This window comes from Bartonella sp. AP40SXNS (assembly GCF_042195825.1).
In the GTDB taxonomy this organism is placed as follows: Bacteria; Pseudomonadota; Alphaproteobacteria; order Rhizobiales; family Rhizobiaceae; genus Bartonella.
Genome location: NZ_JBHIPB010000002.1, coordinates 230,686 through 332,869, shown reverse-complemented (window position 1 = coordinate 332,869; position 102,184 = coordinate 230,686). Strand labels below are relative to the sequence as shown.

The 102,184-nt window shown below is 37.1% G+C and carries 83 protein-coding genes, 1 tRNA gene and 2 pseudogenes (1 of these 86 cut by a window edge); 56 read left to right on the top strand and 30 right to left on the bottom strand.

Features of this window, described 5'->3' with window-relative positions:
- Nucleotides 1–141: 141 nt before the first annotated feature.
- The 6 genes and pseudogenes from ACFILZ_RS02620 (at nt 142) to ACFILZ_RS02595 (ending at nt 4,941) form a co-directional block, all read left to right on the top strand.
- Entirely contained in the window at nt 142–435 is a 294-nt protein-coding gene (locus ACFILZ_RS02620) for a hypothetical protein (RefSeq protein ID WP_375606464.1), read from the top strand.
- 51 nt (nt 436–486) lie between these two features.
- On the top strand, nt 487–1,569 hold the full coding sequence (locus ACFILZ_RS02615) for a quinone-dependent dihydroorotate dehydrogenase (protein WP_375609059.1): 1,083 nt from the start codon (nt 487–489) through the stop codon (nt 1,567–1,569).
- 138 nt (nt 1,570–1,707) lie between these two features.
- Nucleotides 1,708–1,784: transfer RNA gene (locus ACFILZ_RS02610), tRNA-His, on the top strand.
- A 288-nt stretch (nt 1,785–2,072) separates the two neighbouring features.
- Nucleotides 2,073–3,416: an MATE family efflux transporter gene (locus tag ACFILZ_RS02605; RefSeq protein ID WP_375610056.1), complete on the top strand. Its 1,344-nt coding sequence runs from the start codon at nt 2,073–2,075 to the stop codon at nt 3,414–3,416.
- A 342-nt stretch (nt 3,417–3,758) separates the two neighbouring features.
- Entirely contained in the window at nt 3,759–4,046 is a 288-nt protein-coding gene (locus ACFILZ_RS02600; protein WP_375610057.1) for an NADPH-dependent FMN reductase, read from the top strand.
- 504 nt (nt 4,047–4,550) lie between these two features.
- A pseudogene (locus ACFILZ_RS02595) lies at nt 4,551–4,941 on the top strand (hypothetical protein).
- Between the two features lie 777 nt (nt 4,942–5,718).
- On the opposite strand, the gene ACFILZ_RS02590 reads toward ACFILZ_RS02595, so the two are convergent.
- From ACFILZ_RS02590 to ACFILZ_RS02580, 3 genes are all read right to left on the bottom strand, one after another.
- Nucleotides 5,719–5,856, bottom strand: a complete 138-nt coding sequence (locus tag ACFILZ_RS02590) for a hypothetical protein (protein WP_375682331.1) — start codon at nt 5,854–5,856, stop codon at nt 5,719–5,721.
- A gap of 61 nt (nt 5,857–5,917) precedes the next feature.
- A complete protein-coding gene (locus tag ACFILZ_RS02585; RefSeq protein ID WP_375610059.1) occupies nt 5,918–7,138 on the bottom strand; it encodes an MFS transporter in 1,221 nt (406 codons plus the stop codon).
- A 10-nt stretch (nt 7,139–7,148) separates the two neighbouring features.
- Nucleotides 7,149–8,570 carry a coproporphyrinogen-III oxidase family protein gene (locus ACFILZ_RS02580; protein ID WP_375610060.1) on the bottom strand — a complete coding sequence of 474 codons (1,422 nt, stop codon included), beginning with the start codon at nt 8,568–8,570 and terminating at the stop codon, nt 7,149–7,151.
- Nucleotides 8,571–9,488: 918 nt separating this feature from the next.
- Between ACFILZ_RS02580 and ACFILZ_RS02575 the strand changes: the two genes are divergently transcribed.
- From ACFILZ_RS02575 to edd, 6 genes are all read left to right on the top strand, one after another.
- Nucleotides 9,489–9,704, top strand: a complete 216-nt coding sequence (locus ACFILZ_RS02575) for a class I SAM-dependent methyltransferase (protein WP_375682330.1) — start codon at nt 9,489–9,491, stop codon at nt 9,702–9,704.
- A gap of 469 nt (nt 9,705–10,173) precedes the next feature.
- Entirely contained in the window at nt 10,174–11,601 is a 1,428-nt protein-coding gene (locus ACFILZ_RS02570; RefSeq protein ID WP_375606455.1) for a glutamine synthetase family protein, read from the top strand.
- Between the two features lie 5 nt (nt 11,602–11,606).
- Nucleotides 11,607–12,896: an NAD(P)/FAD-dependent oxidoreductase gene (locus ACFILZ_RS02565; RefSeq protein ID WP_375610061.1), complete on the top strand. Its 1,290-nt coding sequence runs from the start codon at nt 11,607–11,609 to the stop codon at nt 12,894–12,896.
- A gap of 119 nt (nt 12,897–13,015) precedes the next feature.
- On the top strand, nt 13,016–14,488 hold the full coding sequence (zwf, locus tag ACFILZ_RS02560) for a glucose-6-phosphate dehydrogenase (RefSeq protein WP_375610062.1): 1,473 nt from the start codon (nt 13,016–13,018) through the stop codon (nt 14,486–14,488).
- Nucleotides 14,489–14,498: 10 nt separating this feature from the next.
- The gene (gene pgl, locus ACFILZ_RS02555; protein WP_375610063.1) at nt 14,499–15,251 is read left to right on the top strand and encodes a 6-phosphogluconolactonase; all 753 of its coding nucleotides are present in this window, start codon (nt 14,499–14,501) and stop codon (nt 15,249–15,251) included.
- Between the two features lie 55 nt (nt 15,252–15,306).
- The gene (gene edd, locus ACFILZ_RS02550) at nt 15,307–17,130 is read left to right on the top strand and encodes a phosphogluconate dehydratase (protein WP_375610064.1); all 1,824 of its coding nucleotides are present in this window, start codon (nt 15,307–15,309) and stop codon (nt 17,128–17,130) included.
- 60 nt (nt 17,131–17,190) lie between these two features.
- On the opposite strand, the gene folD is transcribed toward edd, so the two are convergent.
- A complete protein-coding gene (folD, locus tag ACFILZ_RS02545; protein WP_375610065.1) occupies nt 17,191–18,090 on the bottom strand; it encodes a bifunctional methylenetetrahydrofolate dehydrogenase/methenyltetrahydrofolate cyclohydrolase FolD in 900 nt (299 codons plus the stop codon).
- 305 nt (nt 18,091–18,395) lie between these two features.
- Between folD and ACFILZ_RS02540 the strand changes: the two genes are divergently transcribed.
- Entirely contained in the window at nt 18,396–20,276 is a 1,881-nt protein-coding gene (locus ACFILZ_RS02540; protein WP_375610066.1) for an AsmA family protein, read from the top strand.
- Between the two features lie 319 nt (nt 20,277–20,595).
- Here the strand turns inward: ACFILZ_RS02540 and ACFILZ_RS02535 are convergent, their stop codons facing one another.
- Nucleotides 20,596–20,739 (bottom strand): hypothetical protein, encoded by a 144-nt coding sequence (locus tag ACFILZ_RS02535; protein ID WP_375606448.1) that lies wholly within the window; start codon nt 20,737–20,739, stop codon nt 20,596–20,598.
- 237 nt (nt 20,740–20,976) lie between these two features.
- Here ACFILZ_RS02535 and ACFILZ_RS02530 point away from each other — a divergent pair, with 237 nt between their 5' ends.
- Nucleotides 20,977–21,720, top strand: coding sequence for a 16S rRNA (uracil(1498)-N(3))-methyltransferase (locus ACFILZ_RS02530; RefSeq protein ID WP_375610067.1), 744 nt, complete (start codon nt 20,977–20,979; stop codon nt 21,718–21,720).
- A gap of 68 nt (nt 21,721–21,788) precedes the next feature.
- Nucleotides 21,789–23,162 (top strand): glutamate--cysteine ligase, encoded by a 1,374-nt coding sequence (locus ACFILZ_RS02525; RefSeq protein WP_375610068.1) that lies wholly within the window; start codon nt 21,789–21,791, stop codon nt 23,160–23,162.
- Nucleotides 23,163–23,742: 580 nt separating this feature from the next.
- Here ACFILZ_RS02525 and ACFILZ_RS02520 read toward each other — a convergent pair.
- Entirely contained in the window at nt 23,743–23,937 is a 195-nt protein-coding gene (locus ACFILZ_RS02520; protein ID WP_375610069.1) for a hypothetical protein, read from the bottom strand.
- Nucleotides 23,938–24,100: 163 nt separating this feature from the next.
- Complete coding sequence (locus ACFILZ_RS02515) at nt 24,101–24,229, bottom strand: hypothetical protein (RefSeq protein ID WP_375608568.1); 129 nt, start codon at nt 24,227–24,229, stop codon at nt 24,101–24,103.
- Nucleotides 24,230–25,131: 902 nt separating this feature from the next.
- Between ACFILZ_RS02515 and ACFILZ_RS02510 the strand changes: the two genes are divergently transcribed.
- Entirely contained in the window at nt 25,132–26,487 is a 1,356-nt protein-coding gene (locus ACFILZ_RS02510; protein WP_375606445.1) for an L-cystine transporter, read from the top strand.
- Between the two features lie 7 nt (nt 26,488–26,494).
- On the opposite strand, the gene ACFILZ_RS02505 is transcribed toward ACFILZ_RS02510, so the two are convergent.
- A complete protein-coding gene (locus tag ACFILZ_RS02505; protein ID WP_375606444.1) occupies nt 26,495–27,373 on the bottom strand; it encodes a methyltransferase in 879 nt (292 codons plus the stop codon).
- Between the two features lie 196 nt (nt 27,374–27,569).
- Here ACFILZ_RS02505 and ACFILZ_RS02500 point away from each other — a divergent pair, with 196 nt between their 5' ends.
- Together ACFILZ_RS02500 and grxC are read left to right on the top strand one after the other, a co-directional pair.
- Nucleotides 27,570–28,355 carry a ComF family protein gene (locus ACFILZ_RS02500; protein ID WP_375606443.1) on the top strand — a complete coding sequence of 262 codons (786 nt, stop codon included), beginning with the start codon at nt 27,570–27,572 and terminating at the stop codon, nt 28,353–28,355.
- A gap of 46 nt (nt 28,356–28,401) precedes the next feature.
- Nucleotides 28,402–28,659, top strand: coding sequence for a glutaredoxin 3 (gene grxC, locus ACFILZ_RS02495; protein WP_375606442.1), 258 nt, complete (start codon nt 28,402–28,404; stop codon nt 28,657–28,659).
- A gap of 17 nt (nt 28,660–28,676) precedes the next feature.
- Here the strand turns inward: grxC and ubiG are convergent, their stop codons facing one another.
- The gene (gene ubiG, locus ACFILZ_RS02490; protein WP_375609070.1) at nt 28,677–29,420 is read right to left on the bottom strand and encodes a bifunctional 2-polyprenyl-6-hydroxyphenol methylase/3-demethylubiquinol 3-O-methyltransferase UbiG; all 744 of its coding nucleotides are present in this window, start codon (nt 29,418–29,420) and stop codon (nt 28,677–28,679) included.
- A 189-nt stretch (nt 29,421–29,609) separates the two neighbouring features.
- Between ubiG and ACFILZ_RS02485 the strand changes: the two genes are divergently transcribed.
- Nucleotides 29,610–30,866 (top strand): aspartate kinase, encoded by a 1,257-nt coding sequence (locus ACFILZ_RS02485; RefSeq protein WP_375606440.1) that lies wholly within the window; start codon nt 29,610–29,612, stop codon nt 30,864–30,866.
- Between the two features lie 1,217 nt (nt 30,867–32,083).
- Here the strand turns inward: ACFILZ_RS02485 and nhaA are convergent.
- Both nhaA and ACFILZ_RS02475 read right to left on the bottom strand, forming a co-directional pair.
- The gene (nhaA, locus tag ACFILZ_RS02480) at nt 32,084–33,445 is read right to left on the bottom strand and encodes a Na+/H+ antiporter NhaA (RefSeq protein ID WP_375610070.1); all 1,362 of its coding nucleotides are present in this window, start codon (nt 33,443–33,445) and stop codon (nt 32,084–32,086) included.
- 148 nt (nt 33,446–33,593) lie between these two features.
- Nucleotides 33,594–35,300, bottom strand: a complete 1,707-nt coding sequence (locus ACFILZ_RS02475) for a hypothetical protein (protein WP_375610071.1) — start codon at nt 35,298–35,300, stop codon at nt 33,594–33,596.
- Between the two features lie 354 nt (nt 35,301–35,654).
- Between ACFILZ_RS02475 and ACFILZ_RS02470 the strand changes: the two genes are divergently transcribed.
- The 9 genes and pseudogenes from ACFILZ_RS02470 to ACFILZ_RS02430 all read left to right on the top strand — a co-directional run bounded on the left by ACFILZ_RS02470 (nt 35,655) and on the right by ACFILZ_RS02430 (nt 44,084).
- Nucleotides 35,655–37,427 carry an SLC13 family permease gene (locus tag ACFILZ_RS02470; protein ID WP_375610072.1) on the top strand — a complete coding sequence of 591 codons (1,773 nt, stop codon included), beginning with the start codon at nt 35,655–35,657 and terminating at the stop codon, nt 37,425–37,427.
- Between the two features lie 104 nt (nt 37,428–37,531).
- Nucleotides 37,532–37,797 (top strand): annotated as a pseudogene (locus tag ACFILZ_RS02465) (XRE family transcriptional regulator).
- A 494-nt stretch (nt 37,798–38,291) separates the two neighbouring features.
- Complete coding sequence (locus tag ACFILZ_RS02460; RefSeq protein WP_375610073.1) at nt 38,292–38,963, top strand: tetratricopeptide repeat protein; 672 nt, start codon at nt 38,292–38,294, stop codon at nt 38,961–38,963.
- 4 nt (nt 38,964–38,967) lie between these two features.
- Nucleotides 38,968–40,392, top strand: coding sequence for a ribosome biogenesis GTPase Der (der, locus tag ACFILZ_RS02455; RefSeq protein WP_375610074.1), 1,425 nt, complete (start codon nt 38,968–38,970; stop codon nt 40,390–40,392).
- Nucleotides 40,393–41,382: 990 nt separating this feature from the next.
- On the top strand, nt 41,383–41,817 hold the full coding sequence (locus ACFILZ_RS02450; RefSeq protein WP_375610075.1) for an AtpZ/AtpI family protein: 435 nt from the start codon (nt 41,383–41,385) through the stop codon (nt 41,815–41,817).
- Between the two features lie 7 nt (nt 41,818–41,824).
- The gene (locus tag ACFILZ_RS02445) at nt 41,825–42,583 is read left to right on the top strand and encodes a F0F1 ATP synthase subunit A (protein WP_375606478.1); all 759 of its coding nucleotides are present in this window, start codon (nt 41,825–41,827) and stop codon (nt 42,581–42,583) included.
- Between the two features lie 54 nt (nt 42,584–42,637).
- The gene (locus ACFILZ_RS02440; protein ID WP_005773968.1) at nt 42,638–42,868 is read left to right on the top strand and encodes a F0F1 ATP synthase subunit C; all 231 of its coding nucleotides are present in this window, start codon (nt 42,638–42,640) and stop codon (nt 42,866–42,868) included.
- Between the two features lie 143 nt (nt 42,869–43,011).
- Nucleotides 43,012–43,578, top strand: a complete 567-nt coding sequence (locus ACFILZ_RS02435) for a F0F1 ATP synthase subunit B (protein ID WP_375606433.1) — start codon at nt 43,012–43,014, stop codon at nt 43,576–43,578.
- A gap of 11 nt (nt 43,579–43,589) precedes the next feature.
- A complete protein-coding gene (locus ACFILZ_RS02430; RefSeq protein WP_375606432.1) occupies nt 43,590–44,084 on the top strand; it encodes a F0F1 ATP synthase subunit B in 495 nt (164 codons plus the stop codon).
- A gap of 123 nt (nt 44,085–44,207) precedes the next feature.
- Here the strand turns inward: ACFILZ_RS02430 and glyS are convergent, their stop codons facing one another.
- The 4 genes from glyS to ACFILZ_RS02410 all read right to left on the bottom strand — a co-directional run bounded on the left by glyS (nt 44,208) and on the right by ACFILZ_RS02410 (nt 50,329).
- Nucleotides 44,208–46,430: a glycine--tRNA ligase subunit beta gene (gene glyS, locus ACFILZ_RS02425; RefSeq protein ID WP_375610076.1), complete on the bottom strand. Its 2,223-nt coding sequence runs from the start codon at nt 46,428–46,430 to the stop codon at nt 44,208–44,210.
- Complete coding sequence (locus ACFILZ_RS02420) at nt 46,430–47,371, bottom strand: glycine--tRNA ligase subunit alpha (RefSeq protein WP_375610077.1); 942 nt, start codon at nt 47,369–47,371, stop codon at nt 46,430–46,432. Before ACFILZ_RS02420 ends, glyS begins: the two co-directional genes overlap by 1 nt.
- Nucleotides 47,372–47,462: 91 nt before the next feature.
- Complete coding sequence (locus ACFILZ_RS02415) at nt 47,463–49,157, bottom strand: tetratricopeptide repeat protein (RefSeq protein WP_375610078.1); 1,695 nt, start codon at nt 49,155–49,157, stop codon at nt 47,463–47,465.
- A 95-nt stretch (nt 49,158–49,252) separates the two neighbouring features.
- A complete protein-coding gene (locus ACFILZ_RS02410; protein ID WP_375610079.1) occupies nt 49,253–50,329 on the bottom strand; it encodes a polyprenyl synthetase family protein in 1,077 nt (358 codons plus the stop codon).
- 179 nt (nt 50,330–50,508) lie between these two features.
- Between ACFILZ_RS02410 and ACFILZ_RS02405 the strand changes: the two genes are divergently transcribed.
- The 7 genes from ACFILZ_RS02405 to ACFILZ_RS02375 all read left to right on the top strand — a co-directional run bounded on the left by ACFILZ_RS02405 (nt 50,509) and on the right by ACFILZ_RS02375 (nt 57,432).
- A complete protein-coding gene (locus ACFILZ_RS02405) occupies nt 50,509–51,297 on the top strand; it encodes a tRNA1(Val) (adenine(37)-N6)-methyltransferase (protein ID WP_375610080.1) in 789 nt (262 codons plus the stop codon).
- Between the two features lie 189 nt (nt 51,298–51,486).
- The gene (locus ACFILZ_RS02400) at nt 51,487–52,338 is read left to right on the top strand and encodes a S49 family peptidase (protein WP_375610081.1); all 852 of its coding nucleotides are present in this window, start codon (nt 51,487–51,489) and stop codon (nt 52,336–52,338) included.
- Between the two features lie 221 nt (nt 52,339–52,559).
- Nucleotides 52,560–53,468 carry a 4-(cytidine 5'-diphospho)-2-C-methyl-D-erythritol kinase gene (locus ACFILZ_RS02395; protein ID WP_375606425.1) on the top strand — a complete coding sequence of 303 codons (909 nt, stop codon included), beginning with the start codon at nt 52,560–52,562 and terminating at the stop codon, nt 53,466–53,468.
- A 279-nt stretch (nt 53,469–53,747) separates the two neighbouring features.
- Nucleotides 53,748–54,389, top strand: coding sequence for a ribonuclease HII (locus ACFILZ_RS02390; protein ID WP_375610082.1), 642 nt, complete (start codon nt 53,748–53,750; stop codon nt 54,387–54,389).
- Nucleotides 54,386–55,348 carry an L-threonylcarbamoyladenylate synthase gene (locus ACFILZ_RS02385; protein ID WP_375607815.1) on the top strand — a complete coding sequence of 321 codons (963 nt, stop codon included), beginning with the start codon at nt 54,386–54,388 and terminating at the stop codon, nt 55,346–55,348. Before ACFILZ_RS02390 ends, ACFILZ_RS02385 begins: the two co-directional genes overlap by 4 nt.
- Nucleotides 55,349–55,350: 2 nt before the next feature.
- Nucleotides 55,351–56,760: an FAD-binding oxidoreductase gene (locus ACFILZ_RS02380; RefSeq protein ID WP_375610083.1), complete on the top strand. Its 1,410-nt coding sequence runs from the start codon at nt 55,351–55,353 to the stop codon at nt 56,758–56,760.
- Between the two features lie 144 nt (nt 56,761–56,904).
- Complete coding sequence (locus ACFILZ_RS02375; protein ID WP_375609082.1) at nt 56,905–57,432, top strand: DUF6101 family protein; 528 nt, start codon at nt 56,905–56,907, stop codon at nt 57,430–57,432.
- Nucleotides 57,433–58,518: 1,086 nt separating this feature from the next.
- Here ACFILZ_RS02375 and purD read toward each other — a convergent pair.
- Entirely contained in the window at nt 58,519–59,793 is a 1,275-nt protein-coding gene (gene purD, locus ACFILZ_RS02370) for a phosphoribosylamine--glycine ligase (RefSeq protein ID WP_375606420.1), read from the bottom strand.
- 90 nt (nt 59,794–59,883) lie between these two features.
- Here purD and ubiA point away from each other — a divergent pair, with 90 nt between their 5' ends.
- A complete protein-coding gene (gene ubiA / locus ACFILZ_RS02365) occupies nt 59,884–60,888 on the top strand; it encodes a 4-hydroxybenzoate octaprenyltransferase (protein ID WP_375606419.1) in 1,005 nt (334 codons plus the stop codon).
- A 438-nt stretch (nt 60,889–61,326) separates the two neighbouring features.
- Here ubiA and pdxH read toward each other — a convergent pair whose 3' ends face one another.
- Nucleotides 61,327–61,950: a pyridoxamine 5'-phosphate oxidase gene (pdxH, locus tag ACFILZ_RS02360; RefSeq protein ID WP_375609083.1), complete on the bottom strand. Its 624-nt coding sequence runs from the start codon at nt 61,948–61,950 to the stop codon at nt 61,327–61,329.
- Between the two features lie 321 nt (nt 61,951–62,271).
- On the opposite strand from pdxH, the gene ACFILZ_RS02355 reads away from it, so the two are divergent.
- From ACFILZ_RS02355 to ACFILZ_RS02320, 8 genes are all read left to right on the top strand, one after another.
- Complete coding sequence (locus tag ACFILZ_RS02355) at nt 62,272–63,174, top strand: DnaJ C-terminal domain-containing protein (RefSeq protein WP_375606417.1); 903 nt, start codon at nt 62,272–62,274, stop codon at nt 63,172–63,174.
- A gap of 127 nt (nt 63,175–63,301) precedes the next feature.
- Entirely contained in the window at nt 63,302–64,120 is an 819-nt protein-coding gene (gene fabI / locus ACFILZ_RS02350; RefSeq protein WP_375606416.1) for an enoyl-ACP reductase FabI, read from the top strand.
- Nucleotides 64,121–64,267: 147 nt separating this feature from the next.
- Nucleotides 64,268–65,356 (top strand): chorismate synthase, encoded by a 1,089-nt coding sequence (gene aroC / locus ACFILZ_RS02345; protein WP_375610084.1) that lies wholly within the window; start codon nt 64,268–64,270, stop codon nt 65,354–65,356.
- A gap of 15 nt (nt 65,357–65,371) precedes the next feature.
- Nucleotides 65,372–66,484, top strand: a complete 1,113-nt coding sequence (ribB, locus tag ACFILZ_RS02340; protein ID WP_375610085.1) for a 3,4-dihydroxy-2-butanone-4-phosphate synthase — start codon at nt 65,372–65,374, stop codon at nt 66,482–66,484.
- 7 nt (nt 66,485–66,491) lie between these two features.
- Nucleotides 66,492–66,746 (top strand): exodeoxyribonuclease VII small subunit, encoded by a 255-nt coding sequence (locus ACFILZ_RS02335; RefSeq protein WP_375606413.1) that lies wholly within the window; start codon nt 66,492–66,494, stop codon nt 66,744–66,746.
- A gap of 236 nt (nt 66,747–66,982) precedes the next feature.
- A complete protein-coding gene (dxs, locus tag ACFILZ_RS02330) occupies nt 66,983–68,890 on the top strand; it encodes a 1-deoxy-D-xylulose-5-phosphate synthase (protein WP_375606412.1) in 1,908 nt (635 codons plus the stop codon).
- Nucleotides 68,891–68,906: 16 nt separating this feature from the next.
- Nucleotides 68,907–69,650 carry a TlyA family RNA methyltransferase gene (locus ACFILZ_RS02325; protein ID WP_375606411.1) on the top strand — a complete coding sequence of 248 codons (744 nt, stop codon included), beginning with the start codon at nt 68,907–68,909 and terminating at the stop codon, nt 69,648–69,650.
- Entirely contained in the window at nt 69,647–70,900 is a 1,254-nt protein-coding gene (locus tag ACFILZ_RS02320) for a class I SAM-dependent RNA methyltransferase (protein ID WP_375610086.1), read from the top strand. The genes ACFILZ_RS02325 and ACFILZ_RS02320 overlap by 4 nt, the downstream gene beginning before the upstream one ends.
- Nucleotides 70,901–71,446: 546 nt before the next feature.
- Here ACFILZ_RS02320 and tldD read toward each other — a convergent pair.
- Both tldD and ACFILZ_RS02310 read right to left on the bottom strand, forming a co-directional pair.
- Nucleotides 71,447–72,865 carry a metalloprotease TldD gene (gene tldD / locus ACFILZ_RS02315; RefSeq protein WP_375606409.1) on the bottom strand — a complete coding sequence of 473 codons (1,419 nt, stop codon included), beginning with the start codon at nt 72,863–72,865 and terminating at the stop codon, nt 71,447–71,449.
- A 109-nt stretch (nt 72,866–72,974) separates the two neighbouring features.
- Nucleotides 72,975–73,514, bottom strand: coding sequence for an invasion associated locus B family protein (locus ACFILZ_RS02310; protein WP_375606408.1), 540 nt, complete (start codon nt 73,512–73,514; stop codon nt 72,975–72,977).
- A gap of 344 nt (nt 73,515–73,858) precedes the next feature.
- Here ACFILZ_RS02310 and cyoE point away from each other — a divergent pair, with 344 nt between their 5' ends.
- From cyoE to rnhA, 4 genes are all read left to right on the top strand, one after another.
- The gene (gene cyoE, locus ACFILZ_RS02305; protein WP_375610199.1) at nt 73,859–74,794 is read left to right on the top strand and encodes a heme o synthase; all 936 of its coding nucleotides are present in this window, start codon (nt 73,859–73,861) and stop codon (nt 74,792–74,794) included.
- 171 nt (nt 74,795–74,965) lie between these two features.
- Entirely contained in the window at nt 74,966–76,021 is a 1,056-nt protein-coding gene (gene ispH, locus ACFILZ_RS02300; protein ID WP_375610087.1) for a 4-hydroxy-3-methylbut-2-enyl diphosphate reductase, read from the top strand.
- Complete coding sequence (locus ACFILZ_RS02295) at nt 76,021–76,980, top strand: homoserine kinase (RefSeq protein WP_375610088.1); 960 nt, start codon at nt 76,021–76,023, stop codon at nt 76,978–76,980. The genes ispH and ACFILZ_RS02295 overlap by 1 nt, the downstream gene beginning before the upstream one ends.
- Before the next feature lie 5 nt (nt 76,981–76,985).
- Nucleotides 76,986–77,453 (top strand): ribonuclease HI, encoded by a 468-nt coding sequence (rnhA, locus tag ACFILZ_RS02290; RefSeq protein WP_375607806.1) that lies wholly within the window; start codon nt 76,986–76,988, stop codon nt 77,451–77,453.
- A 27-nt stretch (nt 77,454–77,480) separates the two neighbouring features.
- On the opposite strand, the gene ACFILZ_RS02285 is transcribed toward rnhA, so the two are convergent.
- The gene (locus ACFILZ_RS02285) at nt 77,481–78,359 is read right to left on the bottom strand and encodes a protein-disulfide reductase DsbD domain-containing protein (protein ID WP_375606403.1); all 879 of its coding nucleotides are present in this window, start codon (nt 78,357–78,359) and stop codon (nt 77,481–77,483) included.
- Between the two features lie 71 nt (nt 78,360–78,430).
- Between ACFILZ_RS02285 and ACFILZ_RS02280 the strand changes: the two genes are divergently transcribed.
- A complete protein-coding gene (locus tag ACFILZ_RS02280) occupies nt 78,431–79,015 on the top strand; it encodes a YqgE/AlgH family protein (protein ID WP_375606402.1) in 585 nt (194 codons plus the stop codon).
- Between the two features lie 42 nt (nt 79,016–79,057).
- Here ACFILZ_RS02280 and ACFILZ_RS02275 read toward each other — a convergent pair whose 3' ends face one another.
- From ACFILZ_RS02275 to ACFILZ_RS02245, 7 genes are all read right to left on the bottom strand, one after another.
- Nucleotides 79,058–81,943 (bottom strand): EAL domain-containing protein, encoded by a 2,886-nt coding sequence (locus ACFILZ_RS02275; RefSeq protein ID WP_375606401.1) that lies wholly within the window; start codon nt 81,941–81,943, stop codon nt 79,058–79,060.
- Between the two features lie 398 nt (nt 81,944–82,341).
- Entirely contained in the window at nt 82,342–83,616 is a 1,275-nt protein-coding gene (locus ACFILZ_RS02270; protein ID WP_375606400.1) for a M16 family metallopeptidase, read from the bottom strand.
- Between the two features lie 83 nt (nt 83,617–83,699).
- Nucleotides 83,700–85,097: a threonine synthase gene (gene thrC, locus ACFILZ_RS02265; RefSeq protein ID WP_375606399.1), complete on the bottom strand. Its 1,398-nt coding sequence runs from the start codon at nt 85,095–85,097 to the stop codon at nt 83,700–83,702.
- A gap of 637 nt (nt 85,098–85,734) precedes the next feature.
- Nucleotides 85,735–86,097 carry a hypothetical protein gene (locus ACFILZ_RS02260; RefSeq protein ID WP_375606398.1) on the bottom strand — a complete coding sequence of 121 codons (363 nt, stop codon included), beginning with the start codon at nt 86,095–86,097 and terminating at the stop codon, nt 85,735–85,737.
- Nucleotides 86,098–86,306: 209 nt separating this feature from the next.
- Nucleotides 86,307–86,579, bottom strand: a complete 273-nt coding sequence (locus ACFILZ_RS02255) for a hypothetical protein (protein WP_375610089.1) — start codon at nt 86,577–86,579, stop codon at nt 86,307–86,309.
- A gap of 286 nt (nt 86,580–86,865) precedes the next feature.
- A complete protein-coding gene (locus tag ACFILZ_RS02250; RefSeq protein ID WP_375610090.1) occupies nt 86,866–87,222 on the bottom strand; it encodes a hypothetical protein in 357 nt (118 codons plus the stop codon).
- A 1,918-nt stretch (nt 87,223–89,140) separates the two neighbouring features.
- Complete coding sequence (locus ACFILZ_RS02245; RefSeq protein ID WP_375610091.1) at nt 89,141–89,836, bottom strand: HAD family hydrolase; 696 nt, start codon at nt 89,834–89,836, stop codon at nt 89,141–89,143.
- Between the two features lie 317 nt (nt 89,837–90,153).
- On the opposite strand from ACFILZ_RS02245, the gene ACFILZ_RS02240 reads away from it, so the two are divergent.
- Nucleotides 90,154–91,290 carry a site-specific DNA-methyltransferase gene (locus ACFILZ_RS02240; RefSeq protein WP_375606393.1) on the top strand — a complete coding sequence of 379 codons (1,137 nt, stop codon included), beginning with the start codon at nt 90,154–90,156 and terminating at the stop codon, nt 91,288–91,290.
- 745 nt (nt 91,291–92,035) lie between these two features.
- Here ACFILZ_RS02240 and mutY read toward each other — a convergent pair.
- Nucleotides 92,036–93,094: an A/G-specific adenine glycosylase gene (gene mutY, locus ACFILZ_RS02235; RefSeq protein ID WP_375610092.1), complete on the bottom strand. Its 1,059-nt coding sequence runs from the start codon at nt 93,092–93,094 to the stop codon at nt 92,036–92,038.
- Nucleotides 93,095–93,294: 200 nt separating this feature from the next.
- Between mutY and ACFILZ_RS02230 the strand changes: the two genes are divergently transcribed.
- The 4 genes from ACFILZ_RS02230 (at nt 93,295) to ACFILZ_RS02215 (ending at nt 98,217) form a co-directional block, all read left to right on the top strand.
- The gene (locus ACFILZ_RS02230; protein WP_375606391.1) at nt 93,295–93,795 is read left to right on the top strand and encodes a DUF721 domain-containing protein; all 501 of its coding nucleotides are present in this window, start codon (nt 93,295–93,297) and stop codon (nt 93,793–93,795) included.
- An 84-nt stretch (nt 93,796–93,879) separates the two neighbouring features.
- Complete coding sequence (locus ACFILZ_RS02225; protein ID WP_375610093.1) at nt 93,880–94,536, top strand: DsbA family protein; 657 nt, start codon at nt 93,880–93,882, stop codon at nt 94,534–94,536.
- A gap of 166 nt (nt 94,537–94,702) precedes the next feature.
- The gene (gene ppdK / locus ACFILZ_RS02220) at nt 94,703–97,369 is read left to right on the top strand and encodes a pyruvate, phosphate dikinase (protein WP_375610094.1); all 2,667 of its coding nucleotides are present in this window, start codon (nt 94,703–94,705) and stop codon (nt 97,367–97,369) included.
- A gap of 716 nt (nt 97,370–98,085) precedes the next feature.
- Nucleotides 98,086–98,217 carry a hypothetical protein gene (locus ACFILZ_RS02215; RefSeq protein WP_375610095.1) on the top strand — a complete coding sequence of 44 codons (132 nt, stop codon included), beginning with the start codon at nt 98,086–98,088 and terminating at the stop codon, nt 98,215–98,217.
- Nucleotides 98,218–99,109: 892 nt separating this feature from the next.
- Here the strand turns inward: ACFILZ_RS02215 and ACFILZ_RS02210 are convergent.
- Complete coding sequence (locus ACFILZ_RS02210) at nt 99,110–99,943, bottom strand: peptidoglycan-binding domain-containing protein (protein ID WP_375610096.1); 834 nt, start codon at nt 99,941–99,943, stop codon at nt 99,110–99,112.
- Nucleotides 99,944–101,000: 1,057 nt separating this feature from the next.
- Here ACFILZ_RS02210 and ACFILZ_RS02205 point away from each other — a divergent pair.
- Together ACFILZ_RS02205 and ACFILZ_RS02200 are read left to right on the top strand one after the other, a co-directional pair.
- Nucleotides 101,001–101,318: a DUF5330 domain-containing protein gene (locus tag ACFILZ_RS02205; protein WP_375610097.1), complete on the top strand. Its 318-nt coding sequence runs from the start codon at nt 101,001–101,003 to the stop codon at nt 101,316–101,318.
- A gap of 166 nt (nt 101,319–101,484) precedes the next feature.
- Nucleotides 101,485–101,895 carry a SufE family protein gene (locus tag ACFILZ_RS02200; RefSeq protein WP_375606387.1) on the top strand — a complete coding sequence of 137 codons (411 nt, stop codon included), beginning with the start codon at nt 101,485–101,487 and terminating at the stop codon, nt 101,893–101,895.
- Between the two features lie 98 nt (nt 101,896–101,993).
- Here ACFILZ_RS02200 and ACFILZ_RS02195 read toward each other — a convergent pair whose 3' ends face one another.
- Nucleotides 101,994–102,184, bottom strand: the 3' portion of a protein-coding gene (locus ACFILZ_RS02195; protein ID WP_012754848.1) for a MucR family transcriptional regulator. 247 nt of this gene lie beyond the right edge of the window; the window shows 191 of its 438 coding nt (coding positions 248–438); its start codon lies beyond the right edge, outside the window; it ends in the stop codon at nt 101,994–101,996.

Sequence of the window (102,184 nt, the reverse complement as noted above, 5' to 3'; positions counted from 1 at the left end):
ATTCAAGATAAACAGATTTGAAATGAGACAATCTTACGATATTCGGGATTCTCATTCAATATGAACAACGATTAATTGTCATTAAAATCAATATATTATATGATATTACACAAAGTAACTTTGAGAATAGAGATAATTTTTTTGCCTTTTAAAGGGGGGTATAAGCTTACCTATAAGAAAGAAGAGAAAGGCTTTGGTGAAGAGCCATTGATGTCTCAATTTGTGCTGCATTTTATAAGGTTTAGGTTTGAAAGTTTATCTCTGAACAGTAGCAAAAAAGAGAAACGTTTTTTAAAGAATAAAAAGTTTTTACACGGTATGCATCAATATAAATGTGTATGGTTATTAATGGATTTTTATGCTGAAGTTTCTTATAGAAGAGAGCAGTATTATTTGGATAATATGCTCTCTTTGATTGGTAATCTTTTGTGTTAAAAGATATAGGTGAGGTGCGATGGATCATTTTTATGTTGTGGAGAAGGATTGATGAGTTTTTTTCGTTGTATTGGCCGTTCTGCCTTATTTATGTTGGATCCAGAGCAAGCACACGGTTTAGCGATTCTCGGGCTGAAAAGTGGATTAAATGGCTGTCAAAAGGTTATCGATAAACGTTTGTGTGTAACTGTTGCTGGGCTTGAGTTTGAAAATTTTATTGGTCTTGCAGCGGGGTTTGATAAAAATGCAGAGGTTGTGGATGGTGTTTTTCGTTTAGGATTTGGTTTTACAGAAATTGGGACAGTGACACCAAAGCCTCAGATTGGAAATTCTAAACCACGACTCTTTCGTTTAAAAGAAGATGAAGCAATTATTAATAGAATGGGTTTTAATAATGATGGACATCAAGTTGTTTACAACAGATTGCGCGCGTGTAAAAAAACTGGTGTTGTAGGCGTTAACATTGGAGCCAATAAGGATACGGTTAATAAGATTGGTGATTATACTGTTGGTATTGCTCATTTTTATGATGTTGCTGATTATTTTACGGTTAATATTTCTTCTCCTAATACACCAGGCTTACGTGATTTACAGGCCCGTGACAGTTTGCATCTTTTGTTGAGTGCAATTTCGCAAGTGCGAAATGAGCAAGAGAAAAAGCATGGATTCTCCATTCCCATTTTTTTAAAAATTGCTCCTGATTTATCAGAGAAAGAATTAGATGATGTTGCTGAAGAAATAAAGCTTTCTAATTTTAATGGGCTGATTGTTTCTAACACAACTCTTTCACGCCAGGGGCTTAGCAATAGTCACCTCAGCAATGAAGAGGGAGGGCTTTCTGGACGTCCACTTTTTGAACGTTCTACTATTGTGCTTGCAAAAATGCGTCAAAAGTTAGGGAAGGAGATTGCAATTATCGGTGTTGGCGGTGTAAAGGACGCACAAACTGCTTTGGAAAAAGTAAAAGCTGGTGCAGATTTGATTCAATTATACAGTGGGATGGTTTATGAAGGTCCAGATCTTGTCATAACTATTCTGCAAGAGATTTTGCAGATGATGCAACAAGATGGAGTTGATAATATAAAAAGCTATCGTGATCATAGTCTTGAGCATTGGGCAAAATTTCCTTTGTAAAAAACGCTTTTTTCTTCACAAAAAATTGCGAGATTTTTTTAAAGGGGCTTGCAAACTTTGTTGATTTTCCTTATGTCACATAAGCAAAGGATAAATGTTTACAAAATCGTGAACAGTTATGATACATTTTCTTTTTATGCGGTTGTAGCTCAGTTGGTTAGAGCGCTGGTTTGTGGCACCAGAGGTCGTAGGTTCAAATCCCACCAACCGTACCAAAAAATTTTATTGGAAATACTGAAAATGGATGTGCAAGATGAACAAACGCTTGCTAAGAGTATTGTATCACCGACTATAACTGCTTGGGGGTGTAATGTTGTACAAAAAACGCATGGCATTCCAAAAAAAACAATAAGGCGCATTGCGCTTCTCTTCTTACCTTAATGCGTTTTCATTATGCATCTTTTACACAAGACTTGCGATGGAAAGATTTTACGGAACAAATCAATTGTTTTGTTTAAAAGATCCGAGCTTCATACACTTTTCAATATGGAAGGGTATTCACAATGTTTGTTGTGATGAAGCAATTGCTATCTCTTGGCATGCCACTGGCTGTTGGGTTTATCTCTCAGATGATGATTTCCTTCACAGAAGCAGCGCTTGTAGCGCATTTAGGCGTGCAAGCCTTGAGTGGTACAATGTTAGCTCTGAGTATATTTAGTTTTGTTATGTTGTTTGGGCTAGGTATTATTACCGCGGTTGCACCAAAACTTGCGGAAAGTTTTCGTAGACAAGATAGATATGCATTAAAGGCATGGTTTGATCAAGGAATAGGGCTTTCCCTTTTGATTGGAACGGTGAGTGCGATCATTTTACTCAACACGAGGAATATTTTGTGTTTTCTCGGCCAAGATGGGACAATTGCCAATATAGCGCAGGAATATAATAGTGGTGCTGCTATAGGAGTGGTGTTTTTTTATCTTTATGTGAATAGCCGGGGATTGCTGTCAGCAATTGGTAATCCACAGCCTTTAACCTGGGTTATGCTTGCAGCTATCATCGTGAATTTTTTTATCTCTTGGCCGCTTATTTTTGGTATAGGTTCTGCGAGCGGATTAGGTGTCTTTGGTGCTGGAGTTGCGAGCAGTTTGATCCGTATTTTAATTGTTATCGCTGCGGCAATAATTTTGTCCCGCAATTCTGCTTTTCATTCTTTTCGCTTTAATTATTTGAGACCAAAGTTAGAGATTTCACGAATAATAAAATTGCTGCGAGTAGGGCTACCCATTGGTATACGTATTCTTATTGCGGAAGGCTTTCCTTCGGTCATTGCATTTATGATTACGGCTTATGGGGTCGAATCTTTGGCTGCACATACGATAGGGATGCGTCTCGATATGCTTATTTCTGTGGTGGCTTTGGGGATTTCCAGCGCAGCCGCGACAATAGCAGCGTGGTATAGAGCAGATAGGAATAATATGGCTCTAAAACAGTTGCGTATGAGTGTCACAGTTTTTGCTGTAGCTTATGTCTTATTTTTATCAGGGATTGTTTATCTCTCTTATGAATTTATCCTTACAACCATCTTTAATATTTCTTCAGAACGCGTTATTGTTTTCTCTTGGAAGTTGCTTCCGTTCATCTTATTGTCTTTTTCTTTTGGCACTTTAGGAGCTATGCTCAATGGCATACTTGTGGGTTTGCTTGATACGTTTTGGTCAACAATTGTTGTAGCAATAAGTTATTGGGGGTTAGGCCTATTTGGGGGAGCGCTAATGGCGCATTTTTTTGAATATGGCTTTATTGGCTATTGGTTTGGCATGATTGGTGCAAGCTTAATCGTTTCTATCTTTAATTATATGCGCGTGGGTTATTTAATAAAATGCAATCCTATGTTTGGGGCAGAGTGAGTGTTATAAAAGCGCTTGTAAAGCACTAGCTGTGAAGGCTTAGCTACTCATCGTCCATAGAGGCTGTTTTACTTCTATGGAGATAACAATATAGGTTACAAAACTTGCTTAATATTGAAAAGAAGTGTCTTTGATTGTAGTCTCAATATTATTTGTTGAGTTTTTAAAATAATATGGGTTTATTAAAATCATTCGGCTACAATTTAAGAGTAAGTTCGGTAGATTGGAAGAGTTTAATACCTTAAAAAATGACGAGAAAAAACGTGCTTATATTCATACGCCGTTGAGGAGTCATTTAAAAAAGTTATTGTTTTTATAAGTTATTACCATTGCGATGCTAAAGTGTATACATTTGTCAAAACAATCGCAGACGCTGACGATGTTATTCTTGCAAGCCCTGTTTATCACAGGTCTTATTCAGAGACTTTGAAGAACGCTTTTGATAATTTAGATTGTGATGCTTTTTGGGCTCTCATGGCAGTACAGCAAAAAATGCGCTACTGTCATGTAAATATTTGGTACCAGTTGTGCATACGCTTTATAGACAAGCTCTGCAATATCAAGTTGCTTCAGCTAAAGATGGTTTTGCGTTTGAGAATGAAAACCGTACATGGAGACTTAGCAGCGTAAATGTACGGGCTCGCTGCGCACATCTTGTTGATGAAATATATATTTTTAAACAATAAGGGTGGAGGATATGATCAAAAATGATAGGAAATACCGTTATTTAGTCGTTGGTGGTGCAGGACTGTTGGCTTCCGTGTGCCGGTCATTAGGGCTAAATAACGTGATTATTGCAGCGCGTTTTCGTTCTCATCAATCCAAAATCGAGTTATTTCAGATAAGGGCTAAATGTGTATCTTGGAGATTATTATAAGCCATAGGCACAATTTTTAAAAGGGGTACCACTATGGACGTGCTTGAAATATTGCATATTATGGGGGAATTCGCCTGCACATGCATTTTCGTGTAGGTTGAGATTGAGCGGTTGGCCTTCTTACCGAAGCCTCTGCGTATTGTTCATGTTTTTGGTTCTAATGCAGAGGATAAAATAATCTCTGGATGTGCGCATCACAATAAGATTGATTCCACATCTGTAAAATTAGGTCAGAAAAGGCGATCATATGGCCGGCGGTGGTCAATGAGAAAAGTCTTTATGATCATGTGATTTGTGAGAGCCGTATTGAGAAAGAGTTTGCGCAAAATCTCGATAACGACTCTAATGTAAGATTGTTTTTTAAACTGCAAAGAAGTTTTAAAATAGCTACTCCCATTGGCTCTTACACGCCTGATTGGGTGGTTTTTTTTAGAGCGGGATGGCGAACAAAAGCTTTACTTTGTGCTGGAAACAAAAGGAACGAATAGCGAGTTTGATTTGCGCCTTAAAGAAATGCTGAAGATTAAATGCGGCAAGGCGCATTTTACCGCTCTTGAGACTGGTGTGGTGTTTAACGAGGCACCGGTGATGAGTTGGCGCGATTCTAAGCGGGGGATGGTAGTAGAGAGAGTAGGGGGGCTGTGGTAGGAGTGGGCGGTACGAATGACGCTGTCTTTAGTTGCGTACCGACAAGCTAATTTTGTGCTTTGCGAAATTCGCCAAGGCTTTTGGACGTACTGCGTTTACCGCGTAATAAAATCTTATGAATATCATGCAGAAGGCGCGCGCAGAAGGGGGTGATTACGTGACTAGCTTCCCAATGCCGTAATTAAGTACAGCCACATAATGAGATAGCTCTTCAATATCATTAGTCACACTGATACTTTTTCTTTATTTTCAAACAATAATAGGTCAGATGGTAACGGTTATGTCCTTTCTATCTGAGAAAAGAGTAGCACCGCTTGCGTATATGCACGAGTAAAAGTCAATCAACATTGGTCTGAGGTAAAACCGCCAATTATTTCTAATACACCTAAGGATTTCATAGCTTGCTCTAACGGTTTATATAAAGCCGCCCTTTTAAAAGGTGGATTGGGTGGAAAATTTATTGGGATATAGGCTTTATGAATCTCTCGAACTAAGCTTTCTACTATGCAGGTCCTAAGGCGTGATTGCATATATGGTCGCATCTGTTGCTGCGTTGTGTAGGCAAAGATCCTAAACTAGGAAAGGAGGGCTGCTCTTTTGATTACAAAGGAAGAATACGGCGCGTAAGTGCAGCAAAATGTATTTTGAGGAGCAGTAAAGGGGTGAGGCATTTGATGTCCAGCGGGTGACGGATTAACTGGAGTATAAGTGGGCATTGCTAGGGCGGAGTTTTTAGTTAAGAATTGCGCTCTGTGCGCTATAAGCTCTCTGCATCCTTCATATAGGCGTTGGACCATCGCCCAATGCAACGTAAAGGGGCTGTTTTGTCTTTAGCGTTTGTTTGGCTGCTTCTATAGTGCCGCTGGCTCTATCAGCCACTATGGTGATAATTTTCTCGTCCAAAGAACAGATCAATCGATTGCGTAATAGGGTATGTGTGCCTTTTTGACCGTGTCTTTTTTTTAAAAAGCAGCTGTTACCTCGTGGCAGGATTGGGTGTGTTTATATGATCAGCCTGCCAAAGAAATGGAAGCGTTATCGCGATAGCCACCAATAGGAGCCCAGCGATAAAGGTGGCAGCAAACTGCAATGATATAAAAGAACCAAGGACGCCGACCAAAAAGCTTCCGACCGGCGTTCCAGCATAGCCTATCACCCGAAAAGCAGAATTAGCTCGCCCGAGAAGTTGCTTTGGTGTGAGGCGCTGCCTGAAGGCGGTAACACCAATAAACCATAAGCTTGCTCCAATGCCAGCGATAAAGGTGACGCCCCATACGACGACAGCACTTTTTGAAAAGGCTGGAATCAGCAGTAAGACAACCGTTCCTAAACCGTCAGTGAGAACAGCTAGGCGCACCGGTGCATAGCGTATACGCGGCGCAAATAGGGCACCTGCCATTGTTCCAAGTGCGTAGGCTGCAAACATCACGCCATATTGGCTGCTATGTAGGCCCAGATACCGACTGTCGGTAACGAAGAAGATGAATGAGGTTAGGAATGCTCCAAATACCACCGATAGAAAGAATGTGAGTAATGTAAGGGAGGTAAGATGCCAATTTGAAAAAATGAAACGAAAGCCGGCAATGATATAACGGAAAGTGATGTTTTCTTTATCAGGTGTTGGCGATGTCGGAACAGCATGGCGAGCGGTAAAAATCAATGCGATAAAAAGCACGATTAACAGGCCGAGAAATAGCAGTGTGCTATGCGCTAAAATGCTGCTTGTTATGACAGGGGCAAGAAAATAGGAGACCCCGAAATCTAAAAACAAGACAATAGAGTAGAAGGTCATCAATCGCTCTCCCTCCATGATAAGTGGTGGAATCGTCATTATATAAGCTTCGGCAGAAACGACGATGAATCCAGCAATGGTTGCATAGAAGAAAATTTGTTCGGCTGGAGTAATCTGTATCATGAGCAGTATGAACAGGACAATATGCAGTAGCGTGAAGATGAGGAGAGCTGAGGTGGCAAGTTTTATTTTGTCGCAGCGATCAAGTAAAACGCCTGCAAGGATGCCGAAAATTGGCCACGCTAATGAGAAGAGACCTTGCGCCCAACTTACTCCGACTACGCCATATCCAGATTGTCTTGCTAATAGCGGGATGGCAGTGCGCAAAGCACCGCTGAGTAAGGCGAGCAGACTAACGGTTAGGCAAAAATAGCGTATGTTCTTGTTGGAAAAAAGCGTGAACATTCTGTTCTCCTTAAGATGCCACACAGGTTTCCACTGTTCCATCAAGTACGGCGGTTGTATTCAGCATGTTTGCGACATAGCCGTCCAAGATATTCCTATCTGCCTGAGGTAGAAGAAAATACATAAGGTTGGAATACCATTGCCAACCACGCTGAGTCAGCTGGAGATCGTTATCACTTTCTGCGATGAGACCTGCACCTATGAGCTGTTGTAGGTTATTGTAAACGAAAGAGGGGAGTGCGGTCCAGTCAATTCTTTCTTTTTGGGCATAACCGTTATAAGGTAGCCTCATACACAAAGCCTTGGAGGCTTGTTGCTCTGCTGATACCCAATTGTAGTATACTTTGGATTTGCCTTTAAGTTGTATGTTGGTAATGTATCCGCTTCGACTGGGATTGGCTCGTGTGACGAGTGAGCCGAGAATCGACAGTGCTGACGCTCCGAATCCAACCACATAATCGTCATGATAACCATGCAAATATTTGTGATAGCGGAAATAATTAGCTGAACTCGTTTTAGCGAGCGTTAGAGGAGTGTTATTGGCAATTTTGATATAGGAATGTCCATTACACGGCGCATAGCCGCAGCTGCGCATAACGATGTCGCTAAATAAGCGAAGCATCTGTCGATGCTGTAGGCTGGACGGTTTAAGCCCTTTTTGTGCGTAAGACTTATGCAGTTGCGACGTGATAGCCAGATTGTTAATTGCATAGAGATTGATGGTTTCAGGGTGAAGCTCGCTGGCTTGCTTCAAATCGTATAATAGTTCTTCGGCTTGCTGGCTGTGTATGCCATATAGTAGGTCTAAACCGACATGTCCAATTATCTCTTGTGACCAAGCCACGGTATTGTTGATTTGTTCACGTGTTGAGGTGAGGTTAAACAATGATCGGAAACGCTCAATGAAACTCTGTATACCGAAGCTGATCCGGTTAACGCCGATCTCACGGGCAGCATAAAGTTTATCACGTGTGACGCTCTTCGGTTCGCTTTCCAGTGTAAATTCGGCTAAGGAAGAGAGCTCAAATTCGGCATGCAATACTTTTCCGATGTGTCGGATATTATCTGCGGACAAGAGCGACGGTGTGCCGCCCCCTATATAGATGCTGCGGATGGGCCCTTTAAGCGAGCGAATGAAATTTCCTTTGGCTCTGATCTCTGTGGTAAGCGCTGAAATATAAGATTCGATTTGCTTAACGTGCTTGTAGGCCCCTTTCTGAAAGGGACAGAAGGAACAGATGGTTTCACAAAAGGGAATATGCAAATAAAGAGAAATGGTACGCGCTTGTGGAATCTGCTTACTGTGCGCTAGTTTATTAAAGTCTAGGTAATTGTAAAATTCATTTGAAATAGTGCGAAATAGCGGATATGTGAAGTTGTAAATCGGCTTGGGTTGATTGAATTTCACAAAAGGATGATCCACGAGTTGCATAGCTTATCTCCCCCAATTTCTTAACTCGCACTATATTATTGACGGGCGATTGGTTATCCAATCGCTCGAGTGTATTACCAAAGACTTTCACGGAACATAATGAATCCTCCTTTTGTAGAAGTTATATGTATTATACATATAACTTCTTATATGAACAGGATAGCTTGTTTAAGAGGCAATGGAAAGATAAAAATATAAAAGAACTTTCTCTTGCAGTCTTATGGTCTGATATTGTAATTGGTACCCTGTTTTACGTGGTCGGGCTATGAATGCCTAGAGCGAGAAAAAGCAGGGTATTTTAATGGACGTGCGGGACATCATTGTTATGTTGCTGGGTCTTGGAATTTGCGTCTGGTTATGAAATATCATTAGCGCAAAAAGATGGTTTTAAAGGTAGAGATTTTAATATCTCTGTAAAACTTCGAGAAGAGATAGAATTATCTATTAGAAAACATATAAATGTCCAGTGTGATAATATTATCGAATGACATGACATCATCGCTCTTGCTCGCCATTTTGACATATTACCTAAAATCTCATTGAGATTGTGTCATGTACTGGCAAACGGGGATAGATCGCGTTTTGGTATGACTGCGACGAAGTTACGTGCTGCATTGTCTTTGCTAGAATCCAATAGGATTAGGCTTAATAGGGTGCATTTGCATGGGGGGCGTGTGCTCGGTCTGCACAGTATCACGAGATCATAAGTCAAAGTATGTGAAAGCAACTGATACAAAAAAGATTTTACGATGGTGGAAGATCGACGATGAAGGACGTTAGTTCAAAGAAAATTGATATTATTGTGTTTTCATATCCTGATTTTTGGGCTTTTGAGATATAAATAACACACCTCTTAGTGGGCTGGAGATTATCAAATGTTGAATCACGCATGGCGCAATTAGCAAAAAATCCTATCTATTGGATTTGGTATACTCTACTGGATTCTCAGCTCTAAATATTGTGTGCGAAGTGCAATGTCAAGCGGTGGGAATTGATATAAGTGCAGAGTCGTACCATCCCGCTCAGAACAAGGTTGATAGCTCTGTTATGCAGGCGATGGTTAAGTTTTATGTCGGAAATGTTGAGCGTATGACTTATCCTGAAAATACATTTACGCATATTATGGCGGGGTGAGTGTTTGTAAGCACTAGCTGTAAAGGCTACTCATCATCCTAGGGTGTTTACTTCTATGTGGATAACAATAGAGTTACAAAACTTGCTTCATATTAAAAAAGTTTCTTTTCTTTTAATTAAGCATTGCTACAACCAAAAGGAAATTAAATATCTCGCCTTTATTATTCTCGCCAATGTTTGCTTGTATATGATTATTTGAATCGGAATTAGGTTATGTTCCCTATGGTATTTCGCACTGTTTTATATAAGGAGAAGGTTCGACCGATGTATCGCGTGCAGTACCAATTTTCACTATGGTGATAGGATAGCTTGATGGTGATAGGATAGCTTGTTGAGCGTAAAATTCTTTTACCTTGATGAATCTTATAGTATTCTTCAAAAATATCAGTTGATAAATTTTTTTTGTGTCGTTTATGCATGGGCTGATACAATAAAAATAGGACTTAATTGTTTTTAAAGTTGGTATGTTATGGCTGTAAAAAATGTTAAACAAACGAAAAGTAAGAATTTTAAACCTGTCTCTCGTTTTCTCAAAAGTTTACGTGGTGTGAATAATTGGGAACAGGTTTCACAATGGCTTTCTTTTCGTAAGGTAGAGGATATTGAATGTATTACGCCTGATCAAGCGGGAGTTCCACGGGGTAAGATGATGCTTTCTAAAAAATTTACATCGGAAACATCATTGGCATTGCCTTCAGCAGTTTTTATGGCAACAATTTCAGGGGATTATCCGGAAGATGGTCATGGTTTTGAATATCCTAAAGCAGATGGTGATTTACGCCTTGAGCCTGATCTTTCTACATTAAGCATTGTGCCATGGGAAGATGCTCCTACGGCACAGGTGATTTGTGATCTTGTGTATCAAAATGGTCAGGTTGTGGATTATACACCACGCAATGTTTTACGAACGGTGGTTCATTTTTACACAAAAATGGGTTTAAAACCAGTTGTTTCACCAGAAATTGAGTTTTATTTGGTACAAAAAAATCCCGATCCTGATTACCCTTTAGTTTCACCGGTTGGTCGTTCTGGGCGTTCAATTGGTGGAGGGCAAGGCTATTCAATTGCTGGTGTGAATGAATTTGATGATTTGATTGATGATATTTATCATTTTTCAGAGGCACAAGGATTGGAAATTGATACACTCATTCATGAAGAAGGAGCAGGTCAGTTTGAAATCAATTTACGTCATGGTGATCCTATTGAATTAGCGGATCAAGTTTTTATGTTTAAACGAACAATTCGTGAAGCAGCACTGAAACATAATATGTATGCGACATTTATGGCAAAACCCATTCAGGGGCAGCCAGGTTCTGCGATGCATATTCACCAATCGGTCGTTGATAAGAAAACGGGTATGAACATTTTTACACAGGAGAATGGTGAAGAAAGTGTCTGTTTTCGGCATTTTATTGGTGGATTGCAAAAACATATGCCAGGGGTTCTTGTGATGCTTGCGCCTTACGTGAATTCTTATCGACGTCTTGTACCTGATAATTCGGCTCCTGTTAATTTGCGGTGGGGATATGATAATCGGACGACAGCTTTTCGTGTTCCTCGTTCTGCTCCTCAAGCGCGGCGTGTCGAGAATAGGCTTCCTTCATCAGATGCGAATCCTTATTTAGCTCTTGCAGCTTCTTTAGCGTGTGGTCTCATTGGTTTACAGCAAAAAATTGAGCCAGATGAGCCAACGACAAATAATGTGAATGCTGATAATATTGAGTTACCGCGTGGACTCATTGAGGCAGTTAATTTGTTTGAACAAGATACAGCAATACATGCTATTTTAGGGGATGTGTTTGTCAGTACTTATGCTGCAATCAAACGACAAGAGTTTGAAACTTTTATGGAAGTAATTAGTCCGTGGGAGCGTGAATATCTCCTGCTGAATGTTTAAATTTTATGACAACGATTGATGATAATCCAATTTCTCCAGGAATTTCTTGGTATGAAGATACTTTAAAAGAGCGCCCCTCTTATCCATGTTTTGATGAATACAGACAGTGTGATGTGGTCATTATCGGAGGTGGATTTACGGGACTTTCAGCTGCTTATCATTTAGCCAAAGCTGGAGTGGATGTTGTTTTGTTTGAAGCATCACGTTTTGGTGATGGCGCTTCAGGGCGCAATGGTGGTCAATTAGGAACGGGGCAACGGCAGTGGGTAGAAACATTAGAGAAAAAATATGGTTTTGAGCGCAGTAAGGTTCTGTTTGATTTAGCAGAAGAAGCTAAAAAAGATATTTTATCGTTATGCGCGATGCCTGATTGTCAGTGTGATTTGATAGTAGGACAACTTTCTGTGACCCATAAAAGGCGTGATCTTCTCTCTTATCAACGGCATATTGAGGTGATGCAACGTTACGGTTATCAGGCTCTTACTTTTATGGATAGGGCTGAAACATCTAGGCGACTTGGATCGCTTTTTTATTGTGGTGGTATTTATGATGCGGATACCGGCCATATAAATCCCTTAAAATTGGTTGTTGGATTGGCAAAAAAAGCCCAAGATGCTGGTGCTAAGCTTTATGAGAAATCACAAGTAACGACCATAAGGCGCAAGCAAGCCCATTGGAAAGTGATAACAGAAAAAGGCAGTGTAACAGCAGAACATGTTTTACTTGCAACAAATGGGTATAAACTTGGTCTGAAGCGTTTTATTGAAAAAAATATTGTTTCTATTCGCTCTTATATTGGAGCAACGGATCCATTACCAAAGCATAGTTCAATTCTTATAGGGGGGGAATCGGTTGATGATTCCCGTTTTATGGTTCGCTATTTTCGCAAAAGCATTGATAATCGTCTCTTATTTGGTGGTGTAGAAAGTTATGATAATAAGCATCCTCTAAATTTAGATGAACGTATAAAACGGCAAATTGTTGAAATTTATCCTCAATTACATTCTATCAATTTAAGCCATCGGTGGGGAGCAACGGTAGCGATTACAGTTGAGCGCATGCCCTATGTTCGCCAACTTTTCTCAAGGATAACTTATTGTGGTGGTTATTCAGGACATGGCGTTATGTTGGCTCCTTTCGTGGGAAAATTATACGCAGAATGGTTAACTGGAAAATATGAACGTTTTTCCTATTTCCAAGACTTAAAGATTTCATCTTTTCCAGGGGGACGCGTTTTGCGTTATCCGCTTATATTTTTAGCAATGCGTTGGTTTTCTTTAATGGATCGCCTTTAATGGAAACATTGCTTGAAATGAAGAAAATTAATGGCTTATTTAGTATCTGTCTGCTTTAATGATGAAAGCTTTTATAAGTGATATGGGATTTCATAATCGAATGGAAAATAAACAAGTTCATGGTGCGTAAAATTATTCCAGTTTCTTCCTTTGATTGTATTGTTTTTGGTGGCAATGGTGATCTGGCGTCGCGCAAGCTTTTGCCGGCTTTGTATCATTGTCAGTGTGCTGGGCAATTCAATGAGCCAACACGTATTATTGGGGTTTCGCGCACTTCCCTAAGTCGTGAAGAATATCAAAATTTTATCCGCATTTCTTTAGAAAAACATATCCATCCAAAAGATCTAAATTCAACAGAACTCAATCGTTTTCTTGCACGTTTAAGCTATGTTTCTGTTGATGTTTCCTCGAACCGAGGATGGGAGGATTTAGCCCTCCTTCTGTCACAAGATTCAGCGGATATTCGAGCTTTTTATTTGGCTGTTGGTTCGTCACTTTTTACTGATATTGCGATGAAGTTGGGAAAAAATAATTTGGTGACAGCACAAACACGGATTATCATTGAAAAACCAATTGGTTGCGATGTAAAAACAGCTATTTCACTTAATGATGTATTTGCAAGCGCCTTTAATGAAGAGCAGATCTTTCGCATTGATCATTATCTTGGGAAGGAAACTGTTCAAAATTTAATGGCATTGCGGTTTGTTAATACACTTTATGAACCGCTATGGAACTCCAATTATATTGATCATGTTCAAATAACCGTTGCTGAATCTTTAGGGTTAGAGGGGCGTACAGAATACTATGAAAGCACTGGTGCTCTACGCGATATGGTTCAAAACCATATGCTACAGTTACTTTGTTTGGTTGCGATGGAAATACCATTTACCAACAGTGCTAATGCTGTGCGCGATGAAAAACTTAAAGTTTTACATTCTTTGACACCGCTTGATGTCCATAATGTAGGGCAGCATACTGTACGTGGGCAGTATCTTTCTGGTCTATCAAATGGTATATCTGTAGAGTCTTATTTTGATGATCTGGGAAGAGCGAGTGAGAGCGAAACATTTGTTGCGCTTAAGGTTAAGATTGATAACTGGCGCTGGGCCAATACGCCTTTTTATTTACGAACAGGTAAGCGTATGTTCACGCGAATGTCTGAAATTGTTGTCGTTTTTAAACCTATTCCTCATAATATTTTTAATGTGGATTTAGATGAAATTTTTTCTAATCGGCTTGTAATTCGTCTCCAACCTGATGAAGGTGTAAAACAATGGTTGATGATTAAGGATCCAAGTTATGGCGGTATGCGGTTTCGTCACATTCCATTAGACATGAGTTTTGCTTCCGCATTTTCTGAACGTAATCCTGATGCTTATGAACGTTTATTAATGGATGTTATTCGTGGAGATCAAACACTGTTTATGCGTCGTGATGAAGTTGAGGCTGCTTGGCGTTGGATTGATCCAATCATTGAGGGATGGGAAACAATAAAACAGCCTGTTCACAGTTATAACGCTGGTTCGTGGGGGCCGTCTGCTTCGATGAGCCTCATAGAACGTGATGGACGTATATGGAACAATTTAGTTTAGAGCAATAAGTATGTATAGAATGAATATTGATCGTTTAGACTTTGAAACCCCTCAGACTTTAGCTTTGGCATTAGCAGATCGAGTAGCCGCAGAGCTTAGTGTATCTGTTCTTGAGCGCAAGAGAGCAGTTTTAGCGGTGTCTGGTGGTAAAACACCAGAATTGTTTTTTCATTATTTGTCAAAAGCGGATATTGATTGGCAAAAGATCATTATCACTTTGGTCGATGAACGTTTTGTCCCTACACACGATGAACGTTCAAATGAACATATGGTACGGTGTCATTTGTTACAAAATTTTGCCGCAAAAGCACGTTTTGTAGGGCTTTATCATAAAGCAATTACTGCTGAACTTGCTGCTTTTTCAGCGGCGAGTCGTGTTAATACTTTGCCTAAACCCTTTGATGTTGTTGTTTTAGGAATGGGGGAGGATGGACATACGGCTTCTTTTTTTCCTGATGCTGATCGTTTAAAGCAAGCGCTTGATTTACGAACACAAGCACTTGTTTTACCCCTTCATGCTAAGAGTGCTGTTGAGCCAAGACTCTCACTAACTTTGCCAGTTATTATGCAATCTCGTTGCATTATTCTCCATTTCGAGGGTCTTCAGAAACGCGATTGTTTTGAGGAAGCTTGTCAAGATGGGGCTGAAACAGAAATGCCTATTCGGGCAATTTTGCGTAATTCCCCTCATCTCGTTCAGGTTTATTGGTCGCCTGCAGAAAATGAAATAAGTGAATCAAAATATGCGACACAAGGTGAATAAAACGTAATCTCTCTCAATGAATGAGGGGAAGAAACAATGAAAGGGGGAGAGAAATATGGCACTTTCCAAGACAATTGCCACAGTTACACGAAGGATTTATGAACGTTCTCGATCAACACGAGAAATTTACTTAGATCGTATTGCAAAAGCACAAGTTCATCGCCCCAAACGGAGTTTTTTAGGATGCGCCAATCAGGCTCATGGCTTTGCTGCTTGTGGTGCAATAGATAAAGAGCGTTTGAAGGGAAATATCGTTGGGAATATTGGCATTATCACGGCATATAATGATATACTTTCAGCACATCAACCTTTTGAAAAATTTCCTCACTTAATTAAAGAGTCGGCCCGTATGGTTGGTGGTGTTGCACAGGTTGCAGGTGGTGTTCCCGCGATGTGCGATGGTGTTACGCAGGGAAATGCGGGGATGGAGCTTTCCCTTTTTTCGCGTGAAGTAATTGCAATGGCAACAGCTATAAGCTTATCACACGATGTCTTTGATGCAGCATTGTATCTTGGGGTGTGTGATAAAATTGTGCCAGGTTTATTGATTGGTGCCCTAACATTTGGTCATTTACCAGGAATTTTTATAGCTGCTGGTCCTATGACAAGTGGTCAAGGTAATGATGAAAAAGCGAAGATACGTCAACTTTACGCAGAAAATAAAATAGATCGTCAAACACTTCTAGCATCAGAAGCACGTTCTTATCATGGACCAGGAACATGTACATTTTATGGAACAGCTAACTCTAATCAGGTGATACTGGAGATGATGGGGCTTCATATGCCGGGAGCTTCTTTTATTAATGCGAATACACCGTTGCGTGATGCTTTAACAAAAGAAGCCACGAAACGTGTACTTGAAATGACAGATCTTGGTGATCATTATAGTCCACTTGGTATGATCATTGATGAGCGTTCTTTTGTGAATGCTATTGTAGGATTAAATGCAACAGGAGGTTCTACCAATCATACGATTCATTTGATTGCTATAGCTGCTGTTTGCGGTATTAAATTGACATGGCATGATATTGCAGAAATTTCATCCGTTGTGCCTCTTTTAGCGCGCATTTATCCTAACGGTTTAGCAGATATCAATCATTTTTATGCTGCGGGGGGGATGGGATTTATTATTCGCGAGCTTATTGAGGCAGGTTTGGTACATGAAGATGTTTCTACTGTTTTTGGTAAAGATCTCAATGCTTATGCAATTGAAGCAAAGCTTTCTGCTGATGGTCATGTGGTACGTGAAGCGGCTCTCAAGGAAAGTGGTGATTATAAGGTGTTAGCGGGGTGGAGAAAGCCATTTCAGCCTGAAGGGGGTATTCGCGTTTTATCGGGAGATTTGGGAACAGCTATTATAAAAGTTTCCTCTGTTAAACCAGAGTATTGGCAGATTAAAGCACCAGTCTTTGTTTTTAATGATCAAGAAGAACTACAAAAATCTTTTAAATCTGGAGCGTTGCATGATAAAGATTTTATCGCTGTTATTCGCTATCAAGGACCAAAAGCCAATGGTATGCCAGAGCTTCATAAATTAACGACCATTTTAGGCGTTTTACAAGATCGCGGTCAAAAGGTAGCATTGATAACCGATGGTCGTATGTCAGGGGCATCAGGAAAAATTCCTGCTGCTCTCCATGTGACACCAGAAGCAGTGGATAATGGCCCCATTGCACGTTTGCAGGATGGTGACATTGTTTTCCTTGATGTTCATGGGGGTAAATTAACTCTTTTGGAAGATTTAGCAAAATTTAACGCGCGAACAACCACGCCTCCTGATCTTTCAAAAAATGAACATGGTGTTGGACGCGAACTTTTTCATGTGTTTCGTCAATCCGTTAATCGTGCAGATCAAGGGGCATCTGTTTTTATGACATGACGAATGTAAAAATGGTAAATCATATGCAATGAAACCATGCAAAATGAATTGTTACAATTCTTAGAATTTTGGTATAGGAAGATTGTGTGATCGCGCAGCAGCTTTGAGTGTATTAACCATAAGCATGGCAATTGTCATTGGTCCAACGCCTCCTGGAACAGGGGTGATCGCAGCAGCTTTTTCTTTTACGTTTTCAAAATCGACATCACCAACAAGACGTGTTTTCCCTATACCTTTTTCTGGTGCAGCAACGCGGTTAATACCGACATCAATAACAATTGCACCATTTTTCACCCAGTCTTTTTTAATCATTTGTGGGCGGCCTACAGCTGCTACTAGAATATCAGCGCTTCGACACACATCATCAAGATCTCGGGTGCGACTATGGGCAATTGTCACAGTGGCATTGGCTGCTGTTAAAAGAGCAGCCATAGGTTTTCCAACAATATTAGAGCGTCCAACAACGACAGCATCAAGTCCAGATAAATCTCGTCCACATTGTTGTTCAATCATCATCATGGCACCAGCTGGTGTGCAGGGAATAATCGCATCTTCAAGTGCATTTGCCGCGAGTTTTCCTACATTAATATAATGAAAACCATCAACATCTTTTTGGAAAGCAATGGCTTGTGTTATGCGATTTGTATTCATATGAGCAGGGAGAGGCAGCTGTACCAAAATACCATGAATTTTAGGATCAGAATTTAATGTTGCAATAAGTTGTAGCAGTTCTTTTTCTTGGGTTTCTTTGGAAACGATATGTTTGATTGAAAGAAACCCACATTCTTCGGCTTTTTTATTTTTTGAGGCGACATATACTTGACTTGCGGGATCATCTCCAACGATAATAACAGCGATGCTAGGTTGTATATTATAGTGACGGCGGAGCTTTGTTGTTTCGGCCTTAACTTTTACAATAATCTCTTCAGCAAGTTTTTTTCCGTCGATAATGTTATTCATTCAGAGATCCTTTCGGTAAGGCTGTTTGTTTTTTTGTAAAGCATTTTCTAATGATACGATAGAGTTTTATAGCAATAACGGTAAGAATGGTTTGATAAGGTTGTGGATTTATAGTTTTAGAAGACTTTTAAATAATTGCTTTATAAAGAAGCAGCAACATTGCTGTTTGAATAAACTTTGGATAAAGAATAAAAATAATGAAGATATAAATATATAAGGCGAATTATAAGGATATAAAAAACCTTTTAACGATCATTTAATTTTGTATTTAATCTGTTATAGGGGGATAACTGCAGAGGGATATTGTGCGCATCAGAATAATAAAATTTTTGAGCGGAATTTTTATTACAATTATCTTTTTATTTGGAGTGGGGATTCTCGTTTTACCTTATCTTGTCTCTACAGATGCGATTCGTATTCATTTAGCACAGGATTTGAGTGCATGGACGGGTTATAATGTACAACTGCGTGATCCACCGCGGTTACATCTTTTCCCTTATCCTAAAGCATTTCTTTCCGGCGTTACTTTAACATCAAAAATGGATGATGTTACGCCATTATTGGAAGCTGAATCAATAGAAGTTGATCTTTCTTTAATAGATCTTCTTTGGGGACATGTTTCTTTTTCCGAGACGCGGATTGTGCGTCCTCAATTTGTTATGGAAAAGCCCGTTGAAACAATGGCAGATTTTTTTGATAGATTTTCTCGCTCACAAGGTGCATTAGGATTGGCAATACGCAATGCGCGTGAAATATTAAAAAATAATCCTGAACATCCAGAGCTAGAGCATCTTTTGAAACAACCTTTTGGGAGGATTGTTATTGAAAATGGTGTTCTTGTGTATCACGATAGTTTTTCGGGAGTAGCAGAAAAAATAACAGGATTAAATGCGACTTTAGATTGGGCTGAATCGACTGAGGAAGTACGCTTGCGTGCAGATGCTCGTTGGCGCGGAGAATTTACAAAGTTATCAATTGATGCTTCTCAAGCATTGCTGCTTCTTGCAGGAGGGAAAAGCCAGATTAAGGCAAGTCTCAATTCTGTGCGTGGGGGAATAACGTTTACAGGACAGGCTCGGTTATCTGAATATTATATTTTTGATGGAAAGGTATCGATGCGTTCTCCGGGATGGAATCAGACATTGTCTTGGATTGGTGGGAATCAGTTTTGGGGACATAAATTAAAAATACCCATTGTATGGGAATCTCATTTTTTAGCGCAACCAATGCATATCCAAATGAATAATGTTACCTTTACGATGGGGCAAACTAGTGCACGTGGGGCTTTAGAACTTGATTTCCAAGATTCTGTACCAAATATTATGGGCTCTTTAGCATTTGATAACTTAGATTCTAGCACTTTGGGCTCAATGTTTTTTTCAAGCAAAAAGAAAAATTCATTTTTTGATATGACAAATTTTGATTGTATTGGGGTGGATGTACGACTTTCTGCACCACAAACTAAAATAGGGAATATTTCACTCACAAATTTAGCTGCTGCAATACAAATAAAAAATGGGCATGGTATTTTTGATCTTGGGCATGCGAATATTTGGGGTGGATCCATTCAAAGTAATATTGAAGTTACGCCAGTTGGACAGAAAGTGCGTATTGGAGGAAATATTTCAGGTGCTTCTATTGATATGCAGGAAGCTCTAGAAGCTTTAGGATTTATTCCATTTATACAAAGCAAAACGAATTTTACTGCAACGATACAGACACTGGCTGATTCTTGGATGGAAGTTTTTACAAAAATGCAGAGTGAATTAACATTAAAGATGTCTTCTGGTCGGCTATTAGGGTATGATTTGAATGAATTACAAACAAGACTTTCAAACAAACAACAATTTCTTTTAACAAATGATGATTCTCTTTCCACAACTTTTGATCACTGGAATATCCAGACAAGCTTTTCAGAAGGTGTGATGAAAGTGACAGAGTCATTGATGCACACAGCAGACTTGAGTTTATCCATTCAGGGAGCTATTGCAACTGCTATTTCTCAAGGGAAGCAGAATGAATTGATACTACAGGCACAATTACGAAAAAATTATAGATCAGACACTTTATGTAAAGATGTTCAATGCCTTGCTAACAGCCTTGCATGGCCTTTTACATTTTCTCTGAGCTCTAAAGGACAAGATCGTGGTAATTTTTTAATTACAAAAGACACTGATACAGATTGAGTATTGTTTTTCGTCTATACAACATTTTATTTTATAATTATAACTCATCCGTTTACAATTTAAAGTTGTTTTTAGACTTAAATAAGAAATTCCACTATCGTAAGATTCTCTCATTTTAAATCTATTCGTGATAAAGTCATAAAAATCGTCCTCTACGTTATAAGCGTGGTTGGTATGTCGATAAATGAGTGAAGAGAGGAAGAACAACGCTTCTTATAAAATCTTTTAAATACAAGAGATTCATAATATTGATGCAAGTCTTAGAAGGTTGCTAGCAATATTTTGTTACACTAAATTTTTAAGGGATGTCGGTCAGTGCTTATTGAATCTCAGAAGAAATACCATAGCCATCTTTGGTAACTGTATGCTTCCCGTCGGCTCCAACAGAACCAATTCCCACTGTAATCAAAATAAAGGCTAAGAGGGTTGTAATCGTAATAATTGTAGCTTTTTTAGCAGACATATCTTTTTCCTCCACGGATGCATCAATGACCCAATTCAAAGATGAATGGTGCATTATTTAAACTTTTATGAAAGCAGAATCACTTAAGGATCTATAAGTTCCTATTATTATCTCATAAAGCTAAAAAAACTCTATAATTCTTTAATATATTATAGTTCTATAGATATAATTTTTTCTTTTTGCTATATATTTTTCTTCATTTTCTCGATGACGATAGTGAGCATTGGCAAAATTTTTATGCGCATAAATTATAAACTTAAAAGATTATTCATTCGACAGACATTGGCTTTGAATGAAGAAATAAAGATAGAGGGGGCACAAGCTTTTTATCTTGTGCATGTTTTGCGTATGAAAGAAGGAGCAGAAATTTTACTTTTTAATGGACAGGATGGTGAGTGGCTTGCTAAACTTATCATTGTTAAGAAAAAATTTGTTGTGGTTCAGCTTATCCATCAAGAAAGATTACAAACGACGCATTCCAATCTTATTTATTGCTTTGCTCCACTCAAAAACGCGCGGTTGGATTATATGGTGCAGAAAGCTGTTGAAATGGGGGTATCGATTTTGCAGCCTGTTATAACGCATCATACGCAGGTTACGCGTATCAATATGGCGCGTATGGAAGCCAATGTTATTGAAGCTTCTGAACAGTGTGGAATTTTATCTCTTCCTGAATGCGTATCTGCTCTATCATTAGCAGAACTTTTAGCACAGTGGGATGAGACACAGCCTTTATTCTTTTGTGATGAAGAGCATAAATCGCATAATCCATTACCTTCTTTTAAAAAGCGTGACGTTACAACACCTGGTGTTCTCATTGGACCAGAAGGTGGGTTTAGTGAAGAAGAGCGGAGCTTTTTAAAAAAACATCCTTTTGTGGTTTCAATATCATTAGGTCCGCGTATTTTACGCGCTGACACTGCCGCTGTTGCTGCTTTGGCTCTTCTTAATGCTACCGTGGGGGATTGGGCAATGGATTGAGAAGTCTGTAAAATCATTCTAAACAATTCATTTAAGACGATGATACCGATGATAGGATATGATAAGTTATGGCGCTTGATATAACCGATGAAAGTGAAATTTATAACTTAGATTCCTTGGTTAGCTATTTCCAAGGGGGGTATAAACCAGAAGGTGATTGGCGTATTGGTACAGAACATGAAAAATTTCCGTTTTATAGAGATGGTTTTCTTCCTGTTCCTTATGAAGGAGAGAGGGGAATCCGAGCGCTTTTAGAGAGGATGCAAAGCGCCTTAGGATGGAAACCTATTTTAGATGAAGAGAATATTATTGGGCTCGTAGGATCAGTTGATCAGGGAGCCATTTCTTTGGAACCTGGGGGACAATTTGAATTATCTGGTGCACCATTAAAATCAGTAAGCCATACATATTACGAGTTGATGGAGCATTTAACTCTTCTCAAAAAAATTGCAGAACCATTAGGTATAGGTTTTTTAGGTCTTGGAGCTAGTCCAAAGTGGACTTTAGCTGAAACGCCGCGAATGCCTAAATCACGTTATCAGATTATGACTGATTATATGCCTAAAGTGGGGTATAATGGTCTTAATATGATGTATCGCACATCAACAGTTCAGGTTAATCTTGATTTTTCATCTGAAAGTGATATGCGGCGAAAAATGCAAGTATCCATGAAGTTACAGTCTATTGCGACCGCATTATTTGCAAGCTCACCTTTTACAGAAGGACGTCCGAATGGCTTTTTATCTTGGCGTTCTGAAATTTGGCGTAATACGGATAATCAGAGGACAGGGGTTCTCCCTTTTATATTTTCTGAGCGCTTTGGTTTTGCTGATTATGTTGAATGGGCCCTTGATGTTCCAATGTATTTTGTTGTGCGGGATGGTCGTTATTATGATTGTACACACATAACGTTTCGTCAGTTTATGAATGGAGCATTAAAAGGACAAGTTGCAAATTCAATTCCAAATATGGGAGATTGGATTAATCACCTATCAACGTTATTTCCTGAAGTCCGCTTAAAAAGATTTTTAGAAATGAGAGGAGCGGATTGTGGTTCTTGGAAGCGTATTTGTGCGTTGTCAGCTTTTTGGGTTGGGCTTCTTTATGATAGAGAAGCACTTAATGAGGCGGAGGCTTTGACAAAAGATTGGTGTTTTGAAGAAGTTTTAGAGTTGCGCCAACGCGTTCCAAAAGAGGGGTTAAAAACTCCTTTTCGTCAAACCATTCTGTTAGAATTAGCTCGTCAAGCCCTTGCTATTGCACGCAAGGGCCTAAAAAATCGCAAACAGTATGATGCGAATGGTTTTGATGAAACAAATTTTCTTAATCCTTTAGAAGAGGTTGTTGCAATGGGGCAAACAGATGCTGAAAAATTGTTGTCCTATTACTATTCTATTTGGAATGAGTCTGTAGAACCTGTATTTTTAGAATGTGCTTATTAAATTTGAGGCAAAGACATTTTGTACTTTTTTAAAAATGCATATCACTGTGGTGGCTCATTCACTCACTTATCTTAGAAAGAATATTTCCCCTTGCTTTCACACATTGTCTCGTAAATGATACAATACAAAGATCTCTTAGTCCCTGTTATTTTTATATCCAGATTAATACTGTCACGATATTTCCGTAACCTCAATCTTGTATGTTTATCTTAGAGATGGATCATAAGAGATATATTTAGCTTGTTATCAAATATTTTTATCCACTTGGCTCATCACGCTTATGAATAAGTCTGAAAACAATATTTTTCACTTTTTAATAAAGGAATAAAAATATTATTTGTGTTTAATAATCTTATCCAATATTAAATTATTATCATTCAATATACGATGTTTATATGAATATGAAGTATTTTTTATGTGGAACAAAATACAAAAATTTAGTTGTTGTACAGGTAAGCTGCAAATACTTATTTTGTTCGCTAAACATAGAGTGGGCTGCTTAACTTTTTGTTGCTTCCATTTTTTATTAGCCAGATCTTATAAGGATTCTTATCCCTTTTTTTATCATTATACGATATAATTACACTGTCATTATGCAGACAATAGCTGTATTTTTAAAACGGGTAAGGAAATGACATGTTATTATTTTTTCTGGACGCATAATTTGTTCTTTTCGGTTAATGGGAGTTGGAGAATCTAGAAATTTTTTTCCATATTCAGCCATCAGATCATGAAAGTCTTCTGCAAGTTTTGCGAGAAAAACATCTTTTTTCAATGAATCAAATGAGTATTGTATTTGATTAGTGAGCAGATCTTCATCTTTGGATTATTTGCCAAACAACAGCAAAACGTCCACAAAAGGCAAGTATTGTGTGATAATGCTTTAAAATATCCAATTGTGGAGGTTCAATTTGTAGTTCTATTAAATATTTTTAAAATCATACCTTATCATATTCTACAGATGTAACAGGTTTTGTCTTACTTTGAAAGACTTTTATAACTTCTTTTGCTATTTCCTTTTTTTCACGATATTCTAAGTCTTTATGGTTTTGACTGATAAAGTTCATTGTACGGATTCAAATCGTTCACTTTAGTATATCCAAATGATATTAATACAGCAAACAAAAGTATCAATAGAGAAGATACAACAATAAATGTTATGGTACGCTTCATGAGTAATTTAACTCCTTATCTTCAATAAATAGACCGATATTAAATACGTCTATGATGACGATTGATATCATTTAGTTTTGTTATATCAACAGGATATATGGTATTTTTGTTGGTATTGTGTTTTAGGGTGTGTTGAGTAATGTTTTATATTATTAGTTGTATTGCATTTTATAGGTATTGTGGTTTTCGAAGTCTTCACATTTGAGATTTTTTTGTTATTGAGAGGGCATATTTTTATGTCTATAAAGAGAATTTCGAAAAACAAAAAAGCTTCCATTGAGAGCAGAGAAAGAATGTGTAAAAGGTGTTATCCATAAAATAATTATATTTGAAGTGCTGATCAAAATTGTTGAGAGTGCCGTCCATAAAATTGGCAAGAGTGGCTTGATCTTGTATTTTTCAGAAAAGTTATGAATGTTCGATTATTAATTAACCATTGTTTGGAAAGCTCTTTTCAATTCAAAGAGCAAAAGAGAGTGATAAGGGCATTTAGAGTGATAAGATATGTTGGAGTTATTCAGTATTAAGATGCTATGAGTGCTGTTTATATTTCTCTTTTTAAATTATTTAATGAGAGTATAAATTTAAATAATAGGAAAATAATTTTATTTATTTTCTTTAAACATTTATTAGTAGATAAAAAATTCTCTTTTAATCTATAAATTGAAAAATAATGGTTTTGTAAAAACCTTGTAAGTTTTATACTTTAACTTTCAAATATCATGCATTGATTTTGAGGTATGTATGTTATTTACATCAATCATAAACAATAGTGGATATAGACTGGGCATAGACAATGACATTTAATTTTTTTATCAATTTATTTCTATTTGTTATTTTTTTATTGTGGATTGCTCAGAGTAAGAGAATGCAATGGAGTCTTTCACTCCGTGTTATGCTAGGGCTTATCCTTGGCTTGATTTTTGGTAGTATTTTACAGTTTGTTTATGGAGAGGGTGAAGGCACTTTATTGAAATCCGTTGAATGGTTTAACATTGTTGGTGAAGGCTATATTTTATTGTTACAAATGATTGTTATGCCACTGGTTTTTGTCTCTATCGTTTCAGCGGTTGCTCATTTACATTCTGTTTATGCTGTTGGAAAGATGAGTATAATAACAATTTCAATATTGCTTTTTACAACGGCTCTTTCAGCATTGGTTGGCGTGCTTGTGGTTAATTTCTTTGGATTAACAGCAAATGGTTTGGTGCATGAAGGGCAAAATGTTTCTGCTATTCTTGAAGGTCATATTTCTCAACTTGGAGATATGAATATACCAAAGATGATTTTGTCTATGATTCCTAAAAATCCATTTGCTGAATTGAGTGGAGCTAAACGTACGTCAATTATCAGTGTTGTGATTTTTGCGTCATTTTTAGGTGCAGCGGTTCTTCTTTTAAAGAAAGATGAGCCAGAAAAAGGAGAAAACGCGCTTTTATTTATTCAAGTGGCACAAGCTTGGATTATGCGGTTGGTCCGTATAGTGATTGCTTTGACGCCTTATGGTATTTTTGCTCTTATGACGAAAGTAGGAGCGATATCACGTATTTCAGATATTTTAAATTTACTGGTTTTTATTATTGCCTCTTATGTCGGTATTATCTTAATTTTTGGTATTCATGGTGTACTGCTTGGCATTTCTGGGATTAATCCCTTTCGTTTTTTCAAAAAGGTTTTACCGGTTTTAACATTTGCTTTTAGCAGTCGTTCAAGTGCTGCAAGTATTCCTTTGAATATTGAAGCGCAAACGCAGTGGATAGGAGTTCCGCAATCCATTGCGAGTTTTGCAGCTTCTTTTGGGGCAACAATTGGACAAAATGGTTGTGCCGGTCTTTATCCAGCGATGCTTGCGACCATGATTGCACCCTCTATGGGTATTAATCCTCTTGATCCTACTTGGATTGCTACGCTTGTTGGGATTGTAACGTTGAGTTCTATTGGTGTTGCTGGTGTGGGGGGAGGGGCTATCTTTGCTGCATTGATTGTTTTACCAATTATGGGATTTCCTGTTACTTTGGTTGCTGTACTCATCTCTATTGAACCGCTAATTGATATGGGACGTACTGCTCTAAACGTGAGCGATTCAATGGTAGCTGGAACAATTACCAGTCAAATGTTACGAACAACGGATAAAAGTATTTTAAAAAAATGATTTTAGGTTATGTTTTTTTAGATTGTAAAACATCTGTAAGAGATATTTGCGCTGAACCAGGTTGTAGGGGTTTTTGTTGATTGGGGTGAGGGGCCCAACCAGAGAGCCAGATGAAAGAAAAATGTGCACGAATACGTCCATCAGGATCACTAAATCGTTGTGCATAGATTTCAGCTGCGCGGAGAAAAAAACGTTTGGATACAGGGCGTCGTGAACGATTTATGTGTGCATTTTGCATTCCCATAGCTTTAAGATCGTGCATAAGATCAAACATTGTATTATAACGTATTGTGATATCTTCAACGTCTGCTACAGGAAGGGCAAAGCCAACACGCTGTAAAAGAGCGCCTGCATCACGAATGTCGGCAAAAGGGTAGACCCTAGGGCTTGCTCCATCATAAATTTCACTTTCAGCTTGCAGCAGGCTTTCGCGCAATTCTCTTAATGTACCAGCTCCTGCCATAACAGCAAGAAATAAGCCATCTGGTTTAAGAGTATTTTTTATCTGGCTTAGAACACCAGGGGTATCATTGGTCAATTGTAATGAAAGAAGTGAAACAATAAGGTCACAGTAACTTTGAGGTAAATCAAGAAATTCTCGATGACGTAAATGAAATTTTTTATCATGGCTTTGATAAAGTGTATCGGTTTCAATACGTTCTATGGAACAAACTTTTCCAGACTTCATTAAAGCTTGCGCAGCAAGGTCTGTATGGCTGTGTAAATCGAGAGCTAATGTAAAGAGGCGATCAACAGTACTAAGACGTTTATAGAGATCTTCTGCTATGTGAGAGAGTAAAAAGTCATATCCTTTTTTTGCTTTTTGGAAAGCGCGTTTGCGGAATTGTTCAATGCGGTTATGATCAAAAATTAAAGGATGCGACATATTGTAGAACACTTTCTCTCTATGAAAGAATATATTTTGAAAAGGTTCATTATTTGTGCAAGCTCTGTCAAGTTTATAATATGAAAGAAAATAAATTTATAGAAGGTAAGAGTTTTTAAAGGAATTAAAATTATAAATTGAGGAAATACAAAGGAACTTTTGTTCTACGGGGAACTTGTAAAAGCCTAGATTTATAATGTTGTACTTTCGAGAAGCGGCGTTAAATAGCAACGATATACTAAGTAAATGCATTGAACGCTTGAAAACAATGCTTTATCCCCCAATTTGTCCTGGATGTAAGCAAAATGTTTCTACTTATGGTACGATTTGCTCCGAATGTTGGAAAGAACTTCAATTTATCACAAAACCTTATTGTCCTGTTATGGGGACTCCTTTTGTTTGTGATATGGGGGAGGGGTTTCTCAGTGGTGAAGCACTTCGTAATTCTTATCCTTTTTCACGTGTTCGCTCGGTCATTGTTCATAAGGGGCTTGCACGAACTTTAGTAACGCGTTTAAAATATGGTGATCATATAGAATTGGCATCATTTATGGCCAAGTGGATGATGTTTGCTGGACGCGAGGTTATTGATGATTGTGATGTTATTATCCCCATTCCATTGCATTTTCGTCGTTTTTGGGAGAGGCGTTATAATCAATCTGCTGAGCTTGCACGTTATATTGCAGAATCACAAAAAAAGCTTTTAAAACCGGGGTGGCTTGTTCGTTGTCGGCATACCCGTCCGCAGGTTAGTCTTTCTTCAAGAGAGAGAAAACTTAACGTAAAAAATGCTTTTAAGGTTTCGCATAAGGTTAAAAAATACCTTAAAGGATGTTCTGTTTTACTGATTGATGATGTTTTTACAACGGGTGCAACAGTTACGGCAGCAGCCTCTGCATTAAAAGATGCAGGTGCACGACAGGTTGATGTGCTAACATTTTCGCGTGTCCTCAAAGAAGATTCTATTTATCCCTCTTCTTAAGAGAAACTTGAAGTGAATATTATAAAAAATATTGGAGGAAACTATTATGAAAGAGATAATAATTTATACACGTCCCGGTTGTCCTTATTGCATAAAAGCTCGTGATTTACTTGATAAAAAAGGCGTAAAATATACAGATATTGATGCTTCTACATCCCGTCGCCAAGAAATGGTACAGCGCGCAAATGGACGTAATACATTTCCGCAAATTTTTATAGGTGATTATCACGTGGGCGGTTGTGATGATCTTTATGCTTTAGAGGCTGAGGGAAAGCTCAATTCTTTATTACAAGGCATACAATAGTTGTAAATGAGATATTCTTAAGACCGTTTTGCGAGAAGGAGGTAGTTAACGTCCATGTCTTTTGAGCGATTCCAGCTGTCGTTTAATGGGTTATAAGTAATACCTATCTCATCAATGACAGCTAGAGCATTTTGTGATAAGAAATTTTTAAGTTCTAGAGGTTTTAGGAATTTTTTATAATCATGTGTTCCTTTAGGAAGCCAACGTAGGATATATTCAGCGCCTACAATAGCAAGCCCCCATGCTTTCCATGTGCGGTTGAGTGTCGAGACAAACATCAACCCTTGTGGTTTCAGCATTTTTGCTGTAGCTTCTATGAAGAGATTAACGTCAGCGACATGTTCAACAACTTCCATATTAAGGATGATATCAAATTTCTCTCCTTCGTTGGCGAGTGCTTCTGCCGTAGTGGTACGGTAATCAATTAAAAGATCATTTTGGGTTGCATGAATTTTTGCGACTTCAATATTCGTTTGTGAAGCATCAACGCCTACGACCATAGCGCCAAGACGTGCCATTGGTTCACATAACAAGCCTCCTCCACAGCCAATATCAAGAATTTTCAAATTCTCAAAGGGTGTAAGTGAAACAGGATCACGATTAAACTCTAAACAGATTTTTTCTCTGATGTAAGCAAGGCGTGTTGGGTTAAATTGGTGAAGAGGTCGAAATTTTCCTTGTGGATTCCACCATTCTGTAGCAATACGTGAAAAGTGATCAATTTCACTTTGATCAATAGTTGTCCGCGTTTTATCTATCATTTTGCTTTCCTTTTATTTTTTAATGATCACGTCAAGTAGATTTTATAAAAAGTCAAGAGAAATTAATATAATCATAATGAAACTTGCACAAATGATAGATATTCGCTATGTCGAGTAAATGATTAGTTGATAGAGCATCTTATTCTCATTACCGTTTGAGATAAGAGATGTAAAGATAGAGTATTATTAATGGCGCGCATTGTCATGAAATTTGGTGGAACATCTGTAGCAAACATTGAATGTATTCATAATGTTGCACGGCATGTCAAAAGAGAGGTTGATGCAGGTAATGAGGTTGCCGTTGTCGTATCTGCAATGGCTGGTAAAACCAATGAACTTGTTCAGTGGACGTGTGATGCTTCGCCTATACATAGAGATGTTCGTGAATATGATGTTGTGGTTGCTGCTGGTGAACAGGTTACTTCTGGTTTGTTGGCTTTGACACTTCAAACAATGGGCGTGAATGCACGTTCATGGCTTGGTTGGCAAATTCCTATTCATACAGACAATGCGCATGGCCGTGCACGTATTACTGATATTGATGGATCTTTTTTAATAGAGCGTTTTCAGGAAGGTCAGGTTGCTGTTATTGCTGGTTTTCAGGGGGTAACTCCGGATAATCGAATTTCTACCTTAGGACGTGGGGGATCAGATACAAGTGCTGTTGCTATAGCAGCGGCTGTACAAGCTGATCGCTGTGATATTTATACGGATGTGGATGGTGTTTATACAACGGATCCACGTATAGAACCGAAAGCGCGTCGTTTACCAAAGGTAGCTTTTGAAGAGATGCTGGAAATGGCTTCTCTCGGTGCAAAAGTTTTACAGGTTCGTTCTGTTGAATTGGCAATGGTTCATAAGGTTCGTACCTTTGTGCGTTCAAGTTTTGAGGATCCTGATGCTTTAGGCATGGAGGATCCAATGAGTTCTTCTGGAACACTTATTTGCGATGAGGATGAAATTGTGGAACAACAAAATGTTACTGGTATTGCTTTTGCTAAGGATGAAGCACAAATTTCCCTTCGTCGGCTTGCCGATCGTCCAGGGATTTCGGCAGCAATTTTTGGCCCCTTGGCTGAAGAGCGCATTAATGTTGATATGATTGTGCAAAATATTTCTGAAGATGGCTCAAAAACTGATATGACTTTTACGGTACCATCAGCAGATGTAGAAAAAGCCGTTGCTCTTCTTGAGAAAAATCGTAAAGAAATTGGATTTGATGTTCTCCAATTTGAAAGCGATCTTGCCAAGGTTTCTGTGATTGGTATTGGAATGCGCAGCCATGCAGGTGTTGCTGCTACAGCTTTTAAGGCTTTGGCTGAAAAGGGTATTAATATTCAAGCAATCACCACCTCAGAAATTAAAATTTCTATTTTGATTGATAGTGCTTACACTGAACTTGCGGTTAGAACATTACATGCTGTTTATGCTCTTGATAAGGGGTGAGCATTTTTTAGTTTCAACAAAGTTTCAATAACGTAAAGCTTTAATATATATTAATAATTTTTATTAAGGATAACTTATATTTTGAACTTAAATGAGAACTATTCAATACAGAAAAATGCTCTCATTTTAAACTTATTCATGATCTTGAAAACGGGAAGACAGTTTAACTCTGGGAGACTATGAAGTTGTAAAGGTAAAAATCAATACTCATCTTTACGCTTATAAAGGAGAAAGCGAGCCGCACTAAGGTTATTTTCAGTTTCCAGTATTGTGCAACTTTTGCTTTGAAATAAGGAAACCTTCCGGTATTTTGCTTTCTTACCCGAGTGATAAGACGATAAATGATCCTTAAAAATATATTTGCCCAAAAAATAATATGTTTTTTAAAGAAGGCTAGGATTAAAGCTGTTGATAATACTGACAATAAAGTCAGTAACGAAAAGATGGATTTGTTGGAAAAATGAGCTACGGGATTACTTAACTAATTATTGGGTCTGCTTGCTATGTTGACGTTATAAGTGATAGGTGAGGTTGGAAGAACTGTTGTGGCTATAAAGGGCAGTAAAAAACTTATATTATTTCAATAAATTAACGTCTATATACTTTATTATAAAAACAGCAGCTTGTAAGAATTGTGATGATGGAGTTAAGGTGTTTGAAACAACTCTCTATGATTTTTATACACACAATTATGGTGAGAAAGTTATTTTGTGTTGATTAACTCAATATACCTTATTCATGTGCATTGAGTAGCCAAGATCTTAATGATAGCTTCAAATGAAGATATATTATTTACATTACTATTAATTATTGTTTCTTATTTTTTCGTTATAATTAAATATAACATATTGATTTATAATAGGAATTCATTGTTTCTTCATAGTGGATAATAGCTTTGACGAAAGATCGCTTCTCCTATCACAAATCCCTTTATATTAAATCAATTAAAATTATTTCTGTATACGCTACAAGTGGGACTGGTATGTGAGTAAACTTTATTGAAGAAAGGAGTAAAAACGTCTCTTACGAATTCTCTCAAGTGTCAAAAGTTGTTGCAACATGAGAGGTTGGCAAATAGTATGATGATGTCAGTTTACATCTTCATAGATGTAAAGATGAGGTAAAACAACGGCTTTTACGTTCAATATTGTCCAAATCCAACAAATGAATAGAATTACTTTTTAAAAAGCTCGTATAAAAGTCTATTTTTAGTTAGTTTATTGGGAACTATGAGCAACGTCTTTATTGCGCTTAATATAAATAAATCCATATCCTAGACCGATAAGAGCAGATAAACCAGAGCCACAAAGTACTCCAATTTTTGCAGCATCAAGAAGGATAATATTTTTAAAAGCAAGCATTGAAACAAAGATAGACATTGTAAAGCCAATTCCTGCTAAAAAACCAATGAGTAAAATACCTGTCCATGTCATATGAGGAGGGAGGCGGCATAGACCTGATTTTACAGCTAGATAACTGGCAGTGATAATGCCAAGCGGCTTACCGATGAAAAGCCCAATAACAACACCAAGAACAATCAAGAATGATTTATCGGAAGAAAGGTCAAAGTTTGCAAAACTTACTCCTGCATTTGCGAAGGCAAAAATCGGCATTACACCGTATGCAACCCATGGATGCAATGCTTTCTGAACACGGGTTACTGGAGCAATTATGGCACGCTGTCCTTTGCGCATTTTTTTCAATGCGGTTGAAATATGATGGAGATCTGTTTTAATATTTTTTTCTTGAAGAATTTGCATAGCATTGCTGAGCGTGGTGAGTGGCGCTACAAGAGTTCGAGTAGGAAAAACGGGAGTCATCATCCCTAAAATTACACCAGCAAGTGATGGATGAACGCCTGTTACCATTAAACCCCACCAGATGATTGCACCAGGTAAAATGTAAAGCCATGCTGATGCAAGTCCAATCCATTGAAAGAATAGCACTAGAGCAATACCAGCTCCTGCAATCATTAAACCACTAAGATCAATGTTTGTTGAGTAGAAAAAAGCAATAATAAGAACAGCTATAATATCATCAATAATTGCGAGTGATAGAAGAATGATATGAAGATTAGAAGGAATTTTTTTTCCAAGAAGAGCAAGAATACCGAGAGCAAAGGCAATATCTGTTGCTGTTGGTACGGCCCAACCATGTATATGCCCATCATTAAAGTTGAAGATAAAATAAATAATTGCAGGGAAACAAACGCCCCCTATTGCAGCAACAATTGGTAAGATTGCTTGTTTAAAATCGGAAAGAGCACCTTCATGAATCTCGCGTCGGATTTCCATTCCTGCAACGAGAAAAAAAATAGTCATAAGGGCATCATTAACCCAAAAATGCAAATCCCATGAAAGAGTGAAGTGCCCCAAATTAAAACCAAGAGGTGTATGCCAAAAAGATTCATAGAGATCAGCATATTTAGAATTGGCAAAAATGAGTGCAGAAGCAGCAGCTAATAAAAGAACAATACCACTAAGAGCTTCAATATGGAGAAAACGCTCGATAGCAGAAAGCGCTTGATTGGTGACACGAGAAGCGCGATTAGGCAAGCGATTTGAAGATAAATCAGACATGAACAACTCCAAGTATCGACAATTTTATAATTCTATATTCTCTTATGTAAATGACTCTGTGTGAAGCCTTCTGTATCATATAAAAGCAAAAAGAGGAATAAAGTTCTTAATTTATAGACAAGATCATCATGTTTAAAGCACAAAATGTTCAAGGCGATGCTTCATTTTTAATAGTGAGATCTACTTTGCTTAAAGCCTTGGATAGATCATTTTGTAAAGCAGATTCGAGATCAATTATTGTGAGCCCTTTATTATCTTTTGCTTTAATTTTAACACTCAATGTTTGCGGATTTTTAGCAAATTCACCTAAGGATTTTGAAATTTTTTCTGCTTCGTCATGATTTTTTAACAGAATGTTAGGGGTCTGCGTCATCATTAGATAGAAATCGTCATAGAGTTCCTTTTTAAGATCATGTTTGCTGTCATTAAGAGTTTGCGCAAGATAAGAAAAAAGCTTATCAATGAAACCTGCATCCTTATATTGTAGATCGATTTCATTGATGCCAAGGTCTTGAGAAGCAGCAATCATTACATTTTTCTGACCAGAAAAAAGCTTTTCATCAACATCAATAACCTTGGCTGATATGTACCCAGATCCAACGTCTTTCATATCGAAAGACATTGCATCAAGAAGGAGCATACGTTTTTTTTCATCATAAGAAATATCAATTTTTCCTGAAATATTAAAGCGCTCAAAGTTCAAATTTTTGAAGAGTTCTAAGTCTTTTTCATTCATTTTTTTAGGTAAAACGGAAAGGTTATTGAGGGAAAGAAAAAGTTTTTTAGGGATAGGTTGTTTCCACAAGCTTGGTTTGAATTGGAATGATTCGAGTGTTGCTTTCAACTGTGGTATATCAACGGTGACGTTATCAACTTTGGCATCGGCTGAGGTAATGGCGAGCAATATGTTTAGAAGTAGACCATTTTGTGCTATTTTTTCAGCGGTTTTATTATTCTCTTTTTTTGCATTAAGATAAGCTTTGATCAATTTTTCAGGAGTTTGTTCAAGTGGCTTCATCTTTAAACCAGATGTTTTAAACTGTTGGAGAAAGAAAGAGCTGTTTTTTTCTGCTTCTTCAAAAATATCAACGCTTATATTATTCAGAGCAATGGGACCAGTAACGGTTTTACCTTGATTGAGAGTATTGTTTTTTCCAAAGATGATAGAATAGGCGTAGTTGATGTCGATGTCATGGGCTTTTATTGTATCACTTTTAGCCATAATCTGCATCTGTTTGGCACCATTGACTGCAACTGTTTTAAGATCCATACTTTTGATACTAACTGAACGGATATGGCCATTTCTAAAATCAGAAAGCTGGAAATTATTGACTTCAACCGTTTCTATTTGCTTATTTTTATTTTCTATAGAAAGTTGTATATTGGGAGCAATAATTGAGGAAAGCTCAATACGCATCATTGATTGTAAAAGACGTGATGTTATCGTTCTATCTTTTTCTTTTAAAGATACACTTCGAAGAGAAATTTGGGGAATTTGCACATGAATATTATTATGCTTTAAATCAACATTATAGAGTGTGAAAGTTCCAGGAATAAAGGAAAGAGGAGGACGGGCAGAAATGGCACCAATTTTAAGTGATGTACCAGCTGGAACAGGTATTGTCACATTCTTCAAATTGATTTTACCTAGAATGCTTACTTCAGATGTTTCGGCTTTTATGGAATGACGGGCTATTTCTTTTCTTACAAAACTGTCAAGATAGGGTTTTGCAATATAAAATCCACCAACCATTATAATTGCCAAGATAGCAACAAATCCAATAATGCAAGTGAGCCAATATCTGAGGTTACTTTGATACCCACTATTAAGATTGACCATTCTTTCTTCTTTCATTTTTATCACTCTTTGAATTGAGAGTGAAGATAAATTCTTTTAAGCAACGACAAAGGTTTAAATATAGCGTGTACCAGTTTCAACAATTATCTACGCTCTATATTAGAGTTATTCTCATCTTTTTTGCAATATAGCTTTATCAACTTTTATCAATTTTCTTTGGGTTCAGCACTTTATAGAAAAGCACGCATAATAAGGAGAGGCAAGTTTATGCGCATCATAATTTTTTATCACTTTAAAATTATCCTAAAATATTTCGATGTCTGCTTTTATCTTGCTGCTGTTTATAGGAATATTTAAAACATAAAAAATATGTTCTTGTTCATTATAATTTAATGGGGAGAGGTAAGTGTTATGACAGAAAATCAAATAATGGCTTTTTCGATCATTGGTCTCATGATGGTTGTTTTTATTTGGGATCGATTTCGTTATGATCTTGTTGCTATTTGTACGTTATTAATAGCTTGTGCTCTTGGTCTTGTCAGTCCGAAGGAAGCTTTTAGCGGTTTTAGTAATGATATCGTTATTATCGTGGGGAGTGTGTTTGTTGTCAGTACAGCCGTATCGCGCTCTGGTATAATGGAATTTATTATTCAACGGGTATGGCCAGATGTGAAATCGGTGCGTCTTCAATTAGCTTTTTTGGTTATTTCTGTTGTCGTGTTATCAATGTTCGTTAAAAACATTGGTGCTTTGGCTATTATGCTTCCGATAGCTTTTCAGTTTGCTCGTCGTTCTCAGGTTTCTCCTTCTGTCTTTTTGATGCCCATGGCCTTTGGTTCTTTATTGGGGGGGCTTATGACACAGATAGGAACATCTCCCAATGTTGTTATTTCAGCGATGCAAGAACGCTTAGCAGGAACACCTTTTACGATGTTTGATTTTACACCAGTTGGTGCGGTTATTGCGACGGCTGGTGTTTTATATTTGGTTCTTTTTTATTGGCTTTTGCCTGTGCGTGTGCGTTCAGGTGTATCGTTTGATGATGCCATTGATATTCGTAATTATGTTGCAGAAGTGCATATTCCAATAAATTCACCGATTGTGGGAAAAAATATTGTTGATTTGGTTAAGCCATCAAGTGGTGATGTTATGGTGATTCAAATCATCAGAAACAAAGTATCTATTTCACCATTACCAGATTTTGTTTTGTCTGAAAATGATATTATTTTGCTGGAAGGATCACATACAGGGTTAGATAGCGTGATGAACTCTGCTCGTTTAGAGTTTTCTAAAGGGCGAACTATTGCTGCAGGTGATAAGGACAGTGATATTGATATTATTGAAGCCGTCATTACCCATAATTCACCTCTTATCGGTATTAGTGCGAAAGAGTTTTCCTTATTTGATCGCTATAATGTAAATTTGCTTGCGTTAAGTCGTCAGCATGAAAGGGTGCGGGGAAGACTTGATGATATTATTTTCCATCTTGGAGATGTGATTGTTTTGCAAGGACAGGATGCAGTTATTCCAAATTTGTTAAGGGAATTGAAATGCTTACCCCTAGCAAAACGAAATATTGTGTTTGGAAATTTACGACATGGTTTCATCTCTTTAGCTGTTTTATTTATAGCAATTATTTTTACAGCTTTTCATATTGTTCCAGTCGCTTTTTCTTTCTTTTCTGCTGCTGCTGCAATGGTGATCTTTCGTGTTTTGCCAGCGCGTGATTTGTATCAGGCATTAGATGGTCCAATATTAGTACTATTAGCGGCTCTTATTCCAGTGAGTGAAGCGTTAGAGAAAACAGGATGTACGGAGCTCATTGGTCAATGGCTGAGCCAATTGGCAATATTTTTCCCGCCATCCGGTGCTTTAGCGCTTATGTTGGTGACAGCTATGTTGGTTACGCCATTTTTGAATAATGCAGCAACAGTGATGATGGTAGCACCAATTGCGTCAAGTTTTGCTCATTCTCTCCATTATAAGCCTGAAGCTTTTTTAATGGCTGTTGCAATCGGTGCAGGTTGTGAATTCCTTACACCTATCGGACATCAAAGCAATATGCTCGTGATGGCGCCAGGAGGATACCGTTTTAGTGATTATCCACGTTTGGGTGCTCCATTGGCGGTGTTGATCGTTATTATTGCTGTTCCAATGCTTATGTGGGTTTGGCCATTACAATAAGATATTTTCAGAAGCTTTGAGTATCTATTACAAAAGGTTATTAATTGTATAAAGATAAATTGAAGGGATACACTTTCTTTGGCAAAATTTTATGAAAACTTCGCATTGATCATTCAGAACGTCTTTCAAATATAGTTGATAAATTAGGTTTATCTGTGTCATTTTTATCTTCTGTAGAAATTGGTAGAAAATCTGTTCCAGTAGGCATGGAAGAGAAAATCATAGAACTCTATGCTTTAGATCAAGAAAAAGCTTCTCTGTTAAAAAAGAAGCCTATCTTTGTCGAAAGAATTTTACAATCAAACCTTCTAATCCGTTGCAACATGAAACTGTTGTTGCATTTATGCTACTTTTAGATGTCTTATTTTAAGGGGCGTTAGCAGATTTCAAAGAAATGTTAGAAACACTCCATGAAGTATGCTTTTTGTAGAGGCTATTGCGAAATTCTATTCCCCAACTTTTATTTACGCATCCCTCATATTAAAAAAGATATATAAATACAGTAAGCTAGATGAATAAAGAATGGTATTAAAATCCTATAATCGAATACAATACAATGATTGTGTTAAAGACTTTAAAAGATATCTTTCATATAATAGAGAGGGAAGGGTGCTGAAGATGGTAGGCAATCATGGATAATATTAAAGCAGTGATTTTTTTATAAGATTCAAAAGTTGTGATGTAAGCTTAAAGAACATTTACATCGTTTTTGACTAAGACAGTTGCAAAAATCCAATTGATTTGGTTACATGTCAATTTGAAATAAATAAATCAGTAATTTAAAGATTTTAGTTGATTTAGGCTACCATCTTTGTCCATTTATGCGTAAAAGCGCAGAGAGTAAATTTTTACAAGGTATGATATATGTCGTATGATAGTTTTATTGCTGAAGTTAATGCTGAATTTCGTCAGGAAAAGGCGCTTGCTTTTTGGAGACGTTATGGTTTTTCAATTATTGGAGCAGTCCTTCTTTTCATCATCATGATAATTATTTATCAAATTTATTATCATGCACAAATAAAGAAAGCTGGTTATATTGGTGACGCATTTATAAAAAGCCTTAATTTTGCGGATACACGTCATTTTGATAAAGCGATAAAGCAATTGGAGAATGTTAAAGACTCTAACTTTGGAGGATATCCTTTTCTTGCTCGTTTGCGGGAGGCTTCTTTACTCATGGAGCAAGGTGATATGATTAAATCAGTGGAGATCTTTGATTCTGTTGCAGCGGATGAGAAAGCACCACAGATTTTGCGGAAAGTTGCAAAAATTCGAGCAGCCTATATTTTAGTTGATACAGGAACTTTGGAGGATGTCAAAAAGCGCGTCAAAGAGATGGCAAGTGATGTCGATCCTATGCGTATGTCGGCAAGAGAAGCTTTGGGCTTAGCTGCTTATAAGGCGGATAAAATGGATGAAGCGGTTTATTATTTTAAGAAAATTTCTGAAGAAGGTGCTTTGGGGTCAAAAATAACAGATCGGGCTCGAATGATGCTTGAGCTTATGCAGGCCGAGGGCAAGACAAATAAGGAATAAATTGATGAGCCTTACCATTGCTATTGTTGGTCGTCCCAATGTTGGGAAATCAACACTTTTTAATCGTTTGGTTGGGCAAAGGTTGGCTTTGGTTGATGATAAGCCTGGTGTAACACGTGATCGGCGTATTCATGCGGCAAAACTTCAAGATCTACGTTTTGATGTGATTGATACGGCTGGGCTGGAAGAAGCAGGTGATCATACACTCGAGGGGCGTATGCGTTCTCATACAAAAGTTGCAATTGATGAAGCGGATCTAATTTTATTCGTATTTGATGCAAAGAGCGGAATAACACCAAGTGATTTAAACTTTGCTTCATTGGTTCGCAAATCAGGAAAGCCAATTGTGCTTGTGGCCAATAAGTCTGAGTCAAGAGCGGCAACAGGAGGAGAGTATGAGGCGTGGTCATTAGGTTTGGGGGAGCCGTGCCCAATATCGGCTGAACATGGTTTGGGACTTAGTGATCTGCGTGATGCAATTATAGAGGCTGTTGGGTCAGAGCATGTTTTTGGCAACAACAAAGAAGAAGATAGAATGATACAACCTGCATCTGTTGGTGATGATGTAAAGGATTTGGAAGAAGAGGAGCTTATTTATGATGAAAGTAAGCCCATTAGGATTGCAATTGCGGGGCGTCCCAATACAGGAAAATCCACTCTTATCAATAGCATGTTGAAACAAGAGCGATTGTTAACAGGACCAGAAGCAGGACTCACGCGTGATTCTATTTCTGTAGATTGGGAATGGCGTGGTCGTCATATTAAACTTTTTGATACTGCAGGTTTACGTCGAAAATCGAGAATTCAAGAAAAACTAGAAAAACTATCTGTTGCAGATACTTTACGTGCTATTCGCTTTGCAGAAGTTGTGGTCATTGTTTTTGATGCAACGATACCTTTTGAAAAGCAGGATTTACAAATTGCTGATCTTGTGATTCGTGAAGGGCGTGTTCCAGTTATTGCTTTCAATAAGTGGGACCTTATTGAAAACAGTCAGACCACATTGATTGATTTGCATGAAAAATGTACGCGATTTCTTCCTCAAGTTCGTGGTTTGAGAGCTATTCCTTTATCAGGACAATATGGTCAAGGGATTGATAAACTGATGGAAAATGTCATGATGATGCACCGTGTATGGAATCGTCGCATTTCGACGGCTAAATTGAACCAATGGCTTGGAACTGTTGTGGCACATCATCCACCTCCTGCGGTTTCTGGACGTCGACTTAAGGTTAAATACATCACACAGGTTAAGACACGTCCTCCTGGATTTATGATTTCCTGCTCGCGCCCCAAAAGTATGCCCCAGTCGTATTTGCGTTACCTTGTCAATGGGTTACGTGAAACATTTGATATGTTTGGTATACCAGTTCGCATATCATTACGAGCCTCTGATAATCCTTTTGCGACACGTTCCAAGAAGAAATGATAACTCTTTAATTTTATTGATAATCATTTATCATGAGCGCTATTGAATAGAGCTCTCTCATCTTGATAAAGGTCATTTATTTGCATGTCATGAGAAGAGTTTAATAGGGAGTATTTAAGAAAGAGTACATAATCCTCTTAATGGGTTATTATAAGTGCAAGAATAGATGCAATATGAGGGTAGGGGAATATAATTATGATGCTTGTTTGAAAAGCAGCATTAGATTATCGTTTCATAAAAATAAAGCTTATGAATAAGCGCTTTTGCTTACGATAGTTTGTTTGAATAAAAAGCAAAAATATTTGCTGAATCTACGGATATTCAATTGTAAAAAGCGAAGTTCATAAAAGTGGATTAAAATTGTATAAAGTGGTATGGTAATCGTATTTAAAATTTATTATGTTCTATTGGCTTAATCTATTTGAAATTTTAGATTTATTAATATCTTGTATTTAAAGGAACTTCTCTTAATACCCTCAAGCTCATTTCGTGGTGGGGCCTTTAATGGCGTATGTAAAATACTTTGCGAATAGGATCATATAGAAACAATTGATTATTATTATTTTCATAAAATAAAAAGTGCAAGTTTATTCGAATAAAAGGAGAAAACCAACGCTCTCATACTGTTTTTAGCTTTCTATGTTCTCTTTCAAAACTAGGACTGATATAACATTGGGAGTCGGAAAATAAGATGGTATTAGTTTACACCTTTTGTTAAACGTAAAAATGGTTGTTCTATGAGTTTTATATTATTCACGTGAACTTTTCGTTATACATTCACGGGTGCTGTCGTGAAATCGGTTTAGGTGCTTGGAATATCTTTTTAAGAAAGCATGTAAATTGAAAAATACGTTATTTCTGCAATAAAATTTATACGATAACTTGTGATAGATTTCTTTTAGTATCTTGACGAATAAATTCGGGAACAATATGATGCACACGGTTTTATGAAATGTATTCTTACGTTGCTTTTTAATTAAGGAGCCAATGATGGCGATGGGCGAGAAACCCGTTATGAGCTGTAAGGAGGCTGAAGAGGAAAAGCAAGGAGAGTGTCTTCATTCAGAGGATTTGGAATGCCGTAGTAGGAACTTAAGCGTAGCTTTAGTACGCAAGCAAGCATTAAAGAAGCGGGAGCATAGGAATAAGCGGGAAAAATCACAAGGAAGGATGGCAGGTGCAATTAAGCTTTCCAGTGAGTTTCTGGCAAGTGTTATAGTTGGTATTGTTTTGGGGTTGGGGTTTGATAAGTTAGCAGGTTCATGGCCTTGGGGATTGGTATTTTTTCTCTTCTTTGGATTTGCTGCTGGTGTATTGAGTATTCTTCGGTCTGTGGGGTATGTTTCCTCCAGTCAATTAGGAAAAGAAGGCGTATTGCGCCAAGATAAACAAAATAAAGGGGCCAATGAGAGGTCCGATAAATGAGGTTGAAGTGACAGCGCACGCTCCAGATCCTATTCATCAGTTTGAGGTTTTAAGGCTGATTAAGATTTCCATAGGAAATATGGATTTATCGTTTACAAATGTATCATTGTTTACAGTCCTCACGGTTGTTGTAACTTCTATTTTTCTCTTTATTTCATCATCGAGTCGTGGATTGGTTCCAACGCGGATGCAGTCTCTTTCGGAAATGGCCTATGAGTTTGTAGCATCGACTCTGCGGGAATCATCTGGTGTGCAGGGAATGCAGTTTTTTCCTTTAGTTTTTTCTCTGTTTACTTTTATTTTGGTTGCTAACTTTATTGGTCTCTTTCCTTATTTTTATACGGTTACGTCTCAAATCATGATCACGTTTTCGTTAGCAATGGTGGTAATTTTGACGGTGATTGGGTATGGCTTTTATAAGCATGGGGTCAGTTTTTTGAAACTGTTCGTTCCCAGTGGAGTTCCTGTTGTGGTTTTACCTCTGGTGACAATGATTGAGGTTATTTCTTTTCTCTCCCGTCCAATTAGTCTTTCTCTTCGTCTTTTTGCGAATATGCTTGCTGGTCATATTACGCTTAAAGTGTTTTCTGGGTTTGTTGTTTCAATGATTGGGGTAGGGCTCGTAGGTGTGGGTGGTTCGATTTTACCGCTTATTATGACTGTAGCAATTACTGCTCTTGAGTTTTTGGTCGCATTTCTTCAGGCTTACGTCTTTACGGTTTTAACTTGTATGTATCTTAATGATGCAATTCATCCAGGACATTAATAGAACTGGCGGTTTTCCGTCGAATAATGCAATTTCGCTTTAAAGGAGAATAACATGGAAATGGTGCTTGCAGCAAAATATATTGGCGCTGGTCTTGCTTGCTTTGGTATGGCTGGAACAGCTTTAGGACTTGGTAATATTTTTGGTAGCTATCTTTCTGGTGCATTACGAAATCCATCAGCAGCAGATAGTCAGTTTGGACGTCTCGTCTTTGGTTTTGCTGTTACAGAAGCTTTGGGAATTTTTTCATTGCTCATTGCTTTATTACTTCTTTTTGGGGTTTAATCATCATCAAAAGGGTATATCTGTTCTTGCATGAGGAAAGATTTACCCTTTTAGGCTCTTAACCAGAGAGATGCCAGAGAGATGTTTGTCAGTTATCATCGGTTATAGAGGGCTTTAATAAGCTATTTAAAGGATGAAAGAAGATGTTTGTTTCAAGCGCTTATGCACAGAACACTGAAACGTCGATAGAACATATTAAAAAGGTGGCAGAGCATGCAAATCGTGTGTTTCCGCCTTTTGATTTTGTGCATTTTGGTTCGCATTTTTTCTGGTTGGCAATTTCTTTCGGACTGTTTTATCTTTTTATCTCCCGTGTAATTGTACCACGTATTGGCGGTGTTATTGAAACACGGCGAGATCGAATCGCATCTGATTTAGATCAGGCAATGCGCATGAAGCAAGAAGCAGACATTGTTGTTGAAACTTATGAGCGGAAATTAGCAGAAGCGCGTTTGAACGCGCAGGCTATAGCGCAGGTAGCTAGTGAAGAATTAAAAGAAAAGGCAGAGCTTGAACGGAAAGAAATTGAAGAGAGTTTAGAGAAAAAACTCGCAGATGCTGAAAAACAGATAGCAAAAATTCGGGATAAAGCCATGCAAAATGTTGGTTCTATCGCTGAAGAAGTAGCTCTTGAAATTGTGAAAAAATTGATTGACGTTGATATCAACAAAGAGGCTGTTCGTTCAGTTGTTAAAACTGCGGATTATTGAGGAAGAAAAAGATGACTGATACTTTTTGGGCATTTGTTGGGTTAGTTCTTTTTTTGGCTCTTTTAGTCTATTTCCAAATTCCACAGAGGGTTATACACCATCTTGATGCGCGCGCGAAACGTATCAAAGATGAACTGGATGAGGCTCTGCGTCTTCGTGAAGAGGCACAGGAAATATTGGCTGAATATCAACGCAAACATGCAGAAGCAGAAAAAGATGCGCAAGAAATTATTGCTGCAGCAAAGCATGAAGTTGAATCTGTTATTGCTGAAGCCCGTGCAAAAGCAGAAGAATATGTAAAAAACCGCAATAAATTGGCAGAACAAAAAATTTCCCAAGCAGAAGCCGATGCTATGCGCATGGTTTCTTCATCGGCTATTGATTTGGCAATTTCTACAGCACGTACCCTTATTACAAGAGAAATAGATGCTAACAAGGTAGATGAACTTATTAAAGAGTCTCTTGAGAAAGAATCATTTATCAAAATGAAAACATATCTTAATTAATGATATTTGAGAGATAAAGAACAGTCTCTTTGGTTGCATAATTTTCTCAATATTAATTAATAAAAGTCATAAAAAAGAAAAAATTATCTTCATTGTTTTATCAGTTAATAGGGTATTTTGATTTTAAATGACAAGTTTTGAGAAGTCTGCAACCGATTGTGTAACAATGTGAGTGCGTTTGAGAAGAGCAAGACGGTTAGCACGAACATCAGTTTTTTTATCATTCACCAATACTTTTTCAAAAAATATATCAATCAATTTTCCAAGTGGCGCTAGCACACTGAGTGCAAATGATAAATTTGTTGCATTGATGGGAGCAAGAACCTTTCTTTCTACTTCACAGATTGCATGATAGAGCTGCTTTTCTTCTTTCTCGACAAAGAGCTCAGGATTAATTTCATTCGCTATTGTTGTGCTTTTTTGAAATTCATTTTCAAGAATATTGGCAGTACGTTTTACAGAGGCTACAAAGTTCATTCCATCGTGGGTATTGATGAAAGCGATAAGCGATTCGACACGACGTGCAACCAATAAAAAATCATCAGAATCTTTATTTAAAACGGCTTCAAGGGCATCGTAACGAGCGCCTTCCTCTTTTAGATAGATTTTCAAACGGTCATGAAAAAAGAATAACAGATCTGATAAAATATATTCTGTTTTTTCTGGAAGCAGATTCTGCAATTGTGAATTTTCTCTTTGAGAGATTTCATATTTATTTTTTTGTTGTAAGAAAAGATTCGTTGCTAACTGGAACAGCGGCATAAGATTGATTTTCCAATCTCGCGAAAGTACAAGCCTAATAATTCCCAATGCTGCTCGTCTTAACGCATAGGGATCTTTTGAGCCCGTTGGTTTTTCATTAATGAGCCAAAAGCCAACGAGCATGTCAATTTTGTCGGAGAGCATAACGGTTATAGCAAGTGGTTCTTGTGGAAGACGATCTGTTGGTCCTTGAGGTTTATAATGGTCTTCGATTGCTACAGCGACGTGAGGATCTTCCCCTTGAAGAAGGGCGTATTTTTGCCCCATAACACCTTGTAGTTCAGGAAATTCTCCGACAATTTCTGTTTGCAAATCAGCTTTTGCAAGGATGGCTGCACGTTTTGCTAAAAGAGGATCTGTTTGTATCAAAGGGGCAATTTCTTGTGCGAGTGCAGCAATGCGTTCTACCCTTGCTCCTTGTGTACCTAATTTAGCATGAAAAGTTACATTCAAATGATCAAGTCGCGCCATTCTTTGATCGAGAGGTTTTTTTATATCAAGTTGAAATTTTTTTATAGAAGATTCCAATTGTTGAAGATCAGGTAAATCACGCTGATCGGTTTGCCAAAAATGAAGTGCATCAGAAAGACGGGCACGGACAACCTTACTATTTCCTTTCGAAATTTCTTTGCCTTCATCATTTGCAAGAATATTAGAAACGAGAATAAAACGATGAGAAAGTTTTACTTTTTCTCCTTGTTTGCGGGTGACAAAACATTTTTGATTAGCTCGAATGGTCAAGCGAATAATTTCTGGAGGAATATCAAGGAATGATTTGTCAAAATCACCCATAAGGATAACAGGCCATTCAACAAGGCCAGAAACTTCTTCTAGGAGGGCATTATCTTGAACCAGTTCTAAACCGTTTGCAAAGCAAAGATTTTGAGCATCAGCTAAAATAATATTCTTTCGTCTTTCTGCATCCAGAATGACTTTGTGTGTTTCAAGTTGAGTAACATAGTCATCAAAGCGACGCACCTGGAATGGCTTTCCGTCACTTAAGAAACGATGACCATAAGTTAGATTATTGCTCTTAAGAGAACCAATTGTAAACGGAACAACATGTGTTTCGCCAATTTCTGGTCCGAAGATACAAAGAATATTTTGTAAAGGTCTAATCCACTTCAAAGTACCACTTTGTGCTGAATCTTTTCCCCAACGCATAGATTTAGGCCATGGAAAGTTGCGGATAATATCCGGTAAAATATCGGCAATAATTTCTTCTGCAGCTCGACCTTTTTTAACAATTTTAGCAATATAAAAATGACCTTTTTTATCATCATGTCCAATATGCGCTTCAGAAACATCATTTAATCCTGTTGCACGTAGAAAACCATCAATTACATGCTGTGGTGATTTTATACTGGGACCTTTGCGTTCTTCATGGACATCTTTGGAGCGTATAGAAAGTCCGCGTACGTCCAATGTTAACCGACGAGGTGTCCAATATTCACGAGCGGCTTTATAGGTTAATCCAGCATTCACAAGTTGATCCGTAACAGCTTTTTTAAGATCAGCAGCAGCTTTTCGTTGCATACGTGCGGGTATTTCTTCACTGAAAAGTTCAAGAAGAAGATCAGACATTAGGCCTCTCCAGTATATATTTGTCCAGCTTCTGTGAGTAAGAAGGCTTCCCCACAACGGCGCGCGAGATTACGAACGCGAAGAATGTAATTTTGTCGTTCGGTTACAGAAATAACGCCACGTGCTTGCAAAAGATTAAAGATATGGCTCGCTTTAATACATTGATCATAGGCAGGAAAAACACAGCGATGGAATACATTTTCTTTATTTGGTTTTCCAGCATCAAGAAGTGCGCTGCATTCGCGTTCTGCATCGATAAAGTGCTGATGGAGCAGTTTTGTATCAGCAAATTCGAAGTTGTAATATGAGTATTCCTGTTCTGCCTGTAAAAAAATATCTCTATAACTTATTTTGTTTTCTCCCTCTAAACCATTAAAGTTAAGGTCATAGACGTTATCAACCCCTTGGATATACATCGCTAGACGCTCAAGACCGTATGTGAGTTCCCCTGAAACTGGAGCGCATTCAATGCCGCACACTTGTTGAAAATAAGTAAATTGAGAGACTTCCATTCCATCGCACCAACATTCCCATCCAAGCCCCCAAGCACCAAGAGTGGGACTTTCCCAATCATCTTCAACAAAGCGAATATCATGCAGTTTTGTATCAAGCCCGATAGCTTGTAGCGACTTTATATAAAGTTCTTGTAGATTGAGCGGAGAGGGTTTGAGAAGCACTTGGAATTGATAATAGTGTTGTAAACGATTTGGATTCTTACCATATCGGCCATCTGTTGGACGTCGAGAGGGTTGGACATAAGCAATTTTCCAAGGGCGTGGCCCTAGAGAGCGTAATGTTGTTGCTGGATGAAAAGTCCCAGCTCCGACTTCCATATCGTAAGGTTGCAAAATTGCACATCCATAGTGTGCCCAATAATTTTGCAAAGTTAAGATTAGTCCCTGAAAAGAACGTTTGGGGTTAAGATGTTCAGGCAGTTTCACGCTTTATACTCTTTATATTGGACTAAACAAAAAAACAAAGTAATTTTAGTTTCTCTATTTATTATTCATGTGGTTTATGGTTAAGCATCGTTTATTGCAAACCAAATTTCAACTTTTCTTGAATTTGTTCAGAATTTTCTGGTTTTCCGTCAATTGCGTGGTTCCATTGAAAGATTGCTTCACGTTTACGTCCAACTTTCCAATAGGCATCCCCTAAATGATCATTTAGTGTTGGGTCTTCAGGTTGTAATCTGACAGCATTTTCTAATATTTGCACTGCTTTATTATATTCTTTTAGTTTATAATAAGCCCACCCTAAAGAATCGAGAATATGACTGTTGTGAGCTTGCAAAGCAGAGGCTTTTTGTAGCATACGGAGCGATTCTTCAAGCTTCTCACCACGTTCCACAAGGGAATAGGCTAAATAATTAAGAACCTGCGGTTGATTTGGGAAAAATTCAAGTGATTTTCGCAAGTCAAGTTCTGCTTTTGGCCATTGCTTTAAACGTTCAAAAGCAATACCACGCTGATAAAAGAGTTTCCAATCGTCCTGCTGAAAGTTTTTTATCTTTGTAATAGCGTAGTCTAGAGTTTTAATAGCCTCAAGAAATTTATTGTCCTGCATATAAAAAGCAACGAGCGTTATCAAAATATTACGATCATTGGGAAATTTTTTATTTAACAATGTGAGTAATTTTATTGCTTCTTTGTAATTGTTGTTATTGGCAAGAAGGAATGCAAGATGAAGTTGTCCATCTTTATAATAAGGAGATTTAGGGGATAAAGCGCGATAAAGTTTAATTGCTTGATGTGGATCGTTCAATTTAGCAGAAATGTGTGCGAGCTGAAACAGTGTTGCGTCATTTTGAGGGTATAAGGCAAAAGATAATTGCTTAAAAATACGTGCAATTCGCCCTGAGTTTTTGTAGTTGAGGGCTGTTCCAAAATTATATAATACCTCGGCTGCTCCTTGTTGAGGTGTTTTAATAACTCTCTCTAAGAAAGAATTTTTTTCAATTTTTTCTTGAAAGTTTTTAAGGACTTCTCGACCTGACAACATTTGTTCGCCATGCTGGATTGTTTGAAGGGCTTGGTTGCGCATATTATGGCGCAATTGGAATGAGGCATAGGCTATGATAATACGCTCATAAGTATTAGGAGCGATAAGAGTTCCCTGTTTGTTACTCAGTGCTTTAATGAAATATTTTTTTGCATCCTTTGGCCGTTCTGCAAGGTCGCTCATAAGTGCTAGATGATAAGATATAAAAAGATCATACCAGACAGGACCTTTGAGTTTCTTAAGATCATCGATTGCCTGAGATTTGTGTCCAGATCCAAATGTAATCCAAGCGCCGATGAGTTCAGGTATTGGATTATTGGACGTAGGAAGTTCCTTTAATTTCAGAAGAGCCTTGGCATTCTTATAATCTTTTTTGATGAGACTTTCTACTGACAAAGTTAAGGAAACAAAGGGAGTTATAACATCGTTCTCTTTGAGTTTTTGGGCTTGTTGGACAGCTTCTTTAAAGTTTCCGACCGAGAGCATAGCTTCAAGGAGCTCTTTTTGTGTTTCAATGTTATCAGGTTGATAAACCAGTGCTTGTTTAAAATAATTGATAGCAAGTTCTGTTTTATTTTCATGATTTGCAACCCTTCCAGCTAAATAAGCACCTGTAAATGAGCTTGTATGAGTTGCTGCACTTATTTTACTGTAGGTGAGGGATGGCATCAGCATGATACCCACGATAAAGAGGGCAAAAAGTCGAGATACCGTTGCAGAGCACATGGAGCTAATCCTTTTCAAGATAATCAATTGATGGTGTTGTTTATAGATCATATCTCATTACTTTGTTGAGAAATACTGCGATTCTTGCAAAGAATTCAGTTTACGCGCGCAATACAAAATTCAACAGTCTCAACGAGAGCATTATAAGCAAGATTTTCATTCATGGGAACAAGAGCATCAATTGCATATTTTCCATAGATGCGTGCTTGTTCTATTGTATCTGTGATACTATCATACTTTTCCATTAAGTGTTGTGCGTGTGCGAAGGATTCATCATTATTATTGCCATCTTCAAGTGCCTTTTTCCAGAAATCTTTTTCTAGCATATTCCCACGCTCATAGGCGAGAATAACAGGCATTGTGATTTTTCCTTCTCTAAAATCATCCCCTATATTTTTTCCTAAGTTTTGAGCACTACCGCTATAGTCAAGTGCATCATCAATTAATTGGAAAGCTAAACCTAAGGATGTTCCATATTCACGTAATGAAGAACGCTCTTTATTTCCATAGCCAGCAATAATGGGTCCTACTTCAGCGGCTGCTGAAAAAAGTGCTGCTGTTTTTGCATCGATGATTTTGAGATATTCTGAAGGGCTGGTTTTTATATTTTTTGCGGCAGAAAGTTGCATAACTTCTCCTTCAGCAATAATTGCAGCAGCGTTGGCTAGGACAGAGAGCGCTTCTATGGAACCGACATCGACCATCATTTTAAAGGCCTGCCCCAATAGGAAATCACCAACAAGTACACTTGCTTGATTCCCCCAAATCATACGAGCTGTAGATTTTCCACGTCGTAAATTACTTTCATCAATCACATCATCGTGTAGTAATGTTGCTGTATGCATAAATTCAACAGCTGTTGCGAGTTTTATATGCCCGTCACTTTGATAACCGAACATATGAGCAGAAGCGAGCGTAATCATTGGGCGTAATCGCTTTCCACCTGATGAAATAAGATGGTTAGAAATTTCAGGGATCATCTCAACCTCTGATTTTGCCATAGAGAAAATAAATTGATTTACGCAATCCATATCTTTTTGAGTAAGATTGACAAGAGATTGAAGAGAAATTTGATTATTTCTTATTTGTTTTGGTTTGATAGCTGCACTCAATGTGTTTACTCCTAGAGTATTGCAATGGACATATATAAAATTTACTTTATTCATTAGCATAAAGGGGGTTTGGTTTTGACTCAAGCTTTTGATGTCGTTTAAAAGTGTTAGCTTGGAATGTTATTGGCAAGAAATGTTCTTTAGCGAGTGTAATCTTATTGTTATAAAATAATAAAAAATTTAAAATAGCAGCTGAATGGCAAAAATGCAGTTTATAAAGGTGAGCATTAGGCTTTTAAATGGATAAAGCAGCGAATCAGAGTGGTGAAACAATTGACAGTTTTCACCGCGGGAAATTTTATTTGGTTCAACCCCATAAATATGGTCATCGTTCTGGAATGGATGCGATGTTATTAGCTAGTTTGGTTCCAAGTGATTTAAAGGGCAAGGTTGTTGATTTAGGTGCTGGTGCTGGAGCTGCAGGGTTAGCTGTTGCTTCGCGTTGTCTGAAAGTTCATGTTACCTTAGTTGAACGTTCGGCTTTTATGATATCTTATGCTCAAAAAACGCTTATGCTAAAACAAAATAAACAATTTGCTAGCCGAATTTGTTTGCTAGAAGCAGATGTTACCTTCAAAGGGAATGCCCGTATAAAAGCAGGTTTGATAGATAATAGCTTTGATTTTGCGATTATGAATCCACCTTTTAATAATCCCACTGATCGCAAGACACCTGATCAACAAAAATCTGAAGCACATGTTATGCCTGAAGCGATGTTTGATAATTGGTTGCGGAGTGCAGCAGCGATTGTCAAGCCAGGTGGATACTTAGGGCTCATTGCACGACCACAATCACTAGTAGATATTTTGCGTGCTTTAGAAGGGCGCTTTGGTGGTATTTGTATCGTTCCTGTGCATGCACGTGCAAAGACAGCAGCAATTCGTCTTTTATTTTACGCAAAACGAGGAAGCAGAGCAGCTTTATCTATTTTACCGGCACTGGTGATACATGAAGATAATGGTCATACTTTTTCACCACGGATTGATGCAATTAATAATGGATATATAAGCTTGTGGGAACTTTTGTAATGGTATCTTGTGTTTTTCAGTTTATTCTTTAAAGTCTACACTTTGTTACTAGGGAGGTTTAGCTTTTGTATGAAATTATATTTCTGGTTGTAATGTGGGGATTGATTGGCGCTTTTGGATGGTATCGCGTTGTTCCTTTTTGTTGTCCTGTCCTCTTTAATTTTTCTTAACTTATAAGGAGATTTTGTTTTGATTGACGTTATCAAGAAACTTGTTCCCCATCGTTTTTCTTCCAATAAACTAGAAATTCCTGTCGTTCGCCTTCAAGGGGCGATTATGGATTCATCAGCATCTATATCTCGTACGCTTTCCCTTAGTAGATGTGCTAGTCTTTTAGAGAAGGCTTTTGCGTACAAAAAAGCACCGGCTATTGCCCTTATTATCAATTCTCCTGGAGGTTCACCTGTACAATCGCGTTTAATCTTCAAGCGTATTCGTGATTTGGCAGAAGAAAAAAATAAAAAGGTTTTTGTATTTATTGAAGATATAGCAGCATCCGGTGGTTATATGATTGCTTGTGCAGGAGATGAAATTTTTGCAGATCCTTCTTCGATTGTTGGTTCCATTGGGGTGGTTTCAGCTTCCTTTGGTTTTCCGGAACTTTTAAAGAAAATTGGTGTGGAACGGCGCGTTTACACAGCAGGAAAGAACAAGGTTACGCTAGATCCATTTCAGCCTGAAAAAAAGGCGGATATTGAGCATTTGAAATCTCTCCAACTGGAAGTACATCAAACTTTTATCGATTTAGTTAAAGAGCGGCGTTCTACAAAATTATCAAATGATTTGAATCTCTTTACAGGAATGTTTTGGAGTGGAAAAAAAGGCGTTGAACTTGGTTTGATTGACGGATTGAATGATGTACGTTCTGTTATTAAGGAGCGCTTTGGTAATGATGCACAACTTCGACTTATTATGCCTCCAAAAAGTTTTTTAAGCCCTAAAACGCATTCAGGAGTGACTGCTCATACAGTTTATACAGCAGTTGACAGTGCGTTGATGGCAGCAGAAGAGCGGGCACTTTGGCAGCGTTACGGTTTGTGAGGCCAAAAATCATTCGAGAGGAGATTTTATCTAAAAACAGATGATAGAAAAAAAAGCTTGAAATGATACGAAAGTTTATTTTGTATAAGAATTCTCCATATTTATTACTTATTTAGAAAACAATTAAGAATATTTCAAGCTGTTTATAGGGTTTATGCTACAGGTATGAATGAAAGGGGCATATTTATAAAAGAACTCTGTATAGGTTAATATTACGTCATATGATATCACATGTAAAAGCTTCGATCCAAAGACATTCTTATGTATTTACACCCATTAAATTGAATTTGGCTTTGCATGTTGTGGGGCAACGTGCTGATGGTTATCATTTAATAGAAAGTTTGGTTTATTTTAGTCTTAGCGGTGATTGCTTACACTATGCGTCTTGTGAAAGTGACCAGTTTGTTTTAACGGGGCCATTTGCAAAAGGGCTTGTTTCTCATTCAGATAATTTGGTTATTCGTGCACGAGATTTTATGCATAAGACTTTTCCTGAAAGTGCTCAACCTGCGTTTTTTCGACTTGTAAAAACATTACCTGTTGCCTCAGGTATTGGTGGTGGCTCAGGTGATGCTGCTGGGGTTGTAAGCATGTTGTATCAACAGTGGAATCTTGATTGCCCTTATGAAAAATTAGCAAAAATGAGTTTAGTTCTTGGTGCTGATGTACCCATGTGTCTTTTTGCATTAGAATATCAGCAGCCCCTTTTGGTTAAAGGGATTGGTCAAAAGATTATACGATTACAAGAGGCTTGTTCACTGGCAATGGTATTGGTTAATCATGGACAAGAAATTTCAACACAAGCTGTTTTTAAAGCGTTAGAGAAGCGTCATCATCCTTCTTTAAAAATTGATTCAGTCGCTTTAAAGACTGTTGATTCATTGGTTGAGGTTTTACAAGAAACGCGTAATGATCTTTTTTCTCCGGCATTAAAAATGGCACCTCAGTTAGCCGAAGTGTTATCTGTATTAGATGAATGTGGGTCTCTTTTTTCTCGTATGTCTGGAACGGGGGCAACTTGTTTTGGCATTTTTAAAAATCAACAAGCAGCGCAAAAGGCAGCTCTTTTTATCAAATCAATGTACCCAAATTGGTTTGTAAAACCGATCATGACTTTAGGAACTATTTGAGAAATAAAAACTTTTATTTTGTCTTGATTCTACTATACATAATGAAAAGGGTAACTAAAGAAATCTACTTTTTGTTTTTTAAACAAAATGAATACATGCTAGAATAATTTTTTAGAAGAAAAATGGACAATAGGATACTCTTTATCTCATGGTTTGTTTTTATCTTTTGTGTAAGAATTCGCAGAATGTTTGAAAAGCCATTTAAAACTGTAATGCTTGCAAAAAATAAGCAGGTTACAGAAATAAGTGTATATTTGTTGTATTTGTGATTTATCAAAGATGTTTAATTTGCCGCTTCAGCCAAATTTCTTGTGTGAATTGAATTTGCAGAAACAGGGTTTTTTTCATATAGCTGGTGTTGATGAAGTAGGACGAGGACCTCTCGCTGGACCGGTGGTAACGGCAGCAGTTATCTTGGATAAAGGTCATATTCCTGATGGATTAAATGATTCAAAAAAACTTTCTTTTCTTCAACGAAGTAGACTTTATCATGAAATTTTGCAAAGTGCATTGGCGGTTTCAGTTGCTAGTGTTTGCGCTCGTACAATTGATCAATCTAATATTAGACAAGCAACTTTAGAAGCAATGCATCGCTGTATTAAAGGATTAGCTGTTTCAGCCCACTATGTACTTGTTGATGGACGTGATATTCCCTCTGGGTTGTCTTGTCCCGCAATTGCGTTGATTAAGGGCGATCAGCGTTCGGTTTCAATTGCAGCCGCATCTATTATTGCGAAGGTAACGCGTGACCGGATGATGGAATGTGCAGGACAAGTTTATAAAGGCTATGGTTTAGAGAAGCATGTAGGATATGCAACGTTAGTTCATCGTACGGCTCTTAATAAATATGGTCCAATCGTAGGATTACATCGTTATAGTTTTGCACCACTAAAAGAACGTTATAGGAATGATGTATCATGACGATTCTACCACTCAATAGTGCTTCGATAAAAGAGGCAATAGCGCTTCTTGAACAAGGGAAGTTAGTAGCGTTACCAACGGAAACTGTTTATGGATTAGCAGGCGATGCGACCAATGGGAGGGCAATTTCTTCTATTTATTCTACAAAGGGTCGTCCGCAAATTAATCCTCTTATTGCGCATGTCAGCGGCATCGAAATGGCGGAACGTTATGTTAAAATCGACTTTCTTTCACGCCAATTAATGGAGGAATTTTGGCCAGGGCCTTTGACATTGGTTTTGCCTTTAAAGGAACAGCATAATATCCATCCTTTAACGACTGCCGGTTTGAATACATTGGCTATTCGTTTTCCAGACAGTCGTTTTGCGGAAGTTGTACAATATTTTGGACGCCCACTTGCTGCTCCTAGTGCGAATCAATCAGGACGTCTTAGTCCTACTTCCGCTGAGGCTGTTTTTGCATCTTTGGGGGAATCTGTTTCTTTGATATTGGATGGAGGATTTTCTAGAATAGGGCTTGAATCAACGATTATTAAGATTTGTGGTGAAAATATTTATCTTTTGCGTCCAGGGGGGCTTGCGGCTGATGAAATTGAAGAAGTTGTGGGGAAGCCTTTAAAACGGATAGATCAAAGGGCGGCAATTGAAGCTCCTGGGATGTTAAAGTCGCATTATGCTCCCAATGCCACGGTTCGTTTGAATGTAGAAAAGGTGGAAAGTGGTGAAGCGCTTTTAGCATTTGGTTCAAAGCGTGTTATGGGGGCTGAAAATGCTGTTTCTATTTTAAACCTTAGCGAAGATGGAAAATTGGAAGAGGCAGCCTCTCATTTATTTCAATATATGAAGGAATTAGATTCATTTAAAGTGAGATGTATCGCAGTAGAACCTATTCCATCATACGGATTAGGAGAGGCTATCAATGATCGTCTTATACGGGCTGCGGCTCCAAAGGAGAAATGAACATGGAGCAGGAATTAATTGAGGGGTTTAGGGAAATTGTTGGAGCCAAGCATGCTGTAACAGATCAGACGTTGATTGCACCGTATTTGCTTGAAGAGCGTGGGCTTTTTCATGGAAAAACACCTTTACTTTTACGTCCATCTTCTTGCGCAGAGGTCTCATCGATTATGCAGTTAGCGAGCAAAACGCACACACCGATTGTACCACAGGGGGGGAATACAGGGCTTGTGGGGGGACAGCAACCAGATGAAAGAGGAGAGGGCGTTCTTTTATCCATGGAGCGATTAAATAAGATTAGAGCTATAAATCTTGAAGGAAATTTTGTTGTTGTAGAGGCTGGTGTTATTTTACAGGATTTGCAGAAAAAAGTGGATGAATCAGGTCGTTTTTTCCCTCTTTCTTTGGCATCTGAAGGTTCTTGCCAAGTAGGGGGAAATCTTTCGTCAAACGCTGGAGGGACAGCTGTTTTGGCTTATGGCAATATGCGTGATCTTTGTCTTGGTTTGGAAGTTGTTTTACCGGACGGGCGTATTTTAGATGATTTGCGTTTTGTTAAAAAAGACAATAGCGGTTACGATTTAAAAAATCTTTTTATTGGTGCAGAAGGCACATTGGGTGTTATAACCGCAGCCGTTTTGAAGATTTTTCCAAAAATAAAAGGAAAAGCAGTTGCCTTGGTGGGATTATATAGTCCGGCGAAGGCTTTAGAGTTTTTATCTCTGGCTCAAGAATATGGAGGAGGGATGTTGACAGGTTTTGAGCTTATGTCAAAGCTCAGTTTGCAAATGGCTTTAGATTATAAGATGTGTGAGAAGCCTCCTCTCCAGCAGAAACATGAATGGTATGTATTAATGAACATTTCATCGTTGCAAGGCAATGATGAGGCGTTATCGGTATTGAGTAGTATTTTAGAAGAAGCTTTAAAGAATGCGGTGATAGAAGATGCAGTTATTGCGCAATCTTTAAAACAGCAAGATTTTTTTTGGCAATTGCGAGAAAGTATATCATCGGCACAAAAGTTGGCGGGAGGATCTATTAAGCACGATATTGCAGTACCGCTTGCTTCCATTCCTGATTTTATTGCTGAAGCTGCACTTATTGTTGAAGATATTTCTCCAGGAGCACGGGTGGTTTGTTTTGGACACATGGGTGATGGAAATTTGCATTATAATGTTACACAACCTGTAGGGGCTGATACGACAGTATTTTTGCAGTTATGGTCAACAATGAACCATCGCATTCATAGTTTAGTGATGAATTATAAAGGTGCATTTTCTGCTGAGCATGGAATTGGTCAGCTTAAGCGCGAAGAACTTCGTTCTTTTAAATCGCCTGTCGCATTGGATATTATGCAAGGGATTAAAAAAATGCTCGATCCTTTAGGGATAATGAATCCTGGAAAAGTATTATAATTCAAGAATGGTGATCATGCATTTTTGTTTAGATTTTAATAACCAAAAAAGAAACCAGTTGTTTTTTATTCAAACTTTTAATAATCCAATGAGAAAAAGCTGCTAAAGGGTGTATGTTATTTAAGATAAATTGGGATAATGTATATGGCTAATCAATGCTTTAATCAGGCAAAAGCGGTGCTTGAATTTCGGTTAGATCCGTGCCATTTGCCACAAACTACGACATATTTTTCATCCAAAACGGGCAATAAGGTAATTTGTTCGTTAAATGAGCGTGGTGTTTCTTTTAAAACGGATATGCCTTCAAGCTTATCGCATTTAATACCTCCTTATCATTTTCAAGGAATTGCAGCACGTACCGTAAAAACGCGTTCAGGAGAAAGAGCTGTTGCATTAGAATTACTTCATGCAGATGAGGAAGCTTGTATACCGCTTTTGGTTTCCAGAGATTTGAATAATGTTCTTCTGGATTGGCGGTTATGGGCGGATACTTATGGCCTTCCCATGCTTATGATCAATGAAGATAATCGCATTCTGGTTGTAAAAGATCGTTCTGATTTACATCGATTTTTTGGTACAACATCGTATTCTAGACAAAAGCGTTTTTTACTTCGTTATAGCAATCCGTTCGGCTTGCGTTTGGTGATTGCGAATCGAATCGCACTCCAGTGATATTAATATGCATTCATTGTTGTACTACTATCAGCATTTATCTTGTTGTGCCGTAAAACATCGTTGTTTGGGGCGGTAACATAAGGGGTGTAAACTTCACACATGAAGTGTTTTTAGAAGATATGGCGAATATTCTTAAGTTTGCTTGTAGGTCTTTGTGTAAGTGCAGCATATGAGTGGGAAGCAAGAGGACCCCGCTCAATGAGAATTCAGACTTTTACAGACGGGATTTGGTGTGACTTTTGGTTCTTGAAAACAAAGAGGAAGTCAATGATTGTAAATGAGAGTTTTTTGACACCATACATTGGCAGCAGAAATCTATTATGTAAAACGCTTTTTTCGGAGAGGTGAAAACGGCTTTCGTAACAATAGAAACTGTTTTTTGCGGTATAATTTTGGGTTTTTGCCACATTATTAAAACATCAGAAAATTACTGGAAGTGTTTTTGAATTTTTTTTAATAAATCATTTCTCCATTTTGAATGAGAGCTTTGAATATTGCAGAACATTCTTATTTCATCTCTCTTTTATAATCAAAATCATTTAGATAGAAAGGGTTATCGTAATATTGAGAGTTGGAAAATACAAAGATGGTATCGGTTTTTATCTTTATTCCAGAAAGATGGCAGAATGGATTTATACTATTTGCAGGTAGTGTCATAAAATGGGAGTGATGAGCATGAGAGATATTGTTTAAGAATTTGTATGTGAATAACATAACTATCTTTTTTGGGCATTTTATTTTTCGTAAAAGCGGAATTTCATTAAAAAACGCGATAGATAAAAGAAATGATAGTATATATGTTTTTCTTCAGGATTTTTATAAGAAAGAAAGTGTTTATAAAAATGATGAGAAAATACGTTTAAAGTAAAGATAACAGTAAAATGATCATTTTATATTATATTCTCAGATTCAGAATTTTTTCCTATTTCATCATGAGTAGGTATCCTATTTACAATATTTGATTGTTCAAAGGAAAGCACACTCATTTTTTCAAAATTATGGTCAACGTAAAACAGTGAGAAAATTTGTGTATCATGCTCTTACGTGAAATCATCAAATCGTAAAAAAGAATAGTCAAAGGATTTAGTTTTTTCGCGCAATAGCTCGCCATCCGATATCGCGACGAACAAAACCCTCTGGCCAATCAATATAATCAACGGCTTCATAAGCACGTTTTTGTGCTTGCGTAATCGTTTTTCCTGTTGCTGTTATATTGAGAACACGTCCACCATTTGCAATGAGTTGTCCATTTCGTAATGCTGTACCAGCTTGAAAAACTTTCACATCGGGAAGAGTATCTATTTTATCAACGTTACGAATAACAGTCCCTTTTTGGGGAGAGTCTGGATAACCATTAGCAGCCATAACAACGGTGAGAGCAGTCTTTTCAGACCACTGAAGAGGTTTATTTTCAAGATTTCCTTGAGCTGCGGCAAGAAAAATTGGTAGAATATCATCTTTAAGGCGCATCATTAAAACTTGACATTCAGGATCACCGAATCGTACGTTAAATTCAATTAATTCGGGTCCTTTTTGCGTTATCATCAAGCCGACGAAGAGAATACCTCTAAAGGGGGCGCCCATTTCGTTCATGCTTTTTAAAGCTGGTTCAACAATTTCTTTAAGGGTACGATTCACTATTTCTTGGGTCATGATGGGTGCTGGTGAATAAGCACCCATACCACCGGTATTTGCTCCAGTATCTCCATCTCCTACACGCTTATGATCTTGAGCAGATCCAAAGGGAAGAGCAACTTTACCATCACAAAGGCAGAAGAAGCTTGCTTCTTCACCTTCCAGAAAAGATTCTACAACAATTTTGTTTCCTGCATCCCCAAATGCACTTTTGAAGCAGGCATCAACAGCGTTAAATGCTTCTTCTATAGTTGTTGCAACCACGACACCTTTGCCGGCAGCTAAGCCATCAGCTTTAATAACAATGGGAACACCTTGTTGATGAATGTAGGCTTTGGCTCTAGCGGCATCATTAAAGCATTGGTAACTTGCTGTAGGAATGTTATTCTTATGACATAAATCTTTTGTAAAAGCTTTTGAACCTTCTAGTTGAGCAGCTTTTTGAGTAGGACCAAATACACAGATGTTAGCGCTATTAAGAGAATCTGTTATACCTGCAACCAATGGTGCTTCTGGTCCTACAATCACAAGATCAATAGAATGTGCTTTACAAAAATCAATAATAAGGGGGTGATCATCAATGTCTAAATTAATATTTTCACCAAATTCTGTTGTTGCAGGATTTCCAGGAGCACAATATAACTTTGTTAGCAGTGGTGATGCTGCTATTTTCCATGCTAAAGCATGTTCTCGTCCACCTGAGCCAATAAGAAGAATATTCATTGCTTGCTCCTCTCATAGAAGATGATTAATTTCATCTCCTTCTCATAAGAATGAAATGTCTCTATCGCAAGACTAAAGGTAAATCATTTGATGAAAAAAAATAAAAATATCGCACCTGTTCAGTCCTATAATAGCCAAGGACGGGTTATGGATGCATCTTCCAAACAATGGGTCTATAGTTTACTTCCCTGTTCTTTATGGTTTTATGCGCAATTGGCGCGTTGGGATCGGCCTATCGGATGGCAATTGTTGATGTGGCCTTGTTTTTGGTCAACAACAATGGCTTTTCTCTCTTATGAAATGCATTATGATACTCTTTCATCAATGTTGCTTCATTGGGTTTGGTATCTTTTTCTTTTTTTTCTAGGATCCATCGCTATGCGAGGGGCAGGATGTACTTGGAATGATCTTATTGACCATAAAATCGATTCTCAGGTAGAAAGAACACGTTCTCGCCCATTGCCGACAGGTCATGTGAGTCGGTTTCAAGCAAAAGTTTTTATACTTGTGCAATGTTTGGTTGGTTTAGGCGTTTTATCACAATTTAATAGGTTTAGTTTTTTTCTCGGTATTTCGTCATTGATAGCTGTTGCATTTTATCCTTTTATGAAACGTGTAACATATTGGCCGCAGTTTTTTTTAGGCGTTGCATTTAATTGGGGGGCATTAATGGGGTGGGCTGTTGTCTTTGGAAGTTTAAGCTGGTCACCGATTTTGCTTTATGTGGGATCAATCTTGTGGACCATAGGATATGATACAATCTACGCCCATCAAGATAAAGAAGATGACGCTACGGTTGGTGTGCGTTCTACAGCACTTCTCTTCGGTAAAGAAACCAAGCGTGCTTTAGTATTTTTGTATGGTGGTTTTGTACTGTTCGTGAGTTTAGCATTTTATTTAGCTGAAGTCCCTGTTCTCAGTTTTTTTGGGGTTTTTGTGGCAAGTATCCATATGTTTATTCAAATTAAAGTTATTGATATAGATGACAGTGCGCAATGTCTCAGGCTTTTCAAATCTAATTCGCTTATTGGTCTTGTGATTTTTGCTGGTTTAGTATGTGGTGGTATATGGATGATGTTTTATCCTGCAGCTTAACAACAAATTAGATAAAATCATATATTCTGATGATGAGGAGAGGAATGAAAATACAAAGATACTTTCATTAATTTTAAAGTGTATTATTTTTTCATGTTCAAAGCTTTTTGTATTTTATGATTAGTTTTATTCCAGATCTTTCTGGTTTGAAATAACGATTTTTTCAAATTTTATTGAAAGTGCACTTTCTCTTATCAGAAATTACAAAAGTAAAATCATAATTTTTGCTGAATACCGTGTTTTCTCTTAAAAAAGCTTGTTGCGCATCTATTGTCTTCAAGCAATGCAGTAGGAGATATTATCAACCAACTTTTATAGTGAAAATAAAACTTTTCTATTGAATGGAAACTAATCATTTTGTTTTAGAAATTTGCAAATAGAAAATAGTCATTGAACCCTTAGGAAGACAAAATCTTCATAACGATAAAGCTTGAAGGATTAGGGATAAAGTTTTTGTTTTTTCCAATTGCTGTGTTCAACACAATCACGCGTAAAAAGCAGACGATCATGTAAACGAAATGGGCGATCACACCAGAATTCTATAGAAAGGGGTTTAACACGAAAACCAGACCAATACGGTGGTCGTGGAATATTGCCTACTGCATAACGTGCAGTATATTGAGCAATTGCTTTTTCGAGCACAAAACGATTGTCTAATGGTTGAGATTGTTTAGATGCCCATGCCCCAATTCGACTCCCACGTGGTCGCGATTGGAAATAGGCATCGGCTTCCTGTTGACTTACTTTTTCAACAATGCCTCTAATTCTGACCTGACGACGGAGCGATTTCCAATGAAAACCTAAGGATGCCTTCATTGATTTTAAAATTTCTTGTCCTTTACAGCTTTCATAATTGGTATAGAAGACGAATCCTTGGGGACTGTAGTCTTTGAGGAGAACCATACGAACATTAGGAAGTCCTGTTTCGTCAACTGTTGCGAGCGCCATAGCATTCGGATCATTTATTTCGCTTATTGTTGCCTCTTCAAGCCATTTTGCAAAAAGTTCAAAAGGTTTTTGCATTTGCATAAAATGATCATCTGTTGGTATTTTATCGCTCATAGTGTCTCCAAATGTCAGCGAGCATGGGTAAGGCATTTTCTTATTTACTTTGTCATCTCGAAGTAAAGTAGCATTTTTTCCTATTTTCAAAAAGTCAATGCTATCGTGTATTTTTATAGTGGTTTCATTATTTTTGTCTTTAGCATAGACGATAATGAGCTATATTAAATAAATATCTCATTTTATCTGGTATTTTAGTTTATTGATAGACATATAAAGAAAGAAGAAATTATTCTCTAGAATAGATTGATAAAGCTATGAGGGATATTGAAAACATATCCGTTGATATTTTGAAAACGAAAAAATTGAAAAGAGGGCAATATGCGTGATCCCTACACGATTCTGGGTGTGGCACGTACCGCAAAATCGCAAGAGATTAAATCAGCATTTAGAAAATTAGCAAAGAAGTATCATCCAGATCACAATAAAGATGATGCAAAGGCTAAAGAAAAGTTTGCTGAAATTAATCAAGCTTATGAAATTATAGGTGATAAAGATAAAAAAGCACAATTTGACCGCGGTGAAATTGATATGGAAGGAAAACCACTTTATCAAGCCTATGGTGCTGGTGAGAATTTTAACAATAAACAAAATCCTTTTTCAGGAAGAGCGAGAGGATTTGATTTTTCCTCTTCAGGTGGTGCAGGTTTTGATGCGAGTGATATTTTTCGCGATCTGTTTGGGGGAGGCGGTAGCTTTTCGAATTCCACACACTATAATCGCCCTCAACAAGGAGCACATATTCGTGCTAATCTTGCCATAACATTAGAGCAGATGGTTGGCGCAGAAAAGGTGGAAGCCGTTTTTCCTAATGGAAAAAAGTTAAAAATTAAACTTCCAGATTATATTGAAGACGGGCAAACTATTCGTTTAAAAGGTCAGGGAGAAGAGGTTCCTCATGGGCAAGCAGGAGATGCATTAATAACCATTCAGATTCAAAAACATCCTCGTTTTCGGGTTGAAGGAAGGGCACTTCATCTTGATTTACCAGTTTCTCTTAAACATGCTGTTTTGGGAGCAAAAGAAGAAGTTGAGACATTGGAGGGACGTGTGGTTTTAACGATTCCTGCTTGGTCAAGTTCTGATCGCGTTTTACGGTTGAAAGGAAAAGGACTTCGTTTAAAAAGTGGTACAAGAGATGATCTTTATGTGCATGTTCGTATTATGTTGCCGGAAGGTAAAAATGTTGCGCTAGAACAGTTTTTGCAAATGCAAAAAGATTAAATTTTAATTTTTTTATATATAAAGCATAGTTTTTGCTTGATTTTAAACCAATTACTTGAAGAAAAAGTTGACCTGTGTCATAGGCAAATGAATAATATTAATTTTAAGTAACAATGGGGCAGTGCTAATGGCTAAGGGTAATGGTTTATTGTACGGTAAGCGTGGCTTAATTTTAGGGTTGGCCAATAATCGCTCCATCGCTTGGGGAATTGCTAAAGCGGCGAGTAGCGCAGGGGCAGAGCTTGCTTTTACCTATCAGGGTGAAGCCATGAAAAAGCGTGTTGAGCCTTTGGCTGAAGAATTAAAGGGATTTGTTTGTGGACATTGTGATGTTTCTGACAGTGCTTCTATTGATTCAGTCTTTAGAGCCATAGAGAAGAAATGGGGCAAACTCGATTTTTTAGTTCATGCTATTGGTTTTTCTAATAAAGATGAATTAAGTGGTCGTTATGTTGATATCAGCGAATCAAATTTTATGATGACCATGAATATTTCCGTTTATTCCCTAACAGCTCTAACAAAGCGTGCAGAAAAGTTGATGCCGGATGGCGGTTCAATCTTGACACTGACCTATTATGGTGCAGAAAAGGTTGTTCCCAATTATAATGTCATGGGGGTTGCTAAAGCAGCTCTTGAAGCGAGCGTGAAGTATTTAGCGGTAGATTTAGGTCCCAAAAATATTCGTGTTAATGCGATATCTGCTGGACCGATTAAAACGTTAGCAGCTTCAGGTATTGGTGATTTCCGTTATATTTTAAAATGGAATGAATATAATGCTCCATTACGCCGTACAGTAACAATTGAAGAGGTTGGTGATTCTGCTCTTTATTTTCTTTCAGATTTGTCTCGTTCTGTTACTGGTGAAGTTCATCATGTCGATTCGGGTTATAATATCATAGGTATGAAAGCAGTTGATGCACCAGACATTTCTGTCGTTAAAGAATAAAGTTTGGTTTATAGGGTTTTATTGAACAGCGGTAATTTGACCAAATTAAAAGCGGCTGAGAGTATTTTGGAACAAAGAGCTGTCTTGTGTATAACTCAACATATGTTGTCGTTGGCGTATATTTGACAGAGAAACGGATCTTTTTTCATGTCGCATAATACATTTGGTCATTTGTTTCGTGTAACCACATGGGGAGAAAGTCATGGTGCTGCTCTTGGTTGTGTCATTGATGGTTGTCCGCCTGGAATTATTTTTACTCTTGCAGAAGTTCAAGCTTATCTTGATAAACGGAGACCAGGACAATCCGTATATACAACGCAGCGACGCGAATTGGATCAAGTAGAAATTCTTTCAGGAGCTATCGCTCAGGACGATGGGACGGCATTGGTTACAACAGGTACACCAATTTCTCTGTTGATTAGAAATACAGATCAGCGTTCGAAGGATTATAGCTCGATTGCCTATCAATATCGTCCAGGACATGCGGATTATACTTATGATATTAAATATGGACTTCGTGATTTTCGAGGAGGAGGGCGTTCTTCGGCACGGGAGACAGCAGCACGTGTTGCAGCGGGTGCATTTGCACGTAAAATTGTTCCTGGTTTGGTGGTTCGAGGAGCAGTGATAGCAATTGGTCCTCATAATATTAATCGTGATCGTTGGGATTGGTCAGAGGTTGATAAGAATCCTTTTTTTACACCTGACGCAGAGATGGTTCACATTTTTAGTGATTATATCAGTAAACTCCGTAAAGAGGGGACATCTGTTGGTGCTGTTGTTGAGATCATTGCAGAAAATGTTCCGGCAGGTTTAGGAGCACCTATTTACGCAAAATTAGATCAAGATATTGCATCCTTCCTTATGTCGATTAATGCAGTAAAAGGAGTTGAAATTGGGGATGGTTTTGCGGCAGCCCGCATGAGGGGAGAAGAAAATGCCGATGAAATGCGGATGGGAAATGATGGAAAACCACTTTTTTTATCCAATCATGCTGGTGGTATTTTAGGGGGAATATCGAGTGGACAGCCAATTGTTGCACGTTTTGCTGTCAAACCTACTTCGTCAATTTTAACGCCTCGTCGCTCTATTGATGTTGATGGTCATGATGTAGATGTTATAACGAAGGGACGTCATGATCCATGTGTTGGGATTCGCGCTGTTCCCATTGGTGAAGCGATGGTTGCTTGTGCTATTGCGGACCATTATCTAAGACATCGCGGTCAAGTTGGGTGAGTGAGAAGGTGAATAATGGTGTATGATGAAAAAAAAATTGTTTCTGCACTTAAAGCTTTTGAACGCGGTGAAATTGTTGTGGTGACAGATGATGATGACCGTGAAAACGAAGGTGATTTAACTGTTGCTGCTGTCCATTGTACAGAAGAAAAGATGGCATTCATCATTCGCCACACAACAGGGATTGTTTGTGCACCTATGCCAAAAGAAGAAGCACAACGGTTTCATCTTGCTCCTATGGTGCCAGATAATAATTCAGCACATCGGACTCAGTTTACTGTTACTGTGGATTTTAAACATGGGATAACGACGGGTATCTCCGCACACGACCGCACATTAGCGGTTCGCAATCTTGCTAATCCAAATGCTGGTGCTCACGATTTTATTCGTCCAGGACATATTTTCCCTTTGATTGCGCATAAAGGGGGTGTTCTTATGCGTTCAGGTCACACGGAAGCGGCTGTTGATTTATGTAAATTAGCTGGTTTACCGCCAGTTGGTGTTATTGGTGAGTTGGTCAATGATGATGGCAGTGTTAAACATGGAGATGAAGTTACAAAATTTGCACAGGAACATCGATTGCATATGATAACGGTTGCGGATTTAATCGCTTATCGTCAGCGCAAAGAAATGTTGATCAGGCATGTTGGAGAAATGGCTATTGAAACACCAGTAGGACCTGCTATTGTTCAGAGTTATCAACTCCCTTGGGAAACAGTTCAGCATGTTGCAATCGTTTTTGGTGATCTTGGTGATGGTGAAGATATTCCTGTACGTTTGCATCGTGAAAACATTATGAATGATGTTTTTGGTCAAGCGTCAGATGTTACCACTATCATGCAGCGTATGATGGAAAAAGAAAAACGGGGTGTTTTTGTTTATTTACGTGAAGGATCAGTTGGTATTGATGAAAAATCAGCTATGAGCATTCAGGAAATGGCAAAAGACGGTTCAGAAAACCATATACAGGCAATTGAACGTGAAGAAGAATGGCGACAAATTGGTTTAGGATCACAAATTTTGAAACATTTAGGAATCAGTTCTGTTATTGTTTACACTTCTAAAGAACGTCATTATTTAGATTTAGAAGGTTTTGGAATTCGTATATCCAGAATAGATATTTTGTGAGGTTCATATGAAAAAAGAAATACAAGAGGGGGATATTACGACCTTAAGTTTTGAGCAAGCGCTGAAGCAACTTGAAGTTATTGTTGAAAATTTGGAACGTGGCGATGTGCCTTTGGAACAATCCATAGATATTTATGAACGTGGTGAAGCGCTTAAAAAACATTGTGAAAAACTCTTGAAAGTTGCTGAAGCTAAAGTTGAAAAAATTCAACTTTCAGAGGGAGGTTCTCCAGAAGGAGTAGAACCACTTGATGCTCAATAATATTAAACTATTTTTGGATATTTATTGCGGGATTAAGCAGTGCAATAACCTTATTTATAGAAAGCAAATTTTATTGGTTTCTTTTTTATAAAATAAGTTAAAAATGAGAAAAATCATAAATCATCTCAAATAGAGATTTTTCAGTAAAAAAGATGCAAAACTGTCAATGAAAGAGTAGAGAAGATGTATTTTTATCGTTGCGTTCTCTTAAGTTAAGGTGATAGGAGGGAGTTTTTTTGTCTCATATCTTAACACCATTGCTTGACCGTATTTGTTTCCCGCAAGATTTGCGGGCTTTGCCTGAGTCTGATTTGGTACAGTTGGCTAATGAGTTGCGGGCAGAAACAATTGATGCGGTTTCTGTAACAGGTGGTCATCTTGGGGCAGGACTTGGTGTTGTTGAGCTCACTGTTGCATTACATTATGTTTTTAATACACCAGAGGATAGGATTATTTGGGATGTTGGTCATCAAACCTATCCACATAAGATTTTAACGGGGCGTAGAGAAAAAATACGTACATTACGTCAAGAGGGAGGATTATCAGGTTTCACAAAACGTTCAGAAAGTGTGTATGATCCATTTGGAGCGGGCCATTCGTCTACTTCTATTTCGGCGGGTCTTGGCATGGCGGTAGCGAGTGCTTTGAAGGCAGAGACAAGACGCAATATTATCGCTGTTATTGGTGATGGTGCAATGTCTGCGGGCATGGCTTATGAAGCAATGAATAACGCTGGTGCTTTGGATGCGCGCTTGATTGTTGTTCTTAATGATAACGATATGTCTATTGCACCGCCTACAGGTGCTATGAGTGCACATCTTGCACGACTAGTTTCTCGTCCTGCTTATCGTCATTTGCGTGAACGCGTAAAGATGTTGAGCGAAAAATTGCCAAAGTTTTTTTTGGATAAGGCACGTCGTTCAGAGGAATTTGCGCGTAGTTTTTTGGTTGGGGGAACGTTATTTGATGAGCTTGGCTTTTATTACGTGGGACCCATAGATGGGCACAATTTAGGGCATTTATTACCCGTTTTAAAAAATATTCGTGAATGTCCTAATGGTCCAGTTTTGGTGCATGTCGTCACCCATAAGGGAAAGGGATATCCACCTGCAGAAGCATCTTCTGATAAATATCATGGTGTTAATCGTTTTGATGTTACGACAGGAAAACAGGTTAAAGCATCAAGTAATATTCTACCCTATACCAAGGTATTTTCTGAAGCCTTATCAGAAGAAGCGCGCCATGATGATAAGATTGTGGGCATAACAGCAGCGATGCCAACAGGGACAGGCCTTGATGCTTTTGCAGAAAAATTTCCTGAAAAAATGTTTGATGTTGGTATTGCTGAGCAACATGCCGTAACTTTTGCGGCAGGACTTGCTTGTGAAGGGTATAAGCCTTTTGTTGCAATTTATTCTACTTTTTTACAGCGTGCTTATGATCAAATTATTCATGATGTATCAATTCAAAAATTACCGGTACGTTTTGCTATTGACCGAGCAGGTTTTGTGGGGGCAGATGGTGCAACACATGCTGGAAGTTTTGATATTGTTTTTTTGTCCACTCTTCCTGAGTTTGTTGTTATGGCACCTTCAGATGAGCTTGAATTGATGCATATGGTACGTACAGCTGCAGCCTATGATCAGGGTCCCATTTCTTTTCGTTATCCACGTGGTGAAGGTCTTGGTATAGATTTACCGCAACGTGGTGAGTTATTAGAAATTGGAAAAGGGCGCGTTCTGCGTGAAGGAAATAGGATTGCTTTGGTTTGTTTTGGAACGCGGATGTCAGAAGTGTTGCAAGCTGCTGATGCGTTGGAGGTTGAAGGATTATCTACAACAGTTGCAGATGCACGGTTTGCAAAACCTTTAGATAAGGATTTGATGCGTCGTTTGGCACGTGAGCATGAAGTTTTGGTGACAATTGAAGAAGGTGCAATCGGTGGGTTTGGAGCACACATATTACAATTTTTAGCGCAAGAAGGGCTCTTAGAGCATGGTTTGAAAGTTCGTACACTAAAACTTCCTGATGAATATTTGAGTCATGGTTCACCAGAAAAAGTTCTTTCACGTGTCGGACTTGATGCTATGGGTATTTTAAATACGGTTTTTACTGCTCTGGGACGCGAGATTCGAACGGGATAGAAAATTCAAGTATGAGATGGCTTCCAGAAAAAGGCTCGATATTCTTTTAGTTGAAAGAAACTTTTTTACGACACGTTCACGTGCACGTGATGCAATTATACGCAAAACTGTTAAAGTTAATGGCAAAATAGTTTTTAAAGCTGGGCAAATTGTTTTTGATGATGCAGAGATTTTTGTTTGTGATCCAGCGCAAAATTATGTGTCCCGTGCGGCATTGAAATTGATTTCTGCACTTGATGCATTTCCGATTGTAACCGATAAAGTGACAGCCATTGATGTTGGGGCATCAACAGGTGGTTTTACACAAGTTCTCTTAGAGCGTGGAGCGGCCCATGTCATTGCTGTTGATGTTGGGCATCATCAATTTGATGCACGTTTATTGGGCAACAGGGCTATAACGTTATTAGAAGGCTTAAATGTTAGAGATTTTCAACAGGAACATTTAGGCGGTAGGGAAATTGATCTTATCGTTTCCGACGTCAGCTTTATTTCTCTTAAACTTGCATTGCCTCCCGTTTTATCTTTAGCCAAGAAGGGTGCTCAAGCTGTTTTATTGGTAAAGCCTCAGTTTGAGGTTGGTCGTAAACACCTTGGAAAGGGAGGAATATTAAATCCATCAAGTGCTAAAAAAACCGCTGAGGCACTTTTTATCTGGTTAGATACTCAAACAGGGTGGCGTGCAAAAGGTTTACTTCCTTCACCCATTACAGGTGGTGATGGCAATGTGGAATATTTACTATTCGGAGAAAAACAAGAGTGAACGATAATGTGATAATCGACTATATTGGAGCAAATGGTTATGGTACTTCCAAGACGTCCCACGGTTTTATTTATGTTCCTTTTACTTTACCGGGAGAGTGTGCTGAAATTACTGTTCATGGAAAATATGCAACATGTATAGCATTAAAAGAAAAATCACCAGAACGTGTTGATGCTCTTTGTCAGCATTTTGGAGAATGTGGAGGGTGTGCTCTTCAGCATTGGCATACTGATGCTTATTGCGTATGGAAACGACAATTAGTTGTTGATGCACTTAAAAAGTATGGACTTAATAATGTTGTTGCGCCTTTAATAGAATGTAAACCCTATAGCCGACGTCGGATGACGTTAACAGCATCCATGACCCCACAGGGGCAAAAAGTTGGTTTTAATCGTTATCTCTCTCATGAGATTATAGCTCTTGAAGAATGTCCAGTGACGCGTTTAGAGATTATGTCTAAACTAGATGATATCAGGTCACTTTGTGCTCTTGTAAGCAATCATGCCAAACGGTTTCATATAACGATAACATCTGTTGAAAACGGTTTAGATATCGCTTTAAGCGGTTGTGTTATACGCGATGAGCGTGTTCGTCAGAAAATGATCAGTGCTGCTCTTTCATATGGGATTATACGTTTATCTGTTGACGGAGAAGTTTTGGTTGAGCAAGAAAAACCATTGGTTTATTTTGGAGATGTCCGTGTTGAATTTCCTTCTGGTGGTTTTCTTCAAGCAACTTGTGAAGCTGAACATATAATGGGCAATATTATTTTGACTCATTTAAAAAAAGCAAAGAATGCTCTTGATTTGTTTTCAGGGGTAGGAACATTTGCCTTGCGTATGGCAAAAAAGATGAATGTTCATGCAGTAGAAAATAATGAAGATGCATTAAGAAATCTAAATACAGCAGCATGTTTTGCAACTGGTTTAAAAACAGTCACTTGTGAAAAACGTGATCTTTTTCGCCATCCACTTTCTGTAAAGGAACTTGAGTGTTTTGAAAGCGTTGTTTTTGACCCTCCTCGCGCTGGAGCAGAGGAACAAGTACATGAACTGGCAAAGGCAACAATATCACGTGTTGTGGCAATTTCGTGTAATCCCGTTACATTTGCTCGTGATTTATCTTTTCTTGTTGCAGGGGGATATACAGTAGAAAAAATCATACCAATTGATCAATTTTTATGGTCGCCACATGTCGAAGTTGTTGCTGTTTTGAGCAAAAATAAAAAGAAGAAAAGTTGGAAGCTTTAGCCTGAAAGTTTTTTTGATATAATTCATTTGAGTATTATTATAAAATCTCTCTAAAATTTATCTACAATAATAACCTTTTTCTTTTCTTATTGAATGAAAGCACTGAATGTAGAAAGTGTTTTTTATTTTAAACTTTTTTATTATGAAACATAAAAGATAGTTGCTCCACTACTCCATACAAAAGACGAATGTATCATAAAGAAGGTGTATTTAAGCAAACACCATCGTAATATTGGCCACTTCCTAATGTTGCTATAGCTCTTGGCACTTGAGATGGTTCATTATAGGTATTTTTAGTTCTTTCTTGTACAGTTTTACTCCATGCATCTCCCCCCGCTTGTAACGTACAAACGAATAATCTTAATTGATTCAACAGACACAAATTTAAAATGAGAGAATCTTACGGTGTTCAAGGTTCTAATTTAAATATGAATAACGTTCAATTATCTTTATAAATCAATGTTTGTAGCAAAAATTCATCCTTCACAAGACCATCTTGATAAACGAGAAGGGGCAGTATTGAATATTGGGAAGGAATGAGCAAGCTTACTTCAACGCAGTTCCACCGATTGTCATATTATTAATCCGTAGATGAGGTTGTCCAACACCAACAGGAACGTTTTGTCCTGCTTTTCCGCACATACCAATACCATTATCCAGTTTACTATCATTTCCAATCATTGTGATACGTTTCATAGCATCCGGTCCATTTCCAATAAGAGTTGCGCCTTTAATTGGTGCACCAATTTTACCATTTTCTACTCGGTATGCTTCAGTACACTCAAAGACGAATTTTCCAGAAGTAATATCAACTTGTCCTCCACCAAATGAAACAGCATAGATACCACTTTTAAGTGAAGAAAGGATTTCTTCAGGTGTTTTATCTCCTCCTAGCATGATTGTATTGGTCATTCGTGGCATTGGTGCATAAGCATAAGATTCACGCCGTCCATTTCCAGTTGATTTACCTCCCATAAGCCGTGCATTAAGCCTGTCTTGCATAAAACCAACGAGTTTTCCATCTTCAATGAGAACGTTATATCCTGAAGGCGTCCCCTCATCATCGACAGTGAGAGAGCCACGGCGTTGTGGAATTGTTCCATCATCAACAACTGTAACACCTTTTGCCGCAACTTGTTGTCCTAAAAGTCCAGCAAAAGCAGATGTTTTTTTGCGATTAAAGTCACCTTCCAAACCATGACCTACGGCTTCATGGAGCATAACGCCAGGCCATCCATTGGCTAAGACGACATCAAAAGATCCTGCAGGTGCTGCTTCTGCTTCTAAATTTGTTAAAGCCATACGTAAGGCTTCATCCGCGGCTTCTTTCCAATTGTCTTCACGAATAAATTGGTTAAATGCTTGTCGTCCCCCACATCCATAGAAACCATTTTCACGTCGATTGCCTTCAGCGGCGACCACAGATATAGAAAGTCGTACGAGTGGACGAATATCACGAACCAAATATCCATCTGCACGTAAAATTTCAACATGTTGTAGCGAGCCGGAAAGAGAAACAGTCACTTGATGTAATTTATCATTTTTCGCACGTAAATAGGCATCAATTTTTTGCAAAAGAGCACTTTTTTCTTCAAATGACGGAGCATCAAGGGGATTATGCGGTTGATAAAGTCTCTTGTTTGTTTGTTGAGGTGCTACACTATAAGGTCCAGCATGATTATTATAGGTAACAGCTTTAGCTGCTTCACAAGCACGCTTGAGTGCAGCAGCTGATAATTCATTAGAATGTGCATATCCGGTAGCTTCTCCAGCAACGACACGCAGACCAAACCCCATATCTTGATGGAAAGAGCCGTTTTTAAGCTGTCCATTATCAAATAAAAGAGCTTCGCTTTCTGTATACTCAAGGTAAAGTTCGCCATCATCCGCATGATGAAGCGTTTCCTGTACAAGAGACTGCACTTTAGAGGAAGCAATATCAAAATGATCAATCAGCGATTTCATAAGAATTATCCTATTTTTACGGGGGATGAGAAGATTTTTATTGATCTAAATTAAGGGGCTCTCAAAATATACGATGAGATTTTAATTGTCCAATGTGTGTCGATTTTATTCATGTTGGTAAGGTTGCATAGGCGTCGCTAAGACCCTGAAGGTCAACCAGACCTCCAATTCCTTGCTCTGGAGTTGTGAAGATAAAATAGGTTGCCATTTTTCCTTTTAAAAAGAGTTGTAATATGTCTTCTTTCAGAAAAGCTTCAGCAACACAATTATCACCAAGACAACGACGATATTCCATTCTTCCCATATCTTTATCGTCAATTTTAATGCCAACACCAGGACGTAACTCAACGCGAATCGGAACAAAAACACGCATCAAAGCGCCTTGCTTTTGAGGAAGTTTATAAAAGGTAACGCGGAGGGTAATATCATGACGACCTTGTGTATGGACGTTTTGTACAACTTCACACTGCATATTAGGGGTACCTGGTGGTAGAGCACAAACCTTTGTCCATGCACCATAGGTTTGTGGAGCAGGGACATCTTGTGCATAGGGTGTTTGTGCAAATGCATGACTGATAAAACTACTATAAAGTGTGTAAAGAACAGCACCAATAAAAAAAGTTTTTTTGAGTAATTTATAAAGTATCACAGAAAATCCTATCCGACTCAACACCCAAAACCATGCATAGATTTACATAAAAAAATGAATTCCCCATAAAAAAACATAACACAAAATCAGTATTTACCCAAATATATTAATTCATATGATATATTTTTATGATACATTTGTAATGTGGAGAGAACGTTGATTGAAAAAATGTATTTTTATTGCCAATATTTCCATTTACTTTTAGGGGATACGTGCGAAAGAGATATTTCATATTTTCTCAAAAATACGATTGGTCTTAATTGGTCATTTCCATACGCTAGATAATATTTGTCAGATAATATTGGGTTTGTGAATGACAGAAATGGAAAAGAGCTTTGAGTGGAATGTCAGTTTCAGAAGAGTTATCGGTTGTGAATGGTAAATCAACGCCACCAAAATCCGGTATTGGTGATTACATCACATTATTAAAGCCACGTGTTATGTCTCTTGTGGTCTTTACGGCTCTGGTTGGTTTGCTTGTATCGCCTGTTCCTATCAATCCGTGGTATGGTTTTTTAGCAATTTTATGTATTGCTGCTGGTGGCGGTGGTGCGGGAGCACTGAACATGTGGTATGATGCTGACATTGATGCTGTGATGGAACGGACTAAAAAGCGTCCTATTCCCATGGGTAAAATCAGCTCTCAAAGGGCATTTATTTTTGGCATGGTTCTTTCTATGCTCTCGGTATTGGTTATGGGAAGCTTCATTAATTGGTTTGCGGCATTTTTTCTTGCATTTACGATTTTCTTTTATGTCGTTATCTATACAATTTGGTTAAAGCGTATCACACCACAAAATATTGTTATTGGTGGTGCTTCTGGGGCTTTTCCACCAATGATTGGATGGGCCGTGACAACAGGGACAGTGAGTATTGATAGCTTTTTATTATTTTTAATCATTTTTATGTGGACCCCCCCTCACTTTTGGGCTCTTTCTTTATTTTCATCTCTTGATTATGAGGCTGCAGGTATCCCTATGATGCCTAATGTACGAGGTGAACATTCAACAAAAAAACAGATTTTATTTTATGCTATTTTGATGGCATTGTGTGCTGCTGCTCCTTGCTTTACTGGTCTTGGCGGAATTTTTTATGGTATTTTTTCAACAGTTTTAAGCATTATCTTTATTTATTTTGCCTATCGTTTGTGGAAAGCTGATACACATAATGAAACTATTTTGATGGCAAAAAAACTATTTTTCTTTTCATTACTTTATTTGGCAGCTATCTTTGGGGTTCTTTTGATTGAATCTCTTGTTTGGTATTTTATCGCTCTTTAGGAGCGTGAAAATATAAAAAACAAATTTTAAAAGAGCTTTCCTACAAGAAGATACTATAAAGTATGTTTTTATGTAAAAGATGGTATTGCACGTTTTTTTGCATTGATTATTCGTGCATAAGGATAAGTTGTTTGATTATGATACTAAAGCTATAGAGATTAAGGATGATTTATGTCTGGACTTCCTCCTTTAACGATACGTCTTTGTGGTCCACGTGGATTTTGTGCAGGGGTTGATCGTGCTATCCAGATTGTTCTTCTTGCATTAAAAAAGTATGGTGTTCCAGTGTATGTTCGTCATGAAATTGTACATAACCGCTATGTGGTTGAGGGATTGCAGCAACGGGGAGCTGTTTTTGTTGAAGAACTTGATGAGATTCCAGAAGAATATCGCACTCAACCGGTTGTTTTTTCTGCCCATGGTGTACCAAAATCTGTATCAAAAGAAGCAAAACGCTATAATTTGTTTTATCTTGATGCAACATGTCCGTTGGTCTCGAAAGTTCACAAACAAGCGATACGGCATCAACGTCACGGTCGTCATGTTATATTGATTGGTCATGCTGGTCATCCTGAGGTGATAGGAACGATGGGACAGCTTGAAGAAGGGGCTGTGACGCTCATTGAAACGATAGAAGATGCTTTGCATTATCAACCAAGGGATCCAGATAAATTAGGATTTGTGACACAAACAACGCTTTCTGTTGAAGATACTGCAGGAATTATCGATATATTACAACAACGTTTTCCTACATTAGCAGCCCCAGCGGCTGAGTCAATTTGCTATGCGACAACGAATCGACAAGATGCGGTTAAAGCCGCGGCAAAAGGGAGTGATTTGTTTTTGATTGTTGGAGCACCAAATTCTTCTAATTCGCGACGTTTAGTCGAGGTTGCTGAAAAGTCTGGTGCGCGACAAGCTATTTTAGTTCAGCGCGCTGATGAAATTAATTTTGAAAACCTAAAAGCTCTTTCTGTTGTCAGTCTTTCAGCAGGGGCTTCCGCTCCTGAAATTATTATTGATGAAATTATTTCAGCATTTCGTGAGCGTTATGATGTCACAATAGAATTGGCTGAAACAGTGGTAGAAACGGAAAAGTTTTTAGTGAGTCGCGAATTACGTGATGTCATTTTAACCTCTCAAGATATGGCTTTTGTTAATGGTCAAGAAAATAGTACAAAAAATGAACATCAAAATACAGACATGTCTAAAACGAAAGCAGAATAATGGCCGTTTATACAGATATTCATCCAAATGATTTAAAAGCGTTTTTAACAGGTTACGCAATAGGGTCACTTTTGTCTTATCAAGGTATAGAGGAGGGGATTGAAAATTCTAATTTTATGTTGGAGACAACACAAGGACGATTTATTCTAACACTTTATGAAAAGCGTATTTCAAAAGATGATTTACCTTTTTTTTGTAGCTTAATGCAGCATTTAGGACAGCGTGGAATTCCTTGTCCTCAACCCGTTATTCAAAATGATGGCATGATGATCAGTGAACTAGCAGGACGTCCTGCTGCTATTATTACTTTTCTGGAAGGAGAGTGGATCCGCCAGCCCAATATAGATCATTGTGGTGAAGTGGGGACGGGATTAGCACAATTGCATTTAGCAGGACAGGATTTTACACTCAGTCGTAAAAATACTCTTTCTGTTATGGATTGGCAGGTATTGTGGCAACGTTGTCAAACACAAGAAGATGCATTATTAAAAGAATTTGGACAAAAAATTGAGTGGGAATTGGTTTTTTTACAAGAAAACTGGCCATTAAATTTACCAACAGGTATTATTCACGCGGATTTATTTAATGATAACGTTTTTTTTGTGAATCATCGTCTTTCTGGGATGATAGATTTCTATTTTGCTTGTAATGACTTTTTTGCTTATGATTTAGCGATCTGTTTAAATGCTTGGTGCTTTGAGCCTGATCATTCCTATAATCTTACCAAAGCACGTAAGTTATTGGAAAATTATCAAAAAATAAGACCATTGATCCCTTTAGAATTGGACAAGATGGTTTTATTAGCTCGTGGTGCATCTCTACGTTTCTTACTCACACGTCTATATGATTGGTTTAATACACCTCCTAATAGCTTTGTTATTAAGAAAGATCCATGGGAATATTGGCACAAGCTTTGTTTTTTCAGTAATGTAAATTCGCTAAGTGAATTAGGTTTTTAAATTTTATGGCAACTCAACAAAAAGTCGTTGAAATTTATACAGATGGTGCTTGCTCAGGGAATCCTGGAATTGGAGGGTGGGGGGCAATTTTACGCTGGAATGGTCATGAACGCGAGCTTTATGGCGGTAAGGTCCATACGACAAACAATCAAATGGAACTCATGGCGGCAATTTGTGCATTAAAGGCGCTTAAAGAGCCCTGTTTGGTCGACCTTTATACAGACTCAGTTTATGTGCGTAATGGGATATCTAAGTGGATTGAGGATTGGAAAAAGAATAATTGGCGCACCGCATCAAAAAATCCTGTTAAAAATATGGAGCTATGGCAAGCTCTTGAGGATGTTTGTTCTTGTCATACAGTCAGGTGGCACTGGGTAAAAGGGCATGCGGGACATCCAGAAAATGAACGCGCTGATGCACTTGCTCGCAAAGCAATTACGCAATATCGCAACAATGGACATTTTCCAGCATAATTGCTGTTTGAGAGCCTTTCTCTTTTATCACGGAGTTGTAAGAGAGGGGGGCTGCGTATGAAATATGAATGTTCCACTTAAGGCGTGATCTTTAAAAGAAACAGTGTAAAAAATTTTTTGGTTTATTTCTTCTGGTACGAAATAGATTGGAGCACTAAAGAGCGTATATTTCGCGTTATCACTGACTTTTTTTGCTGCTCCAATTTGCATTTCTCCTCCATCTAAAAAGAGAGAGGAAGGAGTTGTTTTGTCGTTATTTTTTATTTTTAGAAGAAGAGTATTGTTATTTTTTTCGGCGCTTATTTTGAGTGCATTCTGCATCATGCGAGGCAAAGAATCTTGGGCATTTTTTAAGAAGGAAAGGGGAAGATGTTTGTTTTTAAGAACAGATGGCGAAAAATCAAAGTTAATAGTCAATGGAAGACAGATTTTATTACATAGTCCGAGAGTGAAAGCCCCACTTAAATTTTTGCTTGAACTAGAAAGATTGAAGGGCAATGTTACTTTATCTTTATAGCCTAATGACCAATCATTTTCTGTTTCAAAAAGCTGTGGCGTCGGATAAAAGATTTCATAAGAAACTTGTTGATTGAAATTAAAAAATGGTGCCATGCCAGAATTACCTGGATTACGCCAGTAAGTTTTCCATCCTGGTTTAAGCACAATTTCAATAATACCTTCTCTTATTCCAGAAAGAGAAGGTTCAGTGATTGCTAATCGGATACGACCACCCTCTGATTCATACCAAGATGTTGCGAAAAGCTGGAGTTTTTGTTCTGTTTGAGCATTTACAGGAATGTTAAGTAATTTTAAAACTAAGAATGTTAAGCATAAAGTAACTAAAAGCTTTTTATAAAAGAAAGTTGCGATATTTTGTAAATTTGTAAATATGTGACTTTTTTTCATTGGAGTTTTATTTTCCTAGTGTACTAAATGAACAAACTTTTATCATGTAAATTATGGAGAATAGCAGATTAATGAAGCAGTGTAATGGCTTTTTGGGTGGTCAATTACTCATAGCAATGCCTGGAATGAATGACAAACGCTTTATTCGTTCTGTTATTTATATTTGCGCGCATTCTGATGCTGGTGCGATGGGCATCATTCTCAATCAATTGCATCATATTGATTTTCCAGAGCTTTTGCTTCACTTAGGAATCATAGACAGTGGCCAAAAAAAAAGTCTTTCTGAACCGATAAAAAATTTTCCAGTTCGCTATGGTGGTCCTGTTGATCCTTCGCGTGGTTTTGTCCTTCATTCAGATGATTATGCTTGTGAAGAAACTGTTTTTATTGCAGATAAGATCTGTTTTACTGCGACAATTGATATATTAAAAGCGATCAGTTGCGAACAAGGTCCGCAACATGCACTGGTCGCATTAGGCTATGCTGGATGGAAAGCGGGGCAACTTGAGGCAGAAATTTCTACAAATGGGTGGCTAATCAGTTCTACATCACCTAGTTTTCTTTTTGAAAGCGATTTAAGCTGCAAGTATGATAAAAGTTTAACACGCATGGGTATCGATCCAACTTATCTTGCTTCTGAAATGGGACACGCGTAGAGTTTTTTCTAAGCTTTTTAACTTTACACGTTATTTTATCCCTTATGTTTTTATCTTATAAGGGAAATGGCTCTGAACGAGCGTAATTAATTCTTCTATGGCAATCGGTTTCGTCACAAGTGTACTTTGAACATATTTACAACCTTCTTGACGGAGGAAGATTGCTTCTTTTTCATTTTCAACACCTTCTGCGATAATTTGCAAATTAAGATCTGTTGCCATATTAATGATAGACTTTAGAACAATTTTCTTCTTAAGAGAGTCGATTGAGATAAGTGAACGATCAAGTTTAACCATATCAAATGGATAACGTACGAGATAGGTCAGAGACGAATAACCTGTTCCAAAATTATCGAGTGCGAGATTCATTCCAAGTGTTTTAATTTGTTCAAGAAAGTGCGCTGATTGTTCAGGATTATTTCTTAAGACAAATTCAGATATTTCAATCATTAAGCGTCCTTTGTGGAGCGGATGCCGAAGCAAAGCGGCACGCAATTGACTGATAAAACGAGGATGAATCATTTCTGCGCTTGGTAAATTAATTGAAATAAAGAAAGATTGTTGGGAAAACTTTTCTTGTACATTTATAAGATCGATAATGGCATTATCAATGATAAATTGTGACAAATCCATAACAATTTGTTCATTTTCTACGATTTTTATGAAATCAGAGACATTTAAATTTCCATAAGTGGGATGATGCCATTCTACAATTGTTTCAAAACCAATAATATGTCCGTCTGATAAATTAAGAATAGGATGGTAGAGGATTTTCATCTCATTACGTTTTATTGCATAATGAACATCTTTCTCCAGAGTATTATGTTCGAGACCCAGAGTGCGAAAATTAGGACGAAAAGGTTCAATATGATTTCCCCCCATTTGTTTTGCGCGAATCATTGCTAATTCACTATCATTAAAAATATCTTTAGCAGTTGATCGACTTTCACTCCATGTAACCAATCCGATAGAGGTTGAAAGGATTATTTTATTTTCTGAAAGTGAAATAGGTGCTGAAATTGTTTTGTGCAAATGATCTGCAAATGCTGCAATTTTTTGTGGTTCTGTTTCACTGAGTAAAATAATTGCAAAGCGGTCTGCAGAAAGGCGCGATAAGGTATCTTGAAAATTAATGAGACGATTTAAACGACGTGCAATTATAAGAAGTACAGTATCCCCAACAGCGATACCTAATTTGCGATTAATTTGGCGAAAATTATCAAAATCAATCATAAAGACGGTTGGTCTAATTTTGATATTTGCTTTCGCTAAAGAGGTATAATTTTGTAGTCTATCAAAGAAAATTTGTTGGTTAGGAAGTCCGGTTAAGCTGTCGTGGATTGCATCATGCAATAAGCGTTCTTCGGATTTTTTATGGTTAGTAATATTGACAATGGTTCCAATGACACGTGTGATTTTTCCATCTTTTTGCATAGCCGGACGTGCACGAAGAGAAAACCAATGATAATAACCACCACCGGAAGAAAGCCGAAAAATTTGATCAATGCGCCCTTTTTTATTTTTAAGAATGATATCCAATACGGCTTGAAAGCGTTCACGATCATCATGGTGCAAGGCTGAAATCCAGTTGCGCATAGGTCCATTGAGGTTATGAATTTCAGTACCAAAAAGGGTTGCCATGTTTGGATGTACAACAATACGGTCACGCTCAATATTCCAATCCCAAATAATATTTCCCGCTCCCTTTGCTGCGAGTACTTGTTGTTCAAGGTCGGAAAATATTCCTTCATGGAAAGCGTCATTAGAAAAAGTTTGTTGCAGGACAGTAAAGCTAATGAGAAGAACAATGAGCACTAATCCCCCCGCTAATGCTGGCTGGATAATATCATTGTTTAAATGTCCAGCTATGCAGGCATAGGCTCCAACACACCAAAAGCTAATGAGCAACCATGTTGGAATAAGCATAATGGCGCGGTCATAGCTTCTGATTGAGAAATAGATGATTAATATTATACCAAGCACAGCGGTAAGGCCAAAAGACAAACGCGCAATTCCAGCGGCTCTGATGGGATCATAAATAGCAAAGGCTCCTAGACTGCAAAAGGCAATGGTCCAAGCGATAGCCCCGTAACTAAAATGATAATGCCAGCGGTTAAGGCTGAGATAGGTAAAAAGAAAAATGAAGAGTGTAGCAGTAAGTGCTACTTCTGTACCAGCACGCCAGATTGGTTGGGTTGTGAGTGTAACAGCAAAGAATTTATTTAAAAAATTGAAGTCAATACCAATATAAAAAAGCACTGCCCAAGCAACAGCAGCTGTTGCAGGAAACAGCCCTGTTCCACGGACGACGAAGAGAACAGTTAACAAAAGCGCTAAAAGACCTGATATCCCAAGAAGAATACCGTGATAAAGCGTATAAGAATTAATTGCATCTTTATAAGCTTCAGGTTGCCATAAATAGATTTGCGGTAGATTTGCAGAGTTAAGTTCGGCCACAAATGTAATAACAGCACCAGGGTTAAGGGTAATACGAAAGATATCAGAGTTTGCACTAAGTTGACGATCGAGGGAAAAACCTTCGCTTGGTGTTATGGATTGAATCCTTGATGATCCAAGGTCTGGCCAAAAAAATCCAGAACGTGCCATGCGGTAATGGGGGGCAACGATGAGACGATCAACTTGTTCATCTGTTGGATTTGCAAGAGAAAAAACGGCCCAATTTCCGGAAAATTTTTCATTTTTTGCCTGCACTTCAATACGCCATACAATACCATCTGGTCCTGGTGCTGTACTTGTTTGAAAAATAGAATTGTTTGTATGGTGAATTTCAATTGCTTTTGAGAGATCAAGAGCAGCATCCTGAGAAGAAATTTTAACTGGTTCAATTGCTTGTGCTGATGTAAGATGGACAAAAGAACTAACGACTACAATGAAAATGATGTCAATTATTTTACGCAAACTCTTCACAATGTCCCACTCTCAATATTTTAGGATGTTTAATTTTCATTTCGATTTTTGAGAAAAAACGTCCACCTTTTATAATTTATTTACATAATAAATTGTTATCACTTTTTCTTAAGTTATGTGATTTTATATACAAATAGACCACATACCCATCTGCTTCAATGGAACCTGAAGCGAATGAAGTTTTATATTTTAAAAGGGCAAAGTTAAACCATGAATTTCCATATTTCACGGATATATCTTTACTGATTAGAATCTTTATCACATGAAGTATGAATTGGGTAGTTTTGTACACCTCTTTGCCCAATATTTCCAAAACTTATTTAATGAGGAGAGCTTTTGTGGTAAATTTTATGATAAAATATGTGATGTTATTGTGATGCTGCTTTGAAAAGAAGTTTTTACTTTAGCTTGTATGAAAGAGTTGACGTTAAATCATCAAAATTTATGAGGGGGCCTACAGGTCCGACAGCAGTTAGTGTTGGAGTGGAGTTTGTAAAAAGACGATGTGCTAAATCAGTTAATCTTTTAGGAGTGATGAGATTGAGGCGTTCAATTGTTTCCGATATTGGAATTGGTCGACCATAAAGGAGTATTTGGCGAGCAATGAGATGTGCTTGACTAGAGGGATTTTCCTGTGACATTGTCAGATTTGCACGATATTGCGTTTGTGCTCGTTGCAGTTCGTTGGCGTGAATATTTTTGCTGACCTTGGAAAGTTCATCAAGAATCACAGGAATAAGTTCTTTGAGCCCTTCTTGTCCGGTAGCTGCGTGAACACCAAAAAGCCCAGTATCTGAAAATCCCCAATGAAAAGCATAAATAGAATAGCATAATCCACGTTTCTCTCTTACCTCTTGAAAAAGACGTGAAGACATACCACCACCAAGAATGATTGAAAGAATTTGAGCCGCATAAAAATCACGCGCGTGATAAGCACGCCCTTCAAACCCTAGAACAACTTGTGTATCCATTAAATCGCGATATTCACGAAAGTCGCCACCGACATAATTTGCAAGATTAGTAAGAGGTGCGGTTGAATGGGAGCGAAAAGTACCAAGACGACTTTCAACTTCTCGCAAGAAACTTTCGTGCTTTACAGCTCCTGCAGCAACGACAATCATACGATCTGCACTATATTGTTTATTGATGAAATCATGGAGATCAGTAGATGTAAATGATTGAATAGTTTTAGCTGTTCCTAAAATAGAGCGTCCAAGGGATTGATGACGAAAGGCTGTTTCTGTAAAGTGATCAAAAACAATATCATCAGGAGTGTCATGGGCAGCACCAATTTCCTGAAAGATTACTTGTTTTTCTCGTTCTAGTTCATTGTCGTCAAATTTTGAATGCATTAAAATATCGGCTAAAATGTCTATAGCAAGTGGGATATCGCTTTTAAGTACACGTGCAAAGTAAGCTGTTGTTTCAATACTGGTTGTAGCATTGATTTCACCGCCAACATCTTCAATATCGGTTGCAATTTGAAAAGCAGTACGGTTTTCGGTTCCTTTAAAAGCCATATGCTCAAGAAGATGAGCAATACCATGCTGTGTGGAGGTTTCATTGCGTGAGCCCACTTTAACCCATATTCCGAGGGCAACACTATCAATTTGTTGCATTGTATGTGTGGCGATAGTCAAACCATTATTTAGGCGACAGATATCTACATCCATGTATTTACAACTCCATTAAATAAGCTAAATACCTCATTGTAAGGGTATCAGAATCTTCTTGATTTAAATTAATGCAGCTAACTTTAATAAGATGCACGCGATTTTAAAGAAATATAATCTTTTACTATTTTTTCATCATTAGCAAGATTTATAAAATGTTCTTCGTGTTTCATTACATCATTGAGATGAGATGGCCATGGAGCATGAAGGCCACAAGCGCTTTTAATAGTATCAGGAAATTTAGCTGGATGAGCCGTGGCAAGAACGATCATTGGAATATGCGGTTTTTTGTTTTCACGCGCTACTTGAAGAGCGACCGCTGTATGTGGATCAACAAGATAGCCACTTTCCTTATAGACACTATCAATTTTTTGAGCTGTTGCAGCCATGTTGCTTTTCCCAGCGGAAAATAAGGAACGAATATTTTTGAGTTGCTTTTCATCAAGAGTAAAGAGACCCGTTTTTTTCAAGTTTTCCATTGCATTGCGAATCCACATTGGATCACGATTGCCACTTTCAAAGAGCAAACGTTCAAAATTAGAAGAGACCTGAATATCCATAGAAGGTGATGTTGTATGGACTATTGGTTTTGTTTCGTAAGTACCACTGGTCAATGTACGTACAAGGATGTCGTTATCATTCGTTGCGATGACCAGTTGAGCAATGGGTAATCCCATACGGGCTGCGACATAACCTGCAAAAATATCACCAAAATTTCCAGTAGGAACAGTAAATGAAACAGCTCTATCAGGTGCTCCTAAGGAAAGAGCTGATGAAAAATAGTAAACAATTTGCGCCATGATACGCGCCCAATTTATAGAATTAACACCTGAAAGCGCTGTTTTTTTACGAAAATTATGATCATTAAACATTGCTTTGACAAGAGCTTGACAATCATCAAAATTTCCTTCAATGGCAATGGCATGAACATTGGAACATTGATTGGTTGTCATTTGCCGTTGTTGAACAGGTGATACACGTCCTTTAGGAAATAAAATAAAAATATCTGAGTGCTCTTTTCCAGCAAAAGCTTGTATCGCAGCTCCTCCTGTATCACCTGATGTTGCAGCAATAATCGTTGCACATCTATTTTTTTCAGTCAAAACATAATCCATCAGTCGAGAAAGAAACTGCATTGCGACATCTTTAAAAGCTAAAGTAGGACCATGAAAGAGTTCAAGGATAAATTCATCTGCTCCAGTTTGTCGTAACGGACAGATTGCTGGATGGTGAAAGGTTGCATAAGATTCAGCGATCATATTTTCAAAAGCTGTATATTCGATTTCGTTATTCACAAAGGGCCACAGGATAGTTTTAGCAATTGTTGTATAGGACTGACCACGAAGTGCTCGTAACGCATCAAATGATAGCTGAGGAAATTTATCTGGCAAATAAAGTCCCCCATCACTTGCCAACCCTGTCATGATTGTTTCCGTAAAGCTTAAAGCAGGAGCTTCACCTCTCGTGCTGATATATTCCATAAGTCTTATCCTTTTTTTATTTCTGGCAAATTGGTGAAGTTATTTATTTCACGTTTTTCATAATATTTAAATTATTAAATGGATAGAGCTTCTTTTCTTCTTTTTAACTCAATAATGAAAGGAAATAGCCTTAAGCATTTTTATTTTTGAGATATAAACGCCAAATGTTCACAGAAAATCTTTTACAGTCGAAAATTTTCTCTCTATTATTCATTCACTTAAATTTTACAACGTATCTTCACTTGTACACCTTCTTAAATAATACAATTAAATAGATAGAATGGCATTTACTGAAGAACTTTTGTATAAAACTCAATCATTTATAGTTATTTTATGCTCTTAATACTTTGTAACAATTAAATCTGCTGAACTGAATGTTAAAATGATACATCTCAGAATTCACGTTGGAAGATTTATAAGGTAATTTTATGGCATTTCGTGCACAAATCTATACTTTGAATAATCTTTTTTAGCTTAACTTATCACTTTGTATAATAATAGATATTATATTTGTGCTATACAGTATGGTAACCTAAAGTTTATCCATAGAAAACATACAACAGCCTGCTAAATGATGGGAAGCAGGCTGTAAAGTGTTTTCATTTTAAATAGAAAAAAATAACTAAGTATCTTTGAATTATTTGCCTTTAATTTTTCCTATTGCCCATCCGATTATCCCGCTAAATATGGCCATAACAGATCCAGTTAAGAATCCAAAACCCAAAGCTCCTACTGTAGAAAAAACTCCTAGCGTAATTGGTTCAAACACTTTCTCAAATTTTCCTTCAAAGGCAGATTCACTTTTTGCTCTATGAGTGAAACTTGGGACATAAAGAGCAGCTATATCGATAGTTTTTTTCTTTCCTTGTTCTATTAGAGAGACAGTTTCCCATTGAGTATCATTTTTCAAATGATTGGCATGAACATTTATAACTTGTGAAAGCAAAAAAGCAACTGCTATAAAAATATTTAATACGTAAGTTTTCAATACTTTAATCATAGTTTACCACCAATACTTTTATTTTAATCTGAATTGAATAGATGCATCGGCAGAATTAGTGCACATTGAGAGAAACAGAAGCATTTAAAGCTTTTTTCACTCTTATTGTGATAATTCATTAGTTTTTATCATCAACAATGGATAAACACAGAATGTGTTAATAGTTTATATTTCATATGAGAAGGTCTTAATCTGATGAAATTTCAATTTTAACGAGATTTAAAATAGGATATTATTTTGCTGATTATCCATCCTAAAAACATACCTACCGTACTTGATACATAACCAAGAGCCATCCCAATACCAAAAGTCCCGAGTGTAAGAGGTTCAACGACTTTTTCAAATTTTCCTTCGATGGTAATTTCATTTTTCATACCACGATTTAGATTTTGTGTATAGAGAAAAACCGTACTGATTGCATCCTTTCTGTTTTGTTCTGTTAAAGAAATAAAACTATTCTCACGATGAATATTGTTTTGCAAGTAGTTGGCATGTACACTTACAGTCTGTGAAATGTAAAAAACAGATATCATAGAAATAATTAACATATGATTGTTAAAAAATTTAATCATCATTTACCTCAAATACTTTATAGTATTCAATATATATATATGTGTGTATATAAATTTATAATTTGGATTTTTGGATGTAATTTACAGAATTTATAGTTATAATAAGAGAAATAGAAGCTTCATTATGTAATAAATTTATAATAATTAATAATAAAATAATGAAGCTATATATTCTATATTTCTACAATATATTGAATTACTTGAACATCAATACTATATCATTTATCCAATTTATTATCGATCCTATAAAACTTATTGCATATCCAGCGTACAATAGTCCCTCTCTTACAGTCATAGGCTCAAAGACCTTTTCAAATTTTTCTTCACCTATTGTTCCATGTTCTGTTTGATAATTTACAGACGGAACATAGAAAGCAGTCGTAGAAACTACATCGGATTTCGCATATTTTACTTGTTCCATTGGGAAAACAGAAAATTCCTCTTTTGGAGTATCATTTTTCAAATAGTTTGCATTAACATTTACAGTTTGTGAAATAAAAAAAGTGCTCGCTATAAAAATGCTTAAGATATAATTTTTAAATAATTTTACCATAACTTTACCTCAAATATTTTTAACTTATATATGTAAGAAATATACATATATGTTTATTTATATCACACATGTATAGTTCAATATGTATTTTTAGTCAATAATAAAAACACATATAAAAATATAAATATAATTTTTTATAAACATTATTGTAAAAAAGAAACAGTAATAATTACAAAAAATATTTTAAAAAACTTTATGAAATATTTTATTATGTGTTATATATAAAATAACACGTTGTTATCGTATAATTTTTATAAAATGAGATTAATATTATTTTATAAATACATTTATCAATAATAAAATGATCAAAATTTTTACATATTAAATATATAAAAAATTATTTATTATCGATAGTATAATAAAAAACATGAAAATTATGATATGTTTATATAAATATTCTTAACAATTAAAATATGAATGGACACGCTAAAATTTTATTATTTATAGTAGTTATTATAGATAGTCATTATTGTAGAATTTGTGTTATATAGATATTATTTAAGTTATTATTCAATGGTTATTTAATTGCATCGTGATAGCATAATGATACTTCACTATTAATTATATACATTTATGTTATAGATACTAAAAAATGTACAGTTCTCTCATAGTGTAAAGTAGAGCTCGAATTGGATAGAGATAAATGATATTATCTTTTTATCGCCAATGTGAACAGCATATTACTATGATGCAAAGCAGTGTATAGAAGAATCTAATTTAGACATATTTATGAGTGCCGAAAGATCAATATTAGATAATATTTTTCAACACTTTCTTCTTTCCAAACAGAAAAGCCGCTTTAAGAAAAACACCCTTTCTAATATTTTTAGAAAGGGTGTTTTTCTTAAAGTTGGATTACTTTTAAAAAGATCTGATTTCATTGCTTATTTAAAAAGTCTATTAAGTGCTTTCGGAAAATTTTAAGCAACTATTGGTATCTCTGTAGGTTGTTTAACATGATTATATATTTCATATTTATGTGTTTTTTTAAAGAAACCGTTCTCAAGGTACTCAAGCCTATTGTGCAATGATAGATATGATGATAAAGCCCCATAATATAAAACTCTTAGGGTATCAGAGTTTTTGGCGTTTATAAAGAAGAAAGATGGCATCGCCATACAATTTGCTCGCTCCTAATGTTGCTACATTTTTGCATTTTGCTTAATTTGAATAATGATTAATTATTGATTATAAATCAATACGTTGTCTGTAAATTACTTGGTATGAAATGTTTTTTATAAAATGCAAATCTTTATAAGAATGTATTCTTTTTGTTTTTTGTAATCTTAGGGAGGTTGTGCCGATTGATGCTGTTAAAATACTGTTTAAGCAGCAAAGTAAATAAGCCTTCAACAAGTTTGCGAGATTTGGATTGAGCAAATATAAGCCCGTGTAATTTAACAAGAATACTTTTGTTTTTTTCAATAAACTCTTGTGTTCCATAGGTTCTGCGAATTTTAATATTTTTTTCCATGATTAAGGCGCACATACCATACAATTTTACTATGACATGTTTACTATGACATGTGATTTCTTTTATCAGATGAAGGAGGCATAGCGATTTTCACATCTTATCGAGCAAGGCATCGTAATATTCCTTTTTTGACAAATCTCATAATTTATCAGGATGAGCTGCTGTGGTTGGGACTGGGATATCGGATTTGAGATAGATAAGCAGGGCTTAATTTTTATGAGTTTGCACCCCTGTTTTTTGCTTTTTTTAAAAGCACGTGCAATGGTTAACAGACTTATGATCTCAATGAGGTGCTATATTTTTTTCACATTGAGATGCAATTCACCCATGTCGTGAATTACGCATTTATTGAAGTTATTATAAAAGGAGCAGCGAGAAGAGAAGGACATTTGAATAAAAGTGCTTCTTACAAGAGTTTACAAACTGATATATTCAAGAGATTTCTTATAATAGATCTCGCCATACTGCCATTGCTTCTAAGACTTCTCCTAAATGAGCATGTTTTGCAATAACTGTTTCTGCACCAGCTTCTGCAAGTGCATTAGAGTGGCCAAGATAGCTATGTGATCCTCCCGTAAAGCCGATGGCACGCATGCCTGCTGCTTTGGCGGCATGTACACCATGAATTGAATCTTCTATAACGATAGTGTTTTGAGGCTCTACTTGTAATTGTTTTGCGGCAAAAAGGAAAATATCAGGGGCAGGTTTGGTTTTTTTTGTTCCAACTTCAGGTGCAGAAAATATTTTACCTTCAAAAAGTTCATAGAGACCAACAGTGGTGAGCATCTCTTTTATATCGATGCTCTTTGCATTAGAGCAGATACAGTAGGGATAGCGTGTTTGAATAATTTCTACTGCTTCTCTTACATCATCAAGAGCACGTAATTCAGTTTTTATTTGTGTACGAAAAATATCAGCCATTTGATCTATGAGATGAGCAGAAATTGGTTTTTCTGTTTCCTGTTCAACTTGTTTAAGAATATCGCGAAAGATAAGCCCTGCAAAACGTTCGCTCAATTCTTCAGGTGAGATTTCATATCCTGTTTGTTTGAGCAATTGAGATCCAATTTTTGCTGCAAGATATTCAGAGTCGACGAGAACTCCGTCACAATCAAAAATAATAAGATCTATTTGAGGCATAAAATATTCCTTTACATGTTACGAGATGAACAATTTTCATGAAAACGACATTGAGAGAATCTTATTTCATAAAAATATATTTTGAAAATGATTCTTATTCATTTTACGAAATAAAAGATAGGGGAACAGTATATTGAAAAAAGAAAAATTCATTCAGATGGAAGTTTTTTTACTTTAAAAAACAAAAAATAATAATCAATTTTTCGGAACTTTAACGATACGTTTACTCTATTTTGTAAATATGGATTGGTAAAGCGGGCCTATAAACTATTTTGGTTGATTATAGGGCAAATTCAGTTCATTTTGTTGGGTTTTTCATGACAGTTATTCAGCTTCAAAAAGATTTCGTTCGTAATCCCTCCCAGACGCCATGGCGCAATAAAATTTTTAAAGGAGATTGTGTTTCCGTTTTAGAAAAACTTCCAAAACATTCTGTTGATATGATTTTTGCGGATCCACCTTATAATTTGCAATTGGATGGTGCTTTATATCGTCCAGATCATTCGCTTGTTGATGCGGTTGATGATGCATGGGACCAGTTTGAGAGTTTTGCTGCTTATGATGCTTTTACCCGTGCGTGGTTGCTTGCTTGTCGTCGTGTGTTAAAACCTAATGGAACCCTTTGGGTTATCGGATCTTACCATAATATTTTTCGAGTTGGTACGGCATTACAAGATTTAGGTTTTTGGATGCTCAATGATATTATTTGGCGCAAAAATAACCCGATGCCTAATTTCCGAGGGCGACGCTTTCAAAATGCTCATGAGACACTTATTTGGGCTGTGCGAGATCAAAAAGATAAAAAGTATACATTTAATTATGATGCTTTAAAAGCGGCAAACGAAGATCTACAAATGCGTTCAGATTGGCTTTTTCCTCTCTGCACTGGAGCTGAACGTTTAAAGGATGATTCAGGGCGTAAATTACATCCAACACAAAAACCGCAAGCGTTATTAGCGCGTATTATTATGGCTTCTAGTAAACCTGGTGATGTTATTCTTGATCCGTTTTTTGGTTCGGGAACAACAGGTGCTGTTGCCAAGCTTTTAGGGCGTGATTTTGTTGGGGTTGAACGCGAGCAAGATTACATTGATGCGGCATGTGAAAGGATTGCGGCGGTTAAACCTTTAGGACAACCAGAGCTGGCGATTTTAGATAGAAAAAAAGCAGAACCGCGCATAGCATTCAACAGTTTGCTTGAAGCAGGTTTACTTTATCCTGGAGAAGTTCTTTATGATCGAAAAAAGCAAGTATCTGCTATTGTAAGAGCTGATGGTACGATTATGCATGGTGGTGAAGCGGGTTCAATTCACGCAATGGGAAGAAAGGCTCAAGATTCGCAGAGTTGTAATGGTTGGACATTTTGGTATTATGAGGAAAATGGACGGTTAAAGTCCATAGATCATTTAAGAATGATCATACGTTCACAAATGTTAAAAACGGGTGTTTTATGAACTAAGCTGATCGCTTCATTCTATTAATCACCAATGTACCTGATCTCGATTGGGATGGATGCAAGCGCGTTTTATGCTTTTCTTAGATATTTTATATTGAAATACTCACCTCGCTTGTAAGCGGCAAGCGAGTATTTTTCGCTTCTTGTAGAAAAAATTAAAACGAGAAATTTCTACTCTATGTTCTGATTTTAGTTCCAAAATAGTAAAATTTCAATATAATCTTATAAAAATGAAATATCAGAATTAAAAGGTTCATTCAGAAGTTCAAAATTAAGTGCTTTTTTGTACGTGCATCTATAAAGTGCGTAAAATATATTGATTTATCAAGATAATTTAGCGCAACTCATATTGAATTGCCCTCGGAATATCGTCAAACTCTTTTATTTCAAACCTGTTTCATATTGAATCAATAAAAATTACTTACTTGCATGTCATAAGCGGGGTTGGCGTGTGAATAAAAATTGTTAAAGAAAGAACTAAAAGTACCTCTTATGAACCGTTTCAAGTGCCAAGGGTGTCGTAGGGGGTGGGTAAATATAACGATGGTGCCGATTTGCTTCTTCATAAGCGAACAAAGGACAGATCCTGAAATTTAAATCTAAGATTTCTATTCCTTCTTAATTCTCATTGATAGAAAAAATGAGACATTCTACGTGTTTAAATTTTTCTTTGTAAAGATTAAGAAATGGTCATTAGGGATACAAAAGTCTCCATTAGCAAACATGTTTACGAATAAACAAGGTTATTTAAATCTGAAAGAATTGGGAAGTGCTACGGAAATGGCTTTTTTCATAACAGTAGGGAGCGCTTCTTTGGCAAGATGTTGAATGTTGCACCACCAACCATTTTCACAATTCATTTCATGAATATCTTCAGTATAGTAGACATCGAGTTTTAGAGAAAAGTGAGTAAAAACATGCGTAATTTGCCCTTTGAATTGCCAATTGGCAGGAAAGGGGGCGTTTTGGAGCCCATTTTTGTTGTTTATATCAATATTGTTAGGAATTTGGGTCATTCCACCAAGGAGTTTTTGCGTCTGTCGTTTTTCCAAATAAATTTGTTTATTTTTATTAAGAACCACAAAGGCACTACCTGTTTTTGAAGGGCGTTCTTTTTTAGGGGCTTTAACTGGAAAAGACTCCGGTTGTTGCATCTTTGCCGCTTTGCATAAACTTTGAAGAGGGCAGATATAACAAGATGGTTTGCGTGGAGTACAAATGGTTGCTCCCAAATCCATCATTGCTTGAGCAAAGTCGCCAGAACGATTTAAAGCAGTAATTTTTTGTGTTTTTTCTTTAATTTCAGCTTTTGCTTTTGGTAATATTGAAGCGATAGCAAAAAGGCGCGCTATTACACGTTCGACATTACCATCAACCACTGCCACAGGATGGTTAAAAGCAATTGCGGCAATGGCTGCGGCAGTATACTCTCCAATACCGGCTAGAGTTCGCAATTCTTTTACAGATTGTGGAAATTGTCCTGCGTAGTTTTCAACAAGCTGTCTCGCACATTTTTTAAGATTACGTGCGCGTGAATAGTAACCAAGTCCAGCCCATGCTTTCATAATATCATCTTGTGAGGCTATTGCTAAAGAAGGAAGATCAGGCCAAAATTTCAGAAATTTTTTAAAATAGGGCTTAACCGTTTCAACGGTTGTTTGTTGCAGCATGATTTCAGAAAGCCAAACCTGATAAGGATCAGGACGGATACCTTGTCTTTGCTCTTCGGGGGTAATCCGCCATGGGAGGTTTCTATGATTTTGATCGTACCAAGAAAGGAGGTGCGAAGAAATTTCATACATGATTGTTTTCAAGCATAGAGAGATGTAAAATGCAAAAGAAAAAATATTTATTTTGTAATTCTTTTTTTGCTCTTTTATTGTCGAGACCCTGGTGAGGAGTGGATTTTTATTTTGTTGATATTTTATAAATTAGGGAGACAATTATTTTTAGATAAAACAAATTATTGTAATTGAGTAAACGGTTGAACAATGATCTAAAAATGAGAAAACAACTAAAAAAACGTATCTTTTATTCTCTTTCTGAGACGGTATTCAAAATACTTGATCCCGTTTTGCGCAAACGGACAGGGCTAAATGTAGAGCTTATAGAGCATTGGCCACAAATTGTGGGCCATGATATCAGTGAACATACAATGCCGCTTAAAATTATTTGGAAACGTCGTGCAGATCAAGATGAAGTTTTTCAGCCAGCAACACTTGTTGTCGCATGTGAAGGATTTGCGGCGTTGAAATTAATGCATGAAACAGAGGAATTTCTTCATAAAATTAATGGATTTTTTGGCTATATTGCTATTGATCGCATCAAGATTGAACAAAGGCGTCTGTCGGTTTTTATGAATCATTTGCCTCTAAAGTCGACTTTGAGTGAACAAGACAAAAAATGCGTGGAGAAAATGCTTGAAGGAATTGAAGATAAAAGTTTACGCCAATCACTTTATAAACTTGGCTGTTGCATTTTCTCGGAAAAAAATAATAAATAGCAAGATATTTTATATATATTTTCTTTAATATATGAGAAAGCATTGGATTCCTATTCGTTTAATACCAACAGAAAAGTATTATTTATGGTAAAATTTCGTTCTTTTTTATCTTTCGGGATAATTTTTCTCTTCATAACGATTGTACAAAATAGTGTAACAGTTGCTTTAGCGCGTGATCTCAAACCAGTGGCAACAGTTGATATGGCTGAGCTTCTCCAATCAGGTAAAGTAAAGGATCGCTTTGAGGGAGAGGCGGATGCACCAGTCATCATTGTTGAGTATGCTTCGTTAACATGTGTTCATTGTGCACATTTTTACAACGATATACTTCCTCAAATTCGTAAAAAATATATCAAAACAGGAAAAGTGAAACTGATTTTCCGAGAATATGCTTTTGATCCTCGGGCAACAGCAGGTTTTATGTTAGCACGGTGTGCACCAGAAGATCGCTATTTCCCTTTGATAGAAGTTTTATTTCAAAAACAAAATGAGTGGGTTTGGGGAAAAGATGCTCTGACACCATTGAAAAAAATTAGCTTAATGGCGGGTTTTTCAGATGAAAGTTTTACTGCGTGTTTGAAAAATCAGACCATTTTAGATGAAGTGAATGCATCTTTTGAGCGTGGTAAAGAACTTGGTGTGACAGCAACGCCTACTTTCTTTATCAATGGAAATAAATATGAAGGTGCTATGAAAGTAGAAGACTTTTTTTCGGTGATTGATAGTTTTCTTAAAAACTGAATCTTAATCTTCTAGAAGATAGATGGTGATGTGGTCATTATCTCTTTTAAGAAGGTTAAGTATTATGCATTTATGAAGCGATCTTTTTTATTTCGCCGATTTTGAATCATTTAAGTTAAGCCTAGGTTGAATGGTGTTTTGATGCTGATATGGGAGGATTTGTACAATGAAAAAATGGGTTTATAGTTTTGGAGATGGAAACGCAGAAGGAAGTGCAAGCGAGCGTAATCTTCTCGGAGGTAAAGGGGCTAATTTAGCAGAAATGAGTAGTCTTGGTTTGCCCGTACCGCCAGGATTTACTCTGACAACAGAAGTCTGTAATTTTTATTACGCACATGACAAATCATACCCAGAAGAGCTACAGGAATCTGTTAAGCAAGCATTAAGACGCGTTGGTGAACAAACAGGACGTGAATTTGGTAATGAGCAAAGACCACTTTTGCTTTCTGTTCGTTCAGGGGCTAGGGCTTCTATGCCAGGAATGATGGATACAGTGCTTAACCTTGGCATGAATGATAAGACTGTAAAAGCTATTGCTTTACAAGCTAATAATGAACGGTTTGCTTATGATAGTTATCGGCGTTTTATCCAAATGTATTCTAACGTTGTTTTGGGGGTAGACCATTCTTATTTTGAAGAGATTCTTGATGAGGTAAAAGAACGCAATGGTTACACTATTGATACAGAAATGACAGCAGATGATTGGAAACATGTTATTGCTTCTTATAAAGCATATATTGAAGAAAAATTAGGAATCCCTTTTCCACAAGATCCTGAACAGCAATTATGGGGGGCGATTGGAGCCGTTTTTTCAAGTTGGATGACAGCACGCGCAGTCACTTATCGTCGTTTACATAGCATTCCTGAAAGTTGGGGAACGGCAGTTAATGTGCAAGCTATGGTTTTCGGCAACATGGGTGAAGATTCGGCAACAGGTGTTGCTTTTACACGCAATCCATCGACAGGAAAAAAAGAACTTTACGGTGAATTTTTAGTTAATGCGCAAGGAGAAGATGTTGTGGCGGGTATTCGAACGCCTCAAAATATTACAGAAAATGCGCGTATTGTTGCTGGTTCAAATAAGCCGTCTTTAGAAAAAATTATGCCTGAGGCTTTTTTGAAGTTATGTCAGATCGCGCAGAAGCTTGAGCAGCATTATCGGGATATGCAAGATCTCGAATTTACCATTGAAAAAGGTAAATTATGGATGCTGCAGACTCGTTCGGGAAAACGTACGGCTCGTGCAGCTCTCAAGATGGCAATTGAAATGGTTGAGGAGGGGTTAATAAGCCGTGAAGAAGCGGTAATGCGTATTGATGCAAAGTCACTTGACCAACTTTTACATCCAACACTTGATCCCAAAGCAGAGCGTTTTGTTATAGGACGTGGTTTACCTGCTTCTCCTGGAGCAGCAACCGGTGAAATTGTTTTTACTTCGGAAGAGGCAGAAACTGTGTCAGCAGAAGGGCGAAAAGTTATTTTGGTCCGTGTGGAAACAAGCCCAGAAGATATTCATGGTATGCATGCTGCAGAAGGAATTTTAACAACGCGTGGCGGCATGACAAGTCACGCTGCTGTTGTTGCGCGTGGAATGGGAAAACCATGTATTTCTGGTGCTGGTAGTGTGCGGATTGATTATAATACAAATACGCTATTTGCTTCAGGAGAAAGCTTTAAAAAAGGCGATGTTATCACGATTGATGGTGGAAGTGGGGAAATTTTCAAAGGGAAAGTTGCAATGTTGCAGCCTAAGCTTTGCGGAGACTTTGCAAAATTAATGGAATGGGCTGATGGGATGCGACGTATAAGAGTTCGCGCCAATGCTGAGACACCATCTGATGCCCGTATGGGGCGTTCTTTCGGGGCTGAAGGTATAGGTCTTTGTCGTACGGAGCATATGTTTTTTTCTGGAGAACGTATTGTTGCCATGCGTGAAATGATTTTAAGTCATGATGAAAATGGTCGTCGTAAAGCACTAGATAAGCTTTTGCCAATGCAGCGTTCAGATTTTAGTGAATTATTTGAAATTATGTGTGGTTTACCTGTTACCATTCGTTTGTTAGATCCGCCACTCCATGAGTTTTTGCCTAAAACGAAAGCAGAAATTCTTGATGTTGCAACAGCTATGGGGGTTTCTGCTGAAGTGCTTGCTGAACGTGCTCAGCAGTTACACGAATTTAATCCTATGCTTGGATTACGAGGATGCCGTTTAGCTATTACTTATCCTGAAATTGCAGAAATGCAAGCGCGGGCGATTTTTGAAGCAGCAGCAGAATCTGCCCAAAAATCTGGATCTCCTGTTATGCTTGAAATTATGGTGCCATTGGTTGCTCTTAAATCTGAACTCGATTTTGTAAAAGCGCGTATTGATCAGGTTGCTGAGGAAGTGATGAAAGAAAAGGGAGGTACTATTCAATATATGGTTGGGACGATGATTGAACTTCCAAGGGCAGCGCTTCGAGCAGATGAAATTGCTGAAACTGCTGAATTTTTTTCATTTGGAACAAACGATTTGACACAAACTACTTTTGGGATTTCCCGTGATGATGCTGCTCCTTTTTTGGCAACCTATTTTCAAAAAGGTCTTTTAGAGCAAGATCCTTTCGTATCTATTGACCGTGATGGAGTAGGGGAACTTATTACCATTGCTGCACAGCGTGGACGCTCAAAGCGTGCAAAAATAAAATTGGGAATTTGCGGTGAACATGGAGGCGATCCTGCCTCTATTGCTTTATGTGAAGAAAATAACCTAGATTATGTTTCGTGTTCTCCTTTTCGAGTACCAATTGCTCGTTTAGCAGCAGCTCAGGCCGCAATAGCAAAAAGGATGTAATGGGTTAATATTTTTTGTTGTATAGTTATTACAGAAATAAATTTTTATATATTTTTTATTTTCTTTAATAAAGGGAATAAAAATGCTTCTAAAATGCACGATAAGTTATGTTACGCGAGAAAGTGTTTTTTTAGAGGTTTATGAGAGAAAATATAAAGCAGGATAGACAAAAGATATATTATTAATCACTTTCTATTGGCGAACCTCTTGATAGAGAGAAACGTGTTATTGTGCAGTCAATTTATGCATTTGCTTTTTTATAGGGGAATGAGCTCATCACGCAAGATAGAATGCTGCAAACAAATGCATTTTTTTGCATATCATGCTGTTTGAGATAGACATTTCTCAGTAGATGCCCCATTTCACATTGACATTCGTGGAATGGGGATTATGTAAAACTCTCCGTAAGTTTATGAAAATCTTCCCAAAATTTATAAACTCCATTATGCGCTACCGTCTTTACACTTATGAAGGAATATCAAAGTTACACAATCTGTTGATTTATAATGATAATTTTTTATTTCTTATATTGAATGAAAGCTGTAAATATCATAAAATCCTCTCATTTCGACTTTTTTTATAATGAATCAATCAAAACCATGTTTTTTGTGTGTTATAGGCGGGATGAGTGTCTGTGGATAAAAAAATAAAGTAAGGATATGCCTTTTATGAATCATCTCAAATGTCAAGAGCTGTCACAAATTGAAGGTAGGTAAATGTGTAATGGTGCCGGCTTGCTTCTTGACAAAAAGCGTAAAGATGATGCGCGGCGCGTGCAGTGGGGCTGCTATTATTATTCACGGGCGTTGTTGCGAAGTGGTCTTGGGTGCTTTAGAGATGTTTTTTAAGAAAGCCCGTGAATGGCAATCCAAGTATATTCTGTTTGGGACATTTTATTTTAGGTGAGGGGGAGTGAGGCCAAAAAGACATGTGATAAATAAAAGCATGAGGCAATAGGTAATCTCCATTAAAGATATTACTTTAGATGTTATTGAAAGGTGTAAAGCTGAATTAAAAGGAAATGGCAAAGATAAAAACTGGTTTTTACCTTAAATTTTCATATTCTTTCCAAATTAGGCTGTTTTCCTGTTTTAAGGAGATTATACAAACAGAGATGCGCAATATTCTTGCCTCCATTTGGCATACAAAAGCTATGAGAGCTGAGAGAAGTACTAAACTGTCTTAATATTTGTTTCAAACATACTGCTGCGTTAGGTTTGGATGTTGATTTATAGGCAATACTAAACGCACACGCTCTCTTAGGAAAACAATGTCATAAAACACATAATTTTCCAGCAATAGATTGGAGAGAAGTGCTGGTTTTTTATCAGACACTTTGCGAAACAACAATCATAACACAACTAGCCTTACGTCTACTTATCTTTACAGATGTTTGCACAAATTCTTTGCATCATATTTATAAAGATCAAATTGACGATAATATATGGACAATTCGTGGCTCGATGATATGAAAGGTTTACGTGATACTACAAAAATTTCGTGTTCTTTTATCATCAGAGGCAATAAAAATGGTAGAACGAGCACGTTTGCTATTTTGCAATATTTCTTTTTTCTGCAATCGGTTGTGTTTTTTTTGCAGCAAATTGTACGGCTCAATATGTAATGTGTAAGAAAACCATTCTGATTGATTGAATATAAGAGGGCTTGAGATGAAGGAATGTTTGAGGGGAATATTAAATAAACGAAAGATGAATTATCATTATAAATTAAGAGATTACTTCAATTTAATAAACCAACTTCACGCATTTTCATTAAAATTGTGTGATTAATTTTACCTGTTACAGGAAGATCAAATATTTTTTGAAACTGTTTTAAAGCTTCTATCGTCTTTTGATCTTCTATTCCTGTGACAACAACCTCCTCATTCCCAAAAATATGTAAAGCTTTTTGCACTTGTATAATATCTTCAACAGAAGGCTCTAAAATAGCTTCTTTTAAGTGTGTCATATTTTTTGTATTGTTTGTTTCTATTTCGCTTTGCTTAATTAATATCGCGATTTCATCTGTTGCGGGATTAGATAGAACATTCTTTTGCATTCTCTGAGCAGTTTGCTGTTTCCATAAAGTGATGGCTCGGCGTGTTTTAGGTCCTTCCAGTCCATCTAATGGTCCATCATAAAGGCCTAATTTTGTTAGTTCTTTTTGCTTTTCCAGCATGCTTGCTGATTGAGAGGGTAAAGGTGAATTTGTGTGGTTCTGACTTTGAGAATGTACAGAAGTTACACGGGAGAGTTCTTGTGATTTTTCTTCTTTTTCCGATAAAATAGAGCTCTTACCTATACTTTGAACAGAGGAAAATTTCATTTGAGTTAAAATATTTTGATGCGTTGTCATTTGCAAAAATAAAGCATTAAATGAAATAAATAAAAAACTAATGCTAAAAAGAAGAGATCCAACAAAAAATAAAGTATTTTTTCTTGTATAGAAATAAAGAGTTTTTACACACCAAAAAATAAAATGAAAAATTATAAGAAGAAGCGTTATAACAATACTACTATAGTATTTACGGTGTTTTACATTTTTTTTTCGGTATGTCTTTCGTTTTGTTGCCATTACTTTTATTTTCAGTTGCGTTTATTTTTTACAAAGAAACAAATATAAATTAGGAAACGAATATGAATCAGTTCTTATTTTCAGACAGCGAAAAGTGCATTGACATTATTGATTTTCCTTTCAAACTCCTAGAACGAGCGGCTTCATTATATCAATTTATAAGTTGATAAATCAACAAGAGTTCTTATCAACTTTTATTCATTTCATTTTATTTTATATAAATCTTTAATGTGTATAAAGAGAGCACCAAATGATTAGCATTCAAGATCATTTTGGTGTTTGCAAACTGCATTATCACATATAATTATCTAAACAATAATGCCACGTTATTCTTCATTTTGGGGCATATGTTTGGCTATTATTTAAACTAAAATTGAAAATATTTGCCTATAACACTAAACAGATGACAATCATTATCTATTCTTTATAATTTACATATAGATGGTTACTTATCCATAAACGGTTTGGTAAGAATAATTATCTATCAATATTATTATATTTTTGTATAAATTCCTTCTATTAAATAATTTTCATAAGTATCAATTAAATTGAAGTTTACAATGTTATAGAAAAAAAACTGGTTTGAGATGTAATCATAAGAGATGCAGTTATTTTTTTGATGTTTTTATCGACATGTTGACTATTTTTATAACATTCCAGTAAAAATTTTATAGATAATATAAATATTTTATCGACACTAGAATCAGAATAACAGAGTTTACTCTTGTTAGCCTTTTCAACTAAGCTAAGATGGTGGATTATTATTTAAAATAATTATGTACACAACATGATTATCTCTCTCATTTTTTATCATAGTATGTTTATTAACATGACCAGCTTGTAAGTGTATAATTTTGATGTTAATTTTTTACTGAATAGACAATGTATCCCATTTTATGCAGCGGAATTGTGCCATATTTATAAAAAAGCCAATGATATAGATCCAATACATGAATACTCAATTTTATAAAAAGTACATTTTATAAATTGTTTATAAAGCAACGGTGGATAAAATGCTTCTTTTATTGTATTTACCACTGCGGTACATTGATTATCCATGATACGTTTTTTAATCAAATTATCATTTTTTTTATTTTTTATTTTTGTCATTGTTTCATTTTTTGTAGCAGATCCAAGCAGTAATCATTCTTCTATCCCCAAAAATAATGAGACAACAACGAGCGATGTGATTATTGCTTTTAAGGAAGCCTTAAATGACTTAGGCGCATTTTGTGACCGTAATATAAAAACCTGCAAAGTAGGAAAATCCTTTTTAAGTTCACTTGGCGAGCGCGCATATTACGGTGCAAGAGCTGCTTATGAATATTTAGGGAACATATTAGGAAACAAAAATAATATCAGAGACTTTCCCTAATGTTTCTTACAAAATCGAAATACAAGAGTTTTTACAAAACCATGCAATGTTATCTTGAAATAAGGATTTTTAACGTTCTTCGTGTTATTTATGTTAGGAAGAATAAATATTTATTTTTTATAAGTGTATTCAAGAATGATTATTCAAACGAAACAGGACTAAAATAATGGCGGACACAATCGGTAATATTATAGATAACTTTTCGCTTTTGGATAATTGGGAAGATCGTTATCGTTATGTCATCGAGCTTGGCTATGAATTGCCACCTTTTCCGGAAAGCGCTCGAAACGATGCTCACAAAGTTCCTGGTTGTGTTAGCCAAGTGTGGCTTTTATCTTCACGTAATAACTCAGAAGATCCAATATTGACGTTTCAAGGTGATTCCGATGCTCATATTGTGCGTGGACTCATTTATATACTTCTTGCTTTTTATTCAGGCAAAAAAGCTTCTGAAATTCGCAATTCTGATGCTCAAGAGCTCTTTGAAAAACTTGGTTTAAATGAAAATCTTACACCACAACGATCAAATGGTCTGAAATCAATGATTAAACGGATTCGTAACGAAAGCTATATGTAATACCTTTGGTAGAAATTGCTATATATACAAAAGCTTCACACAAAACATGTATACTAAAATAAACTTTATACATGAAATCATTTTTTCGCAAAATAAGATTATTTAGTTTTTTTCCGTTTGCTTTTGCGTCCAAGCCCCATTTCTTTGGCCAAAGCCGATCGTGTTTTTGCATAATTAGGCGCTACCATAGGATAAGAACTATCTAACTGCCATTTTTCACGATATTCCTCTGGCAACATTCCATAATGTGTCATGAGATGACGCTTTAGAGATTTAAACTTCTTTCCAT

Bases quoted from the DNA above. Each gene is read 5' to 3' on its own strand.
- ACFILZ_RS02615 (WP_375609059.1), top strand. From the start codon at position 487: ATGAGTTTTTTTCGTTGTATTGGCCGTTCTGCCTTATTTATGTTGGAT.
- ACFILZ_RS02605 (WP_375610056.1), top strand. From the start codon at position 2,073: ATGTTTGTTGTGATGAAGCAATTGCTATCTCTTGGCATGCCACTGGCT.
- ACFILZ_RS02585 (WP_375610059.1), bottom strand. From the start codon at position 7,138: ATGTTCACGCTTTTTTCCAACAAGAACATACGCTATTTTTGCCTAACC.
- ACFILZ_RS02580 (WP_375610060.1), bottom strand. From the start codon at position 8,570: ATGCAACTCGTGGATCATCCTTTTGTGAAATTCAATCAACCCAAGCCG.
- ACFILZ_RS02570 (WP_375606455.1), top strand. From the start codon at position 10,174: ATGGCTGTAAAAAATGTTAAACAAACGAAAAGTAAGAATTTTAAACCT.
- ACFILZ_RS02565 (WP_375610061.1), top strand. From the start codon at position 11,607: ATGACAACGATTGATGATAATCCAATTTCTCCAGGAATTTCTTGGTAT.
- zwf (WP_375610062.1), top strand. From the start codon at position 13,016: ATGGTGCGTAAAATTATTCCAGTTTCTTCCTTTGATTGTATTGTTTTT.
- pgl (WP_375610063.1), top strand. From the start codon at position 14,499: ATGTATAGAATGAATATTGATCGTTTAGACTTTGAAACCCCTCAGACT.
- edd (WP_375610064.1), top strand. From the start codon at position 15,307: ATGGCACTTTCCAAGACAATTGCCACAGTTACACGAAGGATTTATGAA.
- folD (WP_375610065.1), bottom strand. From the start codon at position 18,090: ATGAATAACATTATCGACGGAAAAAAACTTGCTGAAGAGATTATTGTA.
- ACFILZ_RS02535 (WP_375606448.1), bottom strand. From the start codon at position 20,739: ATGTCTGCTAAAAAAGCTACAATTATTACGATTACAACCCTCTTAGCC.
- ACFILZ_RS02530 (WP_375610067.1), top strand. From the start codon at position 20,977: ATGCGCATAAATTATAAACTTAAAAGATTATTCATTCGACAGACATTG.
- ACFILZ_RS02525 (WP_375610068.1), top strand. From the start codon at position 21,789: ATGGCGCTTGATATAACCGATGAAAGTGAAATTTATAACTTAGATTCC.
- ACFILZ_RS02515 (WP_375608568.1), bottom strand. From the start codon at position 24,229: ATGAACTTTATCAGTCAAAACCATAAAGACTTAGAATATCGTGAAAAA.
- ACFILZ_RS02510 (WP_375606445.1), top strand. From the start codon at position 25,132: ATGACATTTAATTTTTTTATCAATTTATTTCTATTTGTTATTTTTTTA.
- ACFILZ_RS02505 (WP_375606444.1), bottom strand. From the start codon at position 27,373: ATGTCGCATCCTTTAATTTTTGATCATAACCGCATTGAACAATTCCGC.
- ACFILZ_RS02500 (WP_375606443.1), top strand. From the start codon at position 27,570: ATGTTGTACTTTCGAGAAGCGGCGTTAAATAGCAACGATATACTAAGT.
- grxC (WP_375606442.1), top strand. From the start codon at position 28,402: ATGAAAGAGATAATAATTTATACACGTCCCGGTTGTCCTTATTGCATA.
- ubiG (WP_375609070.1), bottom strand. From the start codon at position 29,420: ATGATAGATAAAACGCGGACAACTATTGATCAAAGTGAAATTGATCAC.
- ACFILZ_RS02485 (WP_375606440.1), top strand. From the start codon at position 29,610: ATGGCGCGCATTGTCATGAAATTTGGTGGAACATCTGTAGCAAACATT.
- nhaA (WP_375610070.1), bottom strand. From the start codon at position 33,445: ATGTCTGATTTATCTTCAAATCGCTTGCCTAATCGCGCTTCTCGTGTC.
- ACFILZ_RS02475 (WP_375610071.1), bottom strand. From the start codon at position 35,300: ATGAAAGAAGAAAGAATGGTCAATCTTAATAGTGGGTATCAAAGTAAC.
- ACFILZ_RS02470 (WP_375610072.1), top strand. From the start codon at position 35,655: ATGACAGAAAATCAAATAATGGCTTTTTCGATCATTGGTCTCATGATG.
- ACFILZ_RS02460 (WP_375610073.1), top strand. From the start codon at position 38,292: ATGTCGTATGATAGTTTTATTGCTGAAGTTAATGCTGAATTTCGTCAG.
- der (WP_375610074.1), top strand. From the start codon at position 38,968: ATGAGCCTTACCATTGCTATTGTTGGTCGTCCCAATGTTGGGAAATCA.
- ACFILZ_RS02450 (WP_375610075.1), top strand. From the start codon at position 41,383: ATGGCGATGGGCGAGAAACCCGTTATGAGCTGTAAGGAGGCTGAAGAG.
- ACFILZ_RS02440 (WP_005773968.1), top strand. From the start codon at position 42,638: ATGGAAATGGTGCTTGCAGCAAAATATATTGGCGCTGGTCTTGCTTGC.
- ACFILZ_RS02435 (WP_375606433.1), top strand. From the start codon at position 43,012: ATGTTTGTTTCAAGCGCTTATGCACAGAACACTGAAACGTCGATAGAA.
- ACFILZ_RS02430 (WP_375606432.1), top strand. From the start codon at position 43,590: ATGACTGATACTTTTTGGGCATTTGTTGGGTTAGTTCTTTTTTTGGCT.
- glyS (WP_375610076.1), bottom strand. From the start codon at position 46,430: ATGTCTGATCTTCTTCTTGAACTTTTCAGTGAAGAAATACCCGCACGT.
- ACFILZ_RS02415 (WP_375610078.1), bottom strand. From the start codon at position 49,157: ATGTGCTCTGCAACGGTATCTCGACTTTTTGCCCTCTTTATCGTGGGT.
- ACFILZ_RS02410 (WP_375610079.1), bottom strand. From the start codon at position 50,329: ATGCTAATGAATAAAGTAAATTTTATATATGTCCATTGCAATACTCTA.
- ACFILZ_RS02405 (WP_375610080.1), top strand. From the start codon at position 50,509: ATGGATAAAGCAGCGAATCAGAGTGGTGAAACAATTGACAGTTTTCAC.
- ACFILZ_RS02395 (WP_375606425.1), top strand. From the start codon at position 52,560: ATGATATCACATGTAAAAGCTTCGATCCAAAGACATTCTTATGTATTT.
- ACFILZ_RS02390 (WP_375610082.1), top strand. From the start codon at position 53,748: ATGTTTAATTTGCCGCTTCAGCCAAATTTCTTGTGTGAATTGAATTTG.
- ACFILZ_RS02385 (WP_375607815.1), top strand. From the start codon at position 54,386: ATGACGATTCTACCACTCAATAGTGCTTCGATAAAAGAGGCAATAGCG.
- ACFILZ_RS02380 (WP_375610083.1), top strand. From the start codon at position 55,351: ATGGAGCAGGAATTAATTGAGGGGTTTAGGGAAATTGTTGGAGCCAAG.
- ACFILZ_RS02375 (WP_375609082.1), top strand. From the start codon at position 56,905: ATGGCTAATCAATGCTTTAATCAGGCAAAAGCGGTGCTTGAATTTCGG.
- purD (WP_375606420.1), bottom strand. From the start codon at position 59,793: ATGAATATTCTTCTTATTGGCTCAGGTGGACGAGAACATGCTTTAGCA.
- ubiA (WP_375606419.1), top strand. From the start codon at position 59,884: ATGAAAAAAAATAAAAATATCGCACCTGTTCAGTCCTATAATAGCCAA.
- pdxH (WP_375609083.1), bottom strand. From the start codon at position 61,950: ATGAGCGATAAAATACCAACAGATGATCATTTTATGCAAATGCAAAAA.
- ACFILZ_RS02355 (WP_375606417.1), top strand. From the start codon at position 62,272: ATGCGTGATCCCTACACGATTCTGGGTGTGGCACGTACCGCAAAATCG.
- fabI (WP_375606416.1), top strand. From the start codon at position 63,302: ATGGCTAAGGGTAATGGTTTATTGTACGGTAAGCGTGGCTTAATTTTA.
- aroC (WP_375610084.1), top strand. From the start codon at position 64,268: ATGTCGCATAATACATTTGGTCATTTGTTTCGTGTAACCACATGGGGA.
- ribB (WP_375610085.1), top strand. From the start codon at position 65,372: ATGGTGTATGATGAAAAAAAAATTGTTTCTGCACTTAAAGCTTTTGAA.
- ACFILZ_RS02335 (WP_375606413.1), top strand. From the start codon at position 66,492: ATGAAAAAAGAAATACAAGAGGGGGATATTACGACCTTAAGTTTTGAG.
- ACFILZ_RS02325 (WP_375606411.1), top strand. From the start codon at position 68,907: ATGGCTTCCAGAAAAAGGCTCGATATTCTTTTAGTTGAAAGAAACTTT.
- tldD (WP_375606409.1), bottom strand. From the start codon at position 72,865: ATGAAATCGCTGATTGATCATTTTGATATTGCTTCCTCTAAAGTGCAG.
- cyoE (WP_375610199.1), top strand. From the start codon at position 73,859: ATGTCAGTTTCAGAAGAGTTATCGGTTGTGAATGGTAAATCAACGCCA.
- ispH (WP_375610087.1), top strand. From the start codon at position 74,966: ATGTCTGGACTTCCTCCTTTAACGATACGTCTTTGTGGTCCACGTGGA.
- ACFILZ_RS02295 (WP_375610088.1), top strand. From the start codon at position 76,021: ATGGCCGTTTATACAGATATTCATCCAAATGATTTAAAAGCGTTTTTA.
- rnhA (WP_375607806.1), top strand. From the start codon at position 76,986: ATGGCAACTCAACAAAAAGTCGTTGAAATTTATACAGATGGTGCTTGC.
- ACFILZ_RS02285 (WP_375606403.1), bottom strand. From the start codon at position 78,359: ATGAAAAAAAGTCACATATTTACAAATTTACAAAATATCGCAACTTTC.
- ACFILZ_RS02280 (WP_375606402.1), top strand. From the start codon at position 78,431: ATGAAGCAGTGTAATGGCTTTTTGGGTGGTCAATTACTCATAGCAATG.
- ACFILZ_RS02270 (WP_375606400.1), bottom strand. From the start codon at position 83,616: ATGGATGTAGATATCTGTCGCCTAAATAATGGTTTGACTATCGCCACA.
- thrC (WP_375606399.1), bottom strand. From the start codon at position 85,097: ATGGAATATATCAGCACGAGAGGTGAAGCTCCTGCTTTAAGCTTTACG.
- ACFILZ_RS02260 (WP_375606398.1), bottom strand. From the start codon at position 86,097: ATGATTAAAGTATTGAAAACTTACGTATTAAATATTTTTATAGCAGTT.
- ACFILZ_RS02250 (WP_375610090.1), bottom strand. From the start codon at position 87,222: ATGGTAAAATTATTTAAAAATTATATCTTAAGCATTTTTATAGCGAGC.
- ACFILZ_RS02245 (WP_375610091.1), bottom strand. From the start codon at position 89,836: ATGCCTCAAATAGATCTTATTATTTTTGATTGTGACGGAGTTCTCGTC.
- ACFILZ_RS02240 (WP_375606393.1), top strand. From the start codon at position 90,154: ATGACAGTTATTCAGCTTCAAAAAGATTTCGTTCGTAATCCCTCCCAG.
- mutY (WP_375610092.1), bottom strand. From the start codon at position 93,094: ATGTATGAAATTTCTTCGCACCTCCTTTCTTGGTACGATCAAAATCAT.
- ACFILZ_RS02230 (WP_375606391.1), top strand. From the start codon at position 93,295: ATGAGAAAACAACTAAAAAAACGTATCTTTTATTCTCTTTCTGAGACG.
- ACFILZ_RS02225 (WP_375610093.1), top strand. From the start codon at position 93,880: ATGGTAAAATTTCGTTCTTTTTTATCTTTCGGGATAATTTTTCTCTTC.
- ppdK (WP_375610094.1), top strand. From the start codon at position 94,703: ATGAAAAAATGGGTTTATAGTTTTGGAGATGGAAACGCAGAAGGAAGT.
- ACFILZ_RS02215 (WP_375610095.1), top strand. From the start codon at position 98,086: ATGTGTAATGGTGCCGGCTTGCTTCTTGACAAAAAGCGTAAAGATGAT.
- ACFILZ_RS02210 (WP_375610096.1), bottom strand. From the start codon at position 99,943: ATGGCAACAAAACGAAAGACATACCGAAAAAAAAATGTAAAACACCGT.
- ACFILZ_RS02205 (WP_375610097.1), top strand. From the start codon at position 101,001: ATGATACGTTTTTTAATCAAATTATCATTTTTTTTATTTTTTATTTTT.
- ACFILZ_RS02200 (WP_375606387.1), top strand. From the start codon at position 101,485: ATGGCGGACACAATCGGTAATATTATAGATAACTTTTCGCTTTTGGAT.